The following is a 111,286-nucleotide window of genomic DNA, read 5'->3' as shown; positions in this document are numbered from 1 at the left end:
CGAGAAAGCGTTAACGCAAGCCGGCAGCATCAGAAAACGCTTGCCCGGAGCGGCCGCCCGGCCCGAAACTCGCGCCAGAACCCGATGCAGGAGGAACCGATGCCCCCCACCGCCCCCAACAGGATCGGGCCCGGCGCCCTTGCGATGGCGCTGCTGCTGCCGCTTGCCCCCGCGCATGCCCAAGGCGGGGACGAACAGATGCAGCTTTGCGTCAACCAATGCCTGTATCACTTCGGTCCCGCCTCGAACCCGCAATACCACGCTTGCGTGGCCGAACATTGCGAGGAAGCCGCCCCGGCGCCCCGGCGCCAGCAGCCCGCCCAGCCGCCGCGGCAGGGTGCGGCCTGGACCAACGGCGCGGCCGATGGCGGCCGGACGCATTATGCAAGGGTGCAGTCCGGCCGGCTGGCGCTGAGCTATATGTGCCAGCGCGGCAACGAGGGGCTGATCGCCATCGAGGGCATGGCCGGCTCGCCCGGCGCGCTGGTCCTGCGCATCGACGGCCGGCCGGTGATGCAGCCCTTTGTGGCACAGCGCGGCATGCGCGCAACCCAGGCGGCGCGCGGCTCGGCGCTGCTGGCCGGGCTGCTGGGCGGCAGCCGGATCGAGCTTTCGGACGAGCGCGGCCGGGGCAGCCTGCCGCTGGCCGGCTCGGGCCGGGCGATCCGGGCGGCGATGGCCGCATGCGGCCTGCGGCCCTGACCTCGCGCCGCTGCGACGCGGCAAGCCCTTGTTTCCGGCGGCATCCGTTCACATATTGATCTTGCCGGATCGCCATTCCGGGGTCCGGCCGACAGTCGCTTTGATGCAAAGGGCTTGGGAATGACCAAGATCAGTCTGGCCGCTCATCCGTTCCTGCTGGGGTTCGACCAGTTGGAACGTCTGGCCGAACGTGCCGCCAAGGGCGCCGAGGGCTATCCGCCCTACAACATCGAACACCAGGGGCCGAACGGCTTTCGCATCACGCTGGCCGTGGCGGGTTTTTCCGAGGAGGACCTGTCGATCACGCTGGAGGATCGCCAGTTGGTGATTCGCGGTCGGCAGTCGGAGACCGAGGAAGGCCGCGTCTTTCTGCACCGGGGCATCGCGTCCCGCGCCTTTCAGCGCAGCTTCGTGCTGGCGGATGGCGTCGAGGTCGTGTCCGCAGGGTTGGAAAACGGGCTTCTGAACATCGATCTGCGCCGCTCCGTGCCCGACAGCATCGTGCAGACCATACCGATCAGCCGCAAGTGAAAGGGGATCGCAAATGAACGAGAAATTCGATTTCGGCCCGGAAAACGCGGGCAACATCGTCTATATCCGCCGCGTCGCCATGGACAGCCTGCCCGACGAGGTTCGCCGTCAGGTGCCCGGCGCCGACGCGCTTTATGCCGTGCATGGCCCCGACGGAGAGCGGCTGGCCCTGGTCAAGGACCGCAGCCTGGCCTTCATGCTGGCCCGCCAGAACGAGTTGACCCCGGTCAGCGTACACTGACCGCAAACGGCCGTCGCCCGGCAAGGCGGCGGCCCGGTCGCGACAATGGCGCCGTCTCGCAGCGGCCATCCAACCATTCAATGTCGCGAGGAAATGCCAGAGCGGTCATCCGGACCGCCATCCGGCAAGGGCCTGTTATGGGTCGCCGGTCCCGCCATCGCCGGCCTCGACCAGTTCCAGCCCGATCTCGTCCCCATATTGCCGCAGCAGCGCCTGTGCAGCCGGATCTGCGGGCAGCAGCAGATGCGTGGCGCCATGGTTGCGGCGGATCAGCGCCTGCCACAGCGCCTCGCGCGCCCCGGCTTGGCGCGGCTCGGCCCCGACCGTCAGCAATTCGGCGCCAAGCGCACCGGCCAGCGGCGCCGCGACAGGCACATCCGCGGGATCGCAGGCCAGCACCCGCGCGCAACCCTGGGCGCGAAAATGCGCCCGCCAGCCGTTCGGGCCGTGCCGGGCATCATCCGCGCCTTGCAATCCCTTGACCGGCCCGCCCAGGCAGACCGGCCCGGCCGCGCGCTGCAAGGCCGCAGCCGGATGCGACGGCTCGGCGCTGCCGAACAGGCTTTCGGTCTCGCGCGCCCGGTCCGGGCTCCACTTGTCGGTGACCGACAGAATGGCCATGACCGCGCCATCGGGGCCGCGCAGGGCGATATCCTCCCCCGGTTCGACCTGATCGGCGAAATCCACGCCGACCTCCAGCACCACCGGCATGGGCCAGAGCGCGCCCGAGGTCAGCCGCATCCCCGCCAGCACCGAATCGTAATCCGCCTGGGTCAGAAAGCCGCGCAGCGGGAAGAAGCCGCCGCCGGTCAGCAGGTCCAGATCGGCCAGTTGCCGGGAGGTCAGATCCCAGGCGGCCAGGCGCGCGGCCTCGGCCCGCAGCTTCTGCCCGGCCTCGGGGCTGACCAGAAGTGCGCGGAGCGGCTGGTGATGCGGCAGGCTCATCGGGCGGGCAACGGCCTGGCCATCAGGCCGGGATCTCGGCGGCATGCGGGTTCGGCTCGCCGGCCGTGTCATGCTCGGCCAGGTAGCGCTCGGCATCCAGCGCCGCCATGCAGCCCATGCCGGCACTGGTCACCGCCTGGCGATAGATGTGGTCGGTCAGGTCGCCCGCGGCAAAGACGCCGGGGATCGAGGTCCGCGTCGTGCCCGGCTCGACCCGGACATAGCCGCCGTGATGCAGGTCGAGTTGGTCCTTGACCAGTTCCGAGGCGGGCGCATGGCCGATGGCGATGAAGACGCCGTCCGCCGGCACCACCTGCTCGGTCCCCTGCCGGACATGGCGCACGCGCACGCCGGTCACGCCCGGCGGCTGCTGCTCGCCCTGCACCTCGACCAGTTCGTGATCCCAGATCACCGCGACCTTGGGATTGCGGAACAGCCGCTCTTGCAGGATCTTCTCGGCCCGCAGGCTGTCGCGGCGATGGATCAGCGTCACCTTGCTGGCGAAATTGGTCAGGAACAGCGCCTCCTCGACCGCGGTGTTGCCGCCGCCCACCACCACGACCTCGCGGCCCCGGTAGAAGAAGCCGTCGCAGGTGGCGCAGGCCGAGACGCCGAAGCCCTTGAGCTTCTCCTCGCTGGGCAGGCCCAGCCAGCGCGCCTGGGCGCCGGTGGCCAGGATCACCGCATCCGCGGTGATGCGCGCCCCCGAATCGAGCTCGGCCACGAAGGGCCGCCGCTTCAGGTCCAGCCGCGTCACCGTATCGACGAAGATGCGGGCGCCCATGGCGCGGGCATGCGCCTCCATCTTGACCATCAGGTCGGGGCCCTGGATCTCGGTCTCGCCCGGCCAGTTCTCGACCTCGGTGGTGATGGTCAGCTGGCCGCCCGGCTGCATGCCCTGGATCAGCACCGGCGAAAGCATCGCGCGCGCGGCATAGACCGCGGCCGTATAGCCGGCCGGACCCGAACCCACGATCAGCACCCGGCTATGGGCGGGCAGGCTGGTGTCGGCGGCAATCTCGGCAGGGACATGGGACATGGCAGGAAACCTTTCGCTTGGCGCAGCCTTAGCTAATCACCGCCGGCCCGGCATGCAATCCATAAGGCCCACTCCCGCGCGGGCGGAAAGAATGTTGCGCAATCCGACCCCGCAGGATAGTTTCCGGCATGTTTTTTGCCGGAAAGGCAAGCCAGGGGACCAGATGACCGCCGCCAGACTTGACGAAATCGACCGCAAAATTCTGGCGGAGCTGCAAGCCGATGGCCGCATGACCAATGTCGAGCTGGCCCGCCGCGTCGGCATTTCGGCCCCGCCCTGCCTGCGCCGCGTCCGCGCGCTGGAGGAGATGGGCTATATCCGCGGCTACCATGCCGATATCAACGCGCGCGAGCTGGGCTTCGAGGTGCAGGTCTTTGCCATGGTCCGGCTGGTGAGCCAGTCCGAACGCGACCTGTCGGCCTTTGAGGCGCTGGCCTGCGAATGGCCGCTGGTGCGCGAGTGCCACATGCTGAACGGCGAGATCGACTTCATCCTGAAATGCGTCTCGCCCGACCTGACCAGCTTCCAGCGGTTCCTGACCGAGAAGCTGACGGCGGCGCCGAACGTGGCCTCGGTCAAGACCTCGCTGGTGATCCGCTGCGCCAAGGACGAGCCGGGCGTGCCCTTCAGCGTAGTCGAGGAAAGGGCGGCGGCGCTGGGGTGAGGGCTGCGGGCTGCGGGCTTTGAGCCTTTTGCGGTCATTCGACGGCAAGGCTAGGCTCCGAGGGCAGGTAACGGCAGCAAAGAAGCCTATGAAACAGCTGATCCGGGCCACATCGGTGGCTTTCGCCCTTTACTGGCCAGCATGGGCACAGGAGGGCAAACCCTTGGCCGAGCCAGAACTCGGGCAGTCGGACTATTCGGCGGCTATGGCGGAAGCCAGGTGGGACTGGCGACCGGGTGATCTGATTTTCCGCGACAAGATCAATGACATTGACGATGCAATAAAGCGAAGCTTCGGCCTGCAATGGGCATCGGTCGGGATACTTCGGCCCAGTAGTGGCGGCCCGCGCGTTGTCTTTGTCGATCAGTCGGACGGTGTGACCGAAGAGATGCTATATGAACATATCGAGGGACTGTCGCCTCACGAATATGCGGTCTATCGCGCCCCCGATCTCAATCAGGACTATGATCCGGAAGAACAGATGTGGCCGGGGCCGCTGGTGCGCTTCGCACTCTTTATTGCTTATAGTCAGCCATTCGATGACCAGTTTCTGCTGGGCGACGGCGCATTCTACAACGCTGAGCTGGTCTACGCGAGCGCAATGAATGCCGGAATTGTTCTGGGATCACCGATTAAGTTGCGCAACCTTGTCACCGATGTGGAGAATATGGATCCGGAGCTGCGCAAGGTCTTGGAAGCGCACCGATATTGCCGCTACGAACTGGCCTTTGAGGACTGCTGGACCTACAATCTTCAGGACCAGTCCATCGTTACGACCAACAGCATGATTTCATCCGGGGCGCTGGAGCAGGTCTATCCCTGACCAGCAGCAATATCCCGCATCGCGGAAACCGGCCGGACATCTCGCAGCCCCAGGCCCCGATATCGCACGCCCCAGCCCGTGAGCACCTTGCGCCGGCCCGTCGCTACAGCGCGATGGCCGAGATCAGCCGACCGTAATCCGCTTGGTTCTGATGCGTGCTGCGGCGATAGGAAAAGAATCGGTCCGGATCGGAATAGGTGCAATGCCGCGTCCACTCTGCCTCGACCCCGGCCTCGCGCAGCCGCATCAGGCCGAACGAGGGCAGGTCGAACATCGGCCGCCCGTTCGGCCCGCCGGAGAAGAAGCGGTGATAGCCCGGATCCTCGACCAGGAATTCGTCCATGAAATCCTCGCCGACCTCATAGGCGCGCTGGCTGATCGTCGGGCCGATCACCGCGCGGATCTGCGTCGCCCCCAGGTCGTTCATCGCGCCCACCGCCGCCTCGATCACGCCCGAAAGCGCGCCGCGCCAGCCGGCATGGACGGCGCCGATCACCCCGGCCTGCGGATCGGCCAGCAGGATCGGCTGGCAATCGGCGGTCAGCACCGCCAGCGCCACCCCGGGCTGGTCGGTGACGATGCCGTCGGCGCGAACCCCCGCAAGACCGGCGGGATCATCGCCGGCGCGCAGCACGGCGATATCGGCGGAATGCACCTGGTGCACGGTGGCAAGGCCGGCGGGCGGCACGCCCATCGCCTCGGCGACGCGGGCGCGGTTGATGCTGACGATCTCGCCCTGGTCGCTGGAGCCGTAGCCGCAGTTCAGCCCCGCGAACAGCCCCGAGGAAGCGCCGCCGCGCCTTGTGAAGAAGCCGTGCCGCACCGAAGCGAGCAGCGGATGGGTCAGGATCTCAAGCGTCGTCTGCATCGTCGTCCAGGGGCTCGAATCCGGCAGGCACGGGCGCATGGCGAGCCCAGAAGGCCAGCACCTTGAACAGGTGACCCATTTCATCGGGCGCGGTCAAGCGATGAAGCGCAGCCATGGCGCCGGCATCCCCGGCCGCCGCCAGCCGCTCGGCGCGCTGCGCGATCCCCAGCCGCAGCAGCCAGTCGCCCTGCCTCGCCATGCGCGAGACGCGTGCCCCCGCCGCCCGCGCCGCCAAGGCCAGGGGCGCGAAATCCACATGCGCGGTCAGGTCGGCCTCGCCGGGATTGGCCAGCACATCCTCGGGCCGGTGCCGGCGCAGCGCCTGGAACGTGTCGCCCTGCCCGTCCCAACCGCCATAGTCGATGAGGATGGCGCAGCCGCCATGCGCGGCGATGCGCCCGGCGACCTGCGCGACGATCGGCGCGGCCTCGGGGCAGGTTTCGCGGATCGCCCCCTCGGCTGCGGGCGGCAGCCCCGCGTCGCCCTCAGGGGCAGGGGCCAGCCCCATCTCCAGCCCGCCGTCCTGATCCAGCGCCACCACCCGTTCGGCCCAGCCCTGCGCACCGCGCTGGAATTGCCGGATCGGCAGGGCGTCGAAGAACTCGTTGGCGACCAGGAACAGCGGCGCCTGCGGCAACTGCGACACATCGTCCAGATGCGCGATCTCGCCCAGCCTGCCGCGCTGGACCCGGCGCAGATGCGGCGAGGCTTCGACCAACACGACCCGCGCCGCCTCGGCCATGCCGGGCACCACCCGGATGGCGCGCAGGATATCGGCCATCAGCGTGCCGCGCCCCGGACCGATCTCGGCCAGGGTAAAGGGCGCTGGCCGGCCCTGGTCCAGCCAGGCTTGCGCCAGCGCCAGGCCGACCATCTCGCCGAAGATCTGGCTGATCTCGGGCGCGGTGGTGAAATCGCCCGCCGCACCGAAAGGGTCGCGGGTCGCGTAATAGCCATGCTCGGGATGCAGCAGGCAGAGCCGCATGTATTCGTCCAGCCGCATCGGCCCCGATAGCCGGATGCGCGCGGCGATCAGGCGCGCCAGAGGCGTCATGCGGCCGTCTGCGGCACGGCCGGGCGGCTGCGGGCGCGGATCAGGAAGGCCAGCCCGACCAGCACCATCGGCAGCGACAGCACCTGTCCCATGGTCACGCCCCAGACCGGCCCGCCCAGCACATGGCCCAGCGGATTGTCGGGGGTGATGAACTGCGCATCGGCCTGGCGGAAGAACTCGACGACAAAGCGCGACAGGCCATAGCCGGCCAGGAACATCCCCAGCGCCTGCCCCGGACGGCGCAGGCCGCCGGCGCGGACCAGCAGGAACAGCGCGGCGGCCAGCAGCACGCCCTCCAGCCCCGCCTCGTAAAGCTGGCTCGGGTGGCGGGCGCAGGGACCGGCGATGCCGGGGCAATTCTGTGCCGCCTCGCCCGGGAAGATCACGCCCCAGGGCGCATCGGTCGGCCGGCCCCACAGCTCGGCATTGATGAAATTCGCCACTCGGCCGAGGCCGAGGCCGATCGGCGTCGCCACCGACAGCGCATCGGCCAGCCGCAGCGCCGGGATGCCGTGCCGCCGGCAGAACCACCAGGAGGCCAGAACCACGCCCAGGAAGCCGCCGTGAAAGGACATGCCGCCGCGCCAGATCACCGGGATCTGCCCGGGATTGGCCAGGTAATAGCCCGGCTCGTAGAACAGCACGAAGCCCAGCCGCCCGCCCAGCACCACGCCGACGATCACCCAGGTCAGCAATTCCTCGACCTGCTCGGGGCGCATCGGTGCGGCGTCGCCCCACAGGCCCGGCCGCCGCATCAGCGCTACGATGATGCGCCAGCCGATCAGCAGCCCGGCCAGATAGGCCAGCGCATACCAGCGCAGCGAGAATTCCATGCCGAAAAGCTGGATGGTGAAGATCTCGGGCGAGATGTCGGGAAAGGGGATCATGGGCTCCTCGTTTCGGCGCGGGCAGGCTACGCGGGGGACGCCGGGTGTCAACCGGCGCTGTCAGGCAATTGAACAGCCGCGCCCTCGGGGCCATATAGGGGGTCTCGCTGAACCGAAAGGCCCGCCATGACCGCGAACAACCGCTTTCTCGACGATCTCTCGAAATTGATGACCAATGCCATGGGCGTGGCGCAGGGCGCCAAGGACGAGGCGCAGACTGCCTTCAACAGCTGGATCGACCGCTGGCTGGCCGACCGCGATTTCGTCACCCGCGAGGAATTCGAGGCAGTGCGCGAAATGGCGATCAAGGCGCGGTCGGAGAATGCCGAGCTGCGCGCCCGCCTCGACGCGCTGGAGGGCAAGGGCGTGGCCTCGGTCAACGCGACCGGCCCGCTCGGCACCGGCGAGGGTCAGGGCTGAACCCGCTCGCGCAGCCGGCCCTGCTTGTCGTAAAGCAGCACCTCGCCCGTCTCGGTCACCACCACCAGCCAGTCGCGGGCAAAGGTGACGGCGGCGGGCACCGCGCCCTCGGGCAGGGCGACCTGCTCGGGCAGTTCGGGCAGCGGCGGTTGCGACAGGCGCAACCATAGCAGCGCCGCGATCGCCAGCACGCCGATGCCCATCACCGCCGCCAGCGCGGTCACCAGGATGCGCAGCCAGCGCAGCATCGGCAACGCTTCCTCTGGTCCCGCATCCAGCCTATCATCCCGTGCCATGGCCGAAATCCTCATCACCATTCCCGAAGGACTGTCCGAGCGCCTTGATAAGGCGCTTGCCCTTGCCGCGCCAGAGCAGGCGGCGCTGTCGCGCTCGCGCCTGGCCCGGCTGATCGCCGAGGGTGCGGTCCGGGGCCCCTCGGGACCCGTCACGGATGGCAAGGCGCGGGCCGAGACCGGCGACTACCTGGTCGAGATCGGTGCGCCCGAGCCGCTGGACGCGCAGCCCGAGCCGATCCCGCTGTCCATCGCCTATGAGGACGAGGACCTGATCGTGGTGAACAAGCCCGCCGGCATGGTGGTGCATCCGGCACCCGGCGCGCCCTCGGGGACGCTGGTCAATGCGCTGCTGGCGCATTGCGCGGGCAGCCTGTCGGGGATCGGCGGCACCGCCCGGCCCGGCATCGTGCACCGCATCGACAAGGAGACCTCGGGCCTTCTGGTGGTGGCGAAATCCGACCGCGCGCATCAGGGACTGGCCCGGCAATTCGCCGACCACACGGCGCAGCGCCGCTATCTGGCCATCGCCCATGGCATGATCGACCCGGCCGATGCGCGGCTGCGCGGCCTGCCGGGCGTGGGGTTCGAGCCGGGCGGGGTGCTGCGCATCGCCACGCTGATTGGCCGCCACCCCGGCGACCGGCAGCGCCAGGCGGTCAACTTCCAGAACGGCCGCCATGCCGTGACCCGCGCCCGGGTGATCGAGACCTTCGGCACGCCCCCCGCCGCCATGCTGGTCGAATGCCGGCTGGAAACCGGACGCACGCATCAAATCCGCGTGCATATGGCCCATGCGGGATTGGGCCTGGTCGGCGACCCGGTCTATGGTGGCAACAGGCGGGCCTCGGCCAGGGCGCTGGGGGCGGATGCCGCCGCGGCCGTCGCCGCCTTTCCCCGCCAGGCGCTGCACGCCGCCGAGCTGGGCTTCGAACATCCGGTCAGCGGCCAGACGCTGACCTTTGCCAGCCCGCTGCCGCCCGACATGGCCGGATTGCTGGCGACACTGCGCGGAGCCTCGGGCTGACGGAACCCGGCCCCCGCCGATAGCGTTCACAATTACCCGCCCAAGAGCGGGACAGGGAATTTTCAGATGGCGAACTACACCAACCTTCCGGCACCCAGCCCCGAACAGGGCCTGAACCGCTATTTGCAGGAAATCCGCAAGTTCCCGCTGCTGGAACCGGAAGAGGAATACATGCTGGCCAAGGCCTGGGTCGATCATCAGGACGCCGAGGCGGCCCAGAAGCTTGTGACGAGCCATCTGCGGCTCGCCGCCAAGATCGCCATGGGCTATCGCGGCTATGGCCTGCCGCAGGCCGAGGTCATTTCCGAGGCGAATGTCGGCCTGATGCAAGCGGTCAAGCGCTTCGACCCGGAAAAGGGCTTCCGCCTGGCCACCTATGCCATGTGGTGGATCCGCGCCTCGATCCAGGAATATATCCTGCGCTCGTGGTCGCTGGTGAAGATGGGCACCACCTCGGCCCAGAAGAAGCTGTTCTTCAACCTGCGCAAGGCCAAGTCCAAGCTGGGCGCGCTGGAAGAGGGCGACCTGCGCCCGGAAAACGTCACCCAGATCGCGCATGACCTGAACGTGACCGAGCAGGAGGTCATCGACATGAACCGCCGCCTGTCCAGCGGCGACGCCTCGCTGAATGCGACGGTGGGCTCGGGCGACGGGGAATCGACGGCGCAATGGCAGGACTGGCTGGAGGACGAGGACGCCAACCAGGCCGAGGCATTCGCCGAGGCCGACGAGTTGTCGGCGCGGCGCGAGATGCTGATCGCCGCCATGGACGTGCTGAACGACCGCGAAAAGGACATCCTGATGGAGCGCCGCCTGCGCGACGACCCCATGACGCTGGAGGATCTTTCGACGCGCTACGACGTCTCGCGCGAGCGCATCCGGCAGATCGAGGTCCGCGCCTTCGAAAAGCTGCAAAACCGCATCCGGGAGCTGGCGCGCGAACGCGGCATGACCGTGCCAGAAACCGCCTGATCCGCGCTTGCCGCCGGCTCGCCCGTTCCAGCGTTTCCCGACGGCGGGCCCGTCGGTGCGCGCGCGGCCGGCAAGGCTTGCCCCGGCCATTCCGCGAGCCTTCCCATCCGCAGCAGGCATCGGGCAGCCGCCGCAATCCGTCGTCTTGGAAAGCGCGGCAAGGCGGCTGCGGTCACGGCCGGCCTTCCCGCAGGGCATCCTGCTTGCCGCTGCGGCGAAGGCCATGCGGTTTTCCCGACCGCGGCTCACCGCCGGCAGCGGTGCAGGGGCCGGAATTATCGTGACGGCGGGCGGAGTTGACCGGCGCCCGGCTTGGCTTATGGTCGAGATAGGACAGCAGGGGCCGATGGCGCGGAAATGACGGCGCTGAACCAATATCAACGGCTGGAAGCCGCAGGAATCTGGCGCGAGACGCCCAAATCGCAGTTGCGCGACGTCATCGTCTCGTTCGGGGATGCGACATTGGTGCTGACCGATCCGCGCTCGGAGGTGCCGCTGGCGCATTGGTCGCTGCCCGCTGTCACCCGGCTGAACCCCGGCAAGCTGCCGGCGCGCTATGCGCCCGGCGGCGCCGATGCCGGCGAGGAGCTGGAGATCGACGATGAGCTGATGATCTCGGCCATTTCCAAGGTGCATCAGGTGATCGAGGCCAGCAAGCCGCATCCCGGCCGGCTGCGCAGCGGGCTGATGCTGGGCGCCGCGGCGATCATGGCGCTGCTGGCGGTGTTCTGGGTGCCGCCGGCGCTGGTGCGCCACGCGGCGGACATCGCCCCGCCGGCGCAGCGGGCCGAGATCGGGCGCATGGTGCTGTCCGAGATCGCCAAGACAACCGGCAGCCCCTGCTCGCGCCCAGCCGGCGACATGGTGCGCCAGAAGCTGGCGATGCGGCTGACCGGCCCGGACGCGCAGATCGTCGTGGTTCCGGCAAGCCTGCGCGGCGCGATCCGCCTGCCGGGGCCGATCACCGTCATCGGCGAAGATCTGGTCGAGGGCCAGATGACGCCCGAGGTCGCCGCCGGCCATATCCTTGCCGCCCAGGCGGCGGCGGTGCAGGACGACCCCTTGCTGGCCGCGCTGCGCTATGCCGGGGCGCGCGCGACCTTTCACCTGCTGACCGCCGGGACATTGCCCGAGAAGTCGCTGGCGGGCTATGGCGAGAAACTTCTGGCCAGCCCCCTGCCGCGCCCGGAGGACGAGCCGCTGCTGGCCTATTTCACCCGCGCCGGCATCTCCAGCGAACCCTATGCCCGCTCGCTGGACCCGACGGGGGAGGCGGTGCTGGGCCTGATCGAGGCCGATCCCTTCCGCACGGCCGAACCGCGCCCCGTGCTCAGCGACCGCGAATGGATCGCGCTGCAAGAGATCTGCGACCAATAGCCGCCGCTCAGCGCGGAAAGGCATCGCGATACCCGGCCTTGCGGATGCCGTCCAGCGCCCGGACGATGCCTTCGCGATCCGCAAAGGGGCCGGCGATGAGAACCTGCACCTCGCGCCCGCCGACCCGATCCTGGCCGCGCAGCAGCGGATAGCCCATCCGGGCGATGCGCCCGGCCGCGCGTTCGGCATTCTGCGGATCGGCGAAGGTGCCGACCTGCACATAGCGCGCGCCAGCCGGGATCATACCGACCGCGTTGGACGGCGCGCCGCTGGGTTTGCCGGCCCCGGCGGGACGCTCCGACTTGGCGGCGGCTTGCCCTGCCCCCTGCCCGGCCGCGGGCCTTGCCGCGGGCGCCGGCCGCTTTTCGGACGCGGCCGGCGGCGGCGCGGGTTTGGCTGCCGGGTCCTGCCGGCGCGCGGCGGCCGGGGCGGCGCTGGCTTGAGCGGCAGGGAAAGCGGGCGACGGGTTTTCCGCGCCTGCCGCGGCGCTGCCGATCGGCCGCGCGAAGCTCAGCCGCGACAGGTCGGATTCCGGCAGGGAGGCGCAATAGCCATGCGAGGGATCGCGGCCCAGCCCTGCGGCACCCGATTCGTCGTCATAGCCCAGCAACTCGCAAAGCCGCCGGTTCGGCCGCAGGGCGCCGCCCATGCCCTGGCGCAGGGCGGGCGCCGCCGCCAACGCCGCCCGCAACGTATCGGCCGGGACGGAGGAATCGGGCTCGGGGCCTAGGTCCGGCAGGCGCTCCGGTGGCCGGGGGTCGCTGGCCAGTTCGCCAGGGCGCAGGTTGGTGATGACCTGCCGCGACAATGCCTCTTCCAGCAGCTCGGCACGGCCGCGCCCGGCATTGGGGTCGAGCGCCCGCAGCTTCGGCCTGCCGTCCAGCCCGCGCGCGGAAAGCGTCGGCGGATAGCCGCAGACCGGCGTGCCGTCGCGTGCCCGCCGCGCAACCCAGCCGCCCGGATCGTCGCGCAGGAAAACGCAACCGCGGCTGTCAATATATTGCCGTGACGGGAAATCCGCCGGCGGCTCCTCGGCCGGGCGCCGGTCCTGTGCCAGCGCAAGCCCCGGCAGCAGCGCCAGCATCAGCCACAGAATTGCCCGCATCGCCCCATCCCCGAATCGGTCGCCTGACCCGGTGATAGGCCGAAAGCCCTCAAGACCCGGTTAACGCCGGCTCATTTCGTGCCGAACATGCGGTCGCCCGCATCGCCCAGGCCCGGCACGATATAGCCGTGATCGTCCAGCCGCTCGTCCAGCGCAGCGGTCACGATCGGCACGTCGGGATGGGCCTCGCGCATGCGCGCCACCCCCTCGGGCGAGGCAAGCAGGCACAGGAAGCGCAGGTTGCGCGCACCCTCGGCCTTGAGCAGGTCGATGGCCGCGACCGAGGAATTGCCGGTGGCCAGCATCGGATCGACCACGATGGTCATGCGCGCGTCCAACGCCTTGGGAACCTTGGAGTAATACTGCACCGGTTGCAGCGTCTCGGGGTCGCGGTAAAGCCCGATGAAGCCGACGCGCGCGGCCGGGATCAGTTCCAGAATGCCGTCCATCAGCCCGTTGCCGGCCCGCAGGATCGAGATCAGCGCCAGTTTCTTGCCTTCCAGCGTCGGCGCCTCCATCTCGCAGAGCGGGGTCTCGATGCGGATGGTGGTCATCTCCAGCTCGCGGGTGATCTCATAGGCCAGAAGCAGGCTGATCTCGCGCAGGAGCCGACGGAAGCCGGCGGTCGAGGTGGTCTTGTCGCGCATGAGCGTCAGCTTGTGCTGCACCAGCGGGTGATCGACGACGGTCAGATGCGCTTGGGTCATGTCAGGTCCTTTCGCAGGCGGGTTCGGGTGGTTTCGTCACAGAAGGCCGCGTCGATGGCCCAGAGGTTCATCTGCCGGAACTCGGCCTCGGCCCAGCCGAAAGCATCGGCAAGCCGCTGGTATTCCTGCGACAACGTGGTGTGGAAGAAGGGCGGATCGTCGGTCGAGACGGTGACGCGCACCCCCGCATCGGCCAGCCGGGCGATGGGATGGGCCGCCCAGCCCGGCACCAGGCCAAGCGCGATGTTCGAGCCTGGGCAGACCTCCAGCGTGATCCCGCGTTCGGCCAGGTCGCGCAGCAGCTGCGCATCCTCGACGGCACGGATGCCGTGACCGATGCGGGTGACGCCAAGCGCCAGCGCGTCGCGGATCGACTGCGGCCCGCGCCATTCGCCGGCATGGGCGGTCAAGCCCAGCCCGGCCTCGCACGCGCAGTCGAAGGCCCAGGCGAAATCGCCCAGCTCGCCAGCATCCTCGGCGCCGCCGATGCCAAGGCCGGCGACCCAGCCGCCCGAGGTCTCGGCCGCGCAGATCGCGGTCTTGCGGGCGCGGTCCGGACCGAAATGGCGGATGCAGGTCAGCACGGCGCGGCTGGCGATGCCGTCGCCTTCGGCCTGGGTGGCGACCTCCTCCATGGCGGCGAGGTAGTCGCGCCAGGCCGGCAGGTCCGCGCCGCCGCAGAATTCGGGCGAGACGAAGAGCTCGGCATAGATCGCGCCCTGCTCGGCGCATTCTGCCAGCACCTCGGAGAGCAGCCGGGCATAGTCGCGCGGTGTGGTCAGAACCGAGGTCGCCGCCTCATAGACGCGCAAGAAGTCCTTGAAATCGCGATAGGCATAGGCGCCCTTCTCATCGAAGATGCCGGCGATGTCGCGGTGCTTCTCGGCGGCGAGGGCACGGATGAAGCCGGGCGGCGCCGCGCCCTCCAGATGCAGGTGCAGCTCGATCTTCTTCAGCGATTTCACAGAAACGACCTCCCCGGGCCGACCGGCGGAAGGCCGAGATGCGCGGCGACCGAGGCGGCGATGTCGGCGAAACCGACCTGCCCGACCGCGCGCATGCCATAGCCCCAGCCCAGCACCGGCACGCGTTCGCGGGTGTGGTCGGTGCCGTGCCAGGTCGGGTCGTTGCCGTGATCGGCGGTGAAGATCGCCAGATCCCCCGGCCGCAGGCGGGAAAGCAGCACGCCCGCCACGCCGTCGAACCATTCCAGCGCCGCCGCATAGCCCGTCACATCGCGGCGATGGCCGTAAAGGCTGTCGAACTCGACGAAATTGGCGAATGTCAGGCTGCCCGCTTCGGCCTCGTCCGCCAGGGCCAGCAGGTGGCCGGCCAGATCGGCATCGGATTTGCCCTTGTGCAGTTTGGAGATGCCGCGATGCGAGAAGATGTCGCCGATCTTCCCCACGGCATGGGTCGCCCACCCCGCCTCTTGCGCCACGTCCAGAAGCGTCGGCGCCGGGGGGGCGATGGCATAGTCGCGGCGGTTCGGGGTGCGGGCGAAACTGCCCTCGGCGCCCAGGAAGGGCCGGGCGATGACCCGGCCGACCCGCATCGGGTGGACCATGGCGGCCACCTGCTCGCAGAGCCGGTAAAGCCGGTCGAGGCCGAAGCCCTGCTCATGCGCGGCGATCTGCAAGACGCTGTCGGCCGAGGTGTAGCAGATCGGCCAGCCCGTGCGCAGATGCTCGGCGCCAAGCCGGGCGATGATCTCGGTCCCCGAGGCATGTTCGTTGCCGAGGATGCCCTCGGTCCCCGCCACCTGGGCAATGCGTTCGGTCAGATCGGCCGGAAAGGCCGGACGGGTCTTCGGGAAATAATGCCAGTCCCAGGGCACCGGCACGCCGGCGATCTCCCAATGGCCCGAGGGGGTGTCCCTGCCGCGCGAGACCTCGGTCGCCGCGCCCCAGAGCCCCTGCGGCTGGGCGCCAAGGCCCGGCGCCGCCTCGCCGCTGGCCAGCCGGATCGCTGCGCCAAGGCCGAGCGCGTCCAGATGCGGCATGGTGAGCGGCCGCGCCTGGGCGATATGGGCGACGGTATTGGCGCCGGTATCGGGCCGGCCATCGTTGAAATAGGCGCCCGCGTCGGCCGCCCCGCCGATGCCTACCGAATCCATCACGATCAGGAAGGCGCGTCTGTCGGTCATGTTACCTCGCTGCGGATCAATGGGCCGGGCTCCGGGCCATCGCCCATGAGATAGGCGGCCGCGACGGTGGCAACCGCCGCCTCGGCCGCCGCCTCCGAGGCGGCATGGACCAGCGCCAGGGGACGACCCGGACCCGCCTCCTCGCCGATGCGGAGCAGTTCCGCAAGCCCCACCCGCGGGTCGATCCGGTCGCCGGCATGCAGCCGCCCGCCGCCCAGCGCCACCACGGCATGACCCAGCGCCTCGGTGTCGATGGCGGCGACGCGGCCATGGCCGGGCACGGCGCGGATCACCGGCGCGGGCGGCAGGTGGCGGTCGGGATGCTCCAGCAGGTCGGCCGGCCCGCCCTGCGCCGCCACCATGCGGGCGAAACGCTCGGCCGCGGCGCCGCTCTCCAGCGCCCGCAAGGCATCGGCGGACACGCCGCCAAGGTCGAGGCAGGCCGAGGACAGCGCCAGCGACAGCTCGCGCAGCGCGCCCCGCCCGCCGGTGAGCACGGCGATGGCCTCGCGCAGTTCCAGCGCATTGCCGGCGGCGCGGGCCAGCGGCTGGTCCATGTCGGTGACATAGGCGCGGGTGCGGCAGCCGGCGCCCTTCGCGGTATCGACCAGCGCGCGGGCCAGCGCCAGCGCCGCGTCCGGGCTGCGCAGAAAGGCGCCGCTGCCCTGCTTGACATCCAGCACCAGCGCGTCGAGCCCCGCCGCCAGCTTCTTGGACAGGATCGAGGCGGTGATGAGGTCGATCGAGCCCACCGTCGCGCTTTCGTCGCGGATCGCGTAAAGCCGCGCATCGGCCGGCGCCAGCTCGGGGCCCGCCGCGACGATGGCACAGCCCATCTCGGCGGTGATGCGGCGGAACTCGTCCTCGGACAGCGCGGTGCGGAAACCGGGGATCGCCTCCAGCTTGTCCAGCGTGCCGCCGGTATGGCCCAGCCCGCGCCCCGAGATCATCGGCACATAGGCGCCGCAACTCGCCACCAGCGGGGCCAGGATCAGGCTGACCGTGTCGCCGATGCCGCCGGTCGAATGCTTGTCCACCACCGGCCCCGGCAGGTCCCAGCGCAACACATGGCCGGAATCGCGCATCGCCCCAGTCAGCGCCACCCGGCCGGATTCGTCCAGCCCGCGCAGCAGCACCGCCATGGCGAAGGCGGCGGCCTGCGCATCGCTGACCGAACCGTCGGCCAGCCCGCGCGCGATCAGCGCCGCGCCCGCCGCATCCAGCCCGCGCCCGTCGCGGACGGCGGCGATCACCGGACGCGGATCGGCAGGGCTCATTCCGTGCCCGACATGTGGCTGATGCCGAAGCGCCCCGGCAGCAACTCGCCGATGGTGGTGGCCAGTTCGTGGCCCCGGGTCGTGGCCAGCAGCACCGGGGTTTCGGGGCGTCCGAACTCGGCCAGCTTCTGCCGGCAACCGCCACAGGGCGGCACCGGGCCTTGCGAGTCGGCGATGACGGCGACCTCGACGATCTCGGTCTCGCCCGCCGCGACCATGGCGGCGATGGCGCCGGCCTCGGCGCAGGTGCCCTCGGGATAGGCGACGTTCTCGACATTGCAGCCGGCATAGATCCGCCCCGAGGCGCCGCGCACCGCCGCGCCGACCTTGAAATTGGAATAGGGCGCATAGGCCCTTTCGCGCACCTCGCGCGCCGCATCCAGAAGCGCCATCACTCCACCTTTCGCCTGCCGTCCGGCCAGGATTGCGAGTTTGCGCGCCCGCCCTTCGCGATGCAAGTCCGGCGCAAGTCCGGCGCATCCCCGCCCCCGCCGGCGATGCCCCCTGTTCCCCGGCGAAAAAATAGTTTAACGCTGAACCATCTTGAGAGGAGAGGGTCTGGCGATGGAAGAACGCAGGCAGGACAACGCCCGGCAGGCGGCATTGGATTATCACGAATTCCCGCGCCCGGGTAAGCTCGAGGTGCGCGCCACCAAGCCCCTTGCCAATGGCCGCGACCTGAGCCGCGCCTATTCGCCCGGCGTCGCCGAAGCCTGCCTGGAAATCAAGGCCGATCCTGCCGCCGCCGCCCGCTATACCGCGCGCGGCAATCTGGTCGCCGTGGTCTCGAACGGCACCGCCGTGCTGGGGCTGGGCAATATCGGCGCGCTCGCCTCGAAGCCGGTGATGGAGGGCAAGGCGGTCCTGTTCAAGAAATTCGCCAATATCGACTGTTTCGACATCGAGCTGAACGAATCGAACCCCGAGAAGTTGGCCGAGATCGTCTGCGCGCTGGAACCCAGCTTCGGCGCCATCAACCTCGAGGACATCAAGGCGCCCGACTGCTTCATCGTCGAGAAGCTGTGCCGCGAGCGCATGAATATCCCGGTCTTTCACGACGACCAGCACGGCACCGCCATCGTCGTCGGCGCGGCGGCAACCAACGCGCTGCACATCGCGCACAAGCGGTTCGAGGACATCAAGGTGGTCTCGACCGGCGGCGGCGCGGCCGGCATCGCCTGCCTCAACATGCTGCTGAAACTGGGCGTCAAGCGCGAGAACGTCTGGCTCTGCGACATCGCCGGCCTGGTCCATGAGGGCCGGACCGAGGAAATGACGCCGCAAAAGGCGGAATATGCGCAGAAATCCGACCTGCGCACGCTGGACCAGGTGATCGACGGCGCGGACCTGTTCCTGGGCCTCTCCGGTCCCGGCGTGCTGAAGCCGCATATGGTGGCCAAGATGGCCAAGCGCCCGATCATCTTCGCGCTGGCCAACCCCACGCCCGAGATCCTGCCCGAGGATGCCCGCGCCGTCGCCCCGGACGCGATCATCGCCACCGGCCGCAGCGACTATCCCAACCAGGTCAACAACGTCCTGTGCTTTCCCTTCATCTTCCGCGGCGCGCTGGACGTGGGCGCGACCACGATCAACGACGAGATGCAGCTGGCCTGCATCGAGGGCATCGCGGCGCTCGCCCGCGCCACCACCAGCGCCGAGGCCGCCATGGCTTATCGCGGCGAGACGCTGACCTTCGGCGCGGACTACCTGATCCCCAAGCCCTTCGATCCGCGGCTGATCGGCGTGGTCTCGACCGCCGTGGCCAGGGCCGCGATGGAGACCGGCGTCGCCACCCGGCCGCTGGAGGACATCGCCGCCTACAAGCGCAAGCTGGACGGCTCGGTCTTCCGCTCGGCCATGATCATGCGCCCGGTCTTCGAGGCCGCCGCCACCGCCAAGCGCCGCATCGTCTTTGCCGAGGGCGAGGATGAGCGCGTGCTGCGCGCCGCCAACGCCATGCTGGAGGAGACCACCGACGCGCCGATCCTGATCGGCCGCCCCGAGGTGATCGAGATGCGCGCCGAGCGCGCCGGCCTGCCGATCCGCCCCGGCCGCGACTTCGAGATCGTGAACCCGGAAAACGACCCGCGCTATCGCGACTACTGGGGCACCTATCACGAGCTGATGGCCCGGCGCGGCGTCACACCCGACATCGCCCGCGCCATCATGCGCACCAACACCACCGCCATCGGCGCCGTCATGGTGCATCGGGGCGAGGCCGACAGCCTGATCTGCGGCACCTTCGGCCAATATAGCTGGCACCTGAACTATGTCAGCCAGGTGCTGGCCCGCGACGGGCTGCGCCCGCATGGCGCGCTGTCGCTGATGATCCTCGAGGACGGGCCGCTGTTCATCGCCGACACCCAGGTCCATCACGCTCCCACGCCCGAGCAGGTGGCCGAGGCCGCGATCGGCGCCGCCCGCCATGTGCGCCGCTTCGGCGTCACGCCCAAGGTGGCGCTGTGCAGCCATTCGCAATTCGGCAATCTCGACACCGAGTCGGGCCGCAAGATGCGCGCGGCGATGGAGATCCTCGAGGCGCGCGGCGTCGATTTCATCTTCGACGGCGAGATGCACGTGGACTCCGCGCTCGACCCCGCCATCCGCGAACGCCTGCTGCCGCGCTCGCGCATCGAGGGCGCGGCGAACACGCTGATCTTCTCGGGCACCGACTCGGCCTCGGGCGTGCGCAACGCGCTCAAGCTCAAGGCCAACGGGCTCGAGGTCGGGCCGATCCTGATGGGCATGGGCAACCGCGCCCATATCGTCACCCCCTCGATCACCACGCGCGGCTTGCTGAACATGAGCGTGATCGCCGGCACCCCGGTCGGCCACTACAGATAAGCCCAGCCGGGCCGTGGTGATTCTGCCGCGGCCCGCGCAAATGGCACGGGGTTTGCAAAATGGCGCGGGGTTTTCAGCCTCCAGCAAAACCGCCATCCGTTTGCAAATTCCCGCCCGTCGCCGAGACGATGTTCTGCAAAATCTTTGGCATTGCGCGTCGCTGTGGGCGATAACATCCTTGCGCGGCAGGTTTTCGCTCGCCTAACAACCAGAACATCACTCGGAGGGGGTTGTTTCATGGCATATCGTGACGTTTACGCCGCCTGGCAGGCGGACCCGGAGGGGTTCTGGATGCAGGCCGCCGAGGCCATCGACTGGGAGCGCAAGCCTTCGAAGGCGCTGTTCGACGACAAGGCCCCGATCTATGAATGGTTCTCGGACGGGCTGGTGAACACCTGCTGGAACGCGGTGGACCGCCATGTGCTGGCCGGGCGCGGCGACCAGGTCGCCATCCAGCATGAAAGCCCGATCACACTCTCCTCCAAGGGCATCACCTACCGGCAATTGCAGGAGCGCGTCGCCTCGCTGGCCGGGGCGCTGCGCATGCGCGGCGTCGAAAAGGGCGACCGCGTCATCATCTACATGCCGATGATCCCCGAGGCGCTGGAGGCGATGCTGGCCTGCGCCCGGCTCGGCGCCATTCATTCCGTGGTCTTCGGCGGCTTCGCCGCGAACGAGCTGGCGGTGCGCATCGACGATTGCCAGCCCAAGGCAATCATCGCCGCCTCCTGCGGGCTGGAGCCAAACCGGGTGGTGCATTACAAGCCGCTGCTCGACGCCGCCATCGACATGGCCGAGCACAAGCCGGAATTCTGCGTGATCTTCCAGCGCGAGCAGGAGGTGGCCAAGCTGGTCGAAGGCCGCGACTTCAGCTGGCACGGCTTCCAATACGGCGTGAAACCCGCCGAATGCGTGCCGGTCGAGGGCAACCACCCGGCCTATATCCTCTATACCTCGGGCACCACCGGCCAGCCCAAGGGCGTGGTGCGCCATACCGCCGGCCATCTGGTGGCGCTGCAATGGTCGATGACCAACATCTACAACATCGCCGCTGGCGACCGCTTCTGGGCCGCTTCGGACGTGGGCTGGGTCGTGGGGCATTCCTATATCTGCTACGGGCCCCTGATCGCCGGCGCCACCACCGTGGTCTTCGAGGGCAAGCCGGTCGGCACGCCCCACCCCGGCGTGTTCTGGCGCATCATCCAGAACCACCGCATCAAGAGCTTCTTCACCGCGCCCACCGCGCTGCGCGCCATCCGCCGCGAGGACCCGGAGGGCAAATGGATCAAGCGCTACAAGCTGCACGACCTGCAAGCCCTGTTCCTGGCCGGCGAGCGCGCCGATCCCGACACGGTGAAATGGGCGCAGGAGCATCTGGGCGTGCCGGTGGTCGATCACTGGTGGCAAACCGAGACCGGCTGGGCCATCGCCGCCAATCCCATCGGCATCGAGACCCTGCCGACCAAGCTGGGCAGCCCCTCGGTGCCAATGCCCGGCTATGACGTGCAGGTGCTGGACGAGGCCGGCCATCCAGTGCCCGCTGGCACGCTGGGCGCCATCGCGGTCAAGCTGCCTTTGCCCCCTGGCACGCTGCCGGGACTTTGGAATGCGGAAGCGCGCTTTCGCAAATCCTATCTGGAGCACTTCCCCGGCTATTACGAGACCGGCGATGCGGGCTATATCGACGAGGACGGCTATCTCTACATCATGGCGCGCACCGACGACGTGATCAACGTCGCCGGGCACCGGCTTTCGACCGGCGCCATGGAGGAGGTGCTGGCCTCGCACCCCGACGTCGCCGAATGCGCGGTGATCGGCGTGGCGGACAGCCTCAAGGGTCAGTCTCCGGTCGGTTTCCTGTGCCTGAAGGCCGGGGTGAGCACGCCGCATGAGCGGGTGATCGCGGATGTGGTGCGGCTGGTGCGCGACAAGATCGGCCCAGTCGCCGCCTTCAAGTCGGCCTGCGTGGTGGACCGACTTCCCAAGACCCGCTCGGGCAAGATCCTGCGCGCCACCATGGCCAAGATCGCCGATGGCGAGCCGTTCAAGACCCCCGCCACCATCGACGACCCGGCCATCCTGGACGAGATCCGCGCGGCGCTGGCCGGGATCGGCTATCCGGAAGCGGCCAAGGCGAGCTAGGCTGCGCCCGGCAGCTACGGTCGCAATGGGTATTTGTGCAACGGAGAAAGACCACAGGCGGCGCCCCATCGGCACCGCCTGTGTTTCTTTCGTGCATAAGTATCCTCGGGGGTCCGGGGGCAGACAGCCCCCGGCCGCAACAGATCAGCCGATCTCGGCGCCCAGCCCTTGCATCAGCGGCAGGAAATCCGGGAAAGAAGTGGCGATCGGACCGCCGTCGTCCACGCTGACCGGCTGCTCGGAGGCGAGGCCGGCGATCAGGAAGGACATGGCGATGCGGTGGTCGAGATGCGTGGCGCAGGTGGCGCCACCTTGCAGCCCGCCCCTGCCGTGGACGGTCAAGGTATCCTCGGTATCCTCGACCTCGGCGCCATTGGCACGCAGGCCGACCGCCATGGCGTCGATGCGGTCGCTTTCCTTGACCCGCAATTCGTGGACGCCCTGCATGACGGTGGTGCCCTCGGCAAAGCAGGCGATAACCGAGAGGATCGGGAATTCGTCGATCATGCTGGCGGCGCGTTCGGGCGGCACGGTCACGCCCTTCAGCGGGCCGTGACGGACGATCAGGTCGGCGACCGGCTCGCCACCTTCCTTGCGCTGGTTCTCGAAGCGGATGTCGGCGCCCATTTCCAGCAGCGTGACATAAAGCCCGTCGCGGGTCGGGTTGCGGCTGACGCCGGGGACGCGGATTTCCGAGCCCGGCACGATCAGCGCCGCCGCCACCGGAAAGGCGGCGCTGGACGGATCGCGCGGCACCGATACCGGCTGCGGCTTCAGCTCGGGCCGGCCCTTGAGGGTGATGGCATGCCCCTCGGCAGTCGCCTCAGCGGTGATGGTGGCACCGAAGCCGGCGAGCATGCGTTCGGTATGGTCGCGGGTCGGCTCGGCTTCGATCACCACCGTTTCGCCCGGCGCGTTGAGCCCGGCGAGCAGCACCGCCGACTTGATCTGGGCGCTGGCGACCGGGGTCTTGTAGCGCACCGGCACCGGCTCGGACGCGCCCTTGATGGTGAGCGGCAAGCGCTTGCCCTCGCGCGCCGTGACCTCGCAGCCGAAAAGTTCCAGCGGGTCGGTGACACGGCCCATCGGACGGCGCGACAGGCTGGCATCGCCGGTGAAGGTGGCGGTGATCGGCGTCGTGGCCATGGCGCCCATGATCAACCGCACGCCGGTGCCGGAATTGCCGCAGTCGATCACCCCCTCGGGCTCGGAAAAGCCGCCGACGCCGACGCCGTTGACCTTCCACTCCCCCTCGCCCAGCCGCTCGACCCGCGCGCCGAAGGCCTGCATCGCCTTGGCGGTGTCCAGCACGTCCTGACCTTCCAGCAGGCCGGTGATATGCGTCTCGCCCACCGACAGCGCGCCGAGGATCAGCGCGCGGTGGCTGATCGACTTGTCCCCCGGCACCTTGGCCTCGCCGGTCAGGGGGCCCGAACGGCGGGCGGTCATCGGAAGCGGTTCGGCGGAATGTGACATGAAGGCCCCCTCGTGCGTGTCGCGCAAGGTGATAGCGATCACGGGCGGGGGTTGCAATCGGCGGCGATCAGCCCCGGCGACCTTTCAGGCCCGGCGGCGAAAGGTGACGTAATGCGGCACCCGGCCCTCGCGCAGGGCCTTCTGCTCATAGCGGGTGCTGGGCCAGTCGTCCCAGGGCTCCGGGCCTTCGCCGATCAGCTCGAAACCGGCCGGCGGCACCTCCTCCAGCGTCTGGCGGACATAGTCGGGGATGTCGGTGGCGACGCGGAATTCGGCGCCCGGCTTCATGACGCGGGCGAGCGGGATCAGGTGCTCGGGCGTCACGAAGCGGCGGCGGTGATGGCGCGCCTTGGGCCAGGGGTCGGGATAGTTCAGGAAGGCTTTGCCGATCGAGGCGTCGGGCAGCACGTCCATCAGGTCGCGCGCATCGCCGGGATGCACGCTGACATTCTGCACCCCGGCATTGCGGATCTTGCCCAAGAGCATGGCGACGCCGTTGATGAAGGGCTCGCAGCCGATGATGCCGATCTCGGGATAGCGTGCCGCCATGTGGACCATATGCTCGCCGCCGCCGAAGCCGACCTCGAGCCAGACCGGCCGGTCGTCGCCGAAGATCGCCGCCGGGTCCACGGGCTTGCGCTCGGGGTTCTCGGCGAAGGTGATGCCGCGCGGGCGCAGCTCGCCCAGATCTTCGGAAAGATAGCCCTTTTGCGACTGGCGCAGGGTCTTGCCGTGGCGGCGGCCGTAGAAGTTGCGGCGCGGAGGGTGCGGGTCGAATTCGCTCATGGTCTTTCCTTGGAATGGCGGCTTTGCCCGGCCCATGCGGCAAGGTCAAGTCATTCCGCGGCCAGGCGCGAGATCACCACCGTCACCTCGGGTTTCTTGCCGATCTCCTCCATCGAGACCTGGCGGGTGATCTTGCGGATCGCCTCTTCCAGGCGGTCGTCGTCCATCACCGTGCGGTCGTCGGCGCGTTCGAGGAACTCGGCCAGCTCGGCCTCGATATTGCGGGCCAGCGGCACGCCGGCGCGGCCTTTCTCGGGCAGGCCAGAGAGTTCCACCCAGGCGTCGGGCAGCGGCGAGTCGTCCTCGTCGATGATGACCGAGACCATGGCATGGCCGTTCAGCGCCATGCGGATGCGGTCGCGCACCACCCCGTCCATGGCGCCGATCAGCACCGTGCCGTCGAGATACAGCCGCCCGGTGTCGATCTGGTCCACCACCCGCGGCATCGGGCCGGACAGGTCCAGCATGGTGCCGTTGGTCGCCACCACCGAAGGAATGCCGCGCGCCTCGGCCAGCTTGGCATGTTCGCGCAGGTGCATGTGCTCGCCATGCATCGGAATGACGATCTGCGGCTTCAGCAGGTCGTGCACCGCCTCGATATCCGGGCGGTTGGCATGGCCCGAGACGTGATAGAGCCCGTCATCGGCGTCATAGAGGTCCACGCCCATTTCCGACAGCGCGTTCATGATGCGGATCACCCCGCGCTCATTGCCGGGGATGGTGCGCGAGCTGAACAGGAAGCTGTCCCCGTCCTTCAGCTGGATGCCCAGATAGCGGCCGCGCGACAGCTGGGCGCTGGCGGCGCGGCGCTCGCCCTGGCTGCCGGTGACGATCAGCAGCACCTTGTCGCGCGGCAGTTCCGAGGCCTCCTCGGGACCGATCACCGGCGGGAAATTGGTCAGGATGCCGGTCTCGACCGCGACGGTGACCATGCGGCGCATGGCCCGGCCCAGGAGGCAGATCTTGCGGCCGGCGGCGATGCCGGCCTCGGCCAGGGTCTTGAGCCGGGCGATGTTGCTGGCGAAGGTGGTCGCCACCACCATCTGCCGCTGCGCCATGACGAAATCCAGCAGCGGATTGGCCAGCACCGCCTCGGACCGGCCGGGATGGGGCGAGAAGACATTGGTGGAATCGCAGGTCAGCACCTTGATCCCCTGCCCTTCATTGGCGATGTCGTGCCAGAGGATCGGGTCGAAGGCCTCGCCCACCACCGGGGTGCCGTCCAGCTTGAAATCGCCGGTATGCACGATCCGGCCTGCCGGCGTGTCGATGATCAGCGCCGAGCTTTCCGGGATCGAATGGCTGACCGGGACGAATTGCACCCGGAACGGGCCGGCGGTCACCACATCGGGGCGCGGGGCATGGATATGCAGCTGATCGACGGGCTGGCCGGCCTCCTCCAGCTTCAGTCGCGCCAGCGCGCCGGTGAAGCGGCGGCAATGCACCGGCTTTTGCAGCTTGGGCCAGAGCAGGCCGAGCGCGCCGACGTGATCCTCGTGCCCGTGGGTGATGAAGATGGCGTCGATACGGTCGCGGTTCGCCTCCAGCCAGGCGACATCGGCCATGATCAGGTCGATGCCCGGCGCAGAATCCATGTCGCCGAAGGTCACGCCCAGATCGACGACGATCAGCCGTTCGCGCCCCGGCTGGCCATAGCCGTAGACATAGGCGTTCATGCCGATTTCGCCCGCGCCGCCCAGCGGCAGATAGATCAGGCGCTCAGCCATTGCCCATCTCCTTGTTGTAATCATGGATCAGGCGCAGGCCATGCATGGTCAAATCGTCCTCGATCGCGTCGAACAAATCAAATCCCTGGTCGAAAAGCGGCGCCAGCCCGCCCGTGGCGATAACCTTCATGGGCCGGCCGCGTTCCTCGCGGATCTTGTCCACCACACCCTGCACCAGACCGATATAGCCCCAGAAGATGCCCGACTGGATGCAGGACACGGTATTGGTGCCGATCACCTTGGCCGGCATGGTCACGTCGACATGCGGCAGGCTGGCCGCGCCCATGTGCAGCGCCTCCAGCGACAGGTTCACCCCCGGCGCGATGACGCCGCCGACATAGGCCCCGTCGGTATCCACGACGTCGAAGGTCGTCGCGGTGCCGAAATCGACCACGATCAGGTCCGGCCCGTGCCGCTCGAACGCCCCCCAGGTGTTCACCAGCCGGTCGGGCCCGACAACAGTGCCGAAATCGACGCGGGGCGCCACCGGCAGCAGGCAGTCCGGCTTGCCCACCACCAGCGGGCGGGTGTCGAAATAGCGGTTGCAGAGCACGCGCAGATTGAACACCACCCGCGGCGCAGTCGAGCTGATGATGCAGGCATCGATGCTGAGTTCCAGCTTCTGCAAGGAAATCAGCGTGGAAAGCCAGACGAAATATTCGTCCGCCGTGCGCCGGTGATCGGTCGAAATGCGCCACAGCCCGACGAATTTCTCGCCGTCCCAGACCGAGAAGACCGTGTTGGTGTTGCCGGTGTCGATGCAAAGCAGCATGGCCTAGCCTCCGAAATAGACGTCGGCGGCGGGGATGACCTGCCGCCCCGCCGGACCGCGCAGTATCAGCGCACCGCTGTCGTCGATGCCCTCGAAGATGCCGTGGCTCTCGGTCGTGCCGGTGCGGGCGATGATCGGCTGGCCCAGCCGGGCGGCACGGGCCAGCCAGGCGTTGCGGATCGGCGCGAAGCCATAAGTGTCCAGCTGCGACTGCCAGCGCGCGAAGGCCGGCGCCAGCAGGTCCAGGAATTCCTCGGGATCGACGGCATGGCCGGTCTCGCCCCGCACGGAAACCGGAGGCGTCGCGCCAGGCTCGACCGCGCTGGCATCCGGCGCGGCAGCCAGGTTCACGCCGATGCCGACCGCGACGGCCTGCACGCCCGGACCCGAGCCCGCGCTTTCCAGCAGGATGCCCGCCACCTTGCCGCCGTTCAGCAACACGTCGTTCGGCCATTTGATCGCCAGCCGCGCAGCCGGGCCGCAGGCATCGGCAAGCGCGTCGTAAAGCGCCAGCGCCGCGACGAAGGAAAGCTGCGCCGCACCCAACGGGCCGCCCTTGGGCCGCGTCACCAGCGTGCCGGCAAAGTTCCCCTCCGGCATCATCCAGTCCCGGCCGCGACGGCCACGGCCCGCGAATTGCTCGCGGGCCATCACCCAGGCCGGACCGGAAAGGCCGGGCGCCAGCCTCAGCGCCTCGGCATTGGTGCTGTCGGCGCGGGCCAGCACATGGCGGGCCACGCCCTCGGGCCAGGGATCACTCACCTTGCGCGGGCTCGGCTTGCGCCGGATCGGCGGGCTGTTCGACCGCGGCGACCGGACCGACCAGCGTCTCGGCGGCGCGGCCGGCGGCGGCATCGACGCCGAACATGCTGATCGCGCCCACCAGCATCACCAGCGCCGGCACCATCAGCGCCAGGTATTGCACCGCGCCCATGCGCGAGGTCATGCCCTCGGTCTCGGCGCCGAAATACATGTAATAGACGATGCGCAGGTAATAGAAGGCGCCGATGACCGAGGCGATCACGCCCAGCACCGCCAGCCAGCCCATGCCGGCATCGACCGCCGCCGTCAGCACGCCGAACTTGGCAAAGAAGCCCAGCGTCGGCGGCACGCCGGCAAGGCTGAACATCAGCACCAGCATGGCCAGCGCCTTGACCGGATCGGTCCAGGCAAAGCGGTTCAGCGCGGCAAGGTCGGTCACCGGCACGCCGTCACGCTCCATCGACAGGATGAAGGCGAAGGTGCCGATGTTCATCACCGCATAGATGGTCATGTAGAGCAGCATGTTCTGCACGCCGATGGCCGTGCCGGCGGCCAAGCCGACCAGGGCAAAGCCCATATGCGCGATCGAGGAATAGGCCATCAGCCGCTTGATGTTGGTCTGGCCGATCCCGGCGATCGAGCCCAGGAACATCGACATCACCGCCAACGCGGCGACGATCTGGCTCCAGTCGCCGATGACATGGCCGAAGGCGTCGAAGACCAGCCGTGCGATCAGCGCCATGGCCGCGACCTTGGGCGCGGTGGCGAAAAAGGCGGTGACCGGGGTGGGCGAGCCCTCATAGACGTCCGGGGTCCACATGTGGAAAGGCACGGCCGAGACCTTGAAGGCCAGGCCCACCAGCATGAAGACCAGGCCGAACAGCACGCCCAGCGACAGATGGCCGCCCTGGATGGTCGAGATGATGCCGTCGAACCCGGTGGTGCCGGCAAAGCCGTAGACCAGCGAGGCGCCATAGAGCAGCAGGCCCGAGGAAAGCGAGCCGAGGACGAAGTATTTCAGCCCCGCCTCGGACGAGCGCACCGAGTCGCGGCGCATGGCGGCGACGACGTAAAGCGCCAGCGATTGCAGCTCCAGCCCCATGTAGAGGGTCAAGAGGTCGCCGGCCGAGACCATGAACATCATGCCCAGCACCGCCAGCGCGACGATGATCGGGAACTCGAAGCGCAGCATGTTGCGGCGCTGCATGTAATCGGCGCTCATCGCCAGCACGCCGGCGGCGGCGACCAGCGTCACCACCTTGGCAAAGCGCGAGAAGCCGTCGTCGATGAACATGCCATGGAAGGCGGTGCCATCGACATGGTTGCCCAGGCCCACCATAGCCGCGACGATCAGGAAGGCCGCGACCGTGACCCAAAGCAGCGTCCGGGCCAGCCTGTCCTTGCCGAGATAGGCCCCCGCCATCAGGGCGGCGAGGGCGTAACCGGCCAGCACCACCTCGGGCAGAATGGTCGAGAAATCGAGCGAGGTCATGTCCGTCCCCTAGTGGCTGGCTTGGGCCGTGGCGACGGGTGCCGCCGGCTGGCTCTGGTTGTAATCTTGGACGAGTGCTGCGACCGCGGGGCCGGTCACGTCGGTGACGAGCCGCGGATAGACGCCCAGGATCAGTGTCATGGCGATCAGCGGGATGAACACCCAACGCTCGCGCGGGGTCATGTCGGTGATCGACTTGAGGCTTTCCTTGATGAGCTGGCCCAGCGTTACCCGGCGATAGAGCCAGAGCGCATAGGCCGCCGACAGGATCACCCCCGAGGTCGCGACCAGCGCCACCCAAGTATCGACGCGGAAGACCCCCATCAGCGTCAGGAACTCGCCCACGAAGCCCGAGGTGCCGGGCAGGCCCACGTTCGCCATGGTGAAGAACATGAACACCGCCGCATAGGCCGGCATCCGGTTCACCAGCCCGCCATAGGCGTCGATCTCGCGCGTGTGCATGCGGTCGTAGATCACGCCGACGCAAAGGAACAGCGCGCCCGAGATGAAGCCGTGCGACAGCATCTGGAAGATCGCGCCATCGACGCCGATCTGGTTCGCGGCAAAGACGCCCATGGTCACGTAGCCCATATGGGCGACCGAGGAATAGGCGATGACCTTCTTCATGTCCGACTGCGCCAGCGCCACCAGCGAGGTATAGACGATGGCGATGGCCGACAGCCAGAACACATAGGGCTGGGCCACGCCGCTGGCGACCGGGAACATCGGCAGCGAGAAGCGCAGGAAGCCGTAGCCGCCCATCTTCAGCAGCACGGCGGCCAGCAGCACCGAGCCGGCGGTCGGCGCCTGGACGTGCGCGTCGGGCAGCCAGGTATGGACCGGCCACATCGGCATCTTCACCGCGAAGCTGGCGAAGAAGGCCAGGAACAGCAGCATCTGCATGCCGCCGACCACCGTCATGCCCAGCAGGCGGAAGTTGTCGGACGGGAAGTCGAAGGTCAGCAGCGTCGGGATGTCGGTGGTGCCCGCCATGCGATACATGGCGATCATCGCCACCAGCATCAGCACCGAGCCGAGGAAGGTGTAGAGGAAGAACTTGAAGGACGCGTAGATGCGGTCCTTGCCGCCCCAGATGCCGATGATCAGGAACATCGGGATCAGCCCAGCCTCGAAGAACAGGTAGAACAGCACCAGGTCGAGCGCGGTGAAGACGCCGATCATCAGCCCCTCCAGCACCAGGAAGGCGATCATGTATTCCTTGACCTTGTCCTGAACCTGCCAGGTCGAAAGGATGGTCAGCGGCATCATGAAGGTGGTCAGCAGCACGAACAGCACCGAGATGCCATCCACGCCCATCTTGTAGCGCAGCCCCATGATCCAGGCGTGATCCTCGACGAACTGGAAGCCGGTATTGGCCGGGTCGAAGCGGAACAGCACGAAAAGCGAGATCACGAAGGTCGCCGTGGTGGTCAGCAGCGCCAGCCACTTGGCGTTGCGCGCCGCGGCCTCGTCCTGGCCGCGCAGGAACAGCGCCATGATGATGGCGGCGACGATCGGCAGGAAGGTGATGATGGAAAGAAGGTTCGTCATGTCAGTGCGCGCCCCGCATCATCACCCAGATCAGCAAGCCCACGATGCCCAGAACCATCGCGAAGGCGTAGTGGAACAGATAGCCCGATTGCACCCGGACCGCCGCGCGGGTCAGCCGCGGGATCAACCCCATGGCCACCCCGTTGATGGTGCCGTCGATGATGGCGCCGTCGCCGCCCTTCCACAGCGCGCGGCCAAGCCATTTCGCCGGGCGGACGAAGATGAAATCGTAGATCTCGTCGAAATACCATTTGTTGAGCAGGAACTGATACAGCGCCGGCTGCTGCGCCGCCAGCCGCTTGGGCAGCGACGGATTGGCGATGTAGAAGGTCCAGGCCGTGATCAGCCCCAGCAGCATGGCGATGAAGGGCGAGACCTTGACCCAGGCCGGCGCGTGATGCGCCTCGTCCATGATATGGTTGTCGGGATGCATGTAGATCGCGCCGCCGACCGGCGCGGCGACCTCGGCATGGGCGGCCTCGGCGGCGGGCTCGCCCTCGGTCGCGGTGTCTGCGGCGACATGCTCCACCGGAGCCTCGGCGGTCGCATGCTCGGCGTCTTCGCCCTCCGCCGCTTCATGTGCGCCGGCGATGTGGAAATATTCCGTGACCTTGTGATGGTCGCCGAAGAAGGGACCATACCAGACCATGCCGGCAAAGACCGCGCCGATGGCCAGCACGCCCAGCGGGATGGTCATCACCGGCGGACTTTCATGCGCATGGTCATGGGCATGATGGTCGCCGCGCGGCTTGCCGTAGAAGGTCAGGAAGATCAGCCGCCAGCTGTAGAAGCTGGTGAAGCAGGCCGCGATAACCAGCAGCCAGAAGGCATAGCCGCTGCCCGCATAGGCGCTTTCGATGATCGCGTCCTTGGACAGGAAGCCGGCGAAGCCCAGATGGGTCAGCGGGATGCCGACGCCGGTGATGGCGAAGGTGCCGATCATCATCGCCCAGAAGGTCAGCGGGATCTTCTTCCGCAGCCCGCCATAGTTCCGCATGTCCTGCTCGTGATGCATGGCATGGATCACCGAGCCGGCGCCCAGGAACAGCATGGCCTTGAAGAAGGCATGGGTCAGCAGGTGGAACATGGCCGCCGAATAGACGCCGACGCCCGCCGCCACGAACATGTAGCCCAGCTGCGAACAGGTCGAATAGGCGATGACGCGCTTGATGTCGTTCTGCACCAGGCCGACGGTCGCGGCGAAGAAGGCGGTGGTGGCGCCGATGATGACGATGAAGGTCTTGGCGTCCGGCGCAAATTCGTAAAGCGGCGACATGCGGCAGACCAGGAACACGCCGGCGGTCACCATGGTCGCGGCGTGGATCAGCGCCGAGACCGGGGTCGGGCCTTCCATCGCGTCCGGCAGCCAGGTGTGCAGCAAGAGCTGCGCCGACTTGCCCATGGCGCCGACGAACAACAGGAAGCCCAGCAGGTTCGCGGCGTTCCAGTCGCGCCACAGGAAATGCATCTCGGTCTGCGCAAGCTGCGGCACCTGGCGGAAAATCTCGTCGAACTGGACCGAGCCGGTCAGCCAGTAGAGGCCGAAGATGCCCAGCAGGAAGCCGAAATCGCCGACGCGGTTGACGATGAAGGCCTTGATCGCCGCGGCATTGGCGCTGGCCTTCTTGTAGTAGAAGCCGATGAGCAGGTAGGAGGCGACGCCCACGCCCTCCCAGCCGAAGAACATCTGCAAGAGGTTGTCCGCCGTCACCAGCATCAGCATGGCGAAGGTGAAGAACGAGAGATAGGCGAAGAAGCGCGCCTTGTAATGCTCGTCATGCGTCCAGTTGTCGTCATGGGCCATGTAGCCCAGCGAATACATGTGCACGAGCGCCGAGACCGTGGTCACCACGATCAGCATGATCGCGGTCAGCCGGTCCAGCCGGATCGCCCATTCGGCATGGAAATCGCCGGTCACGACCCAGTCGAGCACCGGAATGTGCCGCGGCACGCCGTCGAAGGACAGGAACAGGTACCAGCTGATGAGGCAGCTGAGGAACAGGACGCCAGTGGTCAGGTATTGCGCAGCCTTCTCGCCGATCGCCCGCCAGCCCAGGCCGGCGATCAGCGACGCGATGAGCGGCGCAAAGAGGACGAATTTTTCCATGGCCGCTTATCCCTTCATCACGTTGACGTCTTCCACCGCGATGGTGCCGCGGTTGCGGAAGAAGACCACCAGGATCGCCAGGCCGATGGCGGCCTCGGCGGCGGCGACGGTCAGCACGAACATGGTGAAGACCTGCCCGGCCAGGTCGCCCAGATGGGTCGAGAAGGCGACGAAGTTGATGTTCACCGCCAGGAGCATCAGCTCGATCGACATCAGGATGACGATGACGTTCTTTCGGTTCACGAAGATCCCGAAAATGCCGGTGACGAACAGTATCGCCCCCACAACAAGATAATGAGTCAATCCGATCATCGTCCTGGTCCCTCCGGGTCGTTCACCCGTTGAAATATCCGTTTGCTACTGGGACCGCGGAGGCGATCCCGATGGCTGTCGCGGTCCAGCCCGCCGCGTTCAAAGCCCCTGTCCCGGCTTGACGTCCTTCAGCTCCATCGTCTTGGCCGGGTCGCGCCACATCTGCTCCAGCACGTTCTGGCGCTTGACGTCCTTGCGGTGGCGCATGGTCAGCACGATCGCCCCGATCATCGCCACCAGCAGCACCAGCCCGGCAAGCTGGAACATCAGCACATAGCGGTCATACAGCACCATGCCCAGGCCGAAGGTGTTCTCGACCGCGGAATCCACCGGCGCGGCGCGCAGGCTCTCGGCCTGGTCCGAGGGCGTCCAGCCCGAGAAGGCGATGCCCAGCTGCGCCAGCAGCACGACGCCGATCACCAGCGCCAGCGGCAGATAGCGCGCCAACTCGCCCTTCAGCTCGGCGAAATCGACGTCCAGCATCATCACGACGAACAGGAACAACACCGCCACCGCGCCGACATAGACGACGACCAGCAGCATGGCGACGAATTCCGCGCCTTGCAGCACGAACAGGCCGGCCGAAGCCAGAAAGGCCAGGATCAGCCACAGCACCGAATGCACCGGGTTGCGGCCGATCACGACCATGAAGCCCGCGACGCAGGCGCTGATCGCGAACAGGTAGAAAGCGAAGGTCATCATTCCTCGTCCTCCTCGGCATAGACGCTCTGGGCGATCTCGAGCGCCTTCTGCATCGCAGGCAGCCCGCCGAACATGCTCATCTGAAAGATCGTCTCGGCGATCTCGCGTTTGGTGGCGCCGGCCGCCAGCGCCTGACGGATGGTCATGCGCAGCTGCGGCTCGGCCAGCGCGCCCTGAACGGTGATCGCGCCGATGGTGAGAAGCAGGCGCGTCTTGGCGTCCAGCCCCTCGCGGTTGAAGGTCTTGCCGAACCACATTTCCAGCATGTCGGCGGGAATCGTCGGCACCAGCTTTTCCATGGCGCGCATGTCGAAATGCTCAAGCGCCGGGTTGAGGGCGCGCGCCATCTCCTGGCCCGAGGCCATCATCTGCGCGAAAAGCTTGGTGAACGCATCGGTCATCGGTAGGGCGCATCCAGTTGCAGGTTGCGGGCGATCTCGGCCTCCCAACGTTCGCCGTTCGCAAGCAGCTTCTGCTTGTCGTAGAACAGCTCCTCGCGGGTCTCGGTGGCGTATTCGAAGTTCGGCCCCTCGACGATGGCATCGACCGGGCAGGCCTCCTGGCAGAAGCCGCAATAGATGCATTTCGTCATGTCGATGTCGTAGCGTGTGGTGCGGCGGCTGCCGTCCTCGCGCGGTTCGGCGTCGATGGTGATGGCCTGGGCCGGGCAGACCGCCTCGCAGAGCTTGCAGGCGATGCAGCGTTCCTCGCCGTTGGGATAGCGGCGCAACGCATGCTCGCCACGGAAGCGCGGCGACAGCGGGCCCTTCTCATGCGGGTAGTTCAGCGTCGGCTTGGGCGAGACGAAATAGCGCATCCCCAGGCCGAAGCCCTTGATGAAATCCCACATCAGGAAATACTTGGTGGCACGGGCGAAATCGAAGGCCATCAGAACTGCTCCCCTTGCCGCGGCGCCGCGAAACGGTCGAACGCGGCGACATAGTCCCGGATGCGGGCGCTGTCCCGCGCTTGCTCCGCACTGTCCAGATTGTTGGCGAGGAAATGCGCCAGCTCCACCTTGTCGGTCTCACTGGCTTTGGCAAATGCCTCGGCTAGCTTGTTGGAATACATGGCTTATCCTCCGACCGTGAAGCGGGCCCAGAAGCTGCCCAGCACTTCATAGCGCGCCAGGATCGCCACCAGCACCACCCAGCCCAGCGACAGGGGCAGGAACACCTTCCAGCCGATGCGCATCAGCTGGTCGTAGCGGTAGCGCGGCACGATCGCCTTGACCATGGCGAACATGTAGAACCAGAACCACATCTTGATGACCATCCACCACCAGCCGTCGGCGATGAACGGCACCGGCGACAGCCAGCCACCGAAGAACAGCAGCGACAAGAGCGCGCACATCAGATACATGGCGATGTATTCGCCCGCCATGAACAGCAGGTAGGGCGTGGACGAATATTCGGTCATGAAGCCCGCCACCAGTTCGGATTCGGCCTCGACCAGATCGAAGGGCGGGCGGTTGCACTCGGCCAGGGCCGAGACGAAGAACAGCACCACCATCGGCAGATGCGGCAGCCAGAACCAGTTCAGCAGCCCATAGTCGCCGCGCTGCGCCTCGACGATGGCGGTCAGGTTCATCGAGCCGGCCGAGATGATGACGCCGATGATGATGAGGCCCAGCGACACCTCATAGGAGATCATCTGCGCCGCCGAGCGCAGCGAGGCGAGGAACGGGTATTTCGAGTTCGAGGCCCAGCCGCCCATGATGACGCCGTAGACCTCGAGCGAGGAGGCGGCGAAGATGAACAGGATGCCGACATTGATGTTCGCCATCACCCAACCCTCGTCGAAGGGAATGACGACAAAGGCGAACAGCGCCAGCATCATCGACAGGAAGGGCGCCAGGAAATAGACGACCTTGTCGGCGCCGGCCGGGATGACGATTTCCTTGACGACATATTTCAGCGCGTCGGCGAAGGTCTGCAACAGGCCCCAGGGACCGACCACGTTCGGGCCGCGGCGCATCTGCACCGCCGCCCAGATCTTGCGGTCGCCGTAGACCATGAAGATCAGCGAGCCCATGACGAAGGCGATGACCGCCAGACCCTGCAAGAGCAGGCTGAGTGCGAAACCGTAGGGCGAGGCCCAGAATTCAGCCATGATCTTTCGTCCCTCTCATCACGCCGCGGGAATGCCGCGTGCCTTGCATTCCTGCAAGGTCTGTTTCGTTGTCATCACCGTCAGGCCCATCGGTTTTCTCTCGGAAAGCGTGAAGACCGAGCCGACGACCATCTTGCCGTTGCGCTTGTCCCGGAGCGTGCGGATGTGCCGGGCATAGGGCGCCCCTTTCGCATCGGCCCAGCTGGCCAGCGCGCATGTGGCATAGGCGAAGGCGGTGTCGGCGTCCACCCCGCCGCGCAGGTTTGCCGTCACTTCCACCAGGCTGTCGCCCCCCTTGCGCGAACTGGCCAGCGAGGCGACCTGCGCCCCCTGGAAGTCCTGGAGATCGGCCTCGAAGCTGGCCGGCAGGTTCAGCCGCAGCGGGCGGGTGCGGGCCGCGAATTCGGCCAGCGCCCTTTCCTGCGCCGTGGGCTCGCGCTTGCGCACCGGCCCCATGTCCGGCAGCCCGGACAGGTCCAGCTCCAGATTCGCGTTCAGGGCCATCAGATCGGCCTCGGTCACGGCGAAGGCATCGCGGCCCTCGGGACTGTCCAGCGCCATTTCGCTGATCGAACCGTCGGGCTCGAGAATCAGGATCTCGCCCGATTTGGTCGAGATCCGGCCCTTGGTCAGCACCTTCTTGTCCGGCGCACCTGCGTCGCTTTGCAGCACCGCCACGCCCAGCTCGGCCGGCTTGGGCCGCGGGCGCGCATCCTTGGTCGCGCCGCAGCCGGCCAGCAGGGCCAGGGCGCCGATCCCGGTCAGCAGGGCAAGGCGGGACCGCATCTGCATCACTCCGCCGCCAGCGCCGGGGCCTTGCGGGCCGCGGCCATCGCCGAAAGCTCGCCCATCAGCGGCGAGGAGCGCGCGATGGGGTTGGTCAGGTAGAAATCCTTGATCGCATAGCGGAAGCTCGCCTGCCCCAGGTCGAACCGGTCGAGCGGCTGCCATTCGTTCGGCGGCACCTGGTCGATCTGGGCCAGATGCGGCACGGCCTCGACCAGCTTGCGGCGCAGCCCGGCCAGGCTGTCCCAGGGCTGGGTCGCGCCCAGCTCGGCCGAGAGCGCGCGCAGGATCGCCCAGTTCTCCTTGCCCTCGCCCGGCGCGAAATTGGCCCGCACGGCCAGTTGCGGCCGGCCTTCGGTATTCACGAACAGACCGCTTTCCTCGGTATAGCAGGCGCCGGGCAGGATGATGTCGGCGCGATGCGCGCCGCGGTCGCCATGGCTGCCCTGATAGATCACGAAGGGCCCATGGTCGATATCCACCTCGTCCGCGCCGAGATTGTAGATCACCTCGGCGCCCTCGATGGCGGCCAGCAGCCCGCCTTCGGTCACCGCGCCGACATCCATCGCGCCGACGCGCCCGGCGGCAGTGTGCAGCACCAGAAGCTTGCAATCGCCCCGCTCGCAGAGGCGCATGGCATGGGCCAGCACCGCCTCGCCATCCGCCTCGCGCAGCGCGCCCTGGCCGACGATGACGATGCCGGGCGCGCCATCCTTGTTCGACAGATCCTCGTCCGCGAGCTTGGCCAGCGCGGCGCGGTCGTTGCCGAAATGCTGATAGTCATAGGTCAGGTCCACCGCCTCGCCGACCAGCTCGACCTGCGCGCCATGCGCCCAGGCCTTGCGGATGCGGGCGTTCAGCACCGGCGCCTCGTCGCGGGGATTGGTGCCGATCAGCAGGATGCGCCTGGCCTGGTCGATATCCTCGATCCGCGCCGTGCCGACATAGGCCGAACGGTTGCCGATGGGCAGCCGGGCGCCGTCGGTGCGGCATTCGACCTTGCCCCCCAGCCCCTCGATCAGTTGCTTCAGGCTGAAGGCCGCCTCAGTCGGGACCAGATCGCCGACCAGGCCGGCAACCTTCCTGCCCTTCATCGCACGGGCGGCGGCCTCCAGCGCCTCCGGCCAACTGGCCGGGCGCAACCGGCCGTTCTCACGGATATAGGGCCGGTCCAGACGCTGCCGGCGCAGCCCGTCCCAGACGAAGCGGGTCTTGTCGGAAATCCATTCCTCGTTCACGCCGTCATGGTTGCGCGGCAGGATGCGCATGACCTCGCGGCCCTTGGTGTCGACGCGGATGTTCGACCCCAGCGCATCCATCACGTCGATGGATTCGGTCTTGGTCAGCTCCCAAGGCCGGGCGGTGAAGGCATAGGGCTTGCTGACCAGCGCGCCGACCGGGCAGAGGTCGATGATGTTGCCCTGCATGTTCGATTCCAGCGTCTGGTTCAGATAGCTGGTGATCTCGCTGTCCTCGCCGCGGCCGGTCTGGCCCATCTGGGTGATGCCCGCCACCTCGGTGGTGAAGCGCACGCAGCGGGTGCAGGAGATGCAGCGGGTCATATGCGTCTCGACCAGCGGGCCGAGGTTCAGGTCCTCCGAAGCACGCTTCGGCTCGCGATAGCGGCTGAAATCGACGCCATAGGCCATGGCCTGGTCTTGCAGGTCGCATTCGCCGCCCTGGTCGCAGATCGGGCAATCGAGCGGGTGGTTGATGAGCAGGAACTCCATCACCCCCTCGCGGGCTTTCTTGACCATGGGCGAGTTGGTGCGGATCTCGGAGGGCGCGCCGTCCGGGCCGGGGCGCAGGTCCTTGACCTGCATGGCGCAGGAGGCGGCGGGCTTGGGCGGGCCACCCACCACCTCGACCAGGCACATGCGGCAGTTGCCGGCGATCGACAGCCGCTCGTGATAGCAGAAACGCGGCACCTCGACCCCGGCCAGTTCGCAGGCCTGGATCAGCGTCATGTTGGGATCGACCTCGATAATCCTGTCGTCGATCTTGATCTTGCGAAGATCTGCCATCTTGTCTTCCCTTATCCCGCGCGACGAAGCCGGTTGCCGGCACGATTTCCGGCAGGGTCCGCGCGATGTAAATGCTGGCCGAAGGCTGGCCCGGTTTTCTCTGTCGCCGCTATGGCTGCCCGATCCGTCGTCATGCCCGCCGCTCCGCGACGGATTGCGGCACGAGCCCGGGCGGCAGCCGGAGTTGCTCGCCCGAGCGCAGCGCAGTGGACGTCGCATCGCGCCGAGCGTCGAAGGCGGCCACGACCGGGCCGGCCGCATCGCCCTGCCCGCCGTCCGGCGCCGGCATCGAGAGCGCCGCCGGGTCCGAGGCCGGGTCCGCAAAGGCGTCCGCCGCGATCATCGAGGCGGCGGCGGCGGCCATCAGTCCCAGCCCGATCCAGTTCAGCCATTTCCTCATCTCGCCACCAACAAGCTGCCAATGACCGTATTCTTCTGGATCTCCTGCCGGCCAATGCGGCAAAAGCTCTCGGGGTCTTCCGCCTTGGCGCCCTGCCGGGTCAGATAGTCCTCGGCCACGGCATAGATGCGCGCCTTGTCTTCCTTGCTGTCGAGAAAGGCGTCGATCTCGGTCCGCGAATAGCCCTTCTGCTCGGCATAGCGCTTGAGCTTGCGCGCCTCGCCATAGGCATAGAGGATGCGGCCGTCGATGCTGGCGCAGGTGCGGCGGATGCGGTCGGCGATGCGCGCCGCGATCAGCCGGTCGTTGATGTATTTCTCCTGGCTCAGCGGCTCCAGCGCGGCGGCGGGTGTCGCCAGCGCCGCAGCGATCAGCGCGGCAGGAATGAGCTTCTTCATGGCAATAGCCTCCTTGTCATGGCCTCCAGCCAAAACATGAGGCCGCCGCGACGGTTCGGCACCTTGGGGTGAACGCGGCGTGATCGCGCCCGCCGCCTGCATGGCAGCCGACCCGCGCACGCGCCGCCCTTCCCCCAGGGGGGTCGGCTGCGCCAGGCTGTGCGGGGTCGGGGTCATGCGATTACTCCGCCGCCATCGCGCCCATGCGCCCGGTGCGCTTGGCCTTGATGCGGTCCTCGATCTCCTCGCGGAAGTTGCGGATCAGGCCCTGGATCGGCCAGGCGGCCGCATCGCCGAGCGCGCAGATGGTATGGCCCTCGACCTGCTTGGTCACGTCGAACAGCATGTCGATCTCCTCGACCTCGGCATCGCCGCGCACCAGCCGCTCCATCACCCGCATCATCCAGCCGGTGCCCTCGCGGCAGGGGGTGCACTGGCCGCAGCTTTCGTGCTTGAAGAATTTCGACAGCCGCCAGATCGCCTTCACCACGTCGGTGGACTGGTCCATGACGATCATGCAGGCGGTACCGAAGCTGGATTTCAGCTCGCGCATGCCGTCGTAATCCATGATGGCGTTCTCGCACATCTCGGCGGTCAGCACCGGGCAGGAGGCGCCGCCGGGGATCACCGCCTTGAGGTTCTTCCAGCCGCCGCGGATGCCGCCGCCATGCTTTTCGATCAGCTCGCGCATGGGGATCGACATGGCCTCCTCGACCACGCAAGGGGTGTTGACGTGGCCGGTCAGGCCATAGAGCTTGACGCCGGCGTTGTTCGGGCGGCCGAAGCCGGCGAACCATTCCGCGCCGCGGCGCAGGATGGTCGGCACCACGGCGATCGATTCGACGTTGTTCACTGTGGTCGGGCAGCCATAGAGGCCCGCGCCCGCCGGGAAGGGCGGCTTCATGCGCGGCATGCCCTTCTTGCCTTCCAGCGATTCCAGCAGCGCGGTTTCCTCGCCGCAGATATAGGCGCCGGCACCGTGATGCAGGTAGAGGTCGAAATCCCAGCCCGAACCGGCGGCGTTGCGGCCCAGAAGCCCGGCGTCATAGCATTCGTCGATGGCGGCTTGCAGCGCCTCGCGCTCGCGGATGAACTCGCCGCGGATGTAGATATAGGCGGCATGGGCGCCCATGGCGAAGCTGGCGATCAGCGCGCCCTCGATCAGCGTGTGCGGATCGTGGCGCATGATCTCGCGGTCCTTGCAGGTCGCGGGCTCGGATTCGTCGGCGTTGATGACCAGGTAGGAGGGGCGGCCGTCCGATTCCTTGGGCATGAAGGACCATTTCATCCCGGTCGGGAAACCGGCGCCGCCGCGGCCGCGCAGGCCCGAGGCCTTCATCTCGTCGATGATCTTGTCGCGCCCGCGCTGGATGATCGCGGCGGTGCCGTCCCAATGGCCGCGCTTTCTCGCGCCGGCCAGGCTGCGGTCGCCCATGCCGTAGAGGTTCGTAAAGATCCGGTCCTGATCGTTCAGCATCGTCTTATCCTTGTCCCTGCGAGGACGCCTTGCGCCGCCGCCAGATCCGAAAGGTCACCAAAAGCGACCAGATCAAGGCCCCAATCGCCGCCAGATCGGCGAGAAAGGCGTATTTCGCGGGCCAGTCCTGCTGGCCCCCCAGCCATTGCACCCCAAGCCACAGCGCCATGGTCACGGCGATCACCACCGCCACCAGCCGCATCTGCCGGGCGTCCGCCGCAGCGGCCCGATCCGCCTGCGACGCCCGATGTCCTGTCTGGCGGGCCATCAGCCGGCCTCGCCCTTGTCGATGCGGCGCGAATGGCTGGTCTCGCCGCCCGCCGCCAGAAGCTTCGCCTGACCGACCCAGTCGTCGGCCTCGATCCGCCCGCCCATCCGGCCCAGCCGTTGCGCGAAATCGGCGACGGTGGCCGCGTCCCAAGCGGCGATCTGGTCATAGCGGGTCACGCCCTGCGCGTTCAGCCAATCCGAGATCTTCGGGCCGATGCCCTTGATCCGCTTCAGATCGTCGGCCTGCGGCACGGCCCTGGCCAGCGCCGCAGGCTTGGCCTCGGGCCGCGGTTCGGGCGACGGAGACGGCGACGGCGCGGGCATCGCCCCGGCCACGATGGGCGTCTGCGAGCTCGAGCCCTTCACCCCGGGCTCCAGCGCGCCGCTGACCAGCAGCGTCTCGGGCTGCCCCCCCATCGCGGCCCGCTGCCAGTCGGTGCCGGTCAGGCCGGCCCCATCCTCGAACAGCTCGGGCCGCTCGTGGCAGACCAGCCAGATCAGCAGCGCCCCGAACAGCGCGAATGTCACGCCCCCCAGGAACAGCCCGGCCAGCCAGTGCATATCGCCGATGCCGGCAGTGAACAGCAGCACCACCACCCCGGCGATTGCCGCCGAGATCCAGCAGTTCCTGTTGCACTCCGCCCGTCCCATCGTGATCCGACCGCTCCCGTCCGTAACGATTAGGCGCCGTTCTGCGCCGCAAGCCAAGGCGTGGTGACCGGCACCTCGGTGCCGTCGATGCGCTTGATCGTATCGCCCAACAGCACCGCCCGGGCGACGCTGGCGTTATAGGTATCGCCGCCCTTAAGATCGGCCAGGGCCACCGGCCCGCCCAGCGGTTCGGCCGAGAACCGGCCGTTCTGCGGGCCCGGCACCGGCACCTCGCCGGCAGCGAAGCGGTCGAGCAGCGCCGACAGCTTCTCGGCCGTCAGGTCCTCGTAGAAATCCTTGCCGATCTGGGCCATGGGCGCGTTGGTGCAGGCGCCCAGGCACTCGACCTCTTCCCAGGAGAACCGGCCGTCCGCCGACAGCGCATGCGGCTCGGGCGCGATCTTTTCCTTGCAGACCCGGATCAGGTCCTCGGCGCCGCAGATCATGCAGGTCGTGGTGCCGCAGATCTGGATATGCGCGACCGAACCGACCGGCTGGAGCTGGAACATGAAATAGAAGGTCGCGACCTCGAGCGCCCGGATATAGGGCATCCCGAGCAGGTCGGCGCAATATTCGATGGCCGGGCGGCTCAGCCAGCCCTCCTGCTCCTGCGCGCGCCACAGCACCGGGATGATCGCCGATTGCTGGCGGCCTTCCGGGTATTTGGTCATCTGGGCGCGGGCCCATTCCAGGTTGGCGGGCGTGAACTCGAAGGAGTCCGGCTGGATGGGGGACAGACGGCGCAGCATCAGCGGTCAACCTCTCCGAAAACGATGTCGAGCGTGGCGATGATCGCCGGGACGTCGGCCAGCATATGGCCGCGCGACATCCAGTCGATCGACTGGAGATGCGCAAAACCGGGCGCGCGCAGCTTGGCGCGCCAGGGCTTGTTGGTGCCGTCGGCGACCAGATAGACGCCGAACTCGCCCTTGGGCGCCTCGACGGCGGCATAGACCTCGCCTGCCGGGACCCGGAAGCCCTCGGTGTAAAGCTTGAAGTGATGGATCAGGGCTTCCATGTCGCGCTTCATCTCGGCGCGCCTGGGCGGGGTCAGCTTGCCGCGGGCCAGAACGTCGCCCGCCGGCTCGGCGCGCAGCTTGCGGACCGCCTGCTGCATGATCTTGCAGGATTCGCGCATCTCGGCCATGCGGCACAGATAGCGGTCATAGCAGTCGCCGTTCCTGCCCACCGGGATCTGGAAGTCGAACTCGTCATAGCATTCATAGGGCTGCGCCCGCCGCAGATCCCAAGCCAGGCCCGAGCCGCGCACCATGACGCCGCTATAGCCCCAGTCCAGCGCGTCCTCCTCGGTGACGATGCCGATATCGACCAGGCGCTGCTTGAAGATGCGGTTTTCCGTCAGCAGCGTGTCGAGGTCGTCGACCAGCTTCGGGAAGCGTTCGCACCATTCCTCGATGTCGTCCAGAAGATCGGGCGGCAGGTCCTGATGCACCCCGCCGGGGCGGAAATAGGCGGCGTGCAGCCGTGCCCCGCAGGCGCGTTCGTAGAAGATCATCAGCTCTTCGCGCGCCTCGAAGCCCCAGAGCGGCGGGGTCAGCGCGCCGACGTCCATGGCGCCGGTGGTGATGCCCATCAGGTGGTTCAGGATGCGGCCGATTTCCGAGTAAAGCACCCGGATCAGGCTGGCCCGGCGCGGGACCGTGGTGCCGGTCAGCCGCTCGATCGCCAGGCACCAGGCATGTTCCTGGTTCATCGGCGCCACATAGTCGAGCCGGTCAAGGTAGGGCAGGTTCTGGAGATAGGTGCGACTCTCCATCAGCTTCTCGGTGCCGCGATGCAGCAGGCCGATATGCGGGTCGGCGCGCTCGACGATCTCGCCGTCCAGCTCCAGCACCATGCGCAGCACGCCATGGGCGGCCGGGTGCTGCGGGCCGAAGTTGATGTTGAAGTTGCGGATGCTCTGCTCGCCGGTCAGGGCGTCCATCGAGCCGTCGTCATAGCTGTTCTTGCGGATGTCGCCGTCCATGGTCAGCCCTCAAATCCGATGCGTGGCGCGCAGGCAGGCTGCGCGGCTGCGGTCACTTCTTCGCCTCCGGCGCCTTCTCGTCGCCCGGAAGCACGTATTTCGCGCCCTCCCACGGGGACAGGAAGTCGAACTGGCGGTATTCCTGAACCAGGTTCACCGGCTCGTAGACCACGCGCTTCTCGATGTCGCTCCAGCGCACCTCGACATAGCCGGTGGTCGGGAAATCCTTGCGCAGCGGATGGCCGCGGAAGCCATAGTCGGTCAGGATGCGGCGCAGGTCGGCATGGCCCGAGAACAGGATGCCGAACAGATCGAAGACCTCGCGCTCGTACCAGTTGGCCCCCGGAAAGACGCCGGTCAGGCTGGGCACCAGCTCGTCCTCGCGCACCTGGACCTTCACCCGGATGCGCTGGTTTTGATACATCGACAGCAGGTGATAGACCACGTCGAAACGCGCCGGCCGCGCCGGGTTGTCCACCGCCGTGATATCGATCAGCGTGGAAAAGCGGCAGTTCGGATCGTTGCGCAGGAATTCGATCAGGCCGATCACGCCCGACAATGTGGCATGCACCGTCAGCTCGCCGAAGGCGACCTGGGTCGAGATCACGTCGTTCTCGCGGCGGAGCGCGATATGCTCGGCCAGTTCCAGCAGGGCTTCGTCAGAGAGGGCTTCGGACATGGCTCACCTCACCAGCGTGCCGGTGCGCCGGATGCGGCGCTGGAGTTGCAGGATGCCGTAGAGCAGCGCCTCGGCGGTCGGCGGGCAGCCCGGGACATAGATGTCCACCGGCACGATGCGGTCGCAGCCGCGCACCACCGAATAGGAATAATGATAGTAGCCGCCGCCATTGGCGCAGCTGCCCATGCTGATCACATAGCGCGGCTCGGGCATCTGGTCATAGACCTTGCGCAGCGCCGGCGCCATCTTGTTGGTCAGGGTGCCAGCGACGATCATCAGGTCCGACTGGCGCGGGCTGGCGCGCGGCGCGGTGCCGAAGCGCTCCAGGTCATAGCGCGGCATCGAGGTCTGCATCATCTCGACCGCGCAGCAGGCCAGGCCGAAGGTCATCCAGTGCAGCGAGCCGTTGCGCGCCCAGTTGATGATGTCCTCGGTGGTGGTCAGCAGGAAGCCCTTGTCCTGCAACTCGCGATTCAGCTCGGCCGTGGCGACCTCGCGGTCGACGCCGGCGGTATTCAATCCGGTCATCACGCCCATTCCAGCGCCCCTTTCTTCCATTCATAGGCGAAGCCCACGGTCAGAACGGCCAGGAACACCATCATACCCCAGAAAGCCACGTCCGACAGGCTGCCAAAGCTCACCGCCCAGGGGAACAGGAAGGCCACTTCGAGGTCGAAGATGATGAACAGGATCGACACCAGATAGAAGCGCACGTCGAACTTCATCCGCGCATCGTCGAAGGCGTTGAAGCCGCATTCATAGGCGCTGACCTTTTCCGGGTCCGGGTTGCGCACGGCGATGACCGCGGCCGCCAGAATCAGCACGATGGCCAGGGCCGAGGCCATTCCCAGAAAGACCAGGATCGGCAGGTATTCTTGCAGCAGGTATTCCACTGGGTTGGGCTCCCTTTCGCTCGCAGGAACCCGACTGGCGCCCCGCGATGGGTTTGGCTAAGGTCCGTTTATCCCCGGTCGCGGATATGGTCAACGGTGGGACCCAGCGTCACCCCGGCTTTGCAGCCCGTGCAGAGCAGCAGAACCACAGGGCCCGGCGCCGGATTTTCAAGGTATTTTACTCAGCCTTCCCGGCCGATGCGGCCCAGATGCGTGTCGCGAAAGCCCGAGGGCAGTTTCAGCCCGTAACCCAGCGCCCGGTCGAAGCCGACATGCGCCAGCCACAGCCCGCCGCCGGCGATCAGCCCGGTCGAACCCAACGCCACGCCCAACACCATGAGCAGGAAGGCCGGGGCATAGAGGTGGCCCAGGTTGTAAAGCGCCGCGCCGAGGCGCGGCCCGGCCAGATAGCCCGCCATGGTCAAGTCCGGCGCCAGCAGAATCGCCAGCCAGGCCGGTGCGCCCCAGCCCGGCGCCGCCAGGGCGGCCACCAGCAATCCGCCAAGCGCCAGCCCGGCGCCTTCGGCCCGCTGCCAGGGCACGGCGCTCATTCCGCGGCGCGGCTGCGCGCCGCCGCGAGCATCGGCGCCAGATAGCGGCCGGTGTGGCTTTCCGGCACCTTCGCCACCTGCTCGGGCGTGCCGGTGGCGACGATGCGGCCGCCACCGTCGCCGCCCTCGGGGCCGATGTCGATGATCCAGTCGGCGGTCTTGATGACGTCCAGGTTGTGCTCGATCACCACCACCGTATTGCCCTGATCGACCAGGGAATGCAGCACTTCCAAGAGCTTGCGCACATCCTCGAAATGCAGGCCCGTGGTCGGTTCGTCCAGGATATACAGCGTCTTGCCGGTGGCGCGGCGCGACAGTTCCTTGGACAGCTTGACCCGCTGCGCCTCGCCGCCCGACAGCGTCGTGGCCTGCTGGCCGACCTTGATATAGCCCAGGCCCACCTCGACCAGCGCGTCCATCTTTTCGCGGATCGAGGGCACGGCCTTGAAAAACTCCTGCGCGTCCTCGACCGTCATGTCCAGCACATCGGCGATGGACTTGCCCTTGAAGGTCACCTCCAGCGTCTCGCGGTTGTAGCGTTTGCCCTTGCAGGTCTCGCAGGTGACATAGACGTCGGGCAGGAAATGCATCTCGATCTTGATGACGCCGTCGCCCTGGCAGGCCTCGCAGCGGCCGCCCTTGACGTTGAAGCTGAAGCGGCCGGGCTTGTAGCCGCGCGCCTTGGCCTCGGGCAGGCCGGCGAACCAGTCGCGGATCGGGGTGAAAGCGCCGGTATAGGTCGCCGGGTTGCTGCGCGGCGTGCGGCCGATGGGGCGCTGGTCGATGTCGATCACCTTGTCGAGCAGCTCGAGTCCCTTGATCGTCTCGCATGGGGCCGGGGTCTGGCGTGCGCCATTAAGCCGCAGGCTGGCGGTTTTGAACAGCGTCTCGATGGTCAGGGTGGACTTGCCGCCGCCCGAGACGCCGGTGACGCAGACGAACCTGCCCAGCGGGAACTCGGCCGTGACGTTCTTGAGATTGTTGCCGGTGGCACCGACCACCTTGACCGCCTTGCCATTGCCCTTGCGCCGCTCGTCGGGGACCGGAATCTCGCGCGTGCCGGACAGGTATTGCCCGGTCAGGCTGCAAGGATCGGCGGCGATTTCGGCCGGCGTGCCTTGGGCGACGATCTGGCCGCCATGCACCCCCGCCCCCGGGCCGATGTCGAAAACGTAATCGGCATGGCGAATCGCATCCTCGTCATGTTCGACCACCAGCACGGAATTGCCCTGGTCGCGCAGCCCCTTGAGCGTCGAGAGCAAGCGGTCGTTGTCGCGCTGGTGCAGCCCGATCGAGGGCTCGTCCAGCACGTAGAGCACGCCGGTCAGCCCCGAGCCGATCTGGCTGGCCAGCCGGATGCGCTGGCTTTCGCCGCCCGAAAGCGTTCCCGCCGCGCGGGACAGCGTCAGGTAGTCCAGCCCGACATTGACCAGGAAACCCAGCCTTTCGCGGATTTCCTTGAGGATGGCGGCGGCGATCTCGTTCTTCTGCTTGGTCAGGTGCCTGGGCGCCGCCTCGACCCAGGCCAGCGCCTCGCGGATCGACAGTTCGGTGACATTGCCGATATGGCTGCCGGCGATCCTGACCGCCAGCGCCTCGGGCTTCAGCCGATAGCCGTTGCAGGCGCCGCAGGGGCGGTTGTTCTGGTATTTCTCGAATTCCTCGCGCACCCAGGCCGAGTCGCTTTCGCGCAGCCGCCGCTCCATGTTCGGGATCACCCCCTCGAACTGACGGGTGACCTCATAGACGCGGCCGGCATCGTCGAAGCGGAACGGGATCTCGTCCTTGCCCGAACCGCGCAGGAACATCTCGCGCACCGCTTCTGGCAGGTCCTTCCATGGCGTCTTCTTGTCGAAGCCGTAGAACTTGGCCAGCGCGTTGACGGTCTGGGTCAGATAGGCCGATTTCGACTTGGCCCAGGGCGCGATGGCCCCCTGCGCCACCGACAGCGCCGAATCGGGCACCACGAGGCGGTCGTCGAAGAACAGCTCGACCCCCAGCCCGTCGCAGACCGGGCAGGCACCGAAGGGCGCGTTGAAGGAAAACAGCCGCGGCTCGATCTCGGGGATGGTGAAGCCGCTGACCGGGCAGGCGAAATTCTCGCTGAAGGTGATACGCTCGGGCTCGCCTTCGGAGGGCGCAGTTTCCAGCACGGCGATGCCGTCTGCCAGGTCCAGCGCGGTGCGGAAACTGTCGGCGAGCCGCGTCTCCATGCCCTCGCGCACGACGATGCGGTCCACCACCACGTCGATATTGTGGCGGAATTTCTTGTCGAGGGTCGGCGGCTCGTCCAGTTCGTAGAACTGGCCGTTGACCTTGACGCGTTGGAAGCCCTGCTTGCGCAGCTCCAGGAATTCCTTCTTGTACTCGCCCTTGCGGTCGCGGACGATGGGCGCCAGCAGATAGGCGCGCGTGCCCTCGGGCAATTCCATCACCCGGTCCACCATGTCCTGCACCTGCTGCGCCTCGATGGGCAGGCCGGTCGCCGGCGAATAGGGCGTGCCGGCCCGGGCAAAGAGCAGCCGCAGGTAGTCGTAGATCTCGGTCACCGTGCCGACGGTCGAGCGCGGGTTCTTCGAGGTGGTCTTCTGCTCGATGGAAATCGCCGGCGACAGGCCCGAGATATGGTCGACATCCGGCTTGCCCATCATGTCGAGGAACTGTCGGGCATAGGCCGACAGGCTTTCGACATAGCGCCTCTGCCCCTCGGCATAGATGGTGTCGAAGGCCAGCGAGGACTTGCCCGAGCCCGACAGGCCGGTGATGACCACCAGCTTGTCGCGGGGAATGTCCATGTCCACGTTCTTCAGATTGTGCTCGCGCGCGCCGCGAACCTCGATGAACTTCTGTTCCATCGCGCCAGTCCTGATTCCGCCAAGCGCATGAGATAGGCATCCGCGCCGAAATGGCAACCTCAAACAGAACAACTCGGGAACATTTCCGCTTGCAGCGCCGTTCCCCCTGCCCCACCATGCGGCTGAGTCGCGAAAAGGAGGCACCCGATGACCCGACAGCATTACAAGGGCAGCTGCCAATGCGGCAGCGTCGCCTATGAGGTGGATGCCGATCTGGACCAGACCTTCACCTGCAACTGCTCGCGCTGCCAGCGGCTGGGCTTTGTGCTGGCCTTCGTGCCGCGGGCGGATTTCCACCTGACCAGCGACGGGCCGGTGACGGAATACCTGTTCAACCGCAAGCAGATCCACCACCGCTTCTGCCCGACCTGCGGCGTGGAATCCTATGCTTTCGGCAAGGGACCGGACGGGACCGAGATGGTGGCGGTGAACGTGAACTGCCTGGAAGGAATCAATCCGCGCGAACTGGCCAGCCAGGCGGTGGACGGCGCCAGCTACTAGCCGCCGGTATGGCTCATGAAGCGGCTGACCTGCCCCGAGACCTGCCGGCGGGAATAGTCGAAGTCATGGCCCTTGGGCTTGCGGGTAATGGCCTCGCGGATGGCATCGCGCAGCGGCGCGTCGTCCCGGCTGGCGCGCAGCGGCGCGCGCAGGTCGGCGCGGTCCTCCTGCCCCAGGCACATGAACAGCTCGCCCGTGCAGGTGATGCGGACCCGGTTGCAGCTTTCGCAGAAATTATGCGTGAGCGGGGTGATGAAGCCGATCTTCTGCCCGGTCTCCTCAAGGCGGACATAGCGTGCCGGCCCGCCGGTGCGCTCGGCCAGCGGCGTCAGGGTAAAGCGTTCCGCAAGCCGCGTGCGCAGGTCGGACAGCGCCCAATACTGGTCCAGCCGCTGCTCCTCGCCCATCTCGCCCATGGGCATGACCTCGATGAAGGTCAGGTCGTGGTCGTTCGCCGCGCACCAGTCGGTCAGGCGGAACAGCTCGTCCTCGTTGAAGCCCTTCAGCGCGACGGTGTTGATCTTGACCCGCATGCCGGCGGCTTTCGCGGCCTCGATCCCCTGCAAGACCTGCGGCAATCTGCCCCAGCGGGTGATCTGCGCGAAACGCTGCTCGTCCAGGGTATCCAGCGAGATATTGACCCGCCGCACGCCGCAATCGGCCAGTTCATCCGCGAATCGCGCCAGCTGGCTGCCATTGGTGGTCAGCGTCAGTTCGTCGAGCCCTGCACCCAGATGGCGCGACATGGCGCGGAAGAATTCCATGATGTTGCGCCGCACCAGCGGCTCGCCGCCGGTGATCCGCAGCTTGCGCACGCCAAGGCCGACAAAGGCGGAACACAGCCGGTCCAGCTCCTCCAGCGTCAGCAGGTCGCGCTTGGGCAGGAACTGCATATGTTCGGCCATGCAATAGGTGCAGCGGAAATCGCAACGATCCGTCACCGACACCCGAAGGTAGGTGATCGGTCTGGCAAAAGGGTCAATCAGCGGGGCCTGCGCGTCCATGACGCCAAGATAGGCATGACCCGGCATCGGCACAAGCCAGCCGATCCGTTGATAGTCTCGTAACCAAGAATGGAAGCGCCGGTGGACAGAGGGGCCTGCCCGAGTCTAGCCTCGCCCCACCAGAAAGACGATCACAAGGACACGGGAATTGCCGATGACCAAGCCGATCCTGCGCCTGCTGGGCACGCTGACGCTGCTGGCACTGGCCGCCTGCACCCCTGCCGACAAGACACCGCAGACCGCGCCCCGCACGCCCGGCGCAACCGCCAGCAGCGACGGCGACGCCCAAGATGCGGCCAGCGCCGCCGGCACCGCCCTCGTCACCGCGGCCGCGCGGCCCTCGCCCGCCGCACGCACGGCGGCGGAGTTCGACACCACCACCCGCGAGCAGAGGGCCGCCGCCGCCGCCCCGCCCACGACGGGGGAGCGCCGGCTGGGCACCACCATCGCCTCGCTGGGCGACCCGTCGCAACCCGGGTTCTGGATCAAGACTCCGCTGACGAAAACCGAGGCCGACGGCCGCATCGTGAACCCGGCGAACGGCAAATCCGCCAAGGTGCGCCTGATCCCGCTGGACGGGCCGGCCAGCGGCGGCAGCCAGGTCTCGTTGCCGGCCTTGCAGCTGATCGGCGTCAGCCTGACCGACCTGCCCACCATCGAGGTCTATGGCAGCTGACCGCCCCGGGCAGCATCGCGGTTTTCCGGCAGCCACCGTCCGGCCTCGCGCCGGGCAAAGGGTTTCAGGCGCGCGCCATCTGCCGCCAGCCAGTCGCGCACGCGCTGGGGATCGTGCTTGGACAATTCGCGCAACCACCAGCCGATGGCCTTTTGCACGAACCATTCCCGGTCGTCGGCCAGTCGGGCCAGCCAGGACAGCACCCGCTCGCGCCGCTCCAGATCCTCCGGCTTGGGGTTGCGGAGATGCGTCCAGGGCAGCGTGCCGACCAGCGCCGCGCGCCGCACCCAGAAGCTCGGATGCTCCAGCCAGGGCTCGACTTCATCCAGCCGCGCGGGCTGGGCCAGCAGCCGCCGCTCACCCGCCTTCATGGCGTGGTCGGCGATCGCCCAGGCGTCGAATTGCGGCACCCAGCCGGCAATCAGCCGCCAGACTTCCTCATCGGGCCGGATGCGCGCCTGGGTCAGCAGCTTCGCCGCCGCGATCCGCGCCTCATGCACATCGCTGTCCCACAGCCGCCGCGCCAGATCGACCCGCGCCGGCACGTCCAGCCCGGCCCGCCAGCCGCGCGCAAGCGCGTCGATCACCGGCACCGCCACGCCCAGATAGGGCCGCACCGTCTTGTGATAGGCCGCCATCTCCGCCGCCTTGCCGGCATCGCCCAACGCCTTCAGCTCATCCAGTTCCCGCATCGTCTCCGCTGTCCAATACCTCCGGAGCCGGCCGATCTGCGGCCCCGTGCAGGGCATAATCCGCCCCGCTGGCGAAAAGAAGCAATGAAAAAGGGGCGACGCCAGAGAGAGACGCCGCCCCAGTCGAATACGCCAAGAGGGAAACCTGACGATGGGAAGCCAACGCCGCAAATGCCGATCCGGTTCATCACAATTCCTCGATCCCCGGCACGGGCCGGCACCGGCTTGCGTTGGCCCGGCAAAAGCGCAAGCCTGCATCCGACCGGAATGGAAGGAGCCACGCCATGAACAAGCCTGCGACCGACCTGAAGATGCTGCTGAAAGACCCCGCGCTGCTCGAGACCCGCGCCTATGTCGCCGGCGAGTGGATCGACGCCGATGACGGCAAGACCTTTCCGGTGGTGAACCCGGCGCGCGGCGACGTGATCGCCGAGGTCGCCGACCTGAGCCGGGCCGAGGTCGGACGCGCCATTGCGGCCGCCGCCGAGGCGATGAAGGGCTGGGCCGCCCGCACCGCCAAGGACCGCGCGCAGATCATGCGCAAATGGTTCGACCTGATGATGGAAAACCAGGACGACCTGGGCAAGATCCTGACCGCCGAACAGGGCAAGCCCCTGCCCGAGGCCAAGGGCGAAATCGCCTATGGCGCCAGCTTCATCGAATGGTTCGGCGAGGAGGCGAAGCGCATCTATGGCGAGACCATCCCCGGCCACCAGCCCGACAAGCGCCTGACGGTGATCCGCCAGCCGATCGGCGTGGTCGGCTCGATCACGCCATGGAACTTCCCGAACGCGATGATCACCCGCAAATGCGGCCCGGCCATCGCTGCGGGGTGCGGATTCGTCGGCCGCCCCGCCGCCGAAACGCCGCTTTCGGCCCTGGCGCTGGCGGTGCTGGCCGAGCGCGCGGGCGTGCCCAAGGGACTGTTCAGCATCGTGACCTCGTCGCGCTCCTCGGATATCGGCAAGGAGTTCTGCGAGAACCCGCTGGTCCGCAAGCTGACCTTCACCGGCTCGACCGAGGTCGGGCGCATCCTGCTGCGCCAGGCCGCCGACCAGGTGCTGAAATGCTCGATGGAACTGGGCGGCAACGCGCCCTTCATCGTTTTCGACGATGCCGATCTCGACGCGGCGGTCGAGGGCGCCATGGCGTCGAAATTCCGCAACAACGGCCAGACCTGCGTCTGCGCCAACCGCATCTATGTCCAGGCCGGGGTCTATGACGAATTCGCGAAACGGCTGGCGACGGCGGTGGACAAGCTGCGCGTCGGCGACGGGCTCGAGCAAGGCGTGACCACCGGTCCGCTGATCAACCGGGATGCGGTCGAGAAGGTGCAGGAGCATATCCAGGACGCCGTCGAGGGCGGCGCCACCGTGGTCACCGGCGGCAAGCCGCGCGAGGGGCTGTTCTTCGACCCGACCGTCGTCACCGGCATCACCGACAAGATGAAGGTGGCGACCGAGGAGACCTTCGGCCCGCTGGCGCCGCTGTTCCGGTTCGAGACCGAGGAGGAGGCCATCGAGCGCGCCAATGCCACCATCTTCGGGCTGGCCTCGTATTTCTATGCCCGCGACATCGGCCGCATCACCCGGGTGCAGGAGGCGCTGGAATACGGCATCGTCGGGGTGAACACCGGCATCATCTCGACCGAGGTGGCGCCTTTCGGCGGCGTCAAGCAATCCGGCCTCGGCCGCGAGGGCTCGCGCCACGGCATCGAGGATTACCTGGAGATGAAATACATCTGCCTGTCGATCTGACCGGCGAAAAAAGAACCCCCGGAGCCTGGCTCCGGGGGCTGCGGGATCAGTGATCCTCGTCCTCGTCGTCATCCGCATCGGGCAGGTTGAAGAAGCTATCCGCATCCAGGTTGTCGTCCTGCTCGGGCTCTTCGTCATCCTTGCTGAGGCTGAAATTCTCCAGCCCGGCGATCGAGGATGGCAGGCGCGGCTCGTCCGACATGGCCAGCGAGGTTTCGGTGGACAGCAGCTTGCGGCGCTCGTCGTCGGTCATGGCCCCGCCCTCAGCAGCCTTTTTCTTGGCCGCCTTCTGCACGGCGGCGTCCAGTTCGGACTGCCGGCACAGGCCCAGCGCCACCGGGTCGATGGGCTGCATGTTCTGGATGTTCCAATGCGTACGCTCGCGGATCGAGGCGATGGTCGGCTTGGTGGTGCCGACCAGCTTGGCGATCTGCGCATCGGCCAGTTCCGGGTGGAACTTGACCAGCCACAGGATGGCGTTCGGCCGGTCCTGCCGCTTGCTCAGCGGGGTGTAGCGCGGCCCGCGGCGCTTTTCCTCGCCTTCGGCCGCAGGATTGTGCTTGAGCTTCAGCTTGTAGCGCGGATCCTTCTGGCCCTTCTCGATCTCGGAGGCGTCGAGCTGGTTCGAGGCGACCGGGTCGAAGCCCTTGACGCCCACGGCTACGTCGCCGTCGGCGATGCCCTGGACCTCGAGCTCGTGCATGCCGCAGAAATCGGCAATCTGCTTGAAGCTCAGCGTCGTGTTATCGACCAGCCAGACGGCGGTGGCCTTGGCCATCAGCGGCTTGTTCATGACCTTCTCCTTAACAATATCTCTACCGGCCGGGGAAAACGGCTTTCGGCGGCTGCCATTCCATTTTCGGGGGATTGACCGGCTATATAGGGCCGGAAGGGGCCAAAATAAAGCCTGAAATTCGTGGCGCAGGGCAAAGACCGACGCTAGGCTTGCCGCCATGACACTGCCTGCCCTGATCGCGCTTCTGCTGTTCGCCCCCGCCGCCCTGGCCCAGGACATCGGCGGGCGGTTCGACTATTATGTCCTGTCGCTGAGCTGGTCGCCCAGTTGGTGCCGCAACGAGGGGAATGCCGAGCAATGCGCGACCGGGCGGCGCCTGGGTTTTGTCGTCCATGGCCTCTGGCCGCAATATGAGAGCGGCTGGCCCGAAGACTGCCGGACCGATGCCCGCGATCCCTCGCGCCGCGAGACCCGGGCCATGGCGGATGTGATGGGATCGGGCGGGCTGGCCTGGCATCAATGGAAAAAGCACGGCCGCTGTTCGGGCCTGTCCGCACAGGACTATTTCGCCCTGACCCGCAAGGCCGCCGGCCGGATCACCCTGCCCGAGACATTGCGTCAGTTCGACCGCGACGTGACCCTGCCCGCGAAGCGGGTGGAAGACGCCTTCATCGAAGCCAATCCCGAGCTTGTACGCGACAGCATCACCGTGACCTGCCGGGATCGCGCGCTGCAGGAGGTCCGCATCTGCCTGACCCCCTCGCTTGAGCCCCGCGCCTGCGCCCCGGACATTAGGCGCGATTGCTCGGGCCGCTTCCTGATGCCGGCGCCGCGATAACGGGACGGTCGCGATGCCTCCGGCGGGGATATTTCGACACGAAAGAAGCCGTTAACCGAATCGCAAGGATTTTCTGCCAGCCTGGCATTACGGAACAGGCGGGGACGCCGATGGCCGTCACGGAAGAAGCCACACCCCAGCCTTCAGCTCCGGCGGGCGGGGTGTGTGCTTTTCTTTCGTGTCGAAATATCCCCGCCGGAGGCCCCAGACCGTGCCAAGGCCCCGAACGGCTCAAGGCGCGGTCGAGACCTGCAACAGGATCTTGCCGATATGGCCGCTTCCCTCCATGTGGCGATGCGCCTGGGCCGCCTCGCGCATTGGGAAGGTGCTGTCGATCAGCGGACGCACCGCCCCGGCCTCGATCAGCGGCCAGAGACGCTCCTGCAATTCCCGCGCAATGCGCGCCTTGGCCAGATCGGATTGCGGCCGCAGGGTCGAGCCCGTCACCGACAGCCGCCGGGTCATGATCTGGGCGAAGTTGATCTCGGCCTTGGGGCCGGCGAGGAAGGCGATCATCGCCAGCCGGCCATCATCGGCGAGGCACCTGATATTGCGGGCGATGTAGTCGCCGCCGACCATGTCCAGAATCAGGTCGGCGCCGCCCGCCTTGCGCAGCACGGCGACGAAATCCTCCTCGCGATAGTTGATCGCGCTGGCACCCAGCTTTTCGCAGGCCGCGCATTTCTCGGCCGAACCCGCCGTCGCCCAGACCCTGGCGCCCAGTGCCCGCGCGGCCTGGATCGCCATGGTGCCGATGCCCGAAGAGCCGCCATGCACCAGGAAACGCTCGCCCGGCTGCAAGCCGCCGCGCATGACCACATTGGACCAGACCGTGAAGGCGGTTTCCGGCAGCGCCGCGGCGGCGCGCAGCGACAGTCCCTCGGGGATCGGCAGGGCGTGCTCGGCTGGACATGTCGCATATTCCGCATAGCCGCCACCCGGAAGCAGGGCGCAGACCCGGTCGCCCGGCTTCCACCGCGTGACCCCCGGGCCCACGGCCGCCACCTCCCCGGCACATTCCAGCCCCGGCAGGTCCGATGCCCCCGGCGGCGGCGCATAGGAACCGGCGCGTTGCAGCACATCGGGACGGTTCACCCCGGCCCAGGCCACGCGGATCAGGATCTGGCCATGTCCGGCCACCGGCACCGGCCGCGTCGCCATCCGCAGCACCTCGGCCCCGCCCGGGGATGAAATCTCGACCGCCTGCATCACATCGGGTATCACCCATCGCCTCCTTCTGCCCAGGCGCGCGGCTTCGCGCGCGACGCTCCGGGCAGATTGCGATTTTCCGGCCGCCTGATCCAGCCCGTAGCGAGCCCGGTCACTGCCGAGACCCCGGGCAACGCGCCGACCCGCTCCTTGAGGCTTTCGAAACGCATCACCCCCTCGATGCGGCGGTCCAGGAACCGGCGCGTCTCCTCGGCCTCGGGCGAATCGTCGCCCAGCCAATAGAGCACCGTCGCGCCATAGACCGCCGAAAGCGTCGCGCGCTTGGAATACCAGTTCACGTCCTCGGAACGGTCGCCGAGCCCGTCCCAGATCGCATCGGCCGTCTCCCAGATCAGCCGCGCACCCAGCGCCGCGTTCTGCGGCAGCGCCAGCACCGTCGCCCCCGCCCGTGCGAGTTCGCGGCTGCTGAACGACAGCCGCTGCATCACCGCCGCCGAGACGCGGTCGCGAAACCGCCCCTCGGGCGGGTGTGCGGCCAGCCAGTCACGCAGCGCCTGATCGCCCCGGCGATGATAGGCGGCGGCAAGATCCGCGCCGCCGCGCGGCAGATGCACCCGCGCCAGCGCCGGGTTCATGCCGATGTCGCGCGCGCCCTCGGCAATCGCCTTTTCGCCCATGCCCTCGAAGATGACATGGGACAGGGCGGCCTCGATCAGCCGCTCACGGTCATCCGTCATGACACTCTCCTTTTTCTTCGTGCAGCGCCGGTCCGGAAAATCTGGACAAAGCCGATTCGGCTTGCTAGAAGGCCGCGTCCTGCAAATCAGCTCAACTTTAACCTAGGAAGGTGGTGACAACCACATGCAGGTAAGTGTTCGCGACAACAACGTCGAACAGGCGCTTCGTGCTCTGAAGAAGAAACTTCAGCGCGAGGGGGTGTTCCGTGAAATGAAGCTCAAGCAGCATTTCGAGAAACCCTCGGTCAAGAAGGCCCGTGAAAAGGCCGAGGCCGTCCGCCGCGCCCGCAAGCTGGCGCGCAAGAAAGCGCAACGCGAAGGCGCGCTGTAAGACGAGCGACACGTTCGTTTCAGGAAAACCCCCGTGCCCATGCGCGGGGGTTTTTCATTCACACCGGCAGCGCCGTGGTGAAGGCCACCGTGCGCAGCGAGAAGGACGAATGCATCTGCTGCACCCCCGGCAGCTTGGCCAGCCGCTGGCGGTGGATGCGGGCGAAATCGTCGGTATCCTGAGCCACCACCTTCAGCAGGTAATCCGCCGAACCGGCCATCAGGTGGCATTCCAGCACATCCGGGATGGTGCGCACGGCGCGCTCGAAAGCCTCCAGCAACTCGTCGGCCTGGCCGGAAAGCGTGATCTCGACAAAGACCGTGGTCGGGCGCTCCAGCTTGCGCGCGTCGAGCAGCGCGACATAGCCGCGGATCACCCCGGCCTCCTCCAGCCGCTGTACGCGGCGATGGCAGGCGCTGGGGGACAGCCCGACCTCGTTCGCGAGATCGGCATTGGTCATGCGCCCGTCGCGTTGCAGGACGGAGAGAATGCGGCGATCCGTTGCGTCAAGCTCGATCATCTGGACGGTCCCTGTCTCGCGGGCGCCGGACGGCGCCGGTTTCTTCGACCATAGCGCCGCTGGGGGCCGGACATAAGCGAAATCCGTCTGGCCGAAACGACAAGGGCGCGACCCGGAGGCCGCGCCGCTGCATTGCCGAATGGCAGGATCTCAGGCGCGGCGGGCGCGCAGCTCGTCGCGGATCTCCATCAGCAGTTCCTCCTGCGTAGGCCCGGCCGGAGCGGCGGCCTCGGCCTCTTTCTTGCGGGTGGCGGCGCTTTGCACCCTGTTCACCGCCTTGACCAGCAGGAACACCGCCCAGGCGATGATCAGGAAGTTGATGACCGCCGACAGGAAGGCGCCATAGGCAAAGACCGAGGCGCCGGAATCGCGCGCCACCTGCAAGCTGGCGCCTGGCGGAACCTCGCCCTTGAGCACCAGGTAATGCCCGCTGAAATCCGTGCCGCCGGTCAGCAGGCCGATGATCGGGTTGATCAGGTCGGCGACCAGCGAATTCACGATCGCCGTGAAGGCCGCGCCGATGATGATGCCGACGGCAAGGTCAATGACATTGCCCCGGGCGATGAATTCCTTGAACTCCTTGAACATGGGCTTACCTTTCCCAGCCTGTTGCGCGTGTTCCGGCGAAGGCTGCCACATCACGCTAACTCCTTGCAACATGAGACAGGACTGGACAGGAAACGACATGACGGCACTTTCCGATTTCCCGATCACCCGGCGCTGGCCGCCGCGGCGACCCGACGTCATCCAGCTTTACACGCTGAACACGCCGAACGGCATCAAGACCTCGGTCATGCTGGAGGAATGCGGGCTGGACTACGACGCCCACCGCATCAGCATCGGCGATCCCGAGGACCAGTTCACCCCGGAATTCCTGTCGCTGAACCCCAACAACAAGATTCCGGCGATGATCGACCCGAACGGGCCGGACGGCAAGCCCATGGGCCTGTTCGAGACCGGCGCCATGCTGATCTATCTGGGCGACAAGACCGGCAAGTTCCTGCCCGCTTCGGGTACTGCGCGCTATCACACCATCCAGTGGCTGATGTGGCAGATGGGCGGCGTCGGGCCGATGTTCGGCCAGGTCGGCTATTTCCACCGCTACAAGGGCAGCGAGATCGAGGATCCCCGCCCGCGCACCCGCTATTACAACGAGGCACGGCGGTTGCTGGGCGTGCTGGACAAGCAGCTTGAGGGGCGGGACTGGATCACCGGCGAATATTCCATCGCCGACATGGCCATCGGGCCCTGGCTGCGCACGGTGCGGGTCAATTACGAGGCCGAGGCGGAAACCGGCATGGACGGCTTTGCCAATGTGCAGGCCTATCTGGAGCGTTTCCTTGCCCGCCCCGCCGTGCAGCGCGGCATCGAGGTGGGCGCGGCCTGACCGGCATCGCGGCAGGGCTTGCAACCGATGCGCAATTCATGGGCCGTCCGGGAAACATTACGGACGGTCTCATGCCTTTTATCGAGTATAACGGAAAACGCATCCTTTTCATCCACATCTCCAAGACCGGCGGCACTTCGACCGAGAACTGGATGCAGGGCATCGCGCCGCTACGCCTGTTCAGCCAGGGCATTCCTGCGGCGATGAAATCCACGCCCCAGCATCTGCGCATACAGGACATCCGTACGCTTCTGGGCGAGGGATATTTCGACCATGCGCTGACGGCGGCGCGCAATCCCTACGACCGCATCGCCAGCGAATACCGGATGCGGGTGCATCTGGCGAAGGAGAGTTTCTTCAAGGGGCTGCCCACCTTCTCGCTCTGGCTGGAGGATTGGCTCAACCGCCAGAAACGCGCGCCTTTCTGCCTCGACAACCACCTGCGCCCGCAATGGGAGTTCCTCGGCAGCGAGGTCGAGATATTCCGGTTCGAGGATGGGTTGCAGGCCCCGGTCGCGCGCATGGCGGAATGGCTGGGGATCGCCCCGCCCGAAAGCCTGTCGCATGATTTGCGGTCCGACCCGCTGGAGATCGCCTGGGACCAGGTGGACCGGATCCGGGTGCGCGACCATTACGCCCGCGATTTCGAAGTGCTGGGCTATTACACCGATTGAACCGAAGGCTGCCGCGAAATGACACGGCCGGGGCGTGAACCCCGGCCTTGCAGACCAGGTGCAGCCGCCTCAACTCCGCAGCACGCCGCCGGTGGCCTTGCTCACCTTCTCGACGATCTTGGCGCTGACGGCCTCGATCTCGGCATCGGTCAGGGTCTTTTCCCGCGGCTGGAGCCGCGCGGTGATGGCGATGGATTTCTTGCCGCCCTCCAGCCCGGTGAACTGGTCGAAGACCGTCACCCGCTCGATCAGGGCCTTGTCCGCGCCCGCCGCGGCGTTCACCAGCGTCAGCGCCTCGACCTGCGCATCCACGACAAAGGCGAAGTCGCGTTCGACCGCCTGCAAATCCGACAGCACCAGCGCCGGGCGCGAGGGCGTCCTGACCTTGGGCAGCGGCACGGCGGCGATGCGGACGGTAAAGCCGACCGCCGCGCCCTTGATGCCGAAATGCCGCAGCACGCGGGGGTGTATCTCCCCGAATGTCGCCAGCGCGTTCGGCCCCAGCGCGATGTTGCCGGCCCGGCCCGGATGCCACCAGCCGTCCAGCTTGCGGGTGATCTGCGCCTTGGCCGGCGCGCCGATGGCCTGCAAGACCGCCTCGGCATCGGCCTTGGCGTCATAGATATCCACCTTGCGGCGCGAGCCATAAGGATCGCGCGCCGCGCTCGCGCCAACCAGGATGCCCGAGAGATGCAGATCCTGCTCGCCCGGCTCGCCGCCATGGAAGACCGGGCCGCATTCGAACAGCGCCAGATCGGCAAAGCCGCGCGCCTGGTTGCGTGCCGCCGCCGCCAGCAGGCCCGGCAAGAGGTCGGGGCGCATATGCGTCATCTCGCTGCTGATCGGGTTCTCGATCCTGACCGCGTCAGAGCCGCCGCCGAACAGCGCGGCGGCCGATCTGTCGATGAAGCTGTAGGTGACGCATTCGTTATAGCCCAGGCTCGCCGCGATGCGCCGCGCCGCCTGTTCGCGGCGTTGCAAGGGCGTCAGCACCGGCTGCGGCACGCCCGCCTGCGGACGCGGCAGCGGCTGACCTTGCAGCCTGGTCAGCGAGGCGATGCGCGCCACCTCCTCGACCAGATCGGCGCTGCCCTGCACGTCGGGGCGCCAGCTGGGGACATAAGCCTGGTCGCCCTCCAGCCGGAAGCCCAAGGCCGCCAGGGTCGCACGCTGCTCGGCTTCGGGTATGTCCATGCCGACCAGGCTGCTGACCCGCGCCGGCTCCAGCCGGTAGCTGCGGCTGGTGTCGGGCACCGCGCCTGCCGTCACCACCTCGGAGGCCTCGCCGCCGCAAAGCTCCAGGATCATCTGTGTCGCCAGTTCCAGCCCCGGCCGGGTGAAGGCCGGGTCCACGCCGCGCTCGAAGCGGTATCGGGCATCGGAGTTGATCTTCAGCGCCCGGCCAGCCGTGGCGATGGCGATGGGGTCCCAATAGGCGCTTTCCAGAAAGACGTTGACCGTCCCATCCGAGCAGCCGCTATGCTCGCCGCCCATGATGCCGGCGATGCTTTCGGGGCCGGCCTCGTCGGCGATGATCATGGTGCCGGGCGCGAAGGCATAGGTCTTGCCGTCCAGCGCCAGCAGTTCCTCGCCCTCGACCGAGGGGCGCACGATCAGGTTGCCCCTGACCTTGTCGGCGTCGAAGACATGCAGCGGCCGGTTCAGGTCGAAGGTGAAAAGGTTGGTGATGTCCACCAGCGCATTGATCGGCCGCAGCCCGATGGCGGTCAGCCGCTTTTGCAGCCATTCGGGCGAGGAGCCGTTCCTGACCCCGCGGATCAGCCGACCCGAGAAGAACGGCGCCTTCTCGGCCATCTCCGGCGTGATCGCCACCTTGATCGGCGAGGGGAAGCTGCCGGGCACAGTCACGTCCTCGACCGGCTTCAGCGCGCCCAGGCCGCGCGCCGCCAGGTCGCGGGCGACACCGTGGACACCCAGCGCGTCGGGGCGGTTCGGGGTGATCTTGATCTCGATGACCGGATCAACCGCCTCGGGGCGGTTCGCGGCCAGCCAGTCAACGAACCTCTCGCCCACCTCGCCCGAGGGAAGCTCGATGATGCCGTTATGCTCGTCCGAAAGCTCCAGTTCGCGTTCCGAGGCCATCATGCCATGGCTCTCGACGCCGCGGATCTTGCCGACGCCCAGGGTCACGTCGATGCCGGGGACGTAATCGCCGGGCTTGGCCAGCACCACGGTGATGCCGGCGCGGGCATTGGGAGCGCCGCAGACGATCTGCTTCTCGCCCTCGTCCGTCAGCACCTTGCAGACCCGCAGCCTGTCGGCATCAGGATGCTGCTCGGCATGCAGAACCTTGGCCAGCGTGAAGGCCTTCAGCTTGGCAGCCGGATCGGTCACGCCCTCGACCTCGAGGCCGAGATCGGTCAGCGCCTCGGTGATCTCGTCGAGGCTGGCGGTCGTGTCGAGATGCTCCTTGAGCCAGGAGAGGGTGAATTTCATGTCGCGGCTCCGCGGGTTCGGGCGTCGGTTTGCGCGTCCCTTAGCGCATGGCGCGGCGGATTGGTAGGGTGGTGCCGCCCGGATGCGGATTTGCCGGCATTCGCCGAGGATCGCGGCGCGACGGACCTCCTCCGTCCGCCGGCAAGCCCTTGTCCCGGCGCCGCTTCGACCTATATGTGAATGGCATTAACATGGAAGGACCGATGGACACGCAACGGGAACTGCTGATCGAACAGAGGGTCGCAAATGACGCGAAATCGCCGCTGGTGGCCTACTTGCTGGCGATTCTGCTCTGGGGCTTCGGCGCGCATCGGATGTATCTGGGCCGCTGGGCCAGCGGGCTTGTCATGCTGGCGCTGTGGGGCCTGGGCTGGCTGACGGCGCCAATCCTGATCGGCTGGCCGCTGGTCGGGTTGGTCTGCCTCTGGGCGCTGATCGACCTGTTCCTGATCCCCGGCATGATCCAGGACGACAAGGACGAGATCCGCCGGCGGCTGGGCTCGGGCCTGCGCTGAGCCTTCAGCCGGTGAACAGGCCCAGGGTGACGAAAACCGCCGTCGCCGCCAGCCATGCCGGCTTGTGCCTGTGGCCGAGAATGCCGAAGCCCAGGCAGGGTGCGGCGAGGAACCACGGCCAGTGCCGCGCCAGCCCCGGTGCGGCGCCGCTGATCCAGCCCGGCGCCATCAACGCCAGGAAATAGCCGATCAGCGCCAGCACGCCGAAATAGCAGGCGGCGGCCAGCCCTACCTCGAGCACGGCGCGCTCGGTCCGCTCATCGTTCCAGCGATACGGGCGGGTCAGGTAACCGCGAGACAGCGTGATGACCGTCACCGCCAGGAAGGTCGCCGCGGCGATGCCGAGCACCGGCAGCAGATAGGCTTGGGTGATGGCCGAGGCGACGGTCGCCCCCTTGGTCACCCGTCCGGCATCGACAAGGCCGAACAGGCTGATCGAGGCCATGAAGGCCGAGGCATAGGCGGTGAGCGTGGTGGGGTTCGACATGCTGGCCCTTTGCTGCTGGCGTGACGGAAGACTCGCGGTCGGGCGCAAGATAGCGGCGCGCGGCGGGGCTGTCATCTGACAGGGGCGTGGGGTGCCGCGGTCGGGCTGCGGTGCAGCCTGCGGGCGATGCGGGAACGGAGGGCGGCAGACGGTGCTGGGCGTATCGGCGATCTGCGGGACGGCGCTGTGGCTGTGGCATCTGGCGCGCGATTCGCGGCAGGGGCGGCTGATCATCGTGGCGCTGTGGGGCGTGCTGCTGGCGATGAGCATGAGCGCGGGCGAGCCCTGGGTGCTGGTGATGGGCGGCGCCACGGTGATGATGGGGCTGTGGGTTTATGCGGCTTGGCGGTGGTGGTGAGCAAAGGGCAACGGGGCCGCGGGGCGGGCATGGCCGGCGGAGCTGTCGCGCGCGGAGCCGGATGCAGGCGTGACCATGCCGGGCGCGTGACGGGCCGGGACCGCGGCAAACACGGGTATTGCGGGACCGAAGCGGCATCGGCGTTGCGTCGGGCGATGGTGCTTGCTTCGGGGCCGCCTGGCGTGACCGTTCCGCTGCCGGATCAAGGGCAGCGCCCGCCCGAGGTGGGGCAAAACCTCCGCCTTGGCCGGCGGGCGGGAGTGTCCGTCGTGCCAACGGAAGGGTTGGCGCGCTGTCAGGTGGGCTGTTCGAACGGATTGCTGGCGGGTTGCTCGGCCGGCCGTTCGAAAGGAATGCTCGGCGCCGGCGTTGCGAAAGGGTTGCGGCCGTTCGGCCCCGTCTCCTTGATGCGCCAGCATTCGGAAACCATCTGCAGCGCCCGGGCACTTCCTTGCAGCGGCACCGGATACACATCGCCATTGGGAAAGATGATGCGTATTTCGCGGCCGTTTTTCATGCCGCTGAACAAGGCACCATATTCCTCGGGTTTCGGCAAAATCATCATGGTCGATGCGGTGGGAAGGAGATCGCCGGCGCGCCGGCTGTTCGACCCGGCCACGCCGAAAAATGGAACGCCATCGATATTGATCAGCACCGGACCCAGCAACTGGCCCCAGGGAAAGGCGAAATCCTCATGGTGATAAACGATATCCAGTTCGTCGCCATAGACCCGCAAGGTGATCCAGGCATTGCGGAATTCATGGGTCGCGGCGCAAGCCCTGATCGTGCCGGCACCGGAACCGTTGATATTCTCGAATTGCCAAGCAAGGGCTTGCGAAGCTGAGAGCAGCGAGAAAACTGCCAGAACGGGAATAGCGATGCCAGGCCGTTTCATGATGCACCTGCGAACCAGTCAAGGTCCGCTGATCGCAACACGGAGGCGCCAACCGTTCAAGTTAACGCCTCAAACTTGAAGGATCCCCCTCAGCCTATCGCGACAACCCACCCGCCACGCTTGGCACATCCCCCGCTGCGAAGCCGTAATGCCGCAGCCAGCGCAGGTCGCTCTCGAAGAACGCCCGCAAGTCGGGAATGCCGTATTTCAGCATGGCGATGCGGTCGATGCCCATGCCGAAGGCGAAGCCCTGCCATGCCTCGGGGTCGATGCCGCCCGCCGCCAGCACCTTGGGATGCACCATGCCCGAGCCCAGGATCTCCAGCCAGCTTTCGCCCTGGCCGATGGTCAGCTTGCCGCCCTCCCACGAGCAGCGGATATCGACCTCGGCCGAGGGCTCGGTGAAGGGGAAATGCGAGGCGCGGAACCGCAGCTCGACCTCGTCCACCTCGAAGAAGGCGCGGCAGAACTCCTCCAGCGTCCATTTCAGGTTCGCCATCGAGATGTCGCGGCCGAGCGCCAGCCCCTCGACCTGGTGGAACATCGGCGTATGGGTCTGGTCCATGTCCATGCGGTAGACCCGGCCCGGGCAGATCACCCGGATCGGCGCGCCTGTCGCCTGCATGGCGCGGATCTGCACCGGCGAGGTATGGGTGCGCAGCACATGCGGCGGGCGCGGGTCGTCCGCCGCGCGCGCCATGAAGAAGGTGTCATGCTCCTGCCGGGCGGGATGCTCGGGCGGGATGTTCAGCGCGTCGAAATTGAACCAGTCGCTTTCGATCTGCGGCCCCTCGGCGACGCGGAAACCCATGTCGGCAAAGATCGCGGTGACCTCCTCGGTCACCTGGCTGATCGGGTGGATCGTGCCTTGCGGCCGCGGCCGGCCGGGCAGGGTCACGTCCAGCCATTCCTCCTTGAGTCGCGCATCCAGCGCCGCATCCTCGAGCCCCTGCTTGCGGGCGCGCAACGCCGCGTCGATCTCGTCCTTCAGGCGGTTGAGGGCAGCGCCGGTGGTCTGGCGCTCCTCGGGCGTCATCCGGCCCAGTTCCTTCATCATGCCGCTGATCTCGCCCTTCTTGCCAAGGGCGGCCAGGCGCACCTGCTCCAGCGCGTCGCCATCGGCAGCGGTCGAGATGCGGTCGAGATAGGACTGGCGAAGGGTCGAAAGATCGGACATGGCGGGCTTTCCTTGCGGTTTGCCCGCGCCGATTAGCACGCGGGCGCCGCAGGGAAAAGCCTCAGCGGGCGAAGGTTTCCGCCACCTGTTCCGCCGGCCGGCACAGCCGCACGCCGCCGGGACCGCAGACGAAGGGCCGCTCGACCAGCAGCGGGTTCTCGACCATGGCGGCAAGAATGTCCGCGTCGCTGGCATCCAGCAGGCCGCGCGCCTCGGCATCGGTGCCCTTGGCGCGCAACGCCTGGCGCGGCGTGACATCGGCGGCTGCGAACAGGCCCAGAAGCTGGGCGCGGGTCCAGCCCTCGCGGGCATAATCGACGATCTCGGGCTCGTGCCCGGCATCGCGGATCATCTGCAAGACCTTGCGCGAGGTCGAGCAGGTCGGTTTGTGATAGATGGTGATCATGGCGCGACTTTGGCGCGGCCGGCGTGGGCTTTCAAGAGCGTTCCGCGACCTTCAACCACACCCCGCCATGCGGGCGCAGCGTCAGGATCATGCGCGGCTGCGGCTGGCGCCCGGTCAGCTCGAAGCGCAGGCGCGACACCAGCGTGGCCAGGATGATCACCGCCTCCTGCAAGGCGAAGCTGGCACCGATGCAGATGCGGGGGCCGGCACCGAAAGGAAGGAAGGCGAAGCGGTCGCGAGTCACGCCGGGGGCGAAACGCTCGGGGTCGAAGCGGTCGGGATCCTCCCAGAGCATGTGGTGGCGATGCAGCGCATAGATCGGCAGCATGATGGTGTCGCCCGGCCGAACCTCGCGCCCGCCGAGCGTGTCGTGGATGCGGGCGGTGCGCGACAGGAAGGCCGCGGGCGGGTAAAGGCGCAATGCCTCCTCGACCACCTGCCGGATATAGGTCAAGCGCGGCAGATCGGCGGCGGCCGCGGCGCGACCACCCAGCACCGTGTCCGCCTCGATGGCGGCGCGGTGCTGGACCTGCGCGTCAAAGGCCAGCAGGTAAAGCGCCCAGGCCAGCGTCAGCGCCGTCGTCTCATGCCCGGCGACGATGAAGGTCAGCAGGTTGTCGCGCAGCTCTGCCGGGGTCATGCGGCGATGGGTCTCGGGGTCCTCGCCGGCGCGCAAGAGGTCAAGCAGGTCCGGCACCGGGCGCGGGCCGGAACGCGCGCGGGCCTGGATCGCCTCGTCGGCGACGCGCTTCATCCGCCGCAGGTCGCCGCCGGAAAACAGCCGCCCCGGCCGCGGAATCCAGCCGGGCAGGCCCAGGATGTCCAGCACCGAGATCCGCGCCGCGCCGGCGATATAGGCGTCGATGGCCTGATGCACCGCGTCGCGGTCGAAACCCTCGTCGCCGGAAAAGGTCACGTCCGAGATCACCTCGAAGGTCGCCGCCACCGTCTCGGCAAAGACATCGACCGGCCCCCTGGCCGCTGCCAGCCGCCGGACCGAAGCCTCGGCGGCGGCGGTCATCACCGGGGCCAGCGCCTCGACATGGCGCTGTGCAAAGGCCGGCGCGGCGGCCAGGCGCTGCCAGCGCCAATGCGCCCCCTCGGCGACGAACATGGAACTGCCGATGGCGGGCTCCAGGATCAGCCGGGTGACGAAGGATTTCGGATAATCCTCCACCCGGTCCTTGAGCACTCGGCGCAGCGCCTCGGGGTCCATGACCATGTGCCAGCGCTTGCCGGTCCTGCCCGAGACCATGGGCTGGCGGGTGGCGATCTCGGGGATCAGTTCCAGCACATTGCGCCGCGCCGTCATGGCGCTGGCGATCACCCCCATCGGCTTGCGATGCAGGGGCACGTGGGCGGGATAACGGGGCGGGCGATCCGGAGGCATCGGCGCCAAAACCCGCCAGACCGACCGAAGTTCCCGCCGCACCCGCCAGCGGGCTTCTTTCGTGCCCAAATATCCCGGGGGAACGCCGGACCGGCCCCGTCGAGGGGCCGGTCCGGCGTGGGGGCAGAGCCCCCTGCCCCACGCCGCAAGGTCCGGCCATGAAAAAACCCGCGCCTCGCGACGCGGGTCTCACTCATCCCAGCCTTTCGCCCGAAATCAGACGGCGGCTTTCGCCTGGGCCACGACAGCAGCAAAGGCCTCGGGCTCGTGGACGGCCAGATCGGCCAGAACCTTGCGGTCCACCTCGATGCCGGCTTTTGCCAGCGCAGCGATGAAGCGCGAATAGGTCATCTCGGCATCGACGGCGCGCACGGCGGCGTTGATGCGCTGGATCCACAGCGCGCGGAAGTTGCGCTTGCGCGTCTTGCGGTCGCGGGTCGCGTATTGATTGGCCTTGTCGACGGCCTGGGTCGCGGTGCGGAAGTTGCGCGACCGGTTGCCGTAATAGCCTTTCGCCGCGTCAAGAACCTTCTTGTGGCGGGCGTGGGTGATCTTACCCGATTTGACTCGTGCCATGTCCGGTTCTCCTTAGCGGTTGTAGGGCATGTATTTCTTGACGATCTTCGCGTCCGCATCGGACAGGACCATGGTCCCGGTCACATCGCGGATGAATTTCGTCGAGCGCTTGATCATGCCGTGGCGCTTGCCGGCCGGGCCGGCCTTGACCTTGCCCGTGGCCGTCATCGAGAACCGCTTCTTGGCGGCCGATTTGGTCTTCATCTTCGGCATTTTACTCTCCTTGCGGTCAGAGTGAACGCGTGACTCGGCAATGCCATCTCGGCCGGCCGCGCGGGTGGAAGCGTGCCCTATAAGCGGGCACGCACGGATTGGCAAGGCTTATTGGCCCTGGGCCGGAGCCTCCGCCCCATCCTCGGCCGCATCCGCCGCCGGAGCATCGGCAGCAGGCGCCTCGACCGCGGGGGCTTCGGTCGCAAGCACCTCGGCCTCGTCTGCGCCGGCTTCCGGCGCGGGCTCGGCGGCCGGGGTCTCGGTTGCGGGGGTCTCGGTTGCGGGGGTCTCGGCGGCGGGGGTCTCAGCCGGGGCTTGCGCCACCGGGGTCTCGACCGGGGCCTCCGGTGCCGGCGCGGTGACCGGATCGGTGCCCATCGTCACCTCGCCATTCACCAGCCGCTGCCAGCTTTCCTCCAGCGACTGGAGGCCGAAGGGCCGCTGATCGCGCCAACCGCCCACGAGCAGCAGCACGATGCCCAGCACCAGCAGGATGGCGGCACCTCGGGGGGCCTGCGTGCGCGCCACCGAAACGATGGCCAGAAGGACCGAGAGGACGCAAAGCGCCACGCCGGCCAGCAGCAGGATGTCGATCATCGGATCACCTTTCCGTTGCGGATCTCTTTGAACCCGCGCCTTATTCCGGATCGGTGCGATAGATCAAGCGCTCGTCGCAGGGCGCGATGCGCAGGATGTTGGTGGTGCCCGGCACGTTGAAGGGCACGCCGGCCATCACGACGATCTGGTTCGATTCGTCGGCAAAGCCGAAATCCCGCGCCGCCTTGGCCGCGTTCACCACCGCCTGCTTGAAGCGTTCCAGCGACGGCGTCTTGACGCAATGCGTGCCCCAGGTCAGGCACAGCCGGCGCAGCGTGCCCTGTTCCGAGGACATGGCGACGATCGGCACCCGCGGCCGTTCCCGCGCCGTCAGGCTGGCGGTGGTGCCGGACTGGGTAAAGGCGCAGATGCAGGAAATGTCGGTGGTCTCGGCAATCTCGCGCGCCGCGGCGACGATGGCGTCGGCCACGGTCTGGCGCCTGGCGCTGCGCGAGCTTTCGATGATGTCGCGATAGGTCGGATCGCTTTCGACCGAGCGGGCGACGTTGTCCATGGTGGCGACCGCCTCGACCGGATAGGCGCCGGCGGCGCTTTCGGCCGAGAGCATCACCGCATCGGCACCCTCGTAGATGGCGGTGGCCACGTCCGAGACCTCGGCGCGGGTCGGCATCGGGCTTTCGATCATCGATTCCAGCATCTGGGTGGCGACGATCACCGGCTTGGCGGCCGCGCGGCAGGCGCGCACCAGCCGCTTCTGGATCGGCGGCACCGAATGCACCGGCAGCTCCACGCCCAGATCGCCCCGCGCCACCATGATCCCGTCCGAGACCTTGAGGATCTCGGAAAACGCCCGCACGGCGGCGGGTTTCTCGATCTTGGACAGGATGGCGGCGCGGCCCTTGGCCAGTTCGCGCGCCTCGATCACGTCCTCGGGGCGCTGCACGAAGGACAGCGCCAGCCAGTCCACCCCCAGCCCGCAGGCGAATTCCAGGTCGTCGCGATCCTTGTCCGACAGCGCCGCCAGAGGCAGCACCACGTCGGGCACGTTCACCCCCTTGCGGTTCGAGATCGCTCCCCCCGCCGTCACCACGCAATCGGCGAAATCGGCGCCGCAGGCCTCGACCCGCAGGCGGATCTTGCCGTCATTGACCAGAAGCTCGGCGCCGGGCTCCAGCGCGGCAAAGATCTCGGGATGCGGCAATTGCACGCGGCTGGCATCGCCGGGCGCCGGGTCCAGATCGAAGCGGAAGGCCTGCCCGTCCGCCAGATCATGCGGCCCCTGGGCGAAGGTGCCGACGCGCAGCTTCGGCCCTTGCAGATCGGCCAGCACGGCGATGGGGCGGCCTGATTCGGCCTCGACGCGGCGGATGATGTCATAGCGCGCGCGCTGCTCCTCATGGGTGCCGTGGCTCATGTTCAGGCGAAACACGTCCGCGCCGGCCTCGAAAAGGGCCCGGATGGTGGCGAAATCGCTGGATGCCGGACCCAGGGTTGCCACGATCTTGACCTTGCGATGCCGTCTCATCCGTCTCTCCGTGCATGTTTGCGCTATCGTCGCCGCTGTTATGGCCTATCGGAGGGCCCGCGGCAACTGGTGCTTGGCCTTGCGATTGCCTAAAGCTTGCTGCCGAAAGGCGACGGACAGATGACGGCAAAGCCCTATTCAACCATCGGAGAGGACCGGCCCTCGCGCTGGCTGGTCACCTGCGACCATGCGACGAACCGCGTGCCGGACTGGATCGGCGGCGGCGAGCTGGGCATCGCGCCCAAGGACATGGCCCGCCATATCGCTTATGACGTCGGCGCCGCCGGGCTGACCCGGGCGCTGGCCGAGCGGCTGGATGCGCCGGCGATCCTGTCGGATTTCTCGCGCCTGGTGATCGACCCGAACCGGGGTGAGGACGACCCGACGCTGGTGATGCGCATCTATGACGGCACGGTGATTCCCGCCAACCGCCATATCGACGCGGCCGAGCGCGAGCGGCGGCTCGACCGGCTTTACCGCCCCTATCACGCGGCCTATGCCCGGCTGGCGGCGGCGCATCCGCGCCGGGCGATCTGCGCGATCCACAGCTTCACCCGGCAGTTGCGCGGCCGCCCGCGCCGGCCCTGGGCGGTGGGGGTGCTCTATTCGCATCGCGACAAGCGGCTGGGTCCGGCCTTGGTGCGTGAATGCCGCGACCTCGGCTGGATCACCGGCGAAAACGAGCCCTATTCCGGCCATCTGGACGGCGATTCCATCGACCGCCACGCGTTGGCGCATGGCCGACCGAACCTGCTGATCGAGGTCAGGAACGATCTGATCGCGGACGAAGCCGGCCAGCGCCTCTGGGCCGATCGCCTGGCCGCGGTGTTGGAAGGTTTCTTGGAACGGCACGGCGTCTGAGAGGGCTGCATCAGCGGCTGGGCATCTTGCTTCGCAGACACATGACCGGCCGCGGGGAATCAGGAGGGGTGGTAGGCCCGGAGGGACTCGAACCCCCAACCAAGGCGTTATGAGCGCCCTGCTCTGACCATTGAGCTACAGGCCCCGAACGGCGTCACCATTGATCGACCCGGCCCGCTTCGTCAAGGACGAGATCGCCGCCGATCCCGGAAAATCCCCGGCGGGCGACCCGGCATCGGCTCTTGATCCCGCATCCCGCCTGTGGGCTGATGGCGCATGAAGCCGTGACACGACGCGGCACGAAACCGGAGGTCCGATCATGTCCAGAACCGCCCTGCTGTCACCCCTCGCCCTTGCCCTCGCCGCCGCGCCCGCGCTGGCGAACGATCCCGCCAGTTGCGGCACCGTCCGCTTTTCGGATCCCGGATGGACCGACATCACCGCGACGAACGGCGTCGCCTCGGCGGTGCTGCGGGGCCTGGGCTACACGCCCCAGATCAGCACCCTGTCGGTGCCGGTCGGCTACGAGGCGCTCAAGAACGGCGATACCGATGTCTTCCTGGGCAACTGGATGCCAGCGCAACAAAAGTTCCGCGACGATCTCGACGCCTCAGGCAAAACCGAGGAACTGGTGCAGAACCTGGAAGGCGCCAAGTTCACCCTGGCCGTCACCGACGCGGCCGCGGATCTGGGCGTCAAGGACTTCGCCGATCTCGACGCCCAGAAGGACGCTTTCCAAAGCAAGATCTACGGCATCGAGCCCGGCGCCCCCGCCAACCAGACCATCCAGGGCATGATCGAGGCGGACAAGTTCGGCCTCGGCGACTGGGAACTGGTCGAATCGAGCGAACAGGGCATGCTGGCACAGGTGCAGCGCAACGATGCGGCAGGCGTGCCCTCGGTCTTCCTGGCCTGGGCGCCGCATCCGATGAACGTCAAGCTGGACATCACCTACCTGTCCGGCGGCGATGTGGAGTTCGGTCCGGATTACGGCGGCGCCACCGTGCACACGCTGGCCCGCAAGGAATGGGTCGCCGCCTGCCCCAACGCGGCGAAGCTGTTCGGCCAGCTGGTCTTCACCGTGGACATGGAAAACCTGCTGATGGGCAAGATCCTGGACGAGGGCATGGACGCGACCGAAGCCGCCAAGGGGTGGATCGCCGAAAACCCGGATACGGTGGCGACATGGCTTGACGGCGTGACCACGCTGGATGGAAAACCGGGCGCGGAAGCAGTCATGGCATCGGTGAAGTAATTGAAACGACCCAACATCCTGATCGTGATGGCCGACCAGCTGTCGGGGGTGCTGTTCCCCGACGGCCCGGCCGATTTCCTGCATGTGCCGCATCTGCGCAAGCTGGCCGAACGCTCGACCCGCTATGCCAATGCCTATACCGGCAGCCCGCTTTGCGCGCCGGGGCGGGCCAGCTTCATGTCCGGGCAATTGCCGCGCCGCACCCGGGTCTATGACAATGCGGCCGAGTTCTGCTCGGACATCCCGACCTATGCCCATCACCTGCGCCGGGCGGGCTATCACACCTGCCTGTCGGGCAAGATGCATTTCGTCGGCCCCGACCAGTTGCACGGTTTCGAGCAACGGCTGACCACCGACATCTACCCGGCCGATTTCGGCTGGACCCCGGATTACCGCAAGCCGGGAGAGCGCATCGACTGGTGGTATCACAACCTCGGCTCGGTCACCGGCGCCGGCGTGGCCGAGATCACCAACCAATACGAATACGACGACGAGGTCGCCTATAACGCCACCCGCAAGCTTTACGACCTGGCGCGCGGCGCGGACGACCGGCCCTGGTGCCTGACGGTCAGCTTCACCCATCCGCACGACCCTTTCGTGGCCCGGCGCAAATATTGGGACCTCTACGAAGGCATCCCCGAGCTGGAGCCGCCCGAGGCGATCCCCTACGAGCGGATGGACCCGCATTCGCAGCGGCTGATGGATGCCAGCGACTGGCGCGGGCTCGAGGTCACGCCCGAGCATGTCCGCCGCGCCCGCCAGGGCTATTTCGCCAACATCTCCTATATCGACGACAAGCTGGGCGAGTTGCTGGACGTGATGGAGCGCACCCGGCAGGAGGCGATCGTGGTCTTCCTGTCCGACCATGGCGAGATGCTGGGCAGCCGCGGCATGTGGTTCAAGATGAGCTTCTTCGAGGGCTCGGCGCGGGTGCCCTTGATGATCGCGGCGCCGGGCATGGCACCGGGCCGCGTGGACATTCCGGTCTCGACCATCGACGTGTTGCCGACGATCTGCGACCTCGCGGGCATCTCGATGGCCGAGATCGCGCCCTGGACAGACGGCCGTTCGCTGGCGCATGGCGCCGAGGGGCGCAGCCCGGTGGCGATGGAATATGCGGCCGAGGGCAGCATCGCGCCGCTGGTCTGCCTGCGCGACGGCGACTGGAAATACATCGCCTGCACGGAAGATCCGGAAATGCTCTACAATCTGGCCGAAGACCCGGCCGAACGGGTGAACCGCGCCGCCGACCCGGCGGCGGTCGGGGTACTGGAACGGATGCGCGCCATGGCGGGCGAGCGCTGGGACCTCGCGGCCTATGACGCCGAGGTGCGCGAAAGCCAGGCCCGGCGCTGGGTGGTCTATGAGGCATTGCGCAACGGCGCCTACTTCCCCTGGGACCACCAGCCGCTGATGCAGGCCTCCGAGCGTTACATGCGCAACCACATGGACCTGAACGTGCTGGAGGAATCCAAGCGCTTCCCGCGGGGCGAGTGAATGGCTGCGGTCTCGCAGGGCCGATTCGCGGCGCTCCGCCTGAAGCCGGGCGAGGATCCGATGGCGGCCCTGCGGCACTTGCAGCGCCGGACCGGGGCAAAGGCCATGGCGCTGGTCACCTGCGTCGGCAGCCTGACCCGCGCCATGATCCGCCACGCGAACCGGGACGAGGCCAGCGAATATCGCGGCCATTTCGAGATCACCGCGCTGACCGGCACCATCAGCCCGGCGGGGCAGCACCTGCACCTGACCATCGCCGATGGCGAGGGGCGCGCCTTCGGCGGCCACCTGCTGCCCGGCTCAAGGGTCTATACCACGGCCGAGATCGTGGTGCTGATCCTCGACGACCTGGCCTTCGGCCGGGCGCCCTGCCCGCTGTCGGGCCATGACGAACTGGTGGTGCGGACAGCCCCCGGCAAGGAATAGACCCGCGACGGGACCGCCCGCTTCTTTCGTGCCGAAATATCCTCGGGGGTCCGGGGGCAGACAGCCCCCGGCGCAACCGAGGAAGGGAACCCCGACCGCGCCGCAGCGCGGCAGCACCCCCGGCAGAAGCCCCGCGACCAGGCGTCGCAGCGGGGAACCCGCCCCGCCGCCGGGCGTTGCCCCTCGTCACCAGCCAAGAGGAATCCCCCATGTCCGACCTGCTTGTCATCGCCTTCGACGACGAGGCGACCGGCTTCGAGCTGCGCACCGAACTGGTCAAGATGCAGAAGGAATACCTGATCGAACTCGAGGACGCCGTGGTCGTCACCCGTCCCTCGGCCGACGACATCCAGCTGCACCAGGCCGTGAACCTGACCACGGCGGGGGCGCTTGGCGGCGGGTTCTGGGGCACGCTGGTCGGGCTGATCTTCCTCAACCCGCTGATCGGTGCCGCGGTGGGCGCGGGCGCCGGCGCCATCGCCGGCACGCTGTCCGACATCGGCATCAACGACGATTTCATGCGCGAGCTGGGCCAGTCCATCCCGCCCGGCGGCTCGGCCGTGTTCATCCTGGTGCGCAAGATGACCGCCGACAAGGTGCTGGCGCGGCTGGAAAGCTTCCACCTCAAGGGCCGGGTCATGCAGAGCTCGCTGCCCGAGACCGAGGAGGAGCGCCTGCGCGAAGCCTTTGCCGGCGGCAAGCTGGGCTCGGCCCTCGGCATGCCGCAGGTGGACCGGCCCGCCTCGGGCGGCGCGGCGACAGACAATTCGGCGCCCTCTCGCTCGGCCTGACGCTTGACGCAAGGGGCATGGGCGTGACAGGACGCCGCCATGCCCCACCGCATGGACACCCTTGACGACAACCCCGAGGCGCCGATGCCGCGCCCGCGCCGCGGCATGCGCCGCTGGCGGCCCCTGCGCCGCGTGGCGCTGTGGCTGTGGTCCTGGCTGCGCTGGATCGGGGCACGGTTCCTGGCGCTGATGTTCGTGCTGGTCTTCCTGTTTTCCTTCATCAACCCGCCCACCACCTGGACCATCATCCAGGGCCAGCGAGAATTTCCCGGCCGGGCTGCGCGCGAATGGGTCGGTCTGGACGAGATCTCGCCGCATATGGTGCGCGCCGTGGTCGCGGCCGAGGACGCCAATTTCTGCAACCACTGGGGCTTCGACATGGTCGAGATCCGCCGGGTCATCGCCTCGGGCTCGTCGCGCGGCGCCTCGACCATCACCCAGCAGACCGCCAAGAACGTCTTTCTGTGGCAGGGGCGCAGCTGGCCGCGCAAGGTGATGGAGACCGCCTATACCCCGATGATCGAGGCGCTTTGGTCCAAGCGCCGCATCGTCGAGGTCTATCTGAACATCGCCGAGTTCGGCCGCGGCGTCTTCGGCATCAAGGCGGCCTCGGAACATTACTTCAAGACCACGCCCGACAAACTGAGCCTGCGGCAATCCGCGGCGCTGGCCTCGATCCTGCCGGCGCCGCGCACGCGCAACCCGCAGACCGGCTCGGCCCGCACCCGCTCGATCGTCAGCGGCGCCGAGACGATCCGGGCGGATGGCCGCGATTCCTGCCTGAGGCTTGGGCGCTGATCCGCGCCTTGGCCGCCATGGCGGTTGAAACCGCGCGCCCCGGGGCGTATCAACCGGAAGCCCGAGAACGAACCGGTTTTTCCCCTGATGAATACTCCCTCGCCCAGTTCCACGATTCGCCTTTACCACGTCGCCCTGTCGCCCTTCTGCCGCAAGGTCCGGCTGGTGCTGGCCGAAAAGCGCATCGAGGTCGAGCTGGTCGAGGATCGCTTCTGGGAGCCGGGCTCGGAAATCCTGCGCCGCAATCCGGCCGGCAAGCTGCCGGTCCTGCGCATGGACGGGCGGCTCCTGGCCGAGAGCCAGGCGATCTGCGAATATCTGGACGAGATCCAGCCCCAGCCCTCGCTGATGCCGGCGCTGCCGGCCGAGCGTTACGAGGTCCGCCGCCTCTGCGCCTGGTTCGACGACAAGTTCAACGCCGAAGTGACCCGGCCGGTGATGACCGAGCGGGTCTGGAAAAAGGTGATGCGCCTGGGCTACCCGGATTCGCGCACCGTCAAGGCCGGGCTCTCGGCGATCCGCTATCATCTCGACTACATGAAAAGCCTGCTGGAGCATCGCCGCTGGCTGGCGGGCGACGTGATGACGCTGGCCGATTTCACCGCCGCCGCGCATCTGTCCTGCCTCGACTACATCTCGGACGTGGACTGGACCTATTCGACCGAGGTTCAGGAATGGTATGCCAAGATCAAGTCGCGGCCCGCCTTCCGCAGCCTGCTGGCCGACCATCTGCCGGGCGTCCACCCGGCGCCGCATTATGCGCTCCTGGATTTCTGACCCCGCCGAGATCCGTTCGCGGCTGGAACAGCAGGCACGGGCCGAGGGTTTCTCGGCCCTTGGCATTTGCGCCCCCGACGCGAACCCGCAACTGCCCGAGCGGCTGGCCGCGTTCCTGGAACAAGGCCGCCACGGCCAGATGGGCTGGCTGGCCGAGCGGACGCATTGGCGCACCTCGCCCGCGACCCTGTGGCCCCAGGCGCGCTCGGTCGTCATGCTGGCCGAGCTTTATACCCCCGAACAAGACCCGATGGCGGTTCTGGATCACAAGGATCGCGGCGCGGTCAGCGTCTATGCGCAAGGCAAGGATTACCACGATCTGGTCAAGAAGCGGCTCAAGCGGTTGGGCGGCTGGCTGGTCGGGCTGACCGGCTGCGAGATCAAGGTTTTCGTCGATACCGCCCCGGTTATGGAGAAGCCGCTGGCGCAGGCCGCCGGACTGGGCTGGCAGGGCAAGCACACCAACCTGCTGTCGCGCGAACTGGGCAGCTGGTTCTTCCTGGGCGCGATCTTCACCACGCTGGACCTGCCGAAGGACGCGCCCGAGCATTCGCATTGCGGCTCGTGCCGGGCCTGCCTCGACGCCTGCCCGACCGGGGCCTTTCCGGCACCCTATCAGCTGGACGCGCGGCGCTGCATCTCCTACCTGACCATCGAGCACAAGGGGCCGGTCGATCCCGAGCTGCGGCCGATGCTGGGCAACCGCATCTATGGCTGCGACGACTGCCTTGCCGCCTGCCCCTGGAACAAGTTCGCGCAGGCGGCGACCGAGCTGCGCTATCACGGCCCCCATGGCGCGCCGGCGCTGGCCGAACTGGCGCGGCTTGACGATGCGGGGTTCCGAGAGCGTTTCTCGGGCAGCCCGATCAAGCGCATCGGCCGCGACCGCATGGTGCGCAATGTGCTTTACGCCATCGGCAATTCGGGACTTGCACATCTGCGCCCGCTGGCCGAAGCATTGCGGCATGACCCCGACCCGGGCGTCGCCGATGCGGCGCATTGGGCATGCGAGCGATTGCCATGATCCACACGCCTCCGAGCCCGCTGCGCGGCATCCTGCTCAAATGTCTCAGCGTGCTGGTGTTCACCATCATGGCCTCGATCGTCAAGGCGACCGCGCAGGGGGGCCTGGGCGTGCCCCCGGGCCAGCAGGTCTTCTTTCGCTCACTGTTCGCCATTCCGGTGATCCTGGTCTGGCTGGCATTCCGGCACGAATTGGGCGTCGGGCTGAAGACCTTTCGCCCGATGGGGCATTTCTATCGCGGCATCATCGGCACCGCCGCCATGGGGCTGGGCTTCTGGGCGCTGGCGCTGCTGCCATTCCCAGAGGTCACGGCCATCGGCTATGCCGCGCCGCTGCTGACGGTGATCTTCGCCGCCATGTTCCTGGGCGAGGACGTGCGGCTGTTCCGCCTGTCCATGGTGGTGCTGGGACTGGTCGGCGTGGTCATCGTGCTGTCGCCGCGGCTGAGCTTCGGCGCCGACATGGGCTACAAGGAAAGCCTGGGGGCCATGGTCACCCTGTCGGGTGCCGCCTGCACGGCGCTGGCGCAGATCTTCGTGCGCAAGCTGGTGCAGGAGGAGCGGACCTCGGCCATCGTGTTCTGGTTCTCGGTCACCTCGACGCTGCTGGGGCTGCTGACGGTGCCTTTCGGCTGGGTGATGCCCGATGCCGAGACCGCGGCGCTGCTGGTCACCATCGGGTTGCTGGGTGGGCTGGGGCAGATCCTGCTGACCTCGGCCTATCGCTATGCGGATGCCTCGCTGGTGGCGCCCTTCGAATATGCCTCGATGCTGCTGGCGCTGCTGATCGGCTGGTTCATCTTTGACGAGGCGCCGACCCTGGTCATGCTGATCGGCGCGGCGCTGGTCATCACCGCCGGCATCCTGATCATCTGGCGCGAGCGGCAGCTGGGGCTGGAGCGCAATCGCCAGCGCAAGGCCATGACCCCGCAGGGTTAAGGCTGGCCGGCAAAGCCGAAGGCGACGTAGTCGCGCAGATAGGCCTTTTTCGCCGCGCCGCGCAGCTCCTGCTCGTTCAGGAAATCCGGGAAGGGCTCGGGGTCCGGGAAATCCGCCGGCACCCGGATCCCGGCACTGGCGGCAAGCCAGGACAGGTCGCGCGGCAGGTCCGCCTCGCGCAGCAGCATGTCGGGGGCGCCGAAACGCGAGAAGCCGGCCAGCACCTCGGACTGGCTGGCCCAGCCGGGATAGGTCGGCAGCGTGGTCTGGCCGTTCAGGTTGCGGCGCAGGAAGTCCAGGAAGGCCGCGAACAGCTCGGCCTTGCGGCCCTGCTCCAGCGCGCCCAGCTCCGGATCCGGCGGCAGGGCCACGCGATGGATCTGCCGCATCAACTGGCGCAGCTCGGCATTGCGGCCGCCGAGCAGCGATTCGAAGGCGGCCCAGGCGCGCAGCAGCGGATGGCGCAGCACGGTGAAGCTGCGATGGCCGACATGCTGACGCTTCCATTGCCGCAGGCTGTTCTGGTTGAAATCGCCCGCGACCTCGCCCATCCGCCGCAGCCAGTCCCCGACCGGGCCGGTCGGCCCGCCCTTGACCGGCATGAAGATCAGGCCCCTGCCCGCCTCGGCCCCCAGGAACGAGGGCACGGCCGGGCCCTTGCGCGGCTCGAAATTCGGGATCTTGCGCAGCATGAACGCGTCGAGCCGCGCCAGCTCCGCCTGCATCTCGTCGAAATTCTCGACCTTCTCGGACAGTTCGCGCGGGTTCTGCGGCACCTGGTCGCTGGCCGGCTCGACGCGCTTGAGATCGGTGCGGCCCAGCCAGTGCAAGAGGCCGGTCATCACCTCGGCATCGCGCAAATCCTCGTAGCCCAGCCAGAAGGCGGCCTGGCCGGTCACCTGCAAGCGGTGCAGGACGCGAAGCTGGAATTCCTCGACCTCGCCCACCACCTGGCGGAACTCGGCACCGTCGAAGCGCACGGCGGCGGGGATCGGCGTCTCGGTCTCGTTCAGCTTCCACTGGTTGGTGGCGCGCGCCAGCGCGGTCGAGACATAGCTGTCGACCGGGTTGCGGGTCAGGACGATCTTGGCGCAGGACCGATCCTCGATGATCGCGTCGAAGACGCGCGGGTCGTGGTCGTGGAAATAGCGAAACCCCGGCAGATGGTTCGGCTTGTCGAAGATCGCCGCCAGCAGCCGGTGCGGATCGGCCTCGCGCTCGGCCATGGTGATGCCCTTGAGCTCGTCCTTGTCGGGCCAGCCCATCATGTAGGGATTGAACGCCTCGCCGAAGCAGGTGACGCGCTTGACCCCGTTCAGCGTCGCCTCGAGCAGGTTCGAGCCGGTGCGCATCTCGGCGAAGATCACGAAGCTGCGGAAAGGCTGGGTCATGGCGCGGTTCTTCCTTGGACGGCGGCGGCCGGCGGGTCGGGATCGGTGGCGGGGAAATCGCCCATCAGCTGCGGCCGCAACCCGGCATTGCGCAGCCTTTGCAGGAACCGCCCCATGCCGGCAATGTCGCGCATCGGCGGCAGGTCGGTCGCGGCCTCGGGCGCGCCGCCCAGCCGGCGCAGGATGCCGCCCAGCACGGCCGAAGGCCGGGCGCAGAAATCGGCCAGGTCCCAGATCTGGGTTTGCGCCTTCAGCCAGACCGAGTTCAGCACCTCCATCTGCGCCAACTCGACGCGTTGCAGGATGACGGCGACGCGGCGGATGTCGTCGAAGGGCATGCCGGAATGCAGAAGCGGCACCGCCCAGGCGCCGGTGACGACGAAGATGCGGGCATTGGGATCGGTGGCAAGGAACCAGTTCATGTCCTGCGCGTCGCGCGGGCTGAACTGCCAGACCTGCATCCGCCGGGCGCTGCGGACCAGGTTGGCCAGAAAGCCGCGCTGGTCCAGGTCGCGCAACGCGGCGCTGTCGGGCAGCGCCCCCGGCCCGATCGGCTGGCGGCCGGCGAACTCGACGCCATGCAGGGCAAAAAGATGGCCATGCACATCGGCGTCGATCCGGCTGGCCAGCCAGGGCTCGAAACCGGGAAACAGGTCGGTGAAGCCCTGCATCACGGCATAGGGCGCCGAGGTCTTGCCGTTCTCGCGATCCTTCAGCGGAAAGCGGCTTTGCATGTAGAGCCCGGGCCGGCCAAGCCGGCGGCGCGCCACCGCCTGCCCGAGGAGGCGGTCCAGCTGCGACAGGCGCGGCTCGGCGACCGAGGCGGCGGCAGGGTCGCCCTGCGGGAAATGCGCGTAGAGCCGCCCGGCGCCGCGCCAGATCTTGCGGGCGATGAAGCAGCGCGACTGCTGCAAAAGCTCCAGATGATCGTCGTAGAAGATATAGGGCTTGCCCTGGTCGTCGAACTTGGCCAGCGTCAGCGACCGGCTTTCGATATTCCTCGAATGGCGTCGGGCGAGGGTCTGGAAATAGCTCTCGTCCGGGATCCAGACGCGGTTGAAATAGCGGTCGAACTCGGTCCGCCGCGGATCGGTCAGGATGGCGCGCAGCGTGGCCCGCGTCAGGCACCACCATTGCGAGCCCAGATGCGGCACCAGCCCCTGCGGGATGCGGCGGCGGACCTTCAGCCGGCGCTGCAAGGCGACATAGCGGTCGAACAGCTTGCGCTGGCGCCGGAACGAGAACGGGAAGCGCAGGGTGAAGCGCTCCTCGTTCAGCCCGCCGACGGTCCAGCCGACATCCTCGGCCGTCACGCTTTCGATGAAATCGCGCCCCGGGTGCACCGCGAGATAGGCGCAGAGGTCCCGCACCGGCCGCAGGGGCAGGCAGGCGCCCGAGACGACCAGCACATGCGTCACATCCTCGAACCGGTCGAGCAGCAGGCCGGCCGCGTCCTGCGTGGCCCGCACCAGGCTGAAGGTGCCCCATTCGCAGGGATGGCGCGGGCTGAACAGCACCTGCGGCAGGTCGGCAAGACCGGCGCGCATGGTCTCGACCGCCTCCGCCGGCGCCTTGGCATCGACATGGACCGCAACCGCAGCCCCGCCCTCGGCCCAGACCCGCGCCATGCGGGCAGCGATCGGCAAGTCGTCGTGGCACAGCATGACCACGCCCAGCCGGACCGGCGCATCGCTCATGCCCAGTTCCCCTTGGAGATCAAGCCCAGATCCTCGAGCTGGCGCCAGTCCTGCAACTCGCAGGACTGCTCGCACCAGAAATCCGGATCGTCCCGCAACCCGGCGTGATAGGCCAGATATTCCTGGCTGTCGGCATAGTGCTGGCGCCGGGTCAGTTCCTCGGCGGATTTCTCGACGAAGGTGGACAGGAACTTGGCGTGCAGCAGGCAGCCCGAGGCCTTTTCGCCGCCATTCTCGTCATAGACCCGGTTCAGCGAACGCGGCAGCAGCATATGGGTCGAACTGACATAGACCTGGCCCCGCTGCCAGCGCACCAGCGGGATCTTGTTCAGCGCCGGGGCGTTCTCGGGGTCCTCGGCAAAGAACACCCGCGCCGCGGCCCGCCCTGGATCCACAGATTGCCGTATTCGCCGTTCTTGCGGATGACGTAATTGGCCGGATCGAACCAGCGGGCGATCCGGAACGGGTCCTGCCCGGCACGATAGGGCTCTGCGACCAGCGAGCCCCTGGGATACATGTCCAGCAGCATAGCCGAGAACGAGCGAATGTTGCTGGCGTCCAGCCAGTCGGTCAGCGCCTGCAAGGGCCGCGTATCGTGATGCGGATAGATCAGGAACTCGTCGGGATCGACCGTCAGGCACCAATGGCCGGCGCCATGGCGGTGCAACAGCCAGTTCAGCCAGTCCATGCCGAAACGCGCATCCTTGTAGCTGGCATGGGTCAGCCAGACCGAGACATCCGGCTGCTGGCCCAGATAATCCCGTCCGCCATCCTCCGAGCCGTTATCCACCACCAGGAAATGCCGGACGCCCATCGTCCGGTAGTAGTCCAGGAACCAGGGCAGGCGCACGGCCTCGTTGCGCATGGTCATGAACAGCAGGATATCGCCCGGCCTGATGCAGGCGGTGCGGTCCCAGACCGGACGCAGCCGGCGGCGACGGCGAATGGCTCGCCCCAGCAGCCATTGGCGGCGGGCGCGGAGCGTCAGTTTTCGCCGGAGGATCCTGAACGGGCGCGACACGGGCCTTCTTTACCTTTGACGGGCGTCACATAGCCGTAACCGTCTGATCGCGCAATGATCGGCTCAACCCGGCGTAGAACAATCCGAAATGCGACTCCCAATCCGGCACCGGCAGCGCCGGCCGCCGCAGGGGCGGCGCTTCGGCCAGCCGCGCCACCGCTTGCGCCCAATCGGCGGGGGCGTCGGGCGACAGCCAGGTCGCGTAATCGCCCAGCATCTCGCGCGCCGCCGGCAGGGGGCTGGCCAGCACCGGGATGCCGCGCCCAGCCGCCTCGGTCAGCGGCAGGCCGAACCCCTCGGCCCGGCTGGGCATCAGCAACCCGTGGCTGCGACCGATCAGCGCGGCCACGGCGCCGTCGTCCAGGTCCGGGAGTTCGCGCACCGCGCCGCCGGACGGCAGCCGGTCGAGACGGGCAAAGACCGCGCGATTCTCCCAGCCGCGGCGGCCGATGATGAACAGCTGCGGCGGATCGGGCCGGCGCTCCAGGATCTGCCAGGTGTCCAGCAGCAGCGCATGGTTCTTGCGCGGCTCGATGGTGCCCAGGGTGACGAAGAAGGGATGCGACAGGTCCAGGTCGGCCGGCAACCCGGCGGGATCGGGCGCGGCCAGCCTTGTGCCGATGGGCGCGGCCAAGACGGGCGCCCGGTCCGGCAGCCCCAGCCGCTCGCGCCAGCGCAGCACGTCGGCGCGGGTGGCCTGAGAGACGGTCAGGATGACCTCGGCCTGTTCCAGCGCGGCGGCAAGGCGGGCGCGGAACTTCCCTGCCTGGCCGGCCCGGGTGAATTCCGGATGGTCGAGCGGGATGGTGTCATGGACCAGCACCGCCTGCGGCAAAGGGCGCAGGTTTCCCAGCAGGCCCGCTTGCAGATTGGCATGGCCGACGTTGACGTAGACCGCCGCCGCTCCCAGACGGGCCTGGGCGGCAGGGCCGAGGCCCCGCCCCTGGCGTCCGGCGCGCGCCAGCGCCATGCGGCGCAACGCAGCCTCGGCCCGCGCGGACAGGGCGCGCCGCCCGCGCAGCCGGTCCAGCAGATCAGGCGGCGGCAGGTCGTCCAGCGCCCCGCTCAGCCAGCGCAGGATCGCCGCCCCCGCCTGGGGCGGCAGCAGCAGCTGCCCGCGCCGCACCCGGCACAGCAGCAGGTGCGGTCGGTCTTGCAGATGTGCCAGCCATTCGGCCTCGACCCGGTCGATGCCCGTTGCCGGGCCACCGCCGAGCCGCGAGATCAGCCGCGATACATCCAGCAGAACCGCCGGATCAGGCCTCATATCCGCCGTTCTGATGCCAGCGCCAGGCGTCGCCGATCATCTGCGGCAGAGTCGAGCGCGCCGGGTTCCAGCCCAGCACCGAGATCGCCTTCTCGCTGCCCGAGACCAGCTTGACCGCATCGCCGCCGCGGCGTGGCCCCTCGGTCAGCGGCACCGGGCGGTTGGTGACATGCCGGGAATGGTCGATCACCTCGCGCACCGAGAAACCGTTGCCGGTGCCCAGGCAGAAGACCTCGTGCCCGCCCTCGGCAACCCTGCCGTCGAGCAGATATTGCAGCCCCAGCACATGCGCATCGACCAGGTCCATGACATGCACATAGTCGCGGATGCAGGTGCCGTCCGGGGTCGGATAATCGGTGCCGTGAATGGTCAGCGCCGCGCGCTTGCCGTCGATGGCATCGAGGATCAGCGGGATCAGATGCGTCTCGGGCTGGTGGAACTCGCCCACCTCGGCATCCGGGTCGGCGCCCGCGACGTTGAAATAGCGGAAGATCACCGATTTCAGCCCGTCCGAGGCGCCGAAATCCTTCAGCATGTCCTCGATCGCGCGCTTGGAGGCGCCATAGGCGTTCAGCGGCGTCTGGGCGGTCGTCTCGTCCAGCACCACCCCGTCATGGTCGCCATAGGTGGCGCAGGTCGAGCTGAACACGAAGTTCTTCACCCCCGCCGCCAGCGTCGCCTCGATCAGGCTCAGCGAGGCGCTGACATTGCCGCGCCAATACTTGCCCGGCTCGCGCATCGCCTCGCCCACCTGGCTCAGCGCCGCGAAATGCATCACCGCGACGGGCTTGTGGCGGGCGAAGACCTCGTCCAGCCGCGCCCGGTCCAGCAGGTCGCCCTGCTCGAAGGGGCCGAACTTCACCGCCTGCCGCCAGCCGGTGCACAGGTTGTCATAGGTGACGGGTTCGAAACCCGCCGCACGCAATGCCTTGCAGGCGTGCGAGCCGATATAGCCCGCGCCGCCGGTCACCAGAACCTTGTCCGTCATGCCGCTTATTCCGCCGCCTTGCGCATCGCCAGGACGTCGGAAAGATAATCCGCAAATTCACCCTTGAGATCGTCGCGCGCCAGGCCGAAGGCCACGGTCGCTTGAAGGAAGCCGGCCTTGGAGCCGCAGTCGAAACGCTGGCCGCGGAAGCGCAGGCCGAACACGTCGCGGCCCTCGGCGATCTCGTCGGCGATGGCGTCGGTCAGCTGGATCTCGCCGCCCGAGCCCTGCTTGAGCTTGTTGAGGTTGTTCAGCACCGTCGGCGCCAGGATGTAGCGGCCGATCACCGCCAGGTTCGAAGGCGGGTTTTCCTTGGGCTTTTCCACCATGCCCTGGGCGCGGACGATGGCGCCCATATCCTCGGCCACGTCCAGCACGCCGTAGGCCTTGGTCTTGTCGGCCGGCACTTCCATGGTGGCGACCATGCTGCCGCCGGTTTCCTGATAGGCCTCGATCATCTGCTGAAGGCAGGGCGGCTCGCCCATGATGACGTCGTCGGTCAGGATGACGGCAAAGGGCTCGTCGCCGACCAGACGGCGGGCGCACCAGACGGCATGGCCAAGGCCTAGGGCCTTGTGCTGGCGGACATAGGCGATGGCACCCGAATCCATGTTGGTCGAGCGCAGGATGTCCAGAAGCTCGGTCTTGCCGGACTTCTTCAGGCTCGATTCCAGCTCATGGGCATGGTCGAAATAGTCCTCCAGCGCCCCCTTGCCGCGCGAGGTGACAAAGATGAACTCCTCGATCCCGGCCGCGCGCGCCTCGTCAATGGCGTATTGGATCAGCGGGCGATCCACCAAGGTCATGATCTCCTTGGGAATGCTCTTGGTGGCGGGTAGAAAGCGGGTGCCCAGTCCAGCCACGGGGAAGATGGCCTTGGTGACTTTGCGAGTCATGAATATCGGTCTCCTGATTTCTGCGCCGACGCAGGACGTTTATCCCTTTTTGCGGGCGCCTGCGCAACAAGCGCCTGGCCGGCACAGTCGTTCCTTAAAAATACGAAAGCGATTCAATTTCTGTAATGTGCGGCAATTTTCCGCTGGTTCACCTCCGCCGTCCAGGCAAATTTCCCCGCTCGCGCAAAATGCGCGCCTTCTTGCTCAAAAACATGACAGCCGGGTCGCCGGGCTGCGAGGCCCCCCAGAGCCCGCCGCATTGCTCCCACCAGCCGCCTGCCGCCAGGGTCAGCCGATGCGGCAGAAAGCTGGGGGTCAGCAGCAGCAGCACCGCCGGCCGGCCCTGCGCCACGGCCTGCCCAGCACGGGCGCGCAGGGCGCGCGCCTGCCAATGCCAGCCGGCCAGGAACAGCGGCTCGGCCGCCATTCCCATGCGCGGCATGGGCCGGAACGGCGGCGGCGCAGACCGGTCCCAATGGGGCGGCGCGGGCACCTGCCCCCGCCCCTCGGCCAGGCCCCGCTCCAGCGTCGCGAGGATCGGCGCGATGGCGAAGGGATCGAGCCGCCCGGCCACCATGTGCCGCAACAGCCGCCGGCGCTGGTTGTCGCGCAGCCAGCCCGCGTCGCCGCCATGCCGCGCGGCGAAGATCGCGGCGGACCGGCCGATGGCGGTCAGGTCCTGCGGCACCCCGGCCTCGCCGCGGCCGGTGCCGGGGGCGGCGCCATGGATCACCTGCGCCGCCGGCACCACCGCCGTCAGCGCCTGCGGAAACCGCACCGCCATGCGCAGGTTCACGTCGCTCTCGTCCAGGTAATAGGCGAATGCCGGATCGAACCCGCCGATCTCCAGCAGCGCCGCGCGGCGAAAGCCGCAATTGGTGCCGATGGTGCCGACCGGACAGCCGTTTTCCGGCGCAAGCAGCGTGGCGCGGGCAATGTTCAGCGGCACGCTGCGGCCCGAGGGCGTGATCCGCTCGGCCCGGACCTGCCAGCGCAGCCCGTCCGGGCCACGGGTAAAGCCCGCAGCGGCAAGGACGCGGGAATCGGCAAAGGGCGCGGCCAGGGCTTCGGCCCAGCCCGGCTCGGCCAGCGCATCGTCGTCGATGAACAGCACGACCTCGCCCGCCGCCAGCGCCAGCCCCTCGTTGCGCGCCGCCGAGACATTGGCGCGGTCGAAGGCCAGCCGCTTCAGCGGCAGGTCCGGGCGGATACCGGCCGAGGCCGGGTCGGCCACCAGCACGATCTCGACATCCGGATGGGTCTGGCCGGCCAGCGCGGCCAGGCAGCGGGCCAGCGCCTGCGGCCGGTGGCGCGAGATGACGACGATGCTGGTCGAAGGCACCCCGCCCTCGGGCATCAGGCGATGCCCATGCGGCCCATCATCGCCTCCAGCTTGGGCACGTCCGAGGGGTTGTTCAGTTCCCAGAACTCGCGGCCGCGCGCCTCGACCTCGACGCAGAGGATGCGGCGGCCGCGCTCCAGGAAGCGCAGCTGTTCGAGCCCCTCCAGCGCCTCCAGCCGGCCCTCGTCCCAGGTCGGGTATTCGGCCAGCGCCTCGGGGCGATAGGCATAGACGCCGACATGGTGATAGACCGGGGTCGGGTCGCTGGGGCCGAAATCCGCCGCGGCATAGGGAATCACTTCCTTGGAGAAATACAGCGCCCGGCGGTCATGGCCGAAAACGGCGGTGGTGCCGCCGACGCGCCCCGCCACCCGGTCGGCGATCAGGTCCGAACGCATGGCCCCCGAACAGCGCAGCACCGGCGTGGCCACGTCGGCGCCCGGATCGGCGCGCAGCCCGGCGACCAGCTCCTCGACGAACCAGGCCGGGGTCAGCGGCGCGTCGCCTTGCAGGTTCACCACGATCTCCGGCGAGAGCCCCAGCCGCGCCACCGCCTCGGCGCAACGTTCGGTGCCGTTGCGGGCGCTGGTCGATGTCATGGCGACCTCGGCCCCGAAGCCCTCGGCATGGGCGCGGATGCGCTCGTCATCGGTGGCGACGATCACGCGGTCGATGCCCTGGACGGCCCGCGCCGCCTCCCAGCTGCGGCGGATCAGCGACAACCCCTCGCCCGTCGCGCCGCGCAGCTCGACCAGCGGCTTGCCGGGATAGCGCGTCGAGGCGTGGCGGGCCGGAATGACGATGACGACCGACATGGGATCAGTCCTTAACCAGCAGCACGCCGGGCGCGAAAGCGATGAAGAACGGGTTCTCGAAGCCCGGCTTGCCGTATTGCAGCGGCGTGTGGTCGTCGAAGCGCACCACCTCGCCGCCCGCGCCGCGCAGCACGGCGTCGCCGGCGGCGGTGTCCCATTCCATGGTGCGGCCCAGGCGCGGGTAGAGATCGGCCTCGCCCGTCGCCACCAGGCAGAATTTCAGCGAACTGCCGGCCGAGGTCATGTCGCGCACCCCGTAGCGGGCGATGTATTCGTCCGTCGCCGCGTCGCGGTGCGATTTCGAGGCGACGACCATCAGCCCCCGGTTGTCGGGCATGGAGTTGACTCCGATGGGCGTGACCTCGCCGGGCACTTCGCCGAAGGGGGCCTTTTCCTCGACCGAGCCGCCCTGAGCGGTGGTATAGAACAGCCGCTCCTTGGCCGGGGCATAGACGACGCCCAGGCGCGGCACGCCGTTCTCGACATAGGCGATGTTGACGGTGAAATCACCGCGGCGCTGCACGAATTCCTTGGTGCCGTCCAGCGGATCGACGATCAGGAAGGTCGACAGGCTCTGGCCATGGGTCGCGGCTTGTTCTTCGGTCACCAGCGGGATGTCGGGGAAGGCGGCGCGCAGCCCGGCCGAGATCAGCGCATCGGCGGCTTCGTCGGCCTCGGTCACGGGCGAGGCATCGGATTTGGCGCGCACGTCGAAATCCTCGGCGCCGTAGATCTTCATGATCTCGGCGCCGGCCTCCAGGGCGAGATGGCGCATTTCGGCAATCATTCGATCGAATTGCATGGTTTTTCCTTTCCGACCCGCAGCCTCGGGGATGCGGCGGCGATTGAATACGGCTGTCGGCCTCCTTATGATGCGGCGGATCGCACAGGGCAAGCACCCCCCGAGCGCCCCGACCGAAACCGCAGGCAGAGCCCGACCGCCGATGTTCACCCCGCGCCGCAGCCGCAACATGGTCCAGGCCGCGTTCACCACGCTGTCGCTGATCTATCATGTCACGGTCAACAACCTGCGCAAGGGCCAGCGCAACGCCGTGGTCGGCCTCATCATGACGGTGACGCAGGCCGTGGCGATGATCGTCGGCTTCTACCTGATCTTTGCGATCATGGGCGTGCGCAGCGCCCCGATCCGGGGCGATTACATCGTCTATATCATGTCGGGCATCTTCATGTTCATGGCCCATTCCCAGGCCATGGGCGCGGTGGCCGCGGCTGGCAATCCCAGCAACCAGATGATGAAGCACGGCCCGATGAACACCGCGGTGATGATCTCGGCCGCGGCGCTCGCCTCGCTCTACAAGCAGACCTTCTCCAGCATCGTCGTGCTGACCGGCTATCACTACCTGATCCAGCCCATCCAGCTCGACAATCCGCTGGCCTGCTATGCCATGCTGCTGCTCGCCTGGTTCGCGGGCTGCTGCATCGGGCTGATCTTCCTGTCGATCCGGCCCTGGTGGCCGCAGGGCGCACAGGTGATGACGCAGTTCTACCAGCGGCTGAACATGGTGTTTTCCGGCAAGATGTTCGTGGCGAACCTGATGCCGAGCACGATTTTGCACATGTTCTCGTGGAACCCGCTGTTCCATGTCATCGACCAGACGCGGGGCTTCGCCTTCATCAACTATTCGCCGCGCAACTCGTCGCTGGACTATCCGCTCTATGCCACGCTGACGCTGTTAATGATCGGCCTGATGGCGGAATACGCGACCCGCAAGGCGGTCTCGCTCAGCTGGTCGGCCGGCCGGTGAGCGCCGCCGCCACCCCACCCGCGCTGCGGCTTTCTGCCGCCGCCCGCCCGCCGCCGCACGGGCGCTCCCGGCCCCGGCGCCGGCGGCATGTTTTCTGCCTGCCGCTCTGCTTGCAGCCCGCCAGAGCCCTTCCTATATAGCCCCATGAAGTTCGAAGGGTTCCCGAACCAGGCGCCCTTCGGTCAATCCAGGGATCGGGCTTCGGGGGCCGCTTGTGGACCCAAGGCCCAGAATATCGCCGCAAGAAAGGTTATTGCATGTCCAAAGTCATCGGCATCGACCTCGGAACCACCAACAGCTGCGTCGCCATCATGGATGGCAGCCAACCCAAGGTCATCGAGAATTCGGAAGGCGCGCGCACCACGCCCTCGATCGTCGCCTTCACCGATAGCGAGCGTCTGGTCGGCCAGCCCGCCAAGCGCCAGGCGGTGACCAACCCCTCGAACACCATCTTCGCCGTCAAGCGCCTGATCGGCCGCCGCACCACCGACGCGGAAGTCGAGAAGGACAAGAAGCTCGTCCCCTATGCCATCGTTGATGGCGGCAATGGCGATGCCTGGGTCGAGGTGCGCGGCGACAAGTATTCGCCCAGCCAGATTTCCGCCTTCATCCTGCAAAAGATGAAGGAAACCGCAGAATCCTACCTGGGCGAGCCGGTCACCCAGGCGGTGATCACGGTTCCCGCCTATTTCAACGACGCCCAGCGTCAGGCCACCAAGGACGCCGGCAAGATCGCCGGGCTGGAAGTGCTGCGCATCATCAACGAGCCGACCGCGGCGGCGCTGGCCTACGGCCTCGACAAGAAGGACAGCAAGACCATCGCGGTCTATGACCTCGGCGGCGGCACTTTCGACATCACCATCCTGGAAATCGACGACGGGCTTTTCGAAGTGAAATCCACCAACGGGGACACGTTCCTGGGCGGTGAGGACTTCGACATGCGCATCGTGAACTATCTGGCCGACGAGTTCAAAAAGGAACACGGCGTCGACCTGACCAAGGACAAGATGGCGCTCCAGCGCCTGAAAGAGGCCGCCGAGAAGGCCAAGATCGAGCTGTCCTCCTCCAGCCAGACCGAGATCAACCAGCCGTTCATCTCGATGGACAAGGATTCGGGCACGCCGCTGCACATGGTCATGAAGCTGACCCGCGCCAAGCTGGAAAGCCTGGTCGGCGACCTGATCAAGCGCACCATGAAGCCCGTGCAGGACGCGCTGAAGGATGCCGGCATGTCCAAGGGCGACATCGACGAGATCGTGCTGGTCGGCGGCATGACCCGGATGCCGAAGGTGGTCGAGGAAGTGACCAGCTTCTTCGGCAAGGAGCCGCACAAGGGCGTGAACCCCGACGAGGTCGTGGCGCTTGGCGCCGCTATCCAGGCCGGCGTGCTGCAAGGCGACGTCAAGGACGTGGTGCTGCTGGACGTGACGCCGCTGTCGCTGGGCATCGAGACGCTGGGCGGTGTGTTCACCCGGCTGATCGACCGCAACACCACCATCCCGACCAAGAAATCGCAGATCTTCTCGACCGCCGAGGACAACCAGAACGCCGTGACCATCCGGGTCTTCCAGGGTGAGCGCGAGATGGCCGCGGACAACAAGCTGCTCGGCCAGTTCAACCTGGAAAACATCCCGCCGGCGCCGCGCGGCATGCCGCAGATCGAGGTGACCTTCGACATCGACGCGAACGGCATCGTCAGCGTCAGCGCCAAGGACAAGGGCACCGGCAAGGAGCAGAAGATCACCATCCAGGCCTCGGGCGGCCTTTCGGACGACGAGATCGAGCGGATGGTCAAGGATGCCGAGGCCAATGCCGAAGCCGACAAGCAGCGCAAGGAGCTGGTCGAGGCCAAGAACCAGGCCGAAAGCCTGATCCACACCACCAAGAAGTCGCTGGAAGAACATGGCGACAAGGTGGACGGGTCGACCGTCGAGGCGATCGAGCTGGCCGTGGGCGCGCTTGAGGAAGCCCTCAAGTCCGAGGATGCCGGCAAGATCAAGGGCGGCATCCAGAATCTGATGGATGCCTCGATGAAGCTGGGCGAAGCCATCTACAAGGCCAGCCAGGCCGAGGCGAGCGCCGGCGAGACCGACCGCGAGGCCGGGCCGCGCGACGTGGATGACGAGATCGTCGATGCCGATTTCGAGGATCTCGGCGAAGACAAGCGCAAGTAAGCGCGATGTGAGCCACCCGGCCGGCCCGATGCAGACCCGCACGGGCCGGTCCTGTCTTGAAAGACCCCGGACGCGAACGACATGGCGAAACGTGACTATTACGAGGTGCTGGGCGTTGCACGGGGCGCCTCGGCCGACGAGATCAAGAAGGCCTACCGCGCCAAGGCAAAGCAGTTGCACCCCGACCGCAACAAGGATTGCAAGGTGTCCGAAGCCGCGTTCAAGGAAGTGAACGAGGCTTACGAATGCCTGAAGGACGACCAGAAGAAGGCCGCCTATGACCGTTTCGGCCATGCCGCCTTCGAGAATGGCGGCGGCGGCTTTGGCCGCGGCAACGGCCATGGCGATTTCGGCTCGGCCTTCGCCGATGTGTTCGAGGATCTGTTCGGCGACATGATGGGCCGCCGCGCCGGCGGCGGTGGCCGCTCGCGCGCCAGCCGCGGCCAGGATCTGCGCTACAATCTGCGCGTCTCGCTGGAGGAAGCCTATCACGGCGCACAAAAGACCATCAACGTGCCCGGCTCGGTCGCCTGCGGCGCCTGCAACGGCACCGGCGCCGAGGGCGCGGTCGAGCCCGCCACCTGCCCGACCTGTTCCGGCATGGGCAAGGTGCGGGCGACGCAGGGCTTCTTCACCGTCGAGCGCACCTGTCCGACCTGCAACGGCCACGGCCAGATCGTCAAGAATCCCTGCCAGGAATGCCGCGGCGCCGGCCGCGTTCAGAAAGAGCGCACGCTCTCGGTGAACATCCCCGCCGGGGTCGAGACCGGCACCCGCATCCGCCTGGCCGGCGAGGGCGATGCCGGAATGCGCGGCGGTCCGGCGGGCGACCTCTATATCTTCATCGAGGTCAAGGAACACCCGATCTTCATGCGCGACGGCCGGATGCTGGCCTGTCAAGTGCCGGTCAGCATGGCCACCGCCGCGCTCGGCGGCGAAATCGAGGTACCGACCATCGACGGCGGCCGCTCGCGCGTCAAGGTTCCCCCCGGCACGCAATCGGGCAAGCAGTTGCGGTTGCGTGGCAAGGGCATGCCGCCCCTGCGCCACGGCCCCGGACTCAACGGCGAAGCCGGCGACATGCTGATCGAGCTGGCGGTCGAGACACCGGTGAACCTGACCGCGCGCCAGAAGGAGCTTTTGCGCGAGTTCGAGGCCATCAGCGCCGACAACAATCCCCAGACCCATGGGTTTTTCCAGAAGATCAAGGGCTTCTGGGACGAGATGAAGGGCTGATCCGGCGTTAACCGCCCGTTCATCCTTCCATGCCAGTCTGGCGGCATGGAACAGAATCGCGCCTTTCGGGAAGCACCGCTTCCGCTTTTCGCCCCCGCGCCAGGCCTTGCGGGGGACGAGACGCCGCTCGCCGGGGCTGCCTCCCTGGCGCGCGGCGCACGTCCGCCCAGCTATATTGCCGATCATCGCGCCCGGCTGCGCGACCGCTTCATGCAGGGCGGCGCGGCGGCGATGCCGGATTACGAATTGCTGGAGCTGGTGCTGTTCCGCGCCATCCCCCGCCAGGACGTGAAGCCCCTGGCGCGGCGGCTGCTCGACGTTTTCGGGGATTTCAACCGGGTGCTCTCGGCCCCGCCCGCCCGGCTGGCCGAGGTTTCGGGCGTCGGGCCCGCCGTCGTACAGGAGCTGAAGATCGTCGAGGCCGCGGCGCAGCGGCTGGCCCGCGCACGGATCATGCACCGCCCGGTGCTGACCAGCTGGGACGCGCTGCTGGACTATTGCCACACCGCCATGGCGCATCGCGAGATCGAGCAGTTCCGCGTGCTCTATCTCGACCGCAAGAACGTGCTGATCGCGGATGAGGAACAGGCACGCGGCACCGTCGACCATGTGCCGGTCTATCCGCGCGAGATCATGCGCCGCGCGCTGGAGCTGACCGCCAGCGCGCTGATTCTGGTCCACAACCATCCCACTTGGCCTTTTCGATCACGTTCAATCACGCCACATCACCTTGAAACACAAGAGCTTTTAGGCTTGTCGTAGAGTCGGTCATTGTGGCATATTGGGGTCGGTTTTAAGGGGATCAAGGCCCTTTTTGACCCCAGTCGCCGACCCCACGAACCCGTCGAGCGACCCCAGTTGGAAGCCGACGGAGAACCCCAGTGCCAAGCCTTACAGATGGAGAAATTCGCCGAGCCCTGAAGCAGGTGGAAACGACCGGCAAGCAGCTCAGCCTTGTCGATGGCGAGGGTCACGGAACCGGCCGGCTGGTCCTCGTGATGAAGCCTATGCCTACCCGTGTGACCGCAGACTGGATGGCGCAGCAATGGCGCGATGAGAAGCGCCTCAAGAAGAAGCTCGGCTCGTATCCCTCGATGCCCCTCAGCAAGGCCCGCGAGATATTCAACCGCGACTTCGCGGAGCTGATCCAGAAAGGCCGTAGCATCAAGGTTGCCGGCGACACGCGACCGGGAACCGTCGCCGACCTCTTCGAGGCGTATGTCGCCTACCTCAAGGAGGGCGGGAAGTCGTCCTGGAAGGAGGCGGAAAAGGGCCTCAACAAGATCGCCGATACGCTCGGACGCAACCGCCCGGCCCGCGACATCGAACCGGATGAGATCACGGCGATCATCCGGCCCATCTATGAACGCGGCAAGCGTTCAATGGCCGATCATGTGCGCAGCTACATTCGATCTGCCTTTAGCTGGGGCCTGAAATCCGAGCACGATTATCGCTCCACCGCTGCGCGCCGCTTCCGGCTGACCTACAACCCCGCTGCGGGCATACCGACGGAACCCAAGACGATCGGAACGCGCTGGTTGAGCGAGGAAGAGTTCGTTCGACTCTATCGCTGGCTCGAATGCCCCGACACGCCGGTTCATCCTTCCTATGCCCGCGCCGTCCAGATCATCATGCTGACTGGCCAGAGGGTCGAGGAAATCGCCCGTCTCCATGTCGATCAATGGGATGCCAAGGAACGGATCATCGACTGGACCAAGACCAAAAACCTTCAGCCGCACGCTGTTCCGGTGCCCTTGTTGGCCGCGGAACTGATCGAGTCGATTATCCCGAACGAACACGGCTGGTTCTTCCCCTCCGCCAAAGACCCGTCAAAGCCCGTCAGCCACGGCACACTCTACAGCTTTATCTGGCGCCAGCGGGATCGCGGCGTGATCCCCCATGCGACCAACCGCGACCTCCGTCGCACCTTCAAAACCTTGGCTGGCAAGGCGGGAGTCCCGAAGGAGATCCGCGACCGTCTCCAGAACCACGCCTTGCAGGATGTCAGCTCGAAGCACTACGACCGCTGGAACTACATGGTTGAGAAGCGTGCCGGCATGGCGAAGTGGGACAAGTTCGTCCGAGCCATGCTCGCCAAGAAGCGCATGAAAGCGGCGGCATGAGCCTCCGGCGCCTATAAAGAGGAAGTGAGAAACGACTATAATCGGCCTGGCGTTGCTGGCGACGCTGACCACGGCGACCGCGGCCAAGGCCGATCCCTGCAAGGCCATTCCCGACCGCGGCCCGATGCCGTCCTATCTCCACCGGGGCGCACACTTCTCCGGTCCCGTGGTCTATGTCGGCGACGGCGACTCGCTGTGCGTGGCCGTGGGCCAAGGGCCAGCCAACTGGGTGGAGATCCGGCTGGAAGATTTCTACGCGCCCGAACTCCACTCCCCCACCGGCCCTGCTGCCAAGGCCGCGCTGGAAAGACTTGCCATGGGTCGGAACGCGGAGTGCGTCGCCAACCATAAGTCCTACGACCGTGTAGTCGGCACCTGCCGGATCGGCGGACGCTCCATCGGGGATTTATTGAAGGCGGCCGGAAACGTCGAGGGCGGCAACGGATACGACCAGCGCAAGAGTTAGCCCGACCCTTGGTGGCGCTTAGATGCGATCTGAAAACCGATCATAGGCATCGATCCGCCGGACGGGGGGATCGACCTCATACCGATAGATCTCCGTGCTCAAGAACCGCACCTCGGCCTCGCGTTGGGCTTCGGGAACGTCGATATACCAAGCGCGGGGATGCGGGCCGGGATCGCCGTTCCAGCGGTATCCCCGCGCCTTGAGAACATCCTTGAGGTCGAAGGGCGAGTTCTCCGCCCAGATGCGCCAGGAGACAGTACGAGCACCATCCAGAAGGCGGCTAAGGCCCGTAACACCAGATCGGGGCAGCTGCATCGCCAACAGCTCGATCGTCGCAAGACAGTCGTGCATCGCGCGGTGGCGGTCATAGAAGAAGCCGGCCGCCTGAGCGAGATAGGCGAGCTTCGCGCCCTGAAATCCTTCCGCCGCCCAGTCGATCTGGCTGAGCGAGCATGCCCACGGCTTCGTCGAGAACACGTCACTGAATCGTTCAAAGAAGCGGCGGTCGAACGCCGCGTTGTGCGCGATGAAGAGTGAAGCCGGCGCCGCGAATGTGGCCACCACGGCGGGATCAATGATCTGGCCGGCCACCATCTCGTTGGTGATGCCCGTGATCGCGGTGATTTCCGGGAGGATAGGCTCGCTCGGCTGACGCAGCCCTTGGAAGCTGTCGCCCACGCTGAAAATGGTGCCATCCAAGCCGTAGCTGAATGGCGTCATGGCGAGTTCTATGATCTCGTCACGCTGGGGATCTAGCCCCGTGGTCTCGACATCCACCACCATGCCGAGTCGGACGGGCGTTGCGGGAGACGGCATATTGGATGGACGCGGCTTAAGACGCCGGATGACGCGATAATCCCCGGTAGCCTCTAGCGTCTGCGCCATGGACTCCAGATGATCAGAAGATGTCGTCATCCTTCATACCCAGAGGCTTGAGTCATGCCGGTACGGGTCTGAGCAAAACACAGACATCATCCCTTGGTGTCATGATCGTCGTGCGTGCCTTTGCGCGCGTGATGCTGACCCGAAAATTCTGACGCGCCTGAGTCATCACCCCGTCGTGGACATTGCCGAAGACGATCCGGTCAGGATTGGCCACGATTTCGCCCTTGAACCGTTTTGGCCATCCTTCAAAGATCACAACCTCGTCGAACTGCTTTCCCTTCGCCTTGTGCATGTTCATCACCACGACGCCGGATTCAGGCTTGTGGGCTGTTGCGAAATGCTCCTGAACAAACGACTGGCGGGTGATCGCAAGGGCGTTGCTATAGCGGCCGACGTCACGCCAGTCCTGCGCCAACCCCTGACGGAGCTGCGTACCGCGCTCAAGCAGACGCACGTTACGGACGTCCTTTGCGACATCCTTCAGTCGCTCACAGGCCCCAGTATCCAGAACGTCGCGCACCGAGACCCAATCTGCATCCGGATCACCTGTGAATGTCAGTGCGGCAGTTGCCTGGTGCACGGCAAAGGTTCCTTGCAAGACGCTGTTACCAGGCGTTGTTCGTCCTTTCGCTAGACATTCGTTCCACTTGGACAGCGCCTTCCGGAACCGCGCAGCCTCGTCCATGTCGCCCTTGGTCGGCGCCGTGCCTCCTCGACCGTGAAAATAGCTGCACATCAACTCGACAAATTCGTCGAAACTTCCGTCATGCCCGCACTTTTGGAGCAGGAAAGCAATGATCTCTGCGGCGAGGATCGGGCCTTCCATATCAACTGCTGCTGAGTGAGAAATCGACGGAACATTACCGAATGGCTCGCGCAGGATGTCAGACACCATCCGCGTCATTTTCTTGGTCGGCACGAGAATGGCCAACGACCAGTCACGCCGGCCAGACTCAACCAAGCGCTTCCGGGCTTGCAACACCTGGCCAACCAGTGAAGCATAAGCTTGGTTGGGGTTCGACGCGAACGGCGCGTAGCCGATACCCTGGTATTCCTTCTGCCGAAAATTGCCGGTCAGGATGTCGTTGCCGAATAGGGCAATCTCCGTCCCCTTGCTCCGATGGTTGTCACCGGCAAGGTCGTGGACCGTCGGCGCGAAATCGGCCTTGAAGTGGTTCAGCCTTTCCGGATCGGCGCCGATGAAATCGAATATGCGCTGCTCCGGGTCGGCAAGAGCGATCAACGTGCTGTTGGCGCCGAGGGCTTGGACCACTCGCCATTGATCGGCGCTGGTGTCCTGAAACTCGTCCAGGGTAATGTACGGATACATCGTAGAGACGAGCGCTCGAACCTTATCTGAGCCATGAAGCAGGGTCGCCACGCGGTCTGCGAAGAGGTCGAAGCAGACCTTCCCTTCTTCGGTCGCCAGCCGGACACGCTCCGCTTCCTCCTTCGCGCGCTTCTCAGCCTTTTCCTCGTCCGACAGATTTTTGGCCGCCTTGTAGCCGCTTCGAACCGCCGACAATGCAATCGCCTCATTCGGAGGCGTGAGGATCGTCATCCGTCGTGGAAAGCCGACAAGGTAGCCGTGCGTTTTAAGGATGCGCCAGAAGAACGAATGGTAGGTATCGACCTCGATCCGTTGCCTCTCCTCTCGCGTGATTGCGCTTTCTTCGTCGATTGCCTCCAGCACGCGCGAAACGGTTGCACGCGCGAAGCTGAGGAAAAGGATGCGCTGTCCTGGCTTCAATTCCTCCCGCGCGATCTTGGCCGCTTTGAGGATAGAGACGGTAGTCTTCCCCGAACCGGGACCGCCGGTGACGAGTTGATGCCCGACAGCTTGTAGAATTTCCTTCTGCGCTTCTGTTAGGTCGACCACAGTAATCGCCTATCCTAACAGGTCAGCAAAATCGTCTTCGGGTTCGGGCTCGGCTGGCTGTAGAGGCGGATCACACAGTGCCTTCAGGGTGACGCAGGCATCCCGTAGCCACTGCGGGATCTCAGCTTCGGAACACTGTGCCAAGAACTCAGCGATTCCCCAATTGCCTTTCGACCAGCTGAAATAGGCCCCGAGCGCGGCAGCAGCCTGAGCTTTTGGGTCGGGGTATTTCGCGAGCAGATGCTGTGGCCAATCGAGCTGATCGGCAAACCGCTCCAGGGCCGCTTGGGTGGTGTTCTTGAGGATCAGATCCTCAATACCCTTCTCGTCGTGCATGAACAGGCGTTCCACCTGGGCTTCTATGGCCACCTTGGCGGCATCCGTCTGCTTGTCGCATAACGCAAAGGTCCGTTTCCCAAGACTTTTGTACAGCGCTCCAAGGTCGGCGATCTGGGTCTCGCTTCCGGCGTCGATCACGCAGACGCCCAAGGCTTCCAAAGACGCATAAGCAGCCGGGTTGAGCTCGGCCAGTCGCCGCGCGACGACCGGGAAGGAGGTCGCCTCCGTAGCGCCTTCGGCGATGAGAACTCGGCGCGAAAGAAGCCCCTCGCAAAATCGGGTTCGGAAATCCTGCCGATAACGCTTGTGCTTGATGCTCTCAGGCAACTCGATTTTGGATTGGCTCAGTTGGCCATTGTCCGATCGCGAGAGGATGACGGTTTCGTCGAGGCTGAATTCTTCGAGCACATACGGCGAGTGCGACGTGAAGATCGACTGCGCCGACAGCTTGCGAAGCTCATGGACAATCCGCTTCTGCGCGTATGGCGGAATCGCCGTTTCGGCTTCCTCCATCGCAAAAATGACGTTCTGCTTGTCCTCGGCGATCTGTGACAGCATCGCGAGCACCAACATGTTGATCGTCCCTGTTCCCTGCCGAAAGAAGGGAGCGGCATGATCGCCCGCACCCGTGGCGATGAACGCGGTGATGACCTTGCGCAAATGCTCGCGCGTCAGGTTCGACACCTTTAGGTGCGGCTTCACTCCCCATTCGCGCGGGACGTATTTCTTCAGCGACTTGTCGATGCTCTCGAGCACGCCTGAGATGCCAATGGACGGGTCGCTCGCGACATCGAAGGCTGCGAGCGTTCCGATCGTCCCTTCCCACATCTGCGGCCGGATTTCCTTCAGCCGGAGGATGATGTCCAGCAGGCTGCCGTGTTCCAAGCTGAGCGCCCGAGATCCTGTCCTCAACGACCGCAGGAAAAGAAATCCGCAGTGCTGCTTGTCCTTCTTCGAGAACGATGCAGGTGTCTCATCCTCTGAAAGGCTGCGCGTGAAATAGCTGTTGCCGACGAAGTCATCCTCATCGGGATCGTATTGGCCGACGAATGTGACGCGCAGCGCCGCCTTGATCTCGGCAGCATCGACCCCAGCCGGGTTGGCCTCCTGATAGAAGTCTCCGGTAGTAGTATTCAGCCACTCGACGTTGGCTCCAAATCGTGCCTCCTGCTCCGGCGACAGATTGGTGATCGTCACCTCGACCGTGATTTTCGGCGCGGGGCCGGGCTCCGCGCCCTCGGGAGCATCGGGGTTTGGGCTAGGAAGATAGCGCCCCTGATAGAAATCATGCTCATCCACGGGGGGTCGCCGGCTCAGCCGGTCCGGCCCCAAGGCGAGATCGATCGCTTCGAATACCGACGATTTGCCGGTATTGTTGTCGCCGATCAGTACGGCGTGATCAGGCAGCACCAGTTTGGCCGACTGGATGCCGCGAAAATTTTCGATCCCTACCGAGAATATCTTCAACGCCGCCCCCCTTTAGGCCCCCATTCGGTTAGCCCGCGCAGCTATATCTGTACATCGCGCCATGAGCGCTTCGAACGGCTCGGCGTCATCGAAGAGCAGCCCATCCTCGACCATGCGGGCATAGTCGTCCTCCAACGCCTTTGCGCCATCGCCGACCGGCACGAGCTGCAAGCCGCCGTTGACGGCCGCTGCATAGTCGATCGGCGTGCGGTCGGCGGCCTTCTCCGCGAAGAACATCGCCTTATGCCGGGCGACAGCGTTGGCCAGTTCGCGATCGGCGAAAGCGGCGTTCGCGAAGCCGGTTTCATCCAGCCGGACAACATCGTGCCAGTGTCTTGCGAAGCGGTCGCCGCGTAGCCGTTCCTGGAGGCAGAAGACATGGATGGCGGTCGCCTTCTCCCAGAACGTCCGCTCCGCGTGCATGACGCGCGGCCGCGCCGTCGGGAATATCAGCCCGTCGATCAGGCCGGCCGCATCGCAGACGACGTCGCGCCCGCTCGCCGGTTCACCCGTCGAGCGGGCGCCGAACTCCAGCATGACGCTGGGCGCGACATAGCCGGACCCGGCTGCGGTCGCCTCATAGTCGATAAAGAGCCTCTCATCCTCGACGCGAATGACCGCAGCCAGACCTTCGGCGGCCAGCGCGTTCGCGATCACGGGCTGCACGGTCTCCGCGACCCATGCTGGCAACCGCCTGCGGACCTCGCTGGACCAGCGCTTTTCCTCGCTTCGGGTTTTCGGCAGACCCTCGCCATTGTCCCCGACCAGATCGGGCGCAATCGCCCGAATGTCGTAGGTCAGATCCACATCCTCCGAAAACCGACGAATGACCTGATAGGCTTTCGACAGCGACGTGCCGCCTTTGAACACCAGATGGTCGCCGAGCGGCGCGGCGTAGAGGGTCGCCAGCGCCCACACCACCCACACATCCTTTTCGAGAAGATGGGTAGGCCGGCCCGAGCGGTCGGCAGCGACGCCCAGCGCATCGCGCCGATCCTCGGCCGAAAGCTGGAGAAAGACGTCAGCCATAGGCCGCCTTGCCAACGCTCTGCGCGAGCCATGTCGGAAGCTGCGGCGCGGCGGCGACCAGTTCGCCGAACACGCCAGGCGGCATCTTCCGCTTCAATGTCGTGAGCGCGGCCTCCGCCTTTTCCGGGCCGAGCCAGGCCAGCGCCCGCACAGCCTCCCCCGCCGGCCGGTTGGCCAGCGCCAATAGCCAGCGCGGTGCGTGCCGCAATTCCACGACCTGCTTGCCGAGGTGCATTTTTCGGCTGCGCCCGGAGGTCAGATAGACCGAGCGGACGGGCACCTGCGTCGTCAAGCCAAGGGCGTTCGCCGCGGCGGCGCCGTTCGAGACGATGATCTCCCCCTTTTGGTTCGCAAGGGCCTCGACAGCCTGCTCGACCGAAGGTGTGCGCGTGCCGAACCGGCTGGCGATGGGACGCAGATAGACGCCGCGACCGGCGCGGATGAGCTGCCCGCGCTCGGACAGACGCGACAATGCCTGATCCACGGCCGCCCGGTTTCCGAGGTGAAGCAGGCTCTTGGCAGACACAGGGGCGCCTTCGGGCAGGCCCGTCGCATGCGACAGAATCTGTTCGGTTAGCCGTGTCATCGTCTTTCTCCTGTTGGAAACATATGCGAGTTTCTGACAGTTTTCAAGGATGCCCATGAGAACAGGCCGGATAAGGGGGAAAGCCTTCCCCTGCGGCCGAGCCGGGGTCTCGGCCGACCCCTTCTGCGGGGAGAGCCCCGCAACGCCCCCCTGGAGAGTGAGAGTGCGGACGGGGTTTCCGTGGCGGGTTGAGGGCTGGAGAAGAGGTCTCCGGCGCCCGTCGCGGAGAACCGCGATGTTCAGGAATGACCGCAACGGGCGTGCCGGCTCCGGCCGGACGAGCCTTTACGACGACATCACCAGCAAAATCATCGACGAGCTGGAGGCAGGCCGCTTCCCTTGGGTCCAGCCCTGGGGCACCGCCACGGCCAAGGCGCCCCTCGCCATGCCGAGGAACGCCGCGACCGGGCGGCATTATTCGGGAATCAATGTGCTGATCCTCTGGGGCGCAGTGATCCAGCACGGCTTTCCCGGCCAGAGCTGGATCACCTTCCGTCAGGCCCTGTCGCTCGGCGGCAATGTCCGCCGGGGCGAACGCGGCACCACCGTCGTCTATGCCGATCGTTTCACCCCAGAGGACGAAAAGCGCCGCGCCCGTGAGGCCGGCGAGGAAGCGGCGGCGATCCCGTTCCTCAAGCGCTTCACCGTGTTCAACGCGGCGCAATGCGACGGCCTGCCAGAGGATGTCGCCATCGTTGCTCCACCGCCTCCGCCCGGTCTCATCGAGCCGCAGGTCGATGCCCTGATCCGGGCCACGGGCATCGAATTCCGCATCGGCGGCGACCGCGCCTTCTATGTGCCGGCACACGACTATGTGCAGGTGCCGCCGCCCCAGGCATATTTCGAGCCGATCAACTGGCATCGCACGGCCCTGCATGAGATGGGGCACGCCACCGGCCATGCCTCCCGGCTCGGCCGCGACTTGACCGGCGGCTTCGGCACCAGGAAATACGCCTTCGAGGAACTGGTGGCCGAGATCAACGCGGCCTTCTGCTGCGCATCCCTCGGCATCGCGCCCACCGTCCGTCATGCCGATTATATCGGCTCCTGGCTGGAGGTGCTGCGCGAAGACAATCGCGCCATCGTCCGCGCCGCCTCCCAGGCGAGCAAGGCGGCCGATTGGCTGCTCGGCTTCCTGCCGGACGCCGATCTCAGCTCCGACGACGCCTCGGCAGATGGTGAACGGCAGGCAGCATGATCGACCTGAAAACCGGAAAGGCGGGAAAGCAGGTCTCCGGCTTCACGCCTTTTCGCTTCCGTGGCGCTGCCCTCCTGAGAGTGAGAGGGCGGCGCTTCGCTTCGTGACGGGTTGGAGGTCGAGAGAGAGGCTCTCGGCGCCCGTCGCGGAGTCAAGATCATGGCAACTGCCGTTCAGAAGATCACCCTGTCGTCGGCGCGCGACATTCCCTTCAACAAGCTGGTGCTGAGTCAGTCCAATGTCCGCCGCGTCAAGGCCGGCGTCTCGATCGAGGAATTGGCCGAGTCCATCACCCGGCACGGCCTCATCCAGAGCCTGCATGTGCGCCCGGTCCTCGATGGCGATGGCCATGAGACCGGCATGTTCGAAGTGCCCGCCGGCGGCCGCCGCTATCGCGCGCTCGAATTGCTGGTGAAGCAGAAGCGCCTGGCCAGAAATGCTCCGGTCCCCTGCGTCATTGGCGACGCCCACAGCGACATCCTGATCGACGAGGTGTCGCTGGTCGAGAACATGGAACGCGCACCGCTCCATCCGCTCGACCAGTTCCGCGCCTTTCAGGCCATGCGCGACAAGGGCATGACCGAGGAGGCCATCGCCGCCGCTTTCTTCGTCAGCGTCACCGTGGTGAAGCAGCGCCTGCGGCTCACGTCCGTCTCGCCGGCCCTGCTCGAGATCTATGCCGATGACGGCATGACGCTCGAACAGCTCATGGCCTTCACCGTCAGCCCCGACCATGCCCGTCAGGAACAGGTCTGGGATGCGATCAAGGATAGCTGGCAGAAGGAACCCTATCAGATCCGGCGGATGCTGACCGAAACCGCAGTCCGCGCTTCGGACAAGCGGGCCGTCTTCGTCGGTGTCGACGCCTACGAGGCCGCAGGCGGCATCATGCTGCGCGATCTGTTCCAGTCCGACGACGGCGGCTGGCTGCAAGACCCGGCCCTGCTCGACCGCATGGTGGCCGAGAAGCTGAAGAGCGCCGCCGACCAGATCGCCGAGGAAGGCTGGAAGTGGATCGAGGTCGCCATGAGCTTCCCCTATGGCCACGACCATGGTCTTCGTGAACTCAGCGGCACGACGGTCGATCTGACCGACGAGGAACGCGCGACCCGCGAGGCATTGCGCGAAGAATATGACCGGATCGAAGCGGAATATTCCGAAGCCGACGAGCTGCCCGACGCCATCGATCAGCGTCTCGGCGAAATCGAACAGGCGCTGGAAGCCTTCGACAACCGCCCGGTCAGCTACGATCCGGCCGACATCGCGATCGCCGGCGCCTTCGTCAGCCTCGACGCCGACGGTTCTCTGTCGATCGACCGCGGCTATGTCCGCGCCGGGGATGAAGCCCAGGCCGGGCCCGATGGTGAGGCAACCGGGGGCGACCAGACCGACACGCCGGTCGTCCAACGGGCGGTCATCACCATCGGCGGCAAGCCCGCCGAACCCGAGGACGACGAGGAGGACGGCATCAAGCCACTCCCCGAGCGTCTCGTGATCGAGCTGACGGCCCATCGCACAGTGGCGCTGCGCAACGCGGTGGCGGAAAATCCGCACGTCGCCATGACGATGTTGCTGCACAAGCTCCTCAGCGACACCTTCATCCACACCAACGCGACCGGCTGCCTCGAGACCAATGTCCGCCACATCTTCTTCCCGGGACAGTCCGAGGAATTGAAGGACAGCCCATCGGCGCGGGCGGTCAACGATCGCCACGAACGCTGGGGGGATCACATCCCCGCCGACGATCAGGCGCTGTGGGACTGGCTGACCGATCTCGATGACGGCACGCGCATGGAGCTGCTGGCGCTTTGCGTCAGCTATGGCGTCAATGCGCTGTTCGAGCGTCCGAACCCCTATTCGGGCTCGGGCGTCAGTCAGCACGGTCTCGACGTGCGCCTGGCCCAGGCCGACCGGCTCTCGCGCGCGACCGGTCTCGACATGGTGGCCGTTGGCTGGAAGCCCACGGTCGGCAACTATCTCGGCCGCGTGACCAAGCCCCGTATTCTCGAAGCCGTCCGTGAGGGCGCCGGCGAGCGGGCCGCCCAGCTCATCGATCACCTGAAGAAGAGCGACATGGCCAAGGAAGCCGAACGCCTTCTTGCGGAAACCGGCTGGCTGCCGGAACCGCTGCGCCTGGCGTCCCTCGACGGCGATCAGCCCAGCCCGGACGATCAGGCCGACGCTGGCGACAACACCGCGCTGCCGGACTTCCTCACCGATGAGAGCGAGGACGAAGCGGCCAGCGACGACGAGGACGAAGTCCAGCACGCCATAGCGGCTGAATAACGCAACAGCGCGGGGCGGCTCCGTTCGTCCCGCGCGTCCCACCCCGATCTTCCATCTGCCCGGTCATCGCACCGGGCATTTTCGTTTCAGGAGCCTGTCATGGCCGACTATTTCACCCATTTCTCGTGCCTGCTCGACGTCGTCACGCCGGAGAACGCCGCCCGCGCGCTCGACCTATACAACCGCCTGTCCGAGGCTGGCGCGTCGGAAGAACCGCCTTCCGAGGGTTTTCTCCTCTCGATCCAGCCCGAGCATGGCGGCGCCCAGCTCTGGATGCGCGACGACATCACCGGCGATCCCGAGCGGCTGATCCAGTTCGTGAAGCGCTGCGCCGCGGAGTTCGGCCTGACCGGCCGCTGGGGTTTCCAATATGCCAACACCTGCTCCAAGCCCCGGCTCGACGGCTTCGGCGGTGGCGCGCATGTCCTCGATCTCGCCACCGGGGAGACGGTGGACTGGATCTACACCGATGGCTGGCTCGCCGAGACCATCTCCGACTCAGGAGACCGGATATGAGCATCCCCTCCTTCGCCCAGACCAATTTTCAGACCCTTCTGCGCGCCGCAGGTGACGGCAACCTCGCGCTCATGGAGTGCCTCGACGCCGTGACCGGCGCTCCGCGTTACGTCATCTGCGCAGTGGGACGAGACGATGGGGATTTCGTCTTCACGCCCTTCGGCCATCTCGCCGACGGCAATCCTTATGACGCCTATCTGCCGCCCGACCCCGGCGATCCTGACCGTTTCATACATCCCGACACACCGGGAGAGGCGCCATGATGGACATCGACGCCATCTTCGCCGCCGATCACGAGCGGCCGCCCACCGAACGGTCGTTCCCCTGGCCAGAGATCAGGGACGGCATCACCGTCGTCATAGAGCCCAAGCCTCATTGGGCCAGCGACATGAGGGCATTCCGGGCCGAGGCCCGTGAATATTGCGCCTATGCCGATTGGACCACGAACGGCGCGCGCGCCAGGTTCTTCGAGCACATCGACACCAGCGGCGATGACCTGATCCGCAAGGCGCGCATGCTCATCGCCAGTGAGATCGCCGACGGATACTGGACCTGACGCCTCAAAGCGCCCCGCCGATCGGCCGAGGCGCTTTTCTCATGCCGGCCGCGAAAAGCGTTTCGAGAGTGAGAGGGCCGCCGGGACGAGGTGAGTCCGGGCGGTCGAGAGAGAGCGTCGTTCGGGCTTCCCGTTCCCGCTCTCCCGAGGTTCCAGTCCATGAACATCATGTCACCCGTAGCCGTTCCGGCCGCGCCCATCGTCCGTGCGTCCGCCATCATAGCCGCTGCGCATCGTCTTCTCGCCTTGCTCGAACGCGGGCAGCGGATCGACAGCGCCGCTCTTCGCACCGGCATGGAGACCGCCTTCGACGCTTCCGACGTGACCGGCGTCTGGGACTGGAAGACGGCCTATGAAGCCTGCGAATGCGCGACCGTCCTGTTCCTGCACAAATACGGACGCGCGCTTTTCCGTAAAGCCGACAGCCCGGCTGCACGGCTTTCCGCTTTGTCGAAAATCACCGGCCTCCTGCCGACGCACACCCGTCGCTCCGAAGAGAGCCAAGCGCTTCAGCAATTCTCGACCCCGATCCCGCTCGGCCTTGCCGCCATTGCCGCTGCCGCCATCACGCCGCGCGACATCGTGCTGGAACCTTCGGCCGGCACGGGACTGCTCGCCATCCTTGCCGAGATCAGCGGCGGTTCGCTGCTCATCAACGAGTTGGCGGAAACCCGCGCCGATCTGCTTGGCCAGCTCTTTCCGGCCCTTGCTATCACGCGCGTCGACGCCGCCCAGATCGACGATCACCTCCCCGCGAGCGCCATTCCCTCCGTTGTCCTGATGAATCCGCCGTTCTCGGCAATGGCGAACGTCTCCGGCCGCGTGGCCGACGCCGCCGCCCGCCATGTCGCCTCGGCTCTGGCGCGGCTCGCCGACGGTGGGCGTTTGGTAACGATCACCGGCGCGAACTTCGGTCCCGAGCAACCCGCCTGGCGCGATGCCTTCGTGCGGCTTCAGGAGCGCGGTCGCGTCGTCTTCACGGCGACGATCGACGGCTCGGTCTATGCCAAGCACGGCACGACCATCGAGACGCGGCTCACCGTCATCGACAAGCTGCCGGCCGAAGACCCGGCCATGTTCTCGCCATCCGCCGGTCTCGCGCCCGACGTCGCCACACTGCTCGCATGGATCGCGGCACAGGTTCCACCACGCCTGCCGGTTTCTCTGCCCGACATCACGCCACTTGTGTCGGGCTCAGCGCCCCGCACCGTGCGCGGCTATCTCGCACGGGCCGCAACCGCGCGCCCGGCCGCTTGCTCGTCCATCGACCCGGAGGGCGTCGAACTCGCCTATGACACGGTGGACTGGACGCCACCTGAGGGCGCGAACCTCACGGATGCGATCTATGAAGAATACGGATTGCAGTCGATCCGCATTTCCGGCTCGCAGGCGCACCCGACAAAACTCGTGCAATCGGCAGCCATGGCGAGCATTGCGCCGCCCAAACCCGCCTATCGGCCGATGCTGCCGGCGGGCATCACCGATCTGCTGTCGGACGCCCAGCTCGAAACCGTCATCTATGCCGGCGAAGCCCATTCGGATTTTCTCGCAGGATCGTGGACGGTCGATGCGACCTTCGACCTCGTCCAGGCAGCGCCGGCCGAGGCCGAGAACGCCGTGCGGTTCCGCCGTGGCTTCATGCTCGGCGATGGCACCGGAGCCGGCAAAGGCCGTCAGTCTGCGGGCATTATCCTGGACAACTGGCTACGCGGTCGCCGCAAGGCGGTCTGGATTTCTAAATCCGACAAGCTGATCGAGGACGCGCAACGCGACTGGTCAGCCCTTGGCATGGAGCGCCTGCTGGTCACGCCGCTATCGCGCTTTGCCCAGGGCAAGCCGATCATGCTGTCGGACGGCGTCCTATTTGCAACCTATGCCACGCTGCGTTCCGACGACCGCGGCGAGAAGGTTTCGCGCGTCCGGCAGATCGTCGATTGGTTGGGTTCCGATTTCGACGGAGTGATCATTTTCGACGAGAGCCACGCCATGGCCAATGCCGCAGGCGGCAAGGGAGAACGCGGCGACATTGCCGCTTCGCAGCAGGGCCGCGCGGGGCTTCGCCTCCAGCACGCCCTGCCGAACGCGCGCGTCGTCTATGTCTCCGCCACCGGCGCGACCACCGTCGATAACCTCGCCTATGCCCAGCGGCTCGGCCTGTGGGGCGGCGACGACTTCCCCTTCGCCACCCGCGCCGAATTCGTGGAGGCGATCGAGGACGGTGGCGTCGCGGCGATGGAGGTTTTGGCCCGCGACCTTCGCGCGCTCGGCCTCTATACCGCCCGTTCGCTTTCCTATGATGGCGTCGAATACGAGCTGGTCGAACACGCCCTGACCAACGAGCAGCGCCGCATCTATGATGCCTACGCTGGCGCCTTCGCCGTCATCCACAACCACCTCGACGCCGCGATGCGGGCCGCCAACATTACCGGCAGCGACGGCACGTTGAACCGGCAGGCCAAATCCGCCGCCCGCTCGGCATTCGAGAGCGCGAAGCAGCGCTTCTTCGGCCATCTGCTCACGTCGATGAAGACCCCGACCCTGATCCGGTCCATCGAACGCGACCTGAACGATGGCCACGCTGCCGTCATCCAGATCGTCTCGACCGGCGAAGCCCTGATGGAACGCCGTCTGGCCGAGATCCCGACCGAGGAATGGAACGATGTTCGCGTCGACATCACGCCGCGCGAATATGTCCTCGACTATCTGGCCCACTCCTTTCCGGTCCAGCTCTACGAGCCGTTCACGGATGGAGACGGCAATCTGTCCTCGCGCCCGGTCTATCGTGATGGCCAACCCGTCGAGAGCCGCGAAGCCGTCGCACGCCGCGACGAAATGATTGAACATCTCGCGTGCCTGCCTCCGGTTCCGGGCTCGCTCGACCAGATCGTGCAGCGCTTCGGCACCGACATGGTGGCCGAGGTGACGGGCCGCTCCCGGCGCATCGTCCGCAAGGGCGAACGCTTCGCCGCCGAGAACCGGGCGCCGTCTGCCAACCTCGCCGAAACCGCCGCCTTCATGGACGACCTGAAGCGCATCCTCGTGTTCAGCGACGCCGGCGGCACCGGCCGCAGCTATCACGCCGAACTGTCGGCGAAGAACCAGCGGCTCCGTATCCACTATCTCCTAGAGCCCGGATGGAAGGCCGACGCCGCCATCCAGGGCTTGGGCCGCACCAATCGCACCAACCAGGCGCAGCCGCCGCTGTTCCGACCGATCGCCACGAACGTCAAAGCCGAGAAGCGCTTCCTGTCCACGATCGCTCGCCGGCTCGATACGCTCGGCGCGATCACCCGCGGCCAGCGCCAGACCGGCGGCCAAGGCCTGTTCCGGCCCGAGGACAACCTGGAATCGAGCTACGCCCGCGATGCGTTGCGCCAACTCTATCTCCTGATCGTGCGCGGCAAGGTGGAGGGTTGCTCGCTCCAACGCTTCGAGTCCGCGACCGGTCTGAAGCTGATGGACGCGGGCGGCATCAAGGACGAGTTGCCGCCGATCACTACCTTCCTGAACAGGTTGCTGGCGCTCACCATCGAACTTCAGGGCATCCTCTTCACGGCGTTCGAGCAACTGCTCGACGCCAAGGTGGCCGGCGCCATCGCCAGCGGCGTCTATGACATCGGGCTGGAGACGCTGACGGCGGAGAGCTTCGTCGTCACCGAGCGCACGACCATCTATACCCACCCCGCCACGGCTGCACAGACGCGGCTGCTCACCATCGCAGAGCGTCGTCGGAATCGCCCGATCACGCTCGATGCGGCGTTCGGTTGGCTCGACGATTCGCATGCCCGGTTGCTCGTCAACGAGCGTTCGCGCCGGGCCGCCGTCCAGGTGCCCGCGCCGTCCATCATGCTCGACGACGGCGAGATCGAACGCCGCGTCAGGCTGATCCGGCCGATGGAACAGCATCATGCAACCATCGCCATGATGGCGGACAGCCACTGGCAGGAGACCGACCGCGACACCTTCGCCGCCGTTTGGCAACGTGAAGTCGCCGAGGTGCCGGCCTACACAGAGGGCACGATCCACATGGTCAGCGGCTTGCTCCTGCCCGTGTGGAAGCGCCTGCCGAATGAGTCGACGCGCGTCTATCGGCTCCAGACCGATGACGGCGAACGCATCATCGGGCGGCGGGTTTCGCCCGCCTGGGCCGCGAACGCCGCCTCTACCGGCACGGCCAATCTCACCAGCGACGACGCCTATGCCGCTCTGTTGGATGGCCGCACCATCCTCGACCTGGCCGACGGACTCCAGCTTCGCCGCGCGCGCGTCATGGGCGCGAACCGGATCGAACTGTCGGGCTTCACCGAGGCCATGCGGGATCGCCTGCGCGCCTATGGCCTCTTCAGCGAGATCATCTCGTGGAAGCTGCGCTTCTTCGTTCCGGTCGATGCCTCCGGTCCCGCCATCCTGGGCAAGCTGCTCGACACCTATCCGGTCGAGCGGATCAGCGAGCGCGAGGCAGCGTGATGGCGCGGCGGGCCGCTTCCGATCTGGCACACCGTCTTGGCCGTCAGGCCGAGGCGGTTTGCCGTCACTATCTCTCGAACGGCCAGCGCCATGGCAACTACTGGCAGGTTGGCGA

At 66.9% G+C, this 111,286-nt stretch carries 112 protein-coding genes, 1 tRNA gene and 1 pseudogene (1 of these 114 running past the window's edge); 42 read left to right on the top strand and 72 right to left on the bottom strand.

Annotation, left to right across the window (positions count from 1 at the left end):
- Positions 1–99 precede the first annotated feature (99 nt).
- The 3 genes from AQY21_RS04450 (at position 100) to AQY21_RS04440 (ending at position 1,474) form a co-directional block, all read left to right on the top strand.
- Complete coding sequence (locus AQY21_RS04450) at positions 100–702, top strand: hypothetical protein (protein ID WP_058096580.1); 603 nt, start codon at positions 100–102, stop codon at positions 700–702.
- Positions 703–822: 120 nt separating this feature from the next.
- The gene (locus tag AQY21_RS04445) at positions 823–1,233 is read left to right on the top strand and encodes an Hsp20 family protein (RefSeq protein ID WP_058096579.1); all 411 of its coding nucleotides are present in this window, start codon (positions 823–825) and stop codon (positions 1,231–1,233) included.
- Between the two features lie 13 nt (positions 1,234–1,246).
- Positions 1,247–1,474 (top strand): DUF1150 domain-containing protein, encoded by a 228-nt coding sequence (locus AQY21_RS04440; RefSeq protein ID WP_024843130.1) that lies wholly within the window; start codon positions 1,247–1,249, stop codon positions 1,472–1,474.
- Between the two features lie 135 nt (positions 1,475–1,609).
- Here the strand turns inward: AQY21_RS04440 and AQY21_RS04435 are convergent, their stop codons facing one another.
- Positions 1,610–2,419 carry a transcription antiterminator BlgG gene (locus tag AQY21_RS04435; RefSeq protein ID WP_058096578.1) on the bottom strand — a complete coding sequence of 270 codons (810 nt, stop codon included), beginning with the start codon at positions 2,417–2,419 and terminating at the stop codon, positions 1,610–1,612.
- Between the two features lie 22 nt (positions 2,420–2,441).
- Positions 2,442–3,458 (bottom strand): thioredoxin-disulfide reductase, encoded by a 1,017-nt coding sequence (trxB, locus tag AQY21_RS04430; protein WP_058096577.1) that lies wholly within the window; start codon positions 3,456–3,458, stop codon positions 2,442–2,444.
- Positions 3,459–3,621: 163 nt separating this feature from the next.
- Here trxB and AQY21_RS04425 point away from each other — a divergent pair, with 163 nt between their 5' ends.
- Both AQY21_RS04425 and AQY21_RS04420 read left to right on the top strand, forming a co-directional pair.
- Entirely contained in the window at positions 3,622–4,122 is a 501-nt protein-coding gene (locus AQY21_RS04425) for an Lrp/AsnC family transcriptional regulator (protein ID WP_058096576.1), read from the top strand.
- Positions 4,123–4,210: 88 nt separating this feature from the next.
- Positions 4,211–4,945: a hypothetical protein gene (locus tag AQY21_RS04420; protein WP_058096575.1), complete on the top strand. Its 735-nt coding sequence runs from the start codon at positions 4,211–4,213 to the stop codon at positions 4,943–4,945.
- A gap of 103 nt (positions 4,946–5,048) precedes the next feature.
- Here the strand turns inward: AQY21_RS04420 and pgeF are convergent, their stop codons facing one another.
- The 3 genes from pgeF to lgt are packed head-to-tail and all read right to left on the bottom strand — an operon-like array spanning position 5,049 to position 7,754.
- Positions 5,049–5,813, bottom strand: a complete 765-nt coding sequence (gene pgeF / locus AQY21_RS04415) for a peptidoglycan editing factor PgeF (protein ID WP_058096574.1) — start codon at positions 5,811–5,813, stop codon at positions 5,049–5,051.
- Positions 5,797–6,867, bottom strand: coding sequence for a class I SAM-dependent methyltransferase (locus AQY21_RS04410; protein WP_058096573.1), 1,071 nt, complete (start codon positions 6,865–6,867; stop codon positions 5,797–5,799). The genes pgeF and AQY21_RS04410 overlap by 17 nt, the downstream gene beginning before the upstream one ends.
- Positions 6,864–7,754, bottom strand: a complete 891-nt coding sequence (lgt, locus tag AQY21_RS04405; RefSeq protein ID WP_058096572.1) for a prolipoprotein diacylglyceryl transferase — start codon at positions 7,752–7,754, stop codon at positions 6,864–6,866. Before lgt ends, AQY21_RS04410 begins: the two co-directional genes overlap by 4 nt.
- Before the next feature lie 126 nt (positions 7,755–7,880).
- On the opposite strand from lgt, the gene AQY21_RS04400 reads away from it, so the two are divergent.
- Positions 7,881–8,174 carry an accessory factor UbiK family protein gene (locus AQY21_RS04400; RefSeq protein WP_058096571.1) on the top strand — a complete coding sequence of 98 codons (294 nt, stop codon included), beginning with the start codon at positions 7,881–7,883 and terminating at the stop codon, positions 8,172–8,174.
- Here the strand turns inward: AQY21_RS04400 and AQY21_RS04395 are convergent.
- The gene (locus AQY21_RS04395) at positions 8,165–8,470 is read right to left on the bottom strand and encodes a DUF6476 family protein (protein WP_238986687.1); all 306 of its coding nucleotides are present in this window, start codon (positions 8,468–8,470) and stop codon (positions 8,165–8,167) included. The genes AQY21_RS04400 and AQY21_RS04395 overlap by 10 nt on opposite strands.
- Between AQY21_RS04395 and AQY21_RS04390 the strand changes: the two genes are divergently transcribed.
- The 3 genes from AQY21_RS04390 to AQY21_RS04380 all read left to right on the top strand — a co-directional run bounded on the left by AQY21_RS04390 (position 8,469) and on the right by AQY21_RS04380 (position 11,843).
- Positions 8,469–9,494, top strand: coding sequence for a pseudouridine synthase (locus AQY21_RS04390; protein ID WP_082657973.1), 1,026 nt, complete (start codon positions 8,469–8,471; stop codon positions 9,492–9,494). The genes AQY21_RS04395 and AQY21_RS04390 overlap by 2 nt on opposite strands.
- Before the next feature lie 66 nt (positions 9,495–9,560).
- The gene (rpoH, locus tag AQY21_RS04385; RefSeq protein ID WP_028711965.1) at positions 9,561–10,466 is read left to right on the top strand and encodes an RNA polymerase sigma factor RpoH; all 906 of its coding nucleotides are present in this window, start codon (positions 9,561–9,563) and stop codon (positions 10,464–10,466) included.
- 357 nt (positions 10,467–10,823) lie between these two features.
- Positions 10,824–11,843: a hypothetical protein gene (locus tag AQY21_RS04380; RefSeq protein ID WP_058096569.1), complete on the top strand. Its 1,020-nt coding sequence runs from the start codon at positions 10,824–10,826 to the stop codon at positions 11,841–11,843.
- Positions 11,844–11,850: 7 nt separating this feature from the next.
- Here AQY21_RS04380 and AQY21_RS04375 read toward each other — a convergent pair whose 3' ends face one another.
- The 6 genes from AQY21_RS04375 to AQY21_RS04350 form a co-directional block, all read right to left on the bottom strand.
- Positions 11,851–12,948, bottom strand: coding sequence for an SPOR domain-containing protein (locus AQY21_RS04375; protein ID WP_058096568.1), 1,098 nt, complete (start codon positions 12,946–12,948; stop codon positions 11,851–11,853).
- A gap of 71 nt (positions 12,949–13,019) precedes the next feature.
- On the bottom strand, positions 13,020–13,655 hold the full coding sequence (gene upp, locus AQY21_RS04370; RefSeq protein ID WP_058096567.1) for a uracil phosphoribosyltransferase: 636 nt from the start codon (positions 13,653–13,655) through the stop codon (positions 13,020–13,022).
- Positions 13,652–14,620 (bottom strand): adenosine deaminase, encoded by a 969-nt coding sequence (locus AQY21_RS04365; RefSeq protein ID WP_058096566.1) that lies wholly within the window; start codon positions 14,618–14,620, stop codon positions 13,652–13,654. The genes upp and AQY21_RS04365 overlap by 4 nt, the downstream gene beginning before the upstream one ends.
- Positions 14,617–15,801, bottom strand: coding sequence for a phosphopentomutase (locus AQY21_RS04360; protein WP_058096565.1), 1,185 nt, complete (start codon positions 15,799–15,801; stop codon positions 14,617–14,619). The genes AQY21_RS04365 and AQY21_RS04360 overlap by 4 nt, the downstream gene beginning before the upstream one ends.
- Positions 15,798–17,078, bottom strand: a complete 1,281-nt coding sequence (locus AQY21_RS04355) for a thymidine phosphorylase (protein WP_058096564.1) — start codon at positions 17,076–17,078, stop codon at positions 15,798–15,800. Before AQY21_RS04355 ends, AQY21_RS04360 begins: the two co-directional genes overlap by 4 nt.
- Positions 17,075–17,470, bottom strand: a complete 396-nt coding sequence (locus AQY21_RS04350; RefSeq protein WP_011748510.1) for a cytidine deaminase — start codon at positions 17,468–17,470, stop codon at positions 17,075–17,077. Before AQY21_RS04350 ends, AQY21_RS04355 begins: the two co-directional genes overlap by 4 nt.
- A 172-nt stretch (positions 17,471–17,642) precedes the next feature.
- Between AQY21_RS04350 and AQY21_RS04345 the strand changes: the two genes are divergently transcribed.
- The gene (locus tag AQY21_RS04345) at positions 17,643–19,922 is read left to right on the top strand and encodes an NADP-dependent malic enzyme (RefSeq protein ID WP_058096563.1); all 2,280 of its coding nucleotides are present in this window, start codon (positions 17,643–17,645) and stop codon (positions 19,920–19,922) included.
- 237 nt (positions 19,923–20,159) lie between these two features.
- A complete protein-coding gene (locus AQY21_RS04340; protein ID WP_058096562.1) occupies positions 20,160–22,064 on the top strand; it encodes a propionyl-CoA synthetase in 1,905 nt (634 codons plus the stop codon).
- Between the two features lie 144 nt (positions 22,065–22,208).
- On the opposite strand, the gene aroA is transcribed toward AQY21_RS04340, so the two are convergent.
- From aroA to uvrA, 28 genes are all read right to left on the bottom strand, one after another.
- Positions 22,209–23,540 (bottom strand): 3-phosphoshikimate 1-carboxyvinyltransferase, encoded by a 1,332-nt coding sequence (gene aroA, locus AQY21_RS04335; protein ID WP_058096637.1) that lies wholly within the window; start codon positions 23,538–23,540, stop codon positions 22,209–22,211.
- Between the two features lie 84 nt (positions 23,541–23,624).
- The gene (locus tag AQY21_RS04330; RefSeq protein ID WP_058096561.1) at positions 23,625–24,326 is read right to left on the bottom strand and encodes a tRNA (guanosine(46)-N(7))-methyltransferase TrmB; all 702 of its coding nucleotides are present in this window, start codon (positions 24,324–24,326) and stop codon (positions 23,625–23,627) included.
- Positions 24,327–24,376: 50 nt separating this feature from the next.
- On the bottom strand, positions 24,377–26,053 hold the full coding sequence (locus AQY21_RS04325) for a ribonuclease J (RefSeq protein ID WP_058096560.1): 1,677 nt from the start codon (positions 26,051–26,053) through the stop codon (positions 24,377–24,379).
- Positions 26,046–26,825: a type III pantothenate kinase gene (locus AQY21_RS04320; RefSeq protein ID WP_058096559.1), complete on the bottom strand. Its 780-nt coding sequence runs from the start codon at positions 26,823–26,825 to the stop codon at positions 26,046–26,048. The genes AQY21_RS04325 and AQY21_RS04320 overlap by 8 nt, the downstream gene beginning before the upstream one ends.
- Before the next feature lie 3 nt (positions 26,826–26,828).
- Positions 26,829–27,587 carry a biotin--[acetyl-CoA-carboxylase] ligase gene (locus AQY21_RS04315; protein ID WP_058096636.1) on the bottom strand — a complete coding sequence of 253 codons (759 nt, stop codon included), beginning with the start codon at positions 27,585–27,587 and terminating at the stop codon, positions 26,829–26,831.
- Positions 27,580–29,079: an NADH-quinone oxidoreductase subunit NuoN gene (gene nuoN, locus AQY21_RS04310; protein ID WP_058096558.1), complete on the bottom strand. Its 1,500-nt coding sequence runs from the start codon at positions 29,077–29,079 to the stop codon at positions 27,580–27,582. Before nuoN ends, AQY21_RS04315 begins: the two co-directional genes overlap by 8 nt.
- Positions 29,080–29,088: 9 nt before the next feature.
- Positions 29,089–30,630 carry an NADH-quinone oxidoreductase subunit M gene (locus tag AQY21_RS04305; protein ID WP_058096557.1) on the bottom strand — a complete coding sequence of 514 codons (1,542 nt, stop codon included), beginning with the start codon at positions 30,628–30,630 and terminating at the stop codon, positions 29,089–29,091.
- A 1-nt stretch (position 30,631) separates the two neighbouring features.
- A complete protein-coding gene (gene nuoL / locus AQY21_RS04300) occupies positions 30,632–32,737 on the bottom strand; it encodes an NADH-quinone oxidoreductase subunit L (RefSeq protein WP_058096556.1) in 2,106 nt (701 codons plus the stop codon).
- A 6-nt stretch (positions 32,738–32,743) separates the two neighbouring features.
- Entirely contained in the window at positions 32,744–33,049 is a 306-nt protein-coding gene (gene nuoK / locus AQY21_RS04295) for an NADH-quinone oxidoreductase subunit NuoK (protein WP_010392916.1), read from the bottom strand.
- A gap of 99 nt (positions 33,050–33,148) precedes the next feature.
- Positions 33,149–33,751 (bottom strand): NADH-quinone oxidoreductase subunit J, encoded by a 603-nt coding sequence (locus AQY21_RS04290; RefSeq protein WP_058096555.1) that lies wholly within the window; start codon positions 33,749–33,751, stop codon positions 33,149–33,151.
- The gene (locus tag AQY21_RS04285; protein WP_058096554.1) at positions 33,748–34,152 is read right to left on the bottom strand and encodes a carboxymuconolactone decarboxylase family protein; all 405 of its coding nucleotides are present in this window, start codon (positions 34,150–34,152) and stop codon (positions 33,748–33,750) included. The genes AQY21_RS04290 and AQY21_RS04285 overlap by 4 nt, the downstream gene beginning before the upstream one ends.
- Positions 34,149–34,640 carry an NADH-quinone oxidoreductase subunit NuoI gene (nuoI, locus tag AQY21_RS04280; RefSeq protein WP_011748524.1) on the bottom strand — a complete coding sequence of 164 codons (492 nt, stop codon included), beginning with the start codon at positions 34,638–34,640 and terminating at the stop codon, positions 34,149–34,151. The genes AQY21_RS04285 and nuoI overlap by 4 nt, the downstream gene beginning before the upstream one ends.
- The gene (locus AQY21_RS04275) at positions 34,640–34,822 is read right to left on the bottom strand and encodes a hypothetical protein (RefSeq protein ID WP_058096553.1); all 183 of its coding nucleotides are present in this window, start codon (positions 34,820–34,822) and stop codon (positions 34,640–34,642) included. Before AQY21_RS04275 ends, nuoI begins: the two co-directional genes overlap by 1 nt.
- Before the next feature lie 3 nt (positions 34,823–34,825).
- The gene (gene nuoH / locus AQY21_RS04270) at positions 34,826–35,863 is read right to left on the bottom strand and encodes an NADH-quinone oxidoreductase subunit NuoH (protein ID WP_058096552.1); all 1,038 of its coding nucleotides are present in this window, start codon (positions 35,861–35,863) and stop codon (positions 34,826–34,828) included.
- An 18-nt stretch (positions 35,864–35,881) separates the two neighbouring features.
- Positions 35,882–36,649 (bottom strand): hypothetical protein, encoded by a 768-nt coding sequence (locus tag AQY21_RS04265; protein WP_058096635.1) that lies wholly within the window; start codon positions 36,647–36,649, stop codon positions 35,882–35,884.
- 5 nt (positions 36,650–36,654) lie between these two features.
- Complete coding sequence (gene nuoG / locus AQY21_RS04260) at positions 36,655–38,673, bottom strand: NADH-quinone oxidoreductase subunit NuoG (protein WP_058096551.1); 2,019 nt, start codon at positions 38,671–38,673, stop codon at positions 36,655–36,657.
- A gap of 130 nt (positions 38,674–38,803) precedes the next feature.
- Positions 38,804–39,073, bottom strand: a complete 270-nt coding sequence (locus AQY21_RS29150) for a hypothetical protein (RefSeq protein ID WP_058096550.1) — start codon at positions 39,071–39,073, stop codon at positions 38,804–38,806.
- Entirely contained in the window at positions 39,070–39,471 is a 402-nt protein-coding gene (locus AQY21_RS04250) for a DUF5333 domain-containing protein (RefSeq protein WP_058096549.1), read from the bottom strand. The genes AQY21_RS29150 and AQY21_RS04250 overlap by 4 nt, the downstream gene beginning before the upstream one ends.
- Before the next feature lie 181 nt (positions 39,472–39,652).
- Positions 39,653–40,948 carry an NADH-quinone oxidoreductase subunit NuoF gene (gene nuoF, locus AQY21_RS04245; protein ID WP_058096548.1) on the bottom strand — a complete coding sequence of 432 codons (1,296 nt, stop codon included), beginning with the start codon at positions 40,946–40,948 and terminating at the stop codon, positions 39,653–39,655.
- Positions 40,949–40,952: 4 nt separating this feature from the next.
- Positions 40,953–41,216, bottom strand: a complete 264-nt coding sequence (locus AQY21_RS04240) for a DUF5337 domain-containing protein (RefSeq protein ID WP_058096547.1) — start codon at positions 41,214–41,216, stop codon at positions 40,953–40,955.
- Positions 41,216–41,869, bottom strand: coding sequence for a hypothetical protein (locus AQY21_RS04235; RefSeq protein ID WP_058096546.1), 654 nt, complete (start codon positions 41,867–41,869; stop codon positions 41,216–41,218). The genes AQY21_RS04240 and AQY21_RS04235 overlap by 1 nt, the downstream gene beginning before the upstream one ends.
- Positions 41,870–41,898: 29 nt before the next feature.
- Positions 41,899–42,618, bottom strand: a complete 720-nt coding sequence (gene nuoE / locus AQY21_RS04230; RefSeq protein ID WP_058096545.1) for an NADH-quinone oxidoreductase subunit NuoE — start codon at positions 42,616–42,618, stop codon at positions 41,899–41,901.
- Positions 42,618–43,856: an NADH-quinone oxidoreductase subunit D gene (locus AQY21_RS04225; RefSeq protein WP_058096544.1), complete on the bottom strand. Its 1,239-nt coding sequence runs from the start codon at positions 43,854–43,856 to the stop codon at positions 42,618–42,620. The genes nuoE and AQY21_RS04225 overlap by 1 nt, the downstream gene beginning before the upstream one ends.
- 52 nt (positions 43,857–43,908) lie before the next feature.
- Positions 43,909–44,535, bottom strand: a complete 627-nt coding sequence (locus AQY21_RS04220; protein ID WP_058096543.1) for an NADH-quinone oxidoreductase subunit C — start codon at positions 44,533–44,535, stop codon at positions 43,909–43,911.
- 3 nt (positions 44,536–44,538) lie between these two features.
- The gene (locus AQY21_RS04215) at positions 44,539–45,072 is read right to left on the bottom strand and encodes an NADH-quinone oxidoreductase subunit B family protein (RefSeq protein ID WP_058096542.1); all 534 of its coding nucleotides are present in this window, start codon (positions 45,070–45,072) and stop codon (positions 44,539–44,541) included.
- Positions 45,063–45,428, bottom strand: a complete 366-nt coding sequence (locus AQY21_RS04210) for an NADH-quinone oxidoreductase subunit A (protein WP_028711929.1) — start codon at positions 45,426–45,428, stop codon at positions 45,063–45,065. The genes AQY21_RS04215 and AQY21_RS04210 overlap by 10 nt, the downstream gene beginning before the upstream one ends.
- A gap of 182 nt (positions 45,429–45,610) precedes the next feature.
- A complete protein-coding gene (locus AQY21_RS04205; RefSeq protein ID WP_058096541.1) occupies positions 45,611–45,979 on the bottom strand; it encodes a DUF4260 domain-containing protein in 369 nt (122 codons plus the stop codon).
- The gene (gene uvrA / locus AQY21_RS04200) at positions 45,976–48,834 is read right to left on the bottom strand and encodes an excinuclease ABC subunit UvrA (protein ID WP_058096540.1); all 2,859 of its coding nucleotides are present in this window, start codon (positions 48,832–48,834) and stop codon (positions 45,976–45,978) included. Before uvrA ends, AQY21_RS04205 begins: the two co-directional genes overlap by 4 nt.
- A gap of 147 nt (positions 48,835–48,981) precedes the next feature.
- Here uvrA and AQY21_RS04195 point away from each other — a divergent pair, with 147 nt between their 5' ends.
- On the top strand, positions 48,982–49,335 hold the full coding sequence (locus AQY21_RS04195; RefSeq protein WP_058096539.1) for a GFA family protein: 354 nt from the start codon (positions 48,982–48,984) through the stop codon (positions 49,333–49,335).
- On the opposite strand, the gene moaA is transcribed toward AQY21_RS04195, so the two are convergent.
- Positions 49,332–50,366, bottom strand: coding sequence for a GTP 3',8-cyclase MoaA (gene moaA / locus AQY21_RS04190; protein WP_203416376.1), 1,035 nt, complete (start codon positions 50,364–50,366; stop codon positions 49,332–49,334). The two genes, AQY21_RS04195 and moaA, sit on opposite strands and share 4 nt — an antisense overlap.
- Positions 50,367–50,493: 127 nt before the next feature.
- Between moaA and AQY21_RS04185 the strand changes: the two genes are divergently transcribed.
- On the top strand, positions 50,494–51,015 hold the full coding sequence (locus AQY21_RS04185) for a hypothetical protein (protein ID WP_058096538.1): 522 nt from the start codon (positions 50,494–50,496) through the stop codon (positions 51,013–51,015).
- On the opposite strand, the gene AQY21_RS04180 is transcribed toward AQY21_RS04185, so the two are convergent.
- The gene (locus AQY21_RS04180; protein ID WP_058096537.1) at positions 51,003–51,707 is read right to left on the bottom strand and encodes a DNA alkylation repair protein; all 705 of its coding nucleotides are present in this window, start codon (positions 51,705–51,707) and stop codon (positions 51,003–51,005) included. The genes AQY21_RS04185 and AQY21_RS04180 overlap by 13 nt on opposite strands.
- Before the next feature lie 284 nt (positions 51,708–51,991).
- On the opposite strand from AQY21_RS04180, the gene AQY21_RS04175 reads away from it, so the two are divergent.
- On the top strand, positions 51,992–53,464 hold the full coding sequence (locus tag AQY21_RS04175; RefSeq protein ID WP_058096536.1) for an NAD-dependent succinate-semialdehyde dehydrogenase: 1,473 nt from the start codon (positions 51,992–51,994) through the stop codon (positions 53,462–53,464).
- A gap of 46 nt (positions 53,465–53,510) precedes the next feature.
- Here AQY21_RS04175 and AQY21_RS04170 read toward each other — a convergent pair whose 3' ends face one another.
- Positions 53,511–54,257 (bottom strand): DUF1013 domain-containing protein, encoded by a 747-nt coding sequence (locus AQY21_RS04170; RefSeq protein WP_058096535.1) that lies wholly within the window; start codon positions 54,255–54,257, stop codon positions 53,511–53,513.
- Positions 54,258–54,417: 160 nt separating this feature from the next.
- On the opposite strand from AQY21_RS04170, the gene AQY21_RS04165 reads away from it, so the two are divergent.
- On the top strand, positions 54,418–55,038 hold the full coding sequence (locus tag AQY21_RS04165) for a ribonuclease T2 (protein WP_058096534.1): 621 nt from the start codon (positions 54,418–54,420) through the stop codon (positions 55,036–55,038).
- 231 nt (positions 55,039–55,269) lie between these two features.
- Here the strand turns inward: AQY21_RS04165 and AQY21_RS04160 are convergent, their stop codons facing one another.
- Complete coding sequence (locus AQY21_RS04160) at positions 55,270–56,247, bottom strand: NAD(P)H-quinone oxidoreductase (protein ID WP_058096533.1); 978 nt, start codon at positions 56,245–56,247, stop codon at positions 55,270–55,272.
- 11 nt (positions 56,248–56,258) lie between these two features.
- A complete protein-coding gene (locus tag AQY21_RS04155; protein ID WP_058096532.1) occupies positions 56,259–56,945 on the bottom strand; it encodes a COQ9 family protein in 687 nt (228 codons plus the stop codon).
- A gap of 124 nt (positions 56,946–57,069) precedes the next feature.
- Between AQY21_RS04155 and rpsU the strand changes: the two genes are divergently transcribed.
- Entirely contained in the window at positions 57,070–57,276 is a 207-nt protein-coding gene (gene rpsU, locus AQY21_RS04150; protein WP_011748553.1) for a 30S ribosomal protein S21, read from the top strand.
- A gap of 58 nt (positions 57,277–57,334) precedes the next feature.
- Here rpsU and AQY21_RS04145 read toward each other — a convergent pair whose 3' ends face one another.
- Together AQY21_RS04145 and mscL are read right to left on the bottom strand one after the other, a co-directional pair.
- A complete protein-coding gene (locus AQY21_RS04145; protein ID WP_203416382.1) occupies positions 57,335–57,793 on the bottom strand; it encodes an Lrp/AsnC family transcriptional regulator in 459 nt (152 codons plus the stop codon).
- A gap of 153 nt (positions 57,794–57,946) precedes the next feature.
- Positions 57,947–58,384 carry a large conductance mechanosensitive channel protein MscL gene (mscL, locus tag AQY21_RS04140; protein ID WP_058096530.1) on the bottom strand — a complete coding sequence of 146 codons (438 nt, stop codon included), beginning with the start codon at positions 58,382–58,384 and terminating at the stop codon, positions 57,947–57,949.
- 97 nt (positions 58,385–58,481) lie between these two features.
- Between mscL and AQY21_RS04135 the strand changes: the two genes are divergently transcribed.
- Both AQY21_RS04135 and AQY21_RS04130 read left to right on the top strand, forming a co-directional pair.
- Positions 58,482–59,183, top strand: a complete 702-nt coding sequence (locus AQY21_RS04135; protein WP_058096529.1) for a glutathione S-transferase C-terminal domain-containing protein — start codon at positions 58,482–58,484, stop codon at positions 59,181–59,183.
- A 71-nt stretch (positions 59,184–59,254) separates the two neighbouring features.
- Complete coding sequence (locus AQY21_RS04130; RefSeq protein WP_058096528.1) at positions 59,255–59,857, top strand: sulfotransferase family 2 domain-containing protein; 603 nt, start codon at positions 59,255–59,257, stop codon at positions 59,855–59,857.
- A gap of 69 nt (positions 59,858–59,926) precedes the next feature.
- Here the strand turns inward: AQY21_RS04130 and pheT are convergent, their stop codons facing one another.
- The gene (gene pheT, locus AQY21_RS04125) at positions 59,927–62,314 is read right to left on the bottom strand and encodes a phenylalanine--tRNA ligase subunit beta (RefSeq protein ID WP_058096527.1); all 2,388 of its coding nucleotides are present in this window, start codon (positions 62,312–62,314) and stop codon (positions 59,927–59,929) included.
- Between the two features lie 203 nt (positions 62,315–62,517).
- Between pheT and AQY21_RS04120 the strand changes: the two genes are divergently transcribed.
- On the top strand, positions 62,518–62,829 hold the full coding sequence (locus AQY21_RS04120; protein ID WP_058096526.1) for a TM2 domain-containing protein: 312 nt from the start codon (positions 62,518–62,520) through the stop codon (positions 62,827–62,829).
- Positions 62,830–62,833: 4 nt separating this feature from the next.
- Here the strand turns inward: AQY21_RS04120 and AQY21_RS04115 are convergent, their stop codons facing one another.
- Positions 62,834–63,316 carry a hypothetical protein gene (locus tag AQY21_RS04115; protein ID WP_058096525.1) on the bottom strand — a complete coding sequence of 161 codons (483 nt, stop codon included), beginning with the start codon at positions 63,314–63,316 and terminating at the stop codon, positions 62,834–62,836.
- A gap of 151 nt (positions 63,317–63,467) precedes the next feature.
- Between AQY21_RS04115 and AQY21_RS04110 the strand changes: the two genes are divergently transcribed.
- Positions 63,468–63,674, top strand: a complete 207-nt coding sequence (locus AQY21_RS04110) for a hypothetical protein (RefSeq protein ID WP_058096524.1) — start codon at positions 63,468–63,470, stop codon at positions 63,672–63,674.
- 295 nt (positions 63,675–63,969) lie between these two features.
- Here the strand turns inward: AQY21_RS04110 and AQY21_RS04105 are convergent, their stop codons facing one another.
- From AQY21_RS04105 to pyk, 8 genes are all read right to left on the bottom strand, one after another.
- A complete protein-coding gene (locus AQY21_RS04105; RefSeq protein WP_058096523.1) occupies positions 63,970–64,569 on the bottom strand; it encodes a hypothetical protein in 600 nt (199 codons plus the stop codon).
- A gap of 94 nt (positions 64,570–64,663) precedes the next feature.
- Complete coding sequence (gene pheS, locus AQY21_RS04100) at positions 64,664–65,746, bottom strand: phenylalanine--tRNA ligase subunit alpha (protein ID WP_058096522.1); 1,083 nt, start codon at positions 65,744–65,746, stop codon at positions 64,664–64,666.
- A 61-nt stretch (positions 65,747–65,807) separates the two neighbouring features.
- Entirely contained in the window at positions 65,808–66,152 is a 345-nt protein-coding gene (locus tag AQY21_RS04095; RefSeq protein ID WP_058096521.1) for an arsenate reductase family protein, read from the bottom strand.
- A gap of 31 nt (positions 66,153–66,183) precedes the next feature.
- Positions 66,184–67,542, bottom strand: a complete 1,359-nt coding sequence (locus AQY21_RS04090; RefSeq protein ID WP_058096520.1) for a cytochrome P450 — start codon at positions 67,540–67,542, stop codon at positions 66,184–66,186.
- 216 nt (positions 67,543–67,758) lie between these two features.
- The gene (gene rplT, locus AQY21_RS04085) at positions 67,759–68,118 is read right to left on the bottom strand and encodes a 50S ribosomal protein L20 (protein WP_058096519.1); all 360 of its coding nucleotides are present in this window, start codon (positions 68,116–68,118) and stop codon (positions 67,759–67,761) included.
- Positions 68,119–68,130: 12 nt separating this feature from the next.
- The gene (gene rpmI / locus AQY21_RS04080) at positions 68,131–68,331 is read right to left on the bottom strand and encodes a 50S ribosomal protein L35 (RefSeq protein WP_028713369.1); all 201 of its coding nucleotides are present in this window, start codon (positions 68,329–68,331) and stop codon (positions 68,131–68,133) included.
- A 108-nt stretch (positions 68,332–68,439) separates the two neighbouring features.
- Entirely contained in the window at positions 68,440–68,928 is a 489-nt protein-coding gene (locus tag AQY21_RS04075) for a hypothetical protein (RefSeq protein ID WP_058096518.1), read from the bottom strand.
- Positions 68,929–68,968: 40 nt separating this feature from the next.
- Positions 68,969–70,414: a pyruvate kinase gene (pyk, locus tag AQY21_RS04070; protein WP_058096517.1), complete on the bottom strand. Its 1,446-nt coding sequence runs from the start codon at positions 70,412–70,414 to the stop codon at positions 68,969–68,971.
- Positions 70,415–70,534: 120 nt separating this feature from the next.
- Between pyk and AQY21_RS04065 the strand changes: the two genes are divergently transcribed.
- Positions 70,535–71,275 carry an N-formylglutamate amidohydrolase gene (locus AQY21_RS04065; protein WP_058096516.1) on the top strand — a complete coding sequence of 247 codons (741 nt, stop codon included), beginning with the start codon at positions 70,535–70,537 and terminating at the stop codon, positions 71,273–71,275.
- 69 nt (positions 71,276–71,344) lie between these two features.
- Here the strand turns inward: AQY21_RS04065 and AQY21_RS04060 are convergent.
- A tRNA-Ile gene (locus tag AQY21_RS04060) sits at positions 71,345–71,420 on the bottom strand.
- A gap of 174 nt (positions 71,421–71,594) precedes the next feature.
- On the opposite strand from AQY21_RS04060, the gene choX reads away from it, so the two are divergent.
- The 8 genes from choX to AQY21_RS04020 all read left to right on the top strand — a co-directional run bounded on the left by choX (position 71,595) and on the right by AQY21_RS04020 (position 78,781).
- Positions 71,595–72,530 (top strand): choline ABC transporter substrate-binding protein, encoded by a 936-nt coding sequence (gene choX / locus AQY21_RS04055; protein WP_058096515.1) that lies wholly within the window; start codon positions 71,595–71,597, stop codon positions 72,528–72,530.
- A complete protein-coding gene (betC, locus tag AQY21_RS04050) occupies positions 72,531–74,027 on the top strand; it encodes a choline-sulfatase (protein ID WP_058096514.1) in 1,497 nt (498 codons plus the stop codon).
- Positions 74,028–74,453, top strand: a complete 426-nt coding sequence (locus tag AQY21_RS04045) for a PPC domain-containing DNA-binding protein (RefSeq protein WP_058096513.1) — start codon at positions 74,028–74,030, stop codon at positions 74,451–74,453.
- A gap of 209 nt (positions 74,454–74,662) precedes the next feature.
- The gene (locus tag AQY21_RS04040) at positions 74,663–75,244 is read left to right on the top strand and encodes a DUF1269 domain-containing protein (protein ID WP_058096512.1); all 582 of its coding nucleotides are present in this window, start codon (positions 74,663–74,665) and stop codon (positions 75,242–75,244) included.
- Between the two features lie 39 nt (positions 75,245–75,283).
- Positions 75,284–76,042 (top strand): monofunctional biosynthetic peptidoglycan transglycosylase, encoded by a 759-nt coding sequence (mtgA, locus tag AQY21_RS04035; RefSeq protein WP_082657972.1) that lies wholly within the window; start codon positions 75,284–75,286, stop codon positions 76,040–76,042.
- Between the two features lie 87 nt (positions 76,043–76,129).
- Entirely contained in the window at positions 76,130–76,819 is a 690-nt protein-coding gene (locus AQY21_RS04030) for a glutathione S-transferase family protein (RefSeq protein ID WP_058096511.1), read from the top strand.
- A complete protein-coding gene (queG, locus tag AQY21_RS04025) occupies positions 76,800–77,843 on the top strand; it encodes a tRNA epoxyqueuosine(34) reductase QueG (RefSeq protein WP_058096510.1) in 1,044 nt (347 codons plus the stop codon). The genes AQY21_RS04030 and queG overlap by 20 nt, the downstream gene beginning before the upstream one ends.
- Entirely contained in the window at positions 77,840–78,781 is a 942-nt protein-coding gene (locus AQY21_RS04020; RefSeq protein ID WP_058096509.1) for a DMT family transporter, read from the top strand. Before queG ends, AQY21_RS04020 begins: the two co-directional genes overlap by 4 nt.
- On the opposite strand, the gene AQY21_RS04015 is transcribed toward AQY21_RS04020, so the two are convergent.
- The 9 genes and pseudogenes from AQY21_RS04015 to cysQ form a co-directional block, all read right to left on the bottom strand.
- Positions 78,778–80,172, bottom strand: coding sequence for a hypothetical protein (locus AQY21_RS04015; RefSeq protein WP_058096508.1), 1,395 nt, complete (start codon positions 80,170–80,172; stop codon positions 78,778–78,780). The two genes, AQY21_RS04020 and AQY21_RS04015, sit on opposite strands and share 4 nt — an antisense overlap.
- Positions 80,169–81,869 carry a beta-1,6-N-acetylglucosaminyltransferase gene (locus tag AQY21_RS04010; RefSeq protein WP_058096507.1) on the bottom strand — a complete coding sequence of 567 codons (1,701 nt, stop codon included), beginning with the start codon at positions 81,867–81,869 and terminating at the stop codon, positions 80,169–80,171. Before AQY21_RS04010 ends, AQY21_RS04015 begins: the two co-directional genes overlap by 4 nt.
- Positions 81,866–82,890, bottom strand: a pseudogene (locus tag AQY21_RS04005) (glycosyltransferase family 2 protein). Before AQY21_RS04005 ends, AQY21_RS04010 begins: the two are co-directional and overlap by 4 nt.
- A gap of 25 nt (positions 82,891–82,915) precedes the next feature.
- Positions 82,916–84,157, bottom strand: a complete 1,242-nt coding sequence (locus AQY21_RS04000) for a glycosyltransferase family 1 protein (protein ID WP_058096506.1) — start codon at positions 84,155–84,157, stop codon at positions 82,916–82,918.
- Positions 84,147–85,145 (bottom strand): UDP-glucose 4-epimerase GalE, encoded by a 999-nt coding sequence (gene galE / locus AQY21_RS03995; RefSeq protein ID WP_058096505.1) that lies wholly within the window; start codon positions 85,143–85,145, stop codon positions 84,147–84,149. The genes AQY21_RS04000 and galE overlap by 11 nt, the downstream gene beginning before the upstream one ends.
- Before the next feature lie 5 nt (positions 85,146–85,150).
- Positions 85,151–86,041, bottom strand: coding sequence for a UTP--glucose-1-phosphate uridylyltransferase (locus AQY21_RS03990; protein ID WP_058096504.1), 891 nt, complete (start codon positions 86,039–86,041; stop codon positions 85,151–85,153).
- 148 nt (positions 86,042–86,189) lie between these two features.
- Complete coding sequence (locus tag AQY21_RS03985) at positions 86,190–87,398, bottom strand: glycosyltransferase family 2 protein (protein WP_058096503.1); 1,209 nt, start codon at positions 87,396–87,398, stop codon at positions 86,190–86,192.
- The gene (locus AQY21_RS03980) at positions 87,398–88,198 is read right to left on the bottom strand and encodes a 3-deoxy-manno-octulosonate cytidylyltransferase (protein ID WP_058096502.1); all 801 of its coding nucleotides are present in this window, start codon (positions 88,196–88,198) and stop codon (positions 87,398–87,400) included. Before AQY21_RS03980 ends, AQY21_RS03985 begins: the two co-directional genes overlap by 1 nt.
- 4 nt (positions 88,199–88,202) lie before the next feature.
- Positions 88,203–89,000 carry a 3'(2'),5'-bisphosphate nucleotidase CysQ gene (gene cysQ / locus AQY21_RS03975; protein ID WP_058096501.1) on the bottom strand — a complete coding sequence of 266 codons (798 nt, stop codon included), beginning with the start codon at positions 88,998–89,000 and terminating at the stop codon, positions 88,203–88,205.
- 142 nt (positions 89,001–89,142) lie between these two features.
- On the opposite strand from cysQ, the gene AQY21_RS03970 reads away from it, so the two are divergent.
- From AQY21_RS03970 to AQY21_RS03945, 6 genes are all read left to right on the top strand, one after another.
- Positions 89,143–89,964: an ABC transporter permease gene (locus tag AQY21_RS03970; RefSeq protein WP_058096500.1), complete on the top strand. Its 822-nt coding sequence runs from the start codon at positions 89,143–89,145 to the stop codon at positions 89,962–89,964.
- 257 nt (positions 89,965–90,221) lie between these two features.
- Positions 90,222–92,138 carry a molecular chaperone DnaK gene (gene dnaK / locus AQY21_RS03965; protein WP_058096499.1) on the top strand — a complete coding sequence of 639 codons (1,917 nt, stop codon included), beginning with the start codon at positions 90,222–90,224 and terminating at the stop codon, positions 92,136–92,138.
- 81 nt (positions 92,139–92,219) lie between these two features.
- Positions 92,220–93,374 (top strand): molecular chaperone DnaJ, encoded by a 1,155-nt coding sequence (gene dnaJ, locus AQY21_RS03960; RefSeq protein ID WP_058096498.1) that lies wholly within the window; start codon positions 92,220–92,222, stop codon positions 93,372–93,374.
- Between the two features lie 45 nt (positions 93,375–93,419).
- Positions 93,420–94,136 carry a RadC family protein gene (locus tag AQY21_RS03955; protein WP_082657971.1) on the top strand — a complete coding sequence of 239 codons (717 nt, stop codon included), beginning with the start codon at positions 93,420–93,422 and terminating at the stop codon, positions 94,134–94,136.
- A 119-nt stretch (positions 94,137–94,255) separates the two neighbouring features.
- Positions 94,256–95,497, top strand: coding sequence for a site-specific integrase (locus AQY21_RS03950; protein ID WP_012115027.1), 1,242 nt, complete (start codon positions 94,256–94,258; stop codon positions 95,495–95,497).
- A gap of 52 nt (positions 95,498–95,549) precedes the next feature.
- Positions 95,550–95,963, top strand: coding sequence for a thermonuclease family protein (locus AQY21_RS03945; RefSeq protein ID WP_012115026.1), 414 nt, complete (start codon positions 95,550–95,552; stop codon positions 95,961–95,963).
- An 18-nt stretch (positions 95,964–95,981) separates the two neighbouring features.
- Here the strand turns inward: AQY21_RS03945 and AQY21_RS03940 are convergent, their stop codons facing one another.
- Genes AQY21_RS03940 through AQY21_RS03920 form a run of 5 tightly spaced genes read right to left on the bottom strand, consistent with a single transcriptional unit; the run spans position 95,982 to position 102,148 of the window.
- On the bottom strand, positions 95,982–96,878 hold the full coding sequence (locus AQY21_RS03940; protein WP_012115025.1) for a 3'-5' exonuclease: 897 nt from the start codon (positions 96,876–96,878) through the stop codon (positions 95,982–95,984).
- Positions 96,879–96,900: 22 nt separating this feature from the next.
- Positions 96,901–98,727 carry a UvrD-helicase domain-containing protein gene (locus AQY21_RS03935; protein WP_012115024.1) on the bottom strand — a complete coding sequence of 609 codons (1,827 nt, stop codon included), beginning with the start codon at positions 98,725–98,727 and terminating at the stop codon, positions 96,901–96,903.
- A 9-nt stretch (positions 98,728–98,736) separates the two neighbouring features.
- Positions 98,737–100,533, bottom strand: a complete 1,797-nt coding sequence (locus AQY21_RS03930) for an ATP-dependent endonuclease (RefSeq protein WP_012115023.1) — start codon at positions 100,531–100,533, stop codon at positions 98,737–98,739.
- A gap of 12 nt (positions 100,534–100,545) precedes the next feature.
- Positions 100,546–101,562 (bottom strand): nucleotidyl transferase AbiEii/AbiGii toxin family protein, encoded by a 1,017-nt coding sequence (locus tag AQY21_RS03925; RefSeq protein WP_058096497.1) that lies wholly within the window; start codon positions 101,560–101,562, stop codon positions 100,546–100,548.
- Positions 101,555–102,148 carry a DUF6088 family protein gene (locus AQY21_RS03920; protein WP_058096496.1) on the bottom strand — a complete coding sequence of 198 codons (594 nt, stop codon included), beginning with the start codon at positions 102,146–102,148 and terminating at the stop codon, positions 101,555–101,557. The genes AQY21_RS03925 and AQY21_RS03920 overlap by 8 nt, the downstream gene beginning before the upstream one ends.
- Before the next feature lie 235 nt (positions 102,149–102,383).
- Here AQY21_RS03920 and AQY21_RS03915 point away from each other — a divergent pair, with 235 nt between their 5' ends.
- The 7 genes from AQY21_RS03915 to AQY21_RS03885 form a co-directional block, all read left to right on the top strand.
- Positions 102,384–103,346 carry an ArdC family protein gene (locus tag AQY21_RS03915; protein ID WP_058096495.1) on the top strand — a complete coding sequence of 321 codons (963 nt, stop codon included), beginning with the start codon at positions 102,384–102,386 and terminating at the stop codon, positions 103,344–103,346.
- Between the two features lie 159 nt (positions 103,347–103,505).
- Entirely contained in the window at positions 103,506–105,632 is a 2,127-nt protein-coding gene (locus AQY21_RS03910; RefSeq protein ID WP_058096494.1) for a ParB/RepB/Spo0J family partition protein, read from the top strand.
- Between the two features lie 99 nt (positions 105,633–105,731).
- Positions 105,732–106,148: a hypothetical protein gene (locus tag AQY21_RS03905; RefSeq protein WP_058096493.1), complete on the top strand. Its 417-nt coding sequence runs from the start codon at positions 105,732–105,734 to the stop codon at positions 106,146–106,148.
- On the top strand, positions 106,145–106,411 hold the full coding sequence (locus AQY21_RS03900; protein WP_058096492.1) for a DUF6117 family protein: 267 nt from the start codon (positions 106,145–106,147) through the stop codon (positions 106,409–106,411). The genes AQY21_RS03905 and AQY21_RS03900 overlap by 4 nt, the downstream gene beginning before the upstream one ends.
- A complete protein-coding gene (locus tag AQY21_RS03895; protein WP_058096491.1) occupies positions 106,408–106,704 on the top strand; it encodes a hypothetical protein in 297 nt (98 codons plus the stop codon). The genes AQY21_RS03900 and AQY21_RS03895 overlap by 4 nt, the downstream gene beginning before the upstream one ends.
- Positions 106,705–106,863: 159 nt before the next feature.
- A complete protein-coding gene (locus AQY21_RS03890; protein WP_058096490.1) occupies positions 106,864–111,171 on the top strand; it encodes a strawberry notch family protein in 4,308 nt (1,435 codons plus the stop codon).
- On the top strand, positions 111,171–111,286 hold the 5' end (the start) of the coding sequence (locus AQY21_RS03885) for a toprim domain-containing protein (protein ID WP_058096489.1). The gene runs 919 nt beyond the window's last position; 116 of the gene's 1,035 nt are visible here — the first part of the coding sequence; the start codon lies at positions 111,171–111,173; its stop codon lies beyond the right edge, outside the window. Before AQY21_RS03890 ends, AQY21_RS03885 begins: the two co-directional genes overlap by 1 nt.

This window comes from Paracoccus sp. MKU1 (assembly GCF_001447385.1).
Taxonomy (GTDB): domain Bacteria; phylum Pseudomonadota; class Alphaproteobacteria; order Rhodobacterales; family Rhodobacteraceae; genus Paracoccus.
This window is presented reverse-complemented; position numbering and strand designations above follow the sequence as displayed.

Coding starts and splice junctions, on each gene's coding strand:
- nuoG (WP_058096551.1), bottom strand. CDS start 38,673: ATGGCAGATCTTCGCAAGATCAAGATCGACGACAGGATTATCGAGGTC.
- pyk (WP_058096517.1), bottom strand. CDS start 70,414: ATGAGACGGCATCGCAAGGTCAAGATCGTGGCAACCCTGGGTCCGGCA.
- AQY21_RS04350 (WP_011748510.1), bottom strand. CDS start 17,470: ATGGCGCTTCTGGATGCGGCGCGCGAGGTGCGCGAAAGGGCCTATGCG.
- AQY21_RS04105 (WP_058096523.1), bottom strand. CDS start 64,569: ATGAAACGGCCTGGCATCGCTATTCCCGTTCTGGCAGTTTTCTCGCTG.
- AQY21_RS04250 (WP_058096549.1), bottom strand. CDS start 39,471: ATGAAGAAGCTCATTCCTGCCGCGCTGATCGCTGCGGCGCTGGCGACA.
- aroA (WP_058096637.1), bottom strand. CDS start 23,540: ATGTCACATTCCGCCGAACCGCTTCCGATGACCGCCCGCCGTTCGGGC.
- uvrA (WP_058096540.1), bottom strand. CDS start 48,834: ATGGAACAGAAGTTCATCGAGGTTCGCGGCGCGCGCGAGCACAATCTG.
- AQY21_RS04445 (WP_058096579.1), top strand. CDS start 823: ATGACCAAGATCAGTCTGGCCGCTCATCCGTTCCTGCTGGGGTTCGAC.
- AQY21_RS03970 (WP_058096500.1), top strand. CDS start 89,143: ATGTTCACCCCGCGCCGCAGCCGCAACATGGTCCAGGCCGCGTTCACC.
- AQY21_RS04360 (WP_058096565.1), bottom strand. CDS start 15,801: ATGACCGACAGACGCGCCTTCCTGATCGTGATGGATTCGGTAGGCATC.
- nuoL (WP_058096556.1), bottom strand. CDS start 32,737: ATGGAAAAATTCGTCCTCTTTGCGCCGCTCATCGCGTCGCTGATCGCC.
- rplT (WP_058096519.1), bottom strand. CDS start 68,118: ATGGCACGAGTCAAATCGGGTAAGATCACCCACGCCCGCCACAAGAAG.
- AQY21_RS03940 (WP_012115025.1), bottom strand. CDS start 96,878: ATGACGACATCTTCTGATCATCTGGAGTCCATGGCGCAGACGCTAGAG.
- AQY21_RS04220 (WP_058096543.1), bottom strand. CDS start 44,535: ATGTCCGAAGCCCTCTCTGACGAAGCCCTGCTGGAACTGGCCGAGCAT.
- AQY21_RS04320 (WP_058096559.1), bottom strand. CDS start 26,825: ATGCTGCTTTGCATCGACACCGGCAACACCAACACGGTCTTCTCGGTC.
- trxB (WP_058096577.1), bottom strand. CDS start 3,458: ATGTCCCATGTCCCTGCCGAGATTGCCGCCGACACCAGCCTGCCCGCC.
- cysQ (WP_058096501.1), bottom strand. CDS start 89,000: ATGCAATTCGATCGAATGATTGCCGAAATGCGCCATCTCGCCCTGGAG.
- AQY21_RS04345 (WP_058096563.1), top strand. CDS start 17,643: ATGGAAGAACGCAGGCAGGACAACGCCCGGCAGGCGGCATTGGATTAT.
- AQY21_RS04265 (WP_058096635.1), bottom strand. CDS start 36,649: ATGCGGTCCCGCCTTGCCCTGCTGACCGGGATCGGCGCCCTGGCCCTG.
- pheT (WP_058096527.1), bottom strand. CDS start 62,314: ATGAAATTCACCCTCTCCTGGCTCAAGGAGCATCTCGACACGACCGCC.
- AQY21_RS04155 (WP_058096532.1), bottom strand. CDS start 56,945: ATGACGGATGACCGTGAGCGGCTGATCGAGGCCGCCCTGTCCCATGTC.
- mscL (WP_058096530.1), bottom strand. CDS start 58,384: ATGTTCAAGGAGTTCAAGGAATTCATCGCCCGGGGCAATGTCATTGAC.
- AQY21_RS04275 (WP_058096553.1), bottom strand. CDS start 34,822: ATGTATTCCAACAAGCTAGCCGAGGCATTTGCCAAAGCCAGTGAGACC.
- AQY21_RS04180 (WP_058096537.1), bottom strand. CDS start 51,707: ATGCGGGAACTGGATGAGCTGAAGGCGTTGGGCGATGCCGGCAAGGCG.
- AQY21_RS04355 (WP_058096564.1), bottom strand. CDS start 17,078: ATGAGCCCTGCCGATCCGCGTCCGGTGATCGCCGCCGTCCGCGACGGG.
- AQY21_RS04400 (WP_058096571.1), top strand. CDS start 7,881: ATGACCGCGAACAACCGCTTTCTCGACGATCTCTCGAAATTGATGACC.
- AQY21_RS04395 (WP_238986687.1), bottom strand. CDS start 8,470: ATGGCACGGGATGATAGGCTGGATGCGGGACCAGAGGAAGCGTTGCCG.
- AQY21_RS04015 (WP_058096508.1), bottom strand. CDS start 80,172: ATGACCCAGCCTTTCCGCAGCTTCGTGATCTTCGCCGAGATGCGCACC.
- AQY21_RS04380 (WP_058096569.1), top strand. CDS start 10,824: ATGACGGCGCTGAACCAATATCAACGGCTGGAAGCCGCAGGAATCTGG.
- AQY21_RS04330 (WP_058096561.1), bottom strand. CDS start 24,326: ATGAGCGAATTCGACCCGCACCCTCCGCGCCGCAACTTCTACGGCCGC.
- rpmI (WP_028713369.1), bottom strand. CDS start 68,331: ATGCCGAAGATGAAGACCAAATCGGCCGCCAAGAAGCGGTTCTCGATG.
- AQY21_RS04425 (WP_058096576.1), top strand. CDS start 3,622: ATGACCGCCGCCAGACTTGACGAAATCGACCGCAAAATTCTGGCGGAG.
- AQY21_RS04375 (WP_058096568.1), bottom strand. CDS start 12,948: ATGCGGGCAATTCTGTGGCTGATGCTGGCGCTGCTGCCGGGGCTTGCG.
- galE (WP_058096505.1), bottom strand. CDS start 85,145: ATGACGGACAAGGTTCTGGTGACCGGCGGCGCGGGCTATATCGGCTCG.
- upp (WP_058096567.1), bottom strand. CDS start 13,655: ATGACCCAAGCGCATCTGACCGTCGTCGATCACCCGCTGGTGCAGCAC.
- AQY21_RS04215 (WP_058096542.1), bottom strand. CDS start 45,072: ATGGGCGTGATGACCGGATTGAATACCGCCGGCGTCGACCGCGAGGTC.
- pheS (WP_058096522.1), bottom strand. CDS start 65,746: ATGTCCGATCTTTCGACCCTTCGCCAGTCCTATCTCGACCGCATCTCG.
- AQY21_RS03910 (WP_058096494.1), top strand. CDS start 103,506: ATGGCAACTGCCGTTCAGAAGATCACCCTGTCGTCGGCGCGCGACATT.
- AQY21_RS03920 (WP_058096496.1), bottom strand. CDS start 102,148: ATGACACGGCTAACCGAACAGATTCTGTCGCATGCGACGGGCCTGCCC.
- AQY21_RS04205 (WP_058096541.1), bottom strand. CDS start 45,979: ATGAGCGCCGTGCCCTGGCAGCGGGCCGAAGGCGCCGGGCTGGCGCTT.
- AQY21_RS03925 (WP_058096497.1), bottom strand. CDS start 101,562: ATGGCTGACGTCTTTCTCCAGCTTTCGGCCGAGGATCGGCGCGATGCG.
- AQY21_RS04435 (WP_058096578.1), bottom strand. CDS start 2,419: ATGAGCCTGCCGCATCACCAGCCGCTCCGCGCACTTCTGGTCAGCCCC.
- AQY21_RS04130 (WP_058096528.1), top strand. CDS start 59,255: ATGCCTTTTATCGAGTATAACGGAAAACGCATCCTTTTCATCCACATC.
- rpsU (WP_011748553.1), top strand. CDS start 57,070: ATGCAGGTAAGTGTTCGCGACAACAACGTCGAACAGGCGCTTCGTGCT.
- AQY21_RS04235 (WP_058096546.1), bottom strand. CDS start 41,869: ATGGGACGGGCGGAGTGCAACAGGAACTGCTGGATCTCGGCGGCAATC.
- AQY21_RS04020 (WP_058096509.1), top strand. CDS start 77,840: ATGATCCACACGCCTCCGAGCCCGCTGCGCGGCATCCTGCTCAAATGT.
- nuoN (WP_058096558.1), bottom strand. CDS start 29,079: ATGACCTCGCTCGATTTCTCGACCATTCTGCCCGAGGTGGTGCTGGCC.
- mtgA (WP_082657972.1), top strand. CDS start 75,284: ATGCCCCACCGCATGGACACCCTTGACGACAACCCCGAGGCGCCGATG.
- AQY21_RS04325 (WP_058096560.1), bottom strand. CDS start 26,053: ATGGCTGAGCGCCTGATCTATCTGCCGCTGGGCGGCGCGGGCGAAATC.
- nuoE (WP_058096545.1), bottom strand. CDS start 42,618: ATGCTGCGCCGTCTGTCCCCCATCCAGCCGGACTCCTTCGAGTTCACG.
- AQY21_RS04390 (WP_082657973.1), top strand. CDS start 8,469: ATGGCCGAAATCCTCATCACCATTCCCGAAGGACTGTCCGAGCGCCTT.
- AQY21_RS04450 (WP_058096580.1), top strand. CDS start 100: ATGCCCCCCACCGCCCCCAACAGGATCGGGCCCGGCGCCCTTGCGATG.
- AQY21_RS04240 (WP_058096547.1), bottom strand. CDS start 41,216: ATGGCCCGCCAGACAGGACATCGGGCGTCGCAGGCGGATCGGGCCGCT.
- AQY21_RS04115 (WP_058096525.1), bottom strand. CDS start 63,316: ATGTCGAACCCCACCACGCTCACCGCCTATGCCTCGGCCTTCATGGCC.
- AQY21_RS04420 (WP_058096575.1), top strand. CDS start 4,211: ATGAAACAGCTGATCCGGGCCACATCGGTGGCTTTCGCCCTTTACTGG.
- nuoH (WP_058096552.1), bottom strand. CDS start 35,863: ATGGCTGAATTCTGGGCCTCGCCCTACGGTTTCGCACTCAGCCTGCTC.
- AQY21_RS04165 (WP_058096534.1), top strand. CDS start 54,418: ATGACACTGCCTGCCCTGATCGCGCTTCTGCTGTTCGCCCCCGCCGCC.
- dnaJ (WP_058096498.1), top strand. CDS start 92,220: ATGGCGAAACGTGACTATTACGAGGTGCTGGGCGTTGCACGGGGCGCC.
- AQY21_RS03915 (WP_058096495.1), top strand. CDS start 102,384: ATGTTCAGGAATGACCGCAACGGGCGTGCCGGCTCCGGCCGGACGAGC.
- AQY21_RS04160 (WP_058096533.1), bottom strand. CDS start 56,247: ATGCAGGCGGTCGAGATTTCATCCCCGGGCGGGGCCGAGGTGCTGCGG.
- AQY21_RS04195 (WP_058096539.1), top strand. CDS start 48,982: ATGACCCGACAGCATTACAAGGGCAGCTGCCAATGCGGCAGCGTCGCC.
- AQY21_RS04040 (WP_058096512.1), top strand. CDS start 74,663: ATGTCCGACCTGCTTGTCATCGCCTTCGACGACGAGGCGACCGGCTTC.
- nuoF (WP_058096548.1), bottom strand. CDS start 40,948: ATGCTGAACGATCAGGACCGGATCTTTACGAACCTCTACGGCATGGGC.
- AQY21_RS04075 (WP_058096518.1), bottom strand. CDS start 68,928: ATGATCGACATCCTGCTGCTGGCCGGCGTGGCGCTTTGCGTCCTCTCG.
- lgt (WP_058096572.1), bottom strand. CDS start 7,754: ATGATCCCCTTTCCCGACATCTCGCCCGAGATCTTCACCATCCAGCTT.
- AQY21_RS29150 (WP_058096550.1), bottom strand. CDS start 39,073: ATGAGGAAATGGCTGAACTGGATCGGGCTGGGACTGATGGCCGCCGCC.
- AQY21_RS04285 (WP_058096554.1), bottom strand. CDS start 34,152: ATGACCGATGCGTTCACCAAGCTTTTCGCGCAGATGATGGCCTCGGGC.
- AQY21_RS03990 (WP_058096504.1), bottom strand. CDS start 86,041: ATGACTCGCAAAGTCACCAAGGCCATCTTCCCCGTGGCTGGACTGGGC.
- AQY21_RS04440 (WP_024843130.1), top strand. CDS start 1,247: ATGAACGAGAAATTCGATTTCGGCCCGGAAAACGCGGGCAACATCGTC.
- AQY21_RS04010 (WP_058096507.1), bottom strand. CDS start 81,869: ATGAGCGATGCGCCGGTCCGGCTGGGCGTGGTCATGCTGTGCCACGAC.
- AQY21_RS03890 (WP_058096490.1), top strand. CDS start 106,864: ATGAACATCATGTCACCCGTAGCCGTTCCGGCCGCGCCCATCGTCCGT.
- AQY21_RS04095 (WP_058096521.1), bottom strand. CDS start 66,152: ATGATCACCATCTATCACAAACCGACCTGCTCGACCTCGCGCAAGGTC.
- nuoI (WP_011748524.1), bottom strand. CDS start 34,640: ATGGCCTTCGATTTCGCCCGTGCCACCAAGTATTTCCTGATGTGGGAT.
- AQY21_RS04045 (WP_058096513.1), top strand. CDS start 74,028: ATGGCTGCGGTCTCGCAGGGCCGATTCGCGGCGCTCCGCCTGAAGCCG.
- pgeF (WP_058096574.1), bottom strand. CDS start 5,813: ATGCAGACGACGCTTGAGATCCTGACCCATCCGCTGCTCGCTTCGGTG.
- AQY21_RS03905 (WP_058096493.1), top strand. CDS start 105,732: ATGGCCGACTATTTCACCCATTTCTCGTGCCTGCTCGACGTCGTCACG.
- AQY21_RS04225 (WP_058096544.1), bottom strand. CDS start 43,856: ATGGACGGCGACATCCGCAAGAACAGCTATGACGACGGCTCGATGGAC.
- moaA (WP_203416376.1), bottom strand. CDS start 50,366: ATGCCGGGTCATGCCTATCTTGGCGTCATGGACGCGCAGGCCCCGCTG.
- dnaK (WP_058096499.1), top strand. CDS start 90,222: ATGTCCAAAGTCATCGGCATCGACCTCGGAACCACCAACAGCTGCGTC.
- AQY21_RS04030 (WP_058096511.1), top strand. CDS start 76,130: ATGAATACTCCCTCGCCCAGTTCCACGATTCGCCTTTACCACGTCGCC.
- rpoH (WP_028711965.1), top strand. CDS start 9,561: ATGGCGAACTACACCAACCTTCCGGCACCCAGCCCCGAACAGGGCCTG.
- AQY21_RS03900 (WP_058096492.1), top strand. CDS start 106,145: ATGAGCATCCCCTCCTTCGCCCAGACCAATTTTCAGACCCTTCTGCGC.
- AQY21_RS03980 (WP_058096502.1), bottom strand. CDS start 88,198: ATGTCGGTCGTCATCGTCATTCCGGCCCGCCACGCCTCGACGCGCTAT.
- AQY21_RS04120 (WP_058096526.1), top strand. CDS start 62,518: ATGGACACGCAACGGGAACTGCTGATCGAACAGAGGGTCGCAAATGAC.
- AQY21_RS03955 (WP_082657971.1), top strand. CDS start 93,420: ATGGAACAGAATCGCGCCTTTCGGGAAGCACCGCTTCCGCTTTTCGCC.
- AQY21_RS04170 (WP_058096535.1), bottom strand. CDS start 54,257: ATGAACAAGCCGCTGATGGCCAAGGCCACCGCCGTCTGGCTGGTCGAT.
- AQY21_RS04000 (WP_058096506.1), bottom strand. CDS start 84,157: ATGAGGCCTGATCCGGCGGTTCTGCTGGATGTATCGCGGCTGATCTCG.
- AQY21_RS04135 (WP_058096529.1), top strand. CDS start 58,482: ATGACGGCACTTTCCGATTTCCCGATCACCCGGCGCTGGCCGCCGCGG.
- AQY21_RS04290 (WP_058096555.1), bottom strand. CDS start 33,751: ATGATGACCTTCGCTTTCTACCTGTTCGCGATCAGCGCCTGCGTCGCG.
- AQY21_RS04090 (WP_058096520.1), bottom strand. CDS start 67,542: ATGCCTCCGGATCGCCCGCCCCGTTATCCCGCCCACGTGCCCCTGCAT.
- AQY21_RS04340 (WP_058096562.1), top strand. CDS start 20,160: ATGGCATATCGTGACGTTTACGCCGCCTGGCAGGCGGACCCGGAGGGG.
- AQY21_RS04410 (WP_058096573.1), bottom strand. CDS start 6,867: ATGACGCCTCTGGCGCGCCTGATCGCCGCGCGCATCCGGCTATCGGGG.
- AQY21_RS04305 (WP_058096557.1), bottom strand. CDS start 30,630: ATGACGAACCTTCTTTCCATCATCACCTTCCTGCCGATCGTCGCCGCC.
- AQY21_RS03895 (WP_058096491.1), top strand. CDS start 106,408: ATGATGGACATCGACGCCATCTTCGCCGCCGATCACGAGCGGCCGCCC.
- queG (WP_058096510.1), top strand. CDS start 76,800: ATGCGCTCCTGGATTTCTGACCCCGCCGAGATCCGTTCGCGGCTGGAA.
- AQY21_RS04065 (WP_058096516.1), top strand. CDS start 70,535: ATGACGGCAAAGCCCTATTCAACCATCGGAGAGGACCGGCCCTCGCGC.
- nuoK (WP_010392916.1), bottom strand. CDS start 33,049: ATGATCGGATTGACTCATTATCTTGTTGTGGGGGCGATACTGTTCGTC.
- AQY21_RS03985 (WP_058096503.1), bottom strand. CDS start 87,398: ATGCCCGAGGGCGGGGTGCCTTCGACCAGCATCGTCGTCATCTCGCGC.
- choX (WP_058096515.1), top strand. CDS start 71,595: ATGTCCAGAACCGCCCTGCTGTCACCCCTCGCCCTTGCCCTCGCCGCC.
- AQY21_RS04175 (WP_058096536.1), top strand. CDS start 51,992: ATGAACAAGCCTGCGACCGACCTGAAGATGCTGCTGAAAGACCCCGCG.
- AQY21_RS04185 (WP_058096538.1), top strand. CDS start 50,494: ATGACCAAGCCGATCCTGCGCCTGCTGGGCACGCTGACGCTGCTGGCA.